This window comes from Desertibacillus haloalkaliphilus, from assembly GCF_019039105.1.
Classification (GTDB): domain Bacteria; phylum Bacillota; class Bacilli; order Bacillales; family KJ1-10-99; genus Desertibacillus; species Desertibacillus haloalkaliphilus.
On the sequence record NZ_JAHPIV010000001.1, the window covers coordinates 360,283 to 457,738 of the forward strand.

97 protein-coding genes, 1 tRNA gene and 1 pseudogene (1 of these 99 cut by a window edge) are annotated in these 97,456 nt (G+C 41.1%); 16 read left to right on the plus strand and 83 right to left on the minus strand.

Annotated elements, in window-relative coordinates:
* The 11 genes from KH400_RS01705 to KH400_RS01755 all read right to left on the minus strand — a co-directional run.
* A protein-coding gene (locus KH400_RS01705; RefSeq protein WP_217221443.1) for a sucrose-6-phosphate hydrolase crosses the window boundary here: on the minus strand, positions 1–1,356 show its 5' portion. The gene continues 99 nt to the left of window position 1, outside the view; the window shows 1,356 of its 1,455 coding nt (coding positions 1–1,356); it begins with the start codon at positions 1,354–1,356; its stop codon lies off the left edge, out of view.
* A gap of 27 nt (positions 1,357–1,383) precedes the next feature.
* Positions 1,384–2,337, minus strand: a complete 954-nt coding sequence (locus KH400_RS01710; protein ID WP_217221444.1) for a carbohydrate kinase family protein — start codon at positions 2,335–2,337, stop codon at positions 1,384–1,386.
* Positions 2,338–2,465: 128 nt separating this feature from the next.
* Positions 2,466–3,845 (minus strand): sucrose-specific PTS transporter subunit IIBC, encoded by a 1,380-nt coding sequence (locus KH400_RS01715; protein WP_217221561.1) that lies wholly within the window; start codon positions 3,843–3,845, stop codon positions 2,466–2,468.
* Between the two features lie 310 nt (positions 3,846–4,155).
* A complete protein-coding gene (locus KH400_RS01720; RefSeq protein ID WP_217221445.1) occupies positions 4,156–4,983 on the minus strand; it encodes a PRD domain-containing protein in 828 nt (275 codons plus the stop codon).
* Positions 4,984–5,109: 126 nt separating this feature from the next.
* A complete protein-coding gene (locus KH400_RS01725; protein WP_217221446.1) occupies positions 5,110–5,406 on the minus strand; it encodes a DUF5634 family protein in 297 nt (98 codons plus the stop codon).
* Positions 5,407–5,545: 139 nt separating this feature from the next.
* Complete coding sequence (locus tag KH400_RS01730; protein WP_217221447.1) at positions 5,546–5,743, minus strand: lipocalin/fatty acid-binding family protein; 198 nt, start codon at positions 5,741–5,743, stop codon at positions 5,546–5,548.
* A 128-nt stretch (positions 5,744–5,871) separates the two neighbouring features.
* The gene (locus KH400_RS01735) at positions 5,872–7,122 is read right to left on the minus strand and encodes an ATP-binding protein (protein WP_217221448.1); all 1,251 of its coding nucleotides are present in this window, start codon (positions 7,120–7,122) and stop codon (positions 5,872–5,874) included.
* 143 nt (positions 7,123–7,265) lie between these two features.
* A complete protein-coding gene (locus tag KH400_RS01740; protein ID WP_217221449.1) occupies positions 7,266–7,949 on the minus strand; it encodes a Na-translocating system protein MpsC family protein in 684 nt (227 codons plus the stop codon).
* Positions 7,950–8,158: 209 nt separating this feature from the next.
* A complete protein-coding gene (locus KH400_RS01745; RefSeq protein WP_217221450.1) occupies positions 8,159–8,851 on the minus strand; it encodes a Na-translocating system protein MpsC family protein in 693 nt (230 codons plus the stop codon).
* A 283-nt stretch (positions 8,852–9,134) separates the two neighbouring features.
* A complete protein-coding gene (ppc, locus tag KH400_RS01750) occupies positions 9,135–11,888 on the minus strand; it encodes a phosphoenolpyruvate carboxylase (RefSeq protein WP_217221451.1) in 2,754 nt (917 codons plus the stop codon).
* Between the two features lie 531 nt (positions 11,889–12,419).
* Positions 12,420–13,187, minus strand: a complete 768-nt coding sequence (locus tag KH400_RS01755) for an inositol monophosphatase family protein (protein ID WP_217221452.1) — start codon at positions 13,185–13,187, stop codon at positions 12,420–12,422.
* A 252-nt stretch (positions 13,188–13,439) separates the two neighbouring features.
* On the opposite strand from KH400_RS01755, the gene KH400_RS01760 reads away from it, so the two are divergent.
* Positions 13,440–14,444: an LLM class flavin-dependent oxidoreductase gene (locus tag KH400_RS01760; protein ID WP_217221453.1), complete on the plus strand. Its 1,005-nt coding sequence runs from the start codon at positions 13,440–13,442 to the stop codon at positions 14,442–14,444.
* Between the two features lie 108 nt (positions 14,445–14,552).
* Here KH400_RS01760 and KH400_RS01765 read toward each other — a convergent pair whose 3' ends face one another.
* The 10 genes from KH400_RS01765 to KH400_RS01810 all read right to left on the minus strand — a co-directional run bounded on the left by KH400_RS01765 (position 14,553) and on the right by KH400_RS01810 (position 27,874).
* Complete coding sequence (locus KH400_RS01765) at positions 14,553–15,569, minus strand: LLM class flavin-dependent oxidoreductase (RefSeq protein ID WP_217221454.1); 1,017 nt, start codon at positions 15,567–15,569, stop codon at positions 14,553–14,555.
* 18 nt (positions 15,570–15,587) lie between these two features.
* Complete coding sequence (locus KH400_RS01770; protein ID WP_217221562.1) at positions 15,588–15,872, minus strand: DUF3219 family protein; 285 nt, start codon at positions 15,870–15,872, stop codon at positions 15,588–15,590.
* Between the two features lie 167 nt (positions 15,873–16,039).
* Entirely contained in the window at positions 16,040–17,404 is a 1,365-nt protein-coding gene (locus tag KH400_RS01775) for a methyl-accepting chemotaxis protein (RefSeq protein WP_217221455.1), read from the minus strand.
* Positions 17,405–17,874: 470 nt separating this feature from the next.
* On the minus strand, positions 17,875–20,832 hold the full coding sequence (locus KH400_RS01780) for an EAL domain-containing protein (protein WP_217221456.1): 2,958 nt from the start codon (positions 20,830–20,832) through the stop codon (positions 17,875–17,877).
* 730 nt (positions 20,833–21,562) lie between these two features.
* Positions 21,563–22,369: a hypothetical protein gene (locus KH400_RS01785; RefSeq protein WP_217221457.1), complete on the minus strand. Its 807-nt coding sequence runs from the start codon at positions 22,367–22,369 to the stop codon at positions 21,563–21,565.
* Positions 22,350–22,880, minus strand: coding sequence for an RNA polymerase sigma factor (locus KH400_RS01790; RefSeq protein WP_246589124.1), 531 nt, complete (start codon positions 22,878–22,880; stop codon positions 22,350–22,352). Before KH400_RS01790 ends, KH400_RS01785 begins: the two co-directional genes overlap by 20 nt.
* Before the next feature lie 729 nt (positions 22,881–23,609).
* Positions 23,610–24,131 carry a CBO0543 family protein gene (locus tag KH400_RS01795; protein ID WP_217221458.1) on the minus strand — a complete coding sequence of 174 codons (522 nt, stop codon included), beginning with the start codon at positions 24,129–24,131 and terminating at the stop codon, positions 23,610–23,612.
* A gap of 159 nt (positions 24,132–24,290) precedes the next feature.
* Positions 24,291–25,061 (minus strand): SDR family NAD(P)-dependent oxidoreductase, encoded by a 771-nt coding sequence (locus KH400_RS01800; protein WP_217221459.1) that lies wholly within the window; start codon positions 25,059–25,061, stop codon positions 24,291–24,293.
* 137 nt (positions 25,062–25,198) lie between these two features.
* Positions 25,199–26,923 carry a methyl-accepting chemotaxis protein gene (locus KH400_RS01805; protein ID WP_217221460.1) on the minus strand — a complete coding sequence of 575 codons (1,725 nt, stop codon included), beginning with the start codon at positions 26,921–26,923 and terminating at the stop codon, positions 25,199–25,201.
* A gap of 219 nt (positions 26,924–27,142) precedes the next feature.
* Complete coding sequence (locus KH400_RS01810) at positions 27,143–27,874, minus strand: DUF421 domain-containing protein (RefSeq protein ID WP_312888999.1); 732 nt, start codon at positions 27,872–27,874, stop codon at positions 27,143–27,145.
* A gap of 223 nt (positions 27,875–28,097) precedes the next feature.
* On the opposite strand from KH400_RS01810, the gene KH400_RS01815 reads away from it, so the two are divergent.
* A complete protein-coding gene (locus KH400_RS01815; protein WP_217221462.1) occupies positions 28,098–28,709 on the plus strand; it encodes an LbetaH domain-containing protein in 612 nt (203 codons plus the stop codon).
* Between the two features lie 30 nt (positions 28,710–28,739).
* Here the strand turns inward: KH400_RS01815 and KH400_RS01820 are convergent, their stop codons facing one another.
* The 3 genes from KH400_RS01820 to KH400_RS01830 form a co-directional block, all read right to left on the minus strand.
* On the minus strand, positions 28,740–30,059 hold the full coding sequence (locus KH400_RS01820) for a uracil/xanthine transporter (RefSeq protein ID WP_217221463.1): 1,320 nt from the start codon (positions 30,057–30,059) through the stop codon (positions 28,740–28,742).
* A gap of 265 nt (positions 30,060–30,324) precedes the next feature.
* Complete coding sequence (locus tag KH400_RS28370; RefSeq protein WP_217221464.1) at positions 30,325–30,600, minus strand: YjcZ family sporulation protein; 276 nt, start codon at positions 30,598–30,600, stop codon at positions 30,325–30,327.
* Between the two features lie 73 nt (positions 30,601–30,673).
* The gene (locus KH400_RS01830) at positions 30,674–31,282 is read right to left on the minus strand and encodes a LuxR C-terminal-related transcriptional regulator (RefSeq protein WP_312889003.1); all 609 of its coding nucleotides are present in this window, start codon (positions 31,280–31,282) and stop codon (positions 30,674–30,676) included.
* Positions 31,283–31,736: 454 nt separating this feature from the next.
* Here KH400_RS01830 and KH400_RS01835 point away from each other — a divergent pair, with 454 nt between their 5' ends.
* Positions 31,737–32,354 carry a GDSL-type esterase/lipase family protein gene (locus tag KH400_RS01835; RefSeq protein WP_217221466.1) on the plus strand — a complete coding sequence of 206 codons (618 nt, stop codon included), beginning with the start codon at positions 31,737–31,739 and terminating at the stop codon, positions 32,352–32,354.
* Positions 32,355–32,595: 241 nt separating this feature from the next.
* Here KH400_RS01835 and KH400_RS01840 read toward each other — a convergent pair whose 3' ends face one another.
* From KH400_RS01840 to KH400_RS01930, 19 genes are all read right to left on the minus strand, one after another.
* Positions 32,596–32,991, minus strand: coding sequence for an OsmC family protein (locus tag KH400_RS01840; protein WP_217221467.1), 396 nt, complete (start codon positions 32,989–32,991; stop codon positions 32,596–32,598).
* Between the two features lie 177 nt (positions 32,992–33,168).
* Positions 33,169–34,389 carry a cytochrome P450 gene (locus KH400_RS01845; protein ID WP_217221468.1) on the minus strand — a complete coding sequence of 407 codons (1,221 nt, stop codon included), beginning with the start codon at positions 34,387–34,389 and terminating at the stop codon, positions 33,169–33,171.
* Between the two features lie 42 nt (positions 34,390–34,431).
* On the minus strand, positions 34,432–35,148 hold the full coding sequence (gene bioD / locus KH400_RS01850; protein ID WP_217221469.1) for a dethiobiotin synthase: 717 nt from the start codon (positions 35,146–35,148) through the stop codon (positions 34,432–34,434).
* Positions 35,145–36,314, minus strand: a complete 1,170-nt coding sequence (gene bioF / locus KH400_RS01855) for an 8-amino-7-oxononanoate synthase (protein WP_217221470.1) — start codon at positions 36,312–36,314, stop codon at positions 35,145–35,147. The genes bioD and bioF overlap by 4 nt, the downstream gene beginning before the upstream one ends.
* Positions 36,304–37,650, minus strand: a complete 1,347-nt coding sequence (gene bioA / locus KH400_RS01860; RefSeq protein ID WP_217221471.1) for an adenosylmethionine--8-amino-7-oxononanoate transaminase — start codon at positions 37,648–37,650, stop codon at positions 36,304–36,306. Before bioA ends, bioF begins: the two co-directional genes overlap by 11 nt.
* Positions 37,647–38,411 (minus strand): 6-carboxyhexanoate--CoA ligase, encoded by a 765-nt coding sequence (locus KH400_RS01865; RefSeq protein ID WP_217221472.1) that lies wholly within the window; start codon positions 38,409–38,411, stop codon positions 37,647–37,649. The genes bioA and KH400_RS01865 overlap by 4 nt, the downstream gene beginning before the upstream one ends.
* Positions 38,412–38,596: 185 nt before the next feature.
* Positions 38,597–40,732 carry a tetratricopeptide repeat protein gene (locus KH400_RS01870; RefSeq protein WP_217221473.1) on the minus strand — a complete coding sequence of 712 codons (2,136 nt, stop codon included), beginning with the start codon at positions 40,730–40,732 and terminating at the stop codon, positions 38,597–38,599.
* A gap of 272 nt (positions 40,733–41,004) precedes the next feature.
* Positions 41,005–42,111: an HD-GYP domain-containing protein gene (locus KH400_RS01875; RefSeq protein ID WP_217221474.1), complete on the minus strand. Its 1,107-nt coding sequence runs from the start codon at positions 42,109–42,111 to the stop codon at positions 41,005–41,007.
* A 304-nt stretch (positions 42,112–42,415) separates the two neighbouring features.
* Positions 42,416–43,267 carry a TIGR03943 family putative permease subunit gene (locus tag KH400_RS01880; protein WP_217221475.1) on the minus strand — a complete coding sequence of 284 codons (852 nt, stop codon included), beginning with the start codon at positions 43,265–43,267 and terminating at the stop codon, positions 42,416–42,418.
* Entirely contained in the window at positions 43,248–44,237 is a 990-nt protein-coding gene (locus tag KH400_RS01885; RefSeq protein WP_438821096.1) for a permease, read from the minus strand. Before KH400_RS01885 ends, KH400_RS01880 begins: the two co-directional genes overlap by 20 nt.
* Positions 44,238–44,391: 154 nt before the next feature.
* A complete protein-coding gene (locus KH400_RS01890) occupies positions 44,392–45,354 on the minus strand; it encodes a CobW family GTP-binding protein (protein WP_217221477.1) in 963 nt (320 codons plus the stop codon).
* A 263-nt stretch (positions 45,355–45,617) separates the two neighbouring features.
* Complete coding sequence (locus tag KH400_RS01895; RefSeq protein WP_217221478.1) at positions 45,618–46,802, minus strand: GTP-binding protein; 1,185 nt, start codon at positions 46,800–46,802, stop codon at positions 45,618–45,620.
* A gap of 65 nt (positions 46,803–46,867) precedes the next feature.
* On the minus strand, positions 46,868–48,031 hold the full coding sequence (locus tag KH400_RS01900) for an NAD(P)-binding domain-containing protein (protein WP_217221479.1): 1,164 nt from the start codon (positions 48,029–48,031) through the stop codon (positions 46,868–46,870).
* Positions 48,032–48,072: 41 nt separating this feature from the next.
* Positions 48,073–48,801 (minus strand): class I SAM-dependent methyltransferase, encoded by a 729-nt coding sequence (locus tag KH400_RS01905; RefSeq protein ID WP_217221480.1) that lies wholly within the window; start codon positions 48,799–48,801, stop codon positions 48,073–48,075.
* 86 nt (positions 48,802–48,887) lie between these two features.
* A complete protein-coding gene (locus tag KH400_RS01910) occupies positions 48,888–49,256 on the minus strand; it encodes a (2Fe-2S) ferredoxin domain-containing protein (protein ID WP_217221481.1) in 369 nt (122 codons plus the stop codon).
* A 67-nt stretch (positions 49,257–49,323) separates the two neighbouring features.
* Positions 49,324–50,277, minus strand: coding sequence for a CobW family GTP-binding protein (locus tag KH400_RS01915; protein ID WP_217221482.1), 954 nt, complete (start codon positions 50,275–50,277; stop codon positions 49,324–49,326).
* Positions 50,278–50,295: 18 nt separating this feature from the next.
* Positions 50,296–50,808: a MogA/MoaB family molybdenum cofactor biosynthesis protein gene (locus tag KH400_RS01920; RefSeq protein ID WP_217221483.1), complete on the minus strand. Its 513-nt coding sequence runs from the start codon at positions 50,806–50,808 to the stop codon at positions 50,296–50,298.
* A 307-nt stretch (positions 50,809–51,115) separates the two neighbouring features.
* Positions 51,116–51,191: transfer RNA gene (locus KH400_RS01925), tRNA-Ala, on the minus strand.
* 123 nt (positions 51,192–51,314) lie between these two features.
* Positions 51,315–51,476, minus strand: a complete 162-nt coding sequence (locus KH400_RS01930; protein WP_217221484.1) for a hypothetical protein — start codon at positions 51,474–51,476, stop codon at positions 51,315–51,317.
* A 216-nt stretch (positions 51,477–51,692) separates the two neighbouring features.
* Here KH400_RS01930 and KH400_RS01935 point away from each other — a divergent pair, with 216 nt between their 5' ends.
* On the plus strand, positions 51,693–52,628 hold the full coding sequence (locus tag KH400_RS01935; protein WP_217221485.1) for a copper amine oxidase N-terminal domain-containing protein: 936 nt from the start codon (positions 51,693–51,695) through the stop codon (positions 52,626–52,628).
* A 193-nt stretch (positions 52,629–52,821) separates the two neighbouring features.
* Here the strand turns inward: KH400_RS01935 and KH400_RS01940 are convergent, their stop codons facing one another.
* The 3 genes from KH400_RS01940 to KH400_RS01950 all read right to left on the minus strand — a co-directional run bounded on the left by KH400_RS01940 (position 52,822) and on the right by KH400_RS01950 (position 56,141).
* Entirely contained in the window at positions 52,822–53,220 is a 399-nt protein-coding gene (locus tag KH400_RS01940; RefSeq protein ID WP_217221486.1) for a YugN-like family protein, read from the minus strand.
* Positions 53,221–53,383: 163 nt separating this feature from the next.
* On the minus strand, positions 53,384–54,733 hold the full coding sequence (locus KH400_RS01945; protein ID WP_217221487.1) for a glucose-6-phosphate isomerase: 1,350 nt from the start codon (positions 54,731–54,733) through the stop codon (positions 53,384–53,386).
* A gap of 244 nt (positions 54,734–54,977) precedes the next feature.
* Positions 54,978–56,141 (minus strand): iron-containing alcohol dehydrogenase, encoded by a 1,164-nt coding sequence (locus tag KH400_RS01950; protein WP_217221488.1) that lies wholly within the window; start codon positions 56,139–56,141, stop codon positions 54,978–54,980.
* Positions 56,142–56,323: 182 nt separating this feature from the next.
* On the opposite strand from KH400_RS01950, the gene KH400_RS01955 reads away from it, so the two are divergent.
* Complete coding sequence (locus tag KH400_RS01955) at positions 56,324–56,551, plus strand: DUF378 domain-containing protein (protein WP_217221489.1); 228 nt, start codon at positions 56,324–56,326, stop codon at positions 56,549–56,551.
* A 76-nt stretch (positions 56,552–56,627) separates the two neighbouring features.
* On the opposite strand, the gene yugI is transcribed toward KH400_RS01955, so the two are convergent.
* Positions 56,628–57,041 carry a S1 domain-containing post-transcriptional regulator GSP13 gene (gene yugI / locus KH400_RS01960; RefSeq protein WP_217221490.1) on the minus strand — a complete coding sequence of 138 codons (414 nt, stop codon included), beginning with the start codon at positions 57,039–57,041 and terminating at the stop codon, positions 56,628–56,630.
* Between the two features lie 167 nt (positions 57,042–57,208).
* On the opposite strand from yugI, the gene KH400_RS01965 reads away from it, so the two are divergent.
* Positions 57,209–58,552, plus strand: a complete 1,344-nt coding sequence (locus KH400_RS01965) for a sodium-dependent transporter (protein WP_217221491.1) — start codon at positions 57,209–57,211, stop codon at positions 58,550–58,552.
* Between the two features lie 78 nt (positions 58,553–58,630).
* On the opposite strand, the gene KH400_RS01970 is transcribed toward KH400_RS01965, so the two are convergent.
* From KH400_RS01970 to KH400_RS02000, 7 genes are all read right to left on the minus strand, one after another.
* Positions 58,631–59,794: a DEAD/DEAH box helicase gene (locus KH400_RS01970; RefSeq protein ID WP_217221492.1), complete on the minus strand. Its 1,164-nt coding sequence runs from the start codon at positions 59,792–59,794 to the stop codon at positions 58,631–58,633.
* A gap of 224 nt (positions 59,795–60,018) precedes the next feature.
* On the minus strand, positions 60,019–61,188 hold the full coding sequence (locus KH400_RS01975; RefSeq protein WP_217221493.1) for an aminotransferase: 1,170 nt from the start codon (positions 61,186–61,188) through the stop codon (positions 60,019–60,021).
* Positions 61,188–61,688, minus strand: a complete 501-nt coding sequence (locus tag KH400_RS01980; RefSeq protein WP_246589125.1) for an Lrp/AsnC family transcriptional regulator — start codon at positions 61,686–61,688, stop codon at positions 61,188–61,190. Before KH400_RS01980 ends, KH400_RS01975 begins: the two co-directional genes overlap by 1 nt.
* A 1,168-nt stretch (positions 61,689–62,856) precedes the next feature.
* Positions 62,857–63,327 carry an S-ribosylhomocysteine lyase gene (locus KH400_RS01985; protein ID WP_217221494.1) on the minus strand — a complete coding sequence of 157 codons (471 nt, stop codon included), beginning with the start codon at positions 63,325–63,327 and terminating at the stop codon, positions 62,857–62,859.
* Between the two features lie 125 nt (positions 63,328–63,452).
* Positions 63,453–64,151 (minus strand): glycerophosphodiester phosphodiesterase, encoded by a 699-nt coding sequence (locus KH400_RS01990; RefSeq protein ID WP_217221495.1) that lies wholly within the window; start codon positions 64,149–64,151, stop codon positions 63,453–63,455.
* A gap of 74 nt (positions 64,152–64,225) precedes the next feature.
* A complete protein-coding gene (locus KH400_RS01995) occupies positions 64,226–64,639 on the minus strand; it encodes a hypothetical protein (protein WP_217221496.1) in 414 nt (137 codons plus the stop codon).
* 936 nt (positions 64,640–65,575) lie between these two features.
* Positions 65,576–65,968, minus strand: coding sequence for a hypothetical protein (locus KH400_RS02000; RefSeq protein WP_217221497.1), 393 nt, complete (start codon positions 65,966–65,968; stop codon positions 65,576–65,578).
* 319 nt (positions 65,969–66,287) lie between these two features.
* Between KH400_RS02000 and hbs the strand changes: the two genes are divergently transcribed.
* A complete protein-coding gene (gene hbs / locus KH400_RS02005; RefSeq protein ID WP_217221498.1) occupies positions 66,288–66,560 on the plus strand; it encodes a non-specific DNA-binding protein Hbs in 273 nt (90 codons plus the stop codon).
* A gap of 62 nt (positions 66,561–66,622) precedes the next feature.
* Here the strand turns inward: hbs and KH400_RS02010 are convergent, their stop codons facing one another.
* The 4 genes from KH400_RS02010 to KH400_RS02025 form a co-directional block, all read right to left on the minus strand.
* On the minus strand, positions 66,623–67,384 hold the full coding sequence (locus KH400_RS02010; RefSeq protein WP_217221499.1) for a DNA polymerase beta superfamily protein: 762 nt from the start codon (positions 67,382–67,384) through the stop codon (positions 66,623–66,625).
* Positions 67,385–67,510: 126 nt separating this feature from the next.
* The gene (locus KH400_RS02015; RefSeq protein ID WP_217221500.1) at positions 67,511–68,350 is read right to left on the minus strand and encodes a DegV family protein; all 840 of its coding nucleotides are present in this window, start codon (positions 68,348–68,350) and stop codon (positions 67,511–67,513) included.
* A 148-nt stretch (positions 68,351–68,498) separates the two neighbouring features.
* On the minus strand, positions 68,499–70,040 hold the full coding sequence (locus KH400_RS02020; RefSeq protein WP_312889000.1) for a BCCT family transporter: 1,542 nt from the start codon (positions 70,038–70,040) through the stop codon (positions 68,499–68,501).
* 176 nt (positions 70,041–70,216) lie between these two features.
* Positions 70,217–70,810 carry a sulfite oxidase-like oxidoreductase gene (locus KH400_RS02025; RefSeq protein ID WP_217221566.1) on the minus strand — a complete coding sequence of 198 codons (594 nt, stop codon included), beginning with the start codon at positions 70,808–70,810 and terminating at the stop codon, positions 70,217–70,219.
* 163 nt (positions 70,811–70,973) lie between these two features.
* Between KH400_RS02025 and KH400_RS02030 the strand changes: the two genes are divergently transcribed.
* A complete protein-coding gene (locus tag KH400_RS02030) occupies positions 70,974–71,579 on the plus strand; it encodes a biotin transporter BioY (RefSeq protein WP_217221501.1) in 606 nt (201 codons plus the stop codon).
* A gap of 157 nt (positions 71,580–71,736) precedes the next feature.
* Here KH400_RS02030 and KH400_RS02035 read toward each other — a convergent pair whose 3' ends face one another.
* Positions 71,737–72,345 (minus strand): hypothetical protein, encoded by a 609-nt coding sequence (locus tag KH400_RS02035; protein WP_217221502.1) that lies wholly within the window; start codon positions 72,343–72,345, stop codon positions 71,737–71,739.
* A gap of 185 nt (positions 72,346–72,530) precedes the next feature.
* Here KH400_RS02035 and KH400_RS25245 point away from each other — a divergent pair, with 185 nt between their 5' ends.
* Positions 72,531–72,662 (plus strand): hypothetical protein, encoded by a 132-nt coding sequence (locus KH400_RS25245; RefSeq protein ID WP_281418623.1) that lies wholly within the window; start codon positions 72,531–72,533, stop codon positions 72,660–72,662.
* A 9-nt stretch (positions 72,663–72,671) separates the two neighbouring features.
* Here KH400_RS25245 and KH400_RS02040 read toward each other — a convergent pair whose 3' ends face one another.
* From KH400_RS02040 to KH400_RS02080, 9 genes are all read right to left on the minus strand, one after another.
* Positions 72,672–73,040 (minus strand): DUF1904 family protein, encoded by a 369-nt coding sequence (locus KH400_RS02040; RefSeq protein ID WP_217221503.1) that lies wholly within the window; start codon positions 73,038–73,040, stop codon positions 72,672–72,674.
* Positions 73,041–73,077: 37 nt separating this feature from the next.
* Complete coding sequence (locus KH400_RS02045) at positions 73,078–74,289, minus strand: MFS transporter (protein WP_217221504.1); 1,212 nt, start codon at positions 74,287–74,289, stop codon at positions 73,078–73,080.
* A complete protein-coding gene (locus KH400_RS02050) occupies positions 74,282–74,731 on the minus strand; it encodes a MarR family winged helix-turn-helix transcriptional regulator (RefSeq protein WP_312889001.1) in 450 nt (149 codons plus the stop codon). The genes KH400_RS02045 and KH400_RS02050 overlap by 8 nt, the downstream gene beginning before the upstream one ends.
* A 109-nt stretch (positions 74,732–74,840) precedes the next feature.
* Positions 74,841–76,160, minus strand: coding sequence for a Na+/H+ antiporter family protein (locus KH400_RS02055; RefSeq protein ID WP_217221505.1), 1,320 nt, complete (start codon positions 76,158–76,160; stop codon positions 74,841–74,843).
* Between the two features lie 376 nt (positions 76,161–76,536).
* Positions 76,537–77,616: a TRAP transporter substrate-binding protein DctP gene (gene dctP, locus KH400_RS02060; RefSeq protein WP_217221506.1), complete on the minus strand. Its 1,080-nt coding sequence runs from the start codon at positions 77,614–77,616 to the stop codon at positions 76,537–76,539.
* A 52-nt stretch (positions 77,617–77,668) separates the two neighbouring features.
* Positions 77,669–78,943: a TRAP transporter large permease gene (locus tag KH400_RS02065; RefSeq protein WP_217221507.1), complete on the minus strand. Its 1,275-nt coding sequence runs from the start codon at positions 78,941–78,943 to the stop codon at positions 77,669–77,671.
* 40 nt (positions 78,944–78,983) lie between these two features.
* Complete coding sequence (locus tag KH400_RS02070; protein WP_312889002.1) at positions 78,984–79,505, minus strand: TRAP transporter small permease; 522 nt, start codon at positions 79,503–79,505, stop codon at positions 78,984–78,986.
* Positions 79,506–79,886: 381 nt separating this feature from the next.
* Positions 79,887–81,377 carry a leucyl aminopeptidase gene (locus KH400_RS02075; RefSeq protein WP_217221568.1) on the minus strand — a complete coding sequence of 497 codons (1,491 nt, stop codon included), beginning with the start codon at positions 81,375–81,377 and terminating at the stop codon, positions 79,887–79,889.
* A gap of 32 nt (positions 81,378–81,409) precedes the next feature.
* The gene (locus KH400_RS02080) at positions 81,410–81,790 is read right to left on the minus strand and encodes a DUF309 domain-containing protein (RefSeq protein WP_217221509.1); all 381 of its coding nucleotides are present in this window, start codon (positions 81,788–81,790) and stop codon (positions 81,410–81,412) included.
* 168 nt (positions 81,791–81,958) lie between these two features.
* Between KH400_RS02080 and KH400_RS02085 the strand changes: the two genes are divergently transcribed.
* Together KH400_RS02085 and KH400_RS02090 are read left to right on the plus strand one after the other, a co-directional pair.
* Entirely contained in the window at positions 81,959–82,435 is a 477-nt protein-coding gene (locus KH400_RS02085; RefSeq protein ID WP_217221510.1) for a divergent PAP2 family protein, read from the plus strand.
* Positions 82,436–82,468: 33 nt separating this feature from the next.
* Positions 82,469–83,278 (plus strand): cobalamin-binding protein, encoded by an 810-nt coding sequence (locus KH400_RS02090; protein WP_217221511.1) that lies wholly within the window; start codon positions 82,469–82,471, stop codon positions 83,276–83,278.
* Positions 83,279–83,344: 66 nt separating this feature from the next.
* On the opposite strand, the gene spsC is transcribed toward KH400_RS02090, so the two are convergent.
* The 6 genes from spsC to KH400_RS02120 all read right to left on the minus strand — a co-directional run bounded on the left by spsC (position 83,345) and on the right by KH400_RS02120 (position 88,689).
* On the minus strand, positions 83,345–84,049 hold the full coding sequence (gene spsC / locus KH400_RS02095) for a stationary phase survival protein SpsC (protein WP_217221512.1): 705 nt from the start codon (positions 84,047–84,049) through the stop codon (positions 83,345–83,347).
* A gap of 521 nt (positions 84,050–84,570) precedes the next feature.
* Complete coding sequence (locus KH400_RS02100) at positions 84,571–84,888, minus strand: YuiB family protein (protein WP_217221513.1); 318 nt, start codon at positions 84,886–84,888, stop codon at positions 84,571–84,573.
* Between the two features lie 406 nt (positions 84,889–85,294).
* Positions 85,295–85,444, minus strand: coding sequence for a YuiA family protein (locus KH400_RS02105; RefSeq protein WP_217221514.1), 150 nt, complete (start codon positions 85,442–85,444; stop codon positions 85,295–85,297).
* Positions 85,445–85,669: 225 nt separating this feature from the next.
* Positions 85,670–86,149, minus strand: a complete 480-nt coding sequence (locus KH400_RS02110; protein ID WP_217221515.1) for an NUDIX domain-containing protein — start codon at positions 86,147–86,149, stop codon at positions 85,670–85,672.
* 164 nt (positions 86,150–86,313) lie between these two features.
* Complete coding sequence (locus KH400_RS02115) at positions 86,314–87,516, minus strand: NAD(P)/FAD-dependent oxidoreductase (protein WP_438821094.1); 1,203 nt, start codon at positions 87,514–87,516, stop codon at positions 86,314–86,316.
* Between the two features lie 975 nt (positions 87,517–88,491).
* Positions 88,492–88,689 carry a DUF2535 family protein gene (locus tag KH400_RS02120; RefSeq protein WP_217221517.1) on the minus strand — a complete coding sequence of 66 codons (198 nt, stop codon included), beginning with the start codon at positions 88,687–88,689 and terminating at the stop codon, positions 88,492–88,494.
* 216 nt (positions 88,690–88,905) lie between these two features.
* Here KH400_RS02120 and sda point away from each other — a divergent pair, with 216 nt between their 5' ends.
* Complete coding sequence (sda, locus tag KH400_RS02125) at positions 88,906–89,031, plus strand: sporulation histidine kinase inhibitor Sda (protein WP_217221518.1); 126 nt, start codon at positions 88,906–88,908, stop codon at positions 89,029–89,031.
* Between the two features lie 211 nt (positions 89,032–89,242).
* On the opposite strand, the gene erpA is transcribed toward sda, so the two are convergent.
* Entirely contained in the window at positions 89,243–89,596 is a 354-nt protein-coding gene (gene erpA / locus KH400_RS02130; protein ID WP_217221519.1) for an iron-sulfur cluster insertion protein ErpA, read from the minus strand.
* Positions 89,597–89,694: 98 nt separating this feature from the next.
* Complete coding sequence (locus KH400_RS02135; RefSeq protein ID WP_246589126.1) at positions 89,695–89,883, minus strand: aspartyl-phosphate phosphatase Spo0E family protein; 189 nt, start codon at positions 89,881–89,883, stop codon at positions 89,695–89,697.
* 490 nt (positions 89,884–90,373) lie between these two features.
* On the opposite strand from KH400_RS02135, the gene mqnE reads away from it, so the two are divergent.
* A complete protein-coding gene (gene mqnE, locus KH400_RS02140) occupies positions 90,374–91,468 on the plus strand; it encodes an aminofutalosine synthase MqnE (RefSeq protein WP_217221521.1) in 1,095 nt (364 codons plus the stop codon).
* Between the two features lie 229 nt (positions 91,469–91,697).
* Here mqnE and KH400_RS02145 read toward each other — a convergent pair whose 3' ends face one another.
* The 6 genes from KH400_RS02145 to KH400_RS02170 form a co-directional block, all read right to left on the minus strand.
* Positions 91,698–92,267 carry a manganese catalase family protein gene (locus tag KH400_RS02145; protein WP_217221522.1) on the minus strand — a complete coding sequence of 190 codons (570 nt, stop codon included), beginning with the start codon at positions 92,265–92,267 and terminating at the stop codon, positions 91,698–91,700.
* Positions 92,268–92,291: 24 nt separating this feature from the next.
* Positions 92,292–92,558 (minus strand): spore coat protein CotJB, encoded by a 267-nt coding sequence (locus KH400_RS02150; RefSeq protein WP_217221523.1) that lies wholly within the window; start codon positions 92,556–92,558, stop codon positions 92,292–92,294.
* Between the two features lie 2 nt (positions 92,559–92,560).
* The gene (locus tag KH400_RS02155) at positions 92,561–92,791 is read right to left on the minus strand and encodes a spore coat associated protein CotJA (protein WP_217221524.1); all 231 of its coding nucleotides are present in this window, start codon (positions 92,789–92,791) and stop codon (positions 92,561–92,563) included.
* 221 nt (positions 92,792–93,012) lie between these two features.
* Positions 93,013–93,867 (minus strand): diaminopimelate epimerase, encoded by an 855-nt coding sequence (gene dapF, locus KH400_RS02160; protein ID WP_246589127.1) that lies wholly within the window; start codon positions 93,865–93,867, stop codon positions 93,013–93,015.
* 9 nt (positions 93,868–93,876) lie between these two features.
* Positions 93,877–94,110, minus strand: a complete 234-nt coding sequence (locus KH400_RS02165) for a hypothetical protein (RefSeq protein WP_246589128.1) — start codon at positions 94,108–94,110, stop codon at positions 93,877–93,879.
* Positions 94,111–94,384: 274 nt separating this feature from the next.
* Entirely contained in the window at positions 94,385–94,621 is a 237-nt protein-coding gene (locus KH400_RS02170) for a YuzB family protein (RefSeq protein ID WP_217221525.1), read from the minus strand.
* A 193-nt stretch (positions 94,622–94,814) separates the two neighbouring features.
* Here KH400_RS02170 and KH400_RS26360 point away from each other — a divergent pair.
* Both KH400_RS26360 and KH400_RS02175 read left to right on the plus strand, forming a co-directional pair.
* Positions 94,815–94,976 (plus strand): annotated as a pseudogene (locus tag KH400_RS26360) (TetR/AcrR family transcriptional regulator); the annotation flags it as partial.
* A 411-nt stretch (positions 94,977–95,387) separates the two neighbouring features.
* Positions 95,388–96,458 (plus strand): NAD(P)/FAD-dependent oxidoreductase, encoded by a 1,071-nt coding sequence (locus KH400_RS02175; protein WP_312889004.1) that lies wholly within the window; start codon positions 95,388–95,390, stop codon positions 96,456–96,458.
* A gap of 58 nt (positions 96,459–96,516) precedes the next feature.
* Here the strand turns inward: KH400_RS02175 and KH400_RS02180 are convergent, their stop codons facing one another.
* Complete coding sequence (locus KH400_RS02180; RefSeq protein WP_217221527.1) at positions 96,517–96,822, minus strand: YuzD family protein; 306 nt, start codon at positions 96,820–96,822, stop codon at positions 96,517–96,519.
* Positions 96,823–97,087: 265 nt separating this feature from the next.
* On the opposite strand from KH400_RS02180, the gene KH400_RS02185 reads away from it, so the two are divergent.
* Entirely contained in the window at positions 97,088–97,327 is a 240-nt protein-coding gene (locus tag KH400_RS02185) for a NifU family protein (protein ID WP_217221528.1), read from the plus strand.
* Positions 97,328–97,456 lie beyond the last annotated feature (129 nt).

Below are 97,456 nucleotides of genomic sequence, written 5' to 3' on the forward strand. Positions count from 1 at the left end.
TGCTGTAAACACCTCTTCACCATCATTAATAAACAGTTCAATCGACGAGTGATCGAGATAGATTCTTAATGAATGAAGCTCGTCAAGCGCGCATTGACGGACCTCTACTTCATCAGATGTAAACTTTTTTCTCTCAAGTGTAAAAAGTGATTGTTCTCGGTCAAAAACAACTTTAGCCGTTTCACTAATGTTTATTTCAAAGTGATTCGGATGCTCAGCAAAATCATCAATGATCAGTTCGATCGCTCCACCTTCAATGCCAGCAAGTGTCTGCCCCTGTTCTGAAATGGTTACTCGATCATAGGAAACACCTTCACTACGAAGGTTTGTTAACTCTTCAACTGGTTTCTGGTAGAGTTTACTACCCACAAGCTTTAATTCTCGTGGGATTGTCATCGCATGAATCCAGTGATGGTCAATCGTTGGATGCTCATCTTCATATTGTTCTGGCACCCCCATCCAAGCAAACAATAAGCGGCGCCCGTAGCGATCCACCATTGTTTGTGGCGCATAAAATTCAAAGCCACGATCTAATTCTGTAAATGAACCGTGGCGATACGTCGCTGTTTCATAATCCAGTTCACCTATGAAATAGCCTGATTGGTACGTGTTTTGATAATAGGTACCTGTTGGCTCGAGTCCTTGCGGGGAAACAATCAAAATGTCTTGTCCATTTAAATGAAAAAGATCTGGACATTCCCACATATATCCAAACTCATCTAACTGATCTGAATGTGAACCAGTGATTGCCCCGCGATACTGCCAATCCACTAGATTTTCAGATTGAAAGAGAACGGCTTTTCCTTCCTGTTGCTCACTTTGTGCTCCGATAATCATATACCAGCTATCGTTATGCTTCCAAACCTTCGGATCACGGAAATGTGCCGTATAACCTTTAGGCAGCGTAAGGACAACTCCTTTTTTCGTAAAAGTGATCCCATCCTCACTTTCAGCGAGACATTGATACGTCTCACGATTTCCTTGCTCATCTTTGACATTACCCGTATAAAAAAGCTTCAGCTTCCCATCATGATCAATGGCACTTCCTGAGTAACAGCCATTTTTTTCGAACCATTCGCTTGGCGCGAGGGCAGTGTTTTCTGATTGCCAAGTGACTAAATCCTTTGAGGAGTAATGACCCCAAAACTTGGCACCATGCGCTGTTTTGAACGGATTCCATTGATAAAAAAGGTGATACGTCCCGTTCCAGTCAATAAATCCGTTTGGATCATTTAATAATCCAACTGGTGGCATGATATGAAAATCTAGGCGGTATTTATCTGCCTGAACAGACGATTGGTGCTTTTCTACCTCCAAAGTGGCTTGTTTCATTAACTCTTGTTCTCGCTCAGTCATGTCTACAGCTCCTTTGCTTTTGTTTCATCATGAACGGCTCTGTAAAACGTCTTTCACTTGTTCAAGCGTAGGTAAAGCTGTCATGGCCCCTTTTGTCGCTGCTGCTAATCCACCTGATACGCTTGCAAATTCCATCATTTCTTTTAACTGTTGCACAGTCATCTCTGAAAAAGAACCTTCATATTGGTCCAGCTGATAAAGAATACCTGATACGAAGGCATCGCCTGCTCCTGTCGTATCCACTGTCTCTACAGTCATCGCTGGGACGTGAGTCAGTGAATCCTGATAATAAAGGTAACTTCCACCTGCCCCAAGCGTAATTAATAAGGCTGGAATGTTATAGTCTTTGAGCGCTTGAACTCCTGCTTCGATCTCCTTGAATCCTGTAATAAACTCAAGCTCTTCTTCTGAAATTTTTACAAGGTCAGCTTCACTTAGCATTGAAACAATCGTTTCACGGGCTGTCGTCTCATCAGGCCATAGCGATAACCGCAAATTCGGATCATAAGAGATGAACAAGCCCTGTTCTTTGGCAAGTTGAACCGCTGTTTTTGTCGCCGTTTTTGCCGGCTCACTAATTAAACTAATCGATCCAAAATGAAGGATGTTATGATCTGTGAACAACGATGGATCAACTTCATCAGTCGTTAGCATCCGATCTGCACTTGGGTCAATATAAAAGTCAAAGCTTCGCTCACCATGCTGATCAAGCGTTACAAACACAACCCCCGTCCTCGTATCCGTTGTTAAATGCATGTGGTCCGTTCCAACGTTATAGCGCTCAAGCGTTTCTTTTAAAAAACGACCGAGGACATCGTCACCAACTTTGCCTAAAAACGTTGATTTTGCTCCTAGACGCGCAAGACCGACAGCAACATTTGCTGGTGCACCGCCTGGGCTTTTTTGAAATGAAAGGTTCTCTTTATCAAGCGGGATAAAGTCGATTAACGCCTCACCTAAACTAATAACTCCATGTTTCATTGCTTTCCCTCCGTTCTGTTAAAAAAAGAGAGCCGTTCATCCACGACGATCCCCCCTCGTTTTAGTAGTCTCTCGAGGTGAATATAGCTTGGCTTTTTTACGACAGCTCTCTCCTAATCAACTTGTTTTTATTCGTCTTCTTCCTTAAATCCTAAAATCCACGTAGCAACAAACGCACCGACAATCGCAATGACTAAACCGATTAAATAATTGATGACATTGTCCATGCCGAGCGGTGCAGCAATGGCGATCATTGGAATACCTGTTAATCCATATGCATTTGCAACAACGTTTGTGAGGACGACATATCCACCACCGAGCGCACCACCAATCATCGCACCGATAAATGGCTTACGATATTTTAAGTTAACCCCGAAAATAACTGGCTCTGTAATTCCTAAGAACGCTGATAATGAGGCTGGTAAAGAAATTTCCTTTGTCTTTGCGAGCTTTGACTTGAAGAAGACTGCAAGTCCTGCTCCCCCTTGCGCAACGTTTGACATCGCCCAAATTGGTAGTAAGTAGTTGAAACCAAGGCTTGCAATTAAGCCGGCTTCAATCGCATGGAAGCTGTGGTGAACCCCTGTAATAACAATCGCTGAATACAATCCACCGAAGATTAACCCAGCAAAGACACCGCCATAATTATAAATAAGATTTAACACTTCAGTAATTCCGTCACCAATAAAGTTCCCAACTGGTCCAACAACTAGCATCGCAATAAATCCTGTTAAGATAACCGTTACAAACGGCGTAACAATTAAGTCAATCGCATTCGGTACAACCTTGCGTAGATTTCTTTCAATTTTACTCATAAACCAAACAACAAGTAACACAGGAATAACTGTCCCTTGATATCCGATTAAAGCGACATCAAACCCTAAGAACGTAATGTAATCTGGCGTTGCATCACCTAAAATCCACGGGTTTAAAAGAGCAGGGTGCGTCATGATTCCACCCATAACGGCTCCTAAATAAGGATTTCCACCAAATTCTTTGGCGGCACTAACACCGATTAAGATCGGTAAAATAATGAAGGCTGCACTAGAGAAAATATCTAAAAACACGATTAATGAGCTATCCGGCTCGACCCATTCAAATGCTTGCATCATCCCAAGAAGTCCCATCAATAAACCGCTTGCAACGATGGCAGGAATAATTGGTACAAAGATATTTGATAACGTTCTCGCAATTCTTGCAAATGGATTCATCTTCTTCTTAACAGCCTCTTTATGATCATCTGAATCATCATTTGTATCAATCCCAGCGAGCCCGGCAAATTCAGCAAAAACTTTATTTACCATTCCTGTTCCAAAAATAATTTGAAACTGTCCCGAGCTTAAAAACGCCCCTTTCACTCCATCTATTTTTTCAATTTCCTTTTTATCTGCCTTGTCATCGTCCGCTAACACAATCCGCAAACGTGTTGCACAATGCGTTGCACTGACAATATTTTCCTTACCACCTAATAATGGTAACAACTGCTTTGCACTTTCTTTTGGATCCATCATGAACAACCCTTTCTCCATTCCTATTCGATTGTTACCTTTACGAAGGTCTTCATCATGTAGTGGGAGTTTTTATCTAAAAATGTGCACCTTTTTAGCATTCATCCGTCTAACTACAAGACCAAGATTCAAAATGAGCGTAAAAAAAGACCTAAAATATACAAAGGTGGCCTCATTTCGATACAAAGGGGCCATTCCCTCATACATTTTAGGTCTTGCCTGCATAATCAGTAACAATCCTACAATATTCGTTTGGATATCTTATGATTAAGAGTCTACATTTTTCGATATTGGCTGTCAACAGGAATTCTTACACTTTTTCCATTAGCCTTTGAATATGAAGACTAATATAACCAATCTCTGAAACCGGAAACTTAACCTGATATTCGTCTTTTAAGTAAGCGGAAACCTGGGCGGCAATTGTATACGCCTGTTGATATTTTTCTTCGATCATAGCTAACATCTCAGCATCCATCGTATGAAATGGTTGTTTTGTTTCAATCCGATTTAAGGCAAAGCGGATGTGAGTCACAAGGCGCTGATAGGAAATCCCTTCTTCATCAAGCTTTTGATTGAGTTTCCGCTCAATCAACTGAATGACCTCATTGATCATCGTTGTTTGCTCAAGAGCATGGTGCATATTTTTCGTATGAATCTTTGCGGTATGAATATGAAGGGCGATATGTCCAGCTTCATCGATCGGCATATCGAGTTCGAGACGCTCGTTGATGAGATTTCTAGCCCATACTCCTATAGAAAATTCTTCTTTATATAAGGTCTTAATTTCATTCAATAGCTTGTTTTGAATCGGATACCCTTGCCGAAAACGTTCAATCGCAAACGAGATGTGATCACTAAGTGCAATATGAATGTGGTCATTAAGTGGAACTTGAAGCTGACCTTCAGCATAACTGATCACTTCTTCGGCAATTTCAATATGCTCTTCGGGCAATGTTGTTAACAAGTCTTGAAATTTTTGATTGCCTTCCTTCATAACAAAAATCTTTTCAATTTTTGTCTTGGTAATGATGTCGTTTTTCTTCTTTTGGAAGGCAATCCCATTACCCATCACAATCTTTTCATGCCCACTTTCCTTAACGACAACCGCATTATTATTTAATATCTTATTTATTCTCACGTTCGTTCAACTCCTAAGCCGGCACCCTTCTTTGGAAAACACAATCAGCATAGGTCATTGTAGCAAAATTACTCCCTGCTGAAAAACCATTTCCCTCACCTTTTTGCGGAGGTCATGAAAAAGGGCTTAAAGCTTGTCAGAAAACACCTCATCTAAGTTACTATAACCGATTTCTTCGCCGTGATTGCCTTGGACGATCCACTCAATTTTTTCGATCATCATTTCACCCTCTTCATTCTTTACATAAGGCAGGTGAATGGTATATTCTTTGCCACCCTTTTCAACTTTATAGCCAAAATAATAACGATCATCGTCTGCCGGCTGCTCGCGAATATCAATATCATCAAGGTTATACTTTTGCTTAATTGTATCTAAAGAATTCGTCATTGTATTTAGAATGGTATCTCGAGAAACATAGTCCATTATTTTTACTCCCTTTCCGTTAAGTTCATTCTTAGCTATGTCCAGAACAGAAAAAACCAACCCCACATAAAGCAGGGTTAGTTATGGGTTTATTGCTATATAAATGTAACCATTACGTTTCTTTCTCTACCTGCACATCTTATCCATTCATTGCTTGCTGTTGATCGATTTGATTGAGCAATTGAATAGCACGTTCGGATCCATTTTGAATACACCGTTTGCGGACTCTTTCTTTCAATTCATCATCCAACCTTCCGTAAAGCAAGATCGCCTTCGTCTCGTCGGATGTAACAATTTTGCGGTATAACTTTGAAAGCTTCCTCTCGTCCGTGTCCATGTTTAATCAATGAATCCCCTTTCTAAAATCATTTATTACATTCTATTTTAAGACGAATGCCTATATAGGTCAATAGGTATTTTTTGTGGCGGGGGTCTGACCCCTTTAAAACATCGATGGCAGTAGGCTCATCGACTCCATTGACCGTTATTTGATGAGGGGTCTGACCCCGGCAAAGCAATCTCAACAGTCGTTCCTTTGCCGACTTCACTTTCGATTTTTATCGTTCCTTGGTGATGTTCAATAATACTAAAGCACACCATCAAGCCTAATCCAGTGCCATTATCTTTCGTTGTATAAAATCTCTGCCCTAATTTCGCAAGCTTATCCTTTGGAATGCCTGGCCCTTGATCCTGACAGCTAATCACGACATGACCTTCTCTTTTAGAGACATGAAGCGTAATTATCCCAGTAGATGTCATCGCCTCGATCGCATTTTTTAAAATATTAATAAATACTTGCTTGAGTTTGTTTTCATCACAATTAACGGTAAGTTGCTCGGTTCCAGGTTCAAATGTCGTTTCTACTTCAATGTTATGAAGAATCGCTTGGGTATTTGCAATCGTGGTTACCGTGTTAATCATCGGCATCAATTGTTTTGATTCGAGTACCAACTCCCTTGGTTTCGATAACAACAGTAATTCACCAACGATCATACTAATGCGATCAACCTCTGAAATCATAATTTCTGTATAACTATTCGCCCCACTCTTTTTATCATTGGCCGTCAATTGAATGAAACCTTTTAAGCTCGTTAACGGGTTACGAATTTCATGAGCGATTCCGGCGGCAAGCTCGCCTATAACAGACAACTGTTCGACATGCTGAATCTGCTTCTGACTCTCTTCGAATTCGGCCATATTTCGAATTAACAAACACACCCATTCGCCTTTTTGTCTCGATGATATCGCATAATCAATTTCCACTTCTATTTCTTGCCCATGTAAATCAACCAAAATGGCTTGAGCCCTACCTGACTTTTCCTTTTGAGAAAAATTTAGATGCTCTTGCTCTGTGAAGATAAAATTATCAATGTTTTTTCCTAAGAGTTCTTGAGGGACCGGTCCTTGTAAAAGTGTTTGCGCTGCCCGATTCACCCACATGATCTTTCGGTCAGTTACAACAACGATCGCCGTTGATAATTGTTCCACTAAGCGGACATATGTCTTGTTCTCATCTTCTATCCTTGCTAACAATTGTTTACGCAACCATGCATAAAGCAGGAAAGCAACAACTATGAATAAAATCATAACACCAGCCTGTAGGCCTGCACTGAGCCTATCAAGGTAAACCACTGTCGTACCAAAACAAGCAAGATACGTAATCATGACTCCATATTCCATCAATCCTTGATTTCTCATTCGATTACTCCTGTTCATCAAAGGCCTCCTTAAACTTCTCGCACCATTTTGTACCCTAAAACGCCTTCAAGTCTGACACCAAATAAAAAAGACCTAACTTCTTACAGGTAAGAAGTTAGGTCATGAGCGGCGAAATCAATTTGATTTTCCTCAACATTTACCTATTTTAAGACAAAGCCTACTAAGGACTTGTCCTCTTTTATGTTCCAATCAATAAAAATATCAGAGATTTGCTTTTTAAAAATTTCTTCAAACTTACCATAACGATGAAAATAGCTCTTCTCTAACTCATCCTTTGTCACAATTAGTTCCTTTGTATACCCTTTTGAAATTAACGCTTTTTCGATCGGAACTAGTATCCCTTTTCGCTCGACTAAATAAAGCTTTTGGGATAGTGGGTATGTACTTAAATTTTCCGGTGCTTTTTGAACAAGTTGACTGATCCGAGCCGTTTCAAGTTCTAATCGTTGGCTGATATTCAGATCGGTCTCCGTCATTTGTTCTGTCTCAATTTCTTTTAAAACGAGAATGATCATACCTGAGTTATTAGGGAAATTCCAATCATGGTAATAATCCCCAACTTCAACATCGAGAGTGACTTGAACCACCCCCTTTAATTCCTCTAAAAGATGACCGATGACAACCGATCTTGCCGTATCAACATAATCCGATTGACCTTGCTGAAGTAAGACTTCTTCCATTGGTGAAATAAATCCACGTATGTATAGGACGAAATGACTTTTTCCGAATGTTGCCTGACATGACTCCGGGCCACGCCCAAAATTTCGTCGTAATAATTTACTCGTGTAACTACTGATATAATTGACTTGATCTTGTAATTCCACATCGATCCCTTCTTTCAGAGGGAACAACTAATTGATACCATTAAAGCATCAACCTGTGACATTGTACCACAAGCGATGCCTTTCTAACAATTTAACAAAGACCATTTTTAGAATATATTCAGAAAAGTTGCTCCCTTTATTTATAAAATAAGCTCTTTTTCCATCAATAGTGTACACATTTTCACGGAATCCATGTATGATTCAAATAATCATTTGAGAAAAAAAGTAATATAGCTTTTGTTTTTCTTATAATCCCAAAATAAAAATAACTCATCAACTGATTGACCGAATACATCTTCAAACATAGGCTTTTTCTTTTCAAATGCCGTTCGTATGTCTCGAAAACTTTCAATCAGGATATCAGAGTAACCTTTTTGGAACAACCTCGTTTCAATCGGTAACAACGTCCCCTTGCATTCAACAACATAGATGGAGCGCGATAGTTTTTTCACAAATAACTGGTCTGGTTCTCTATGTATGTCCGAACTAGCTTTTCGCACTTGTTCACCTAAAAGTTGATCCATTGTCCCTTCATCTTTAATCGCAGTCGGATGCTGTGAAGACACTTCATTCACTAACATAATCGCGCCGGTATTGGAGTCATAGTTCCAATCTTCGTGATAAGAATCAAATGTAATCCCATAAACACGTTCAACCTCATCAATAAAATCAGCAATAATTTTCTTGATAATAACCGATCTAAAGGTCGAGGCAAGATGGATCTCATTACTTTCTAATAGGACTTCCTCTGCTGGTGTCAAGAAATTCCGCACATGAACGAGCATGAGATTATCCTTAACAGTTGAAAAACATGTCTCTGGGCCTTTTCCGAAATGACGCTTTAATTTCTTGCTAAAGTAACTGCTTAAATATGTCAGTTCTTCTTGCTTGCTTTTTATCAATGCTTCTGTACCCCCTATAATCCCCTGCAATAAAAAAAGGCCTAACTTCAAAATATTTAGAAGTTAGGCCATGGGTAAGACTTCTATGTTAAAACATATCGTTCTTCCATTTACCATAAAAAAGGTCTATATCTTTTTTAAAACAACCACATTATGAATAACAAACTAATGACAGCTAGACATTAATCAAAGTAATCTTACCATAGAGAAATCTTAATATCAATCCACCAATTTCTCCTCGACTTTTTTCCTATAAAGCTTTTGGACAATCGGATCTATCAAATCAGCCTGTATTTCGTAACCCTGCTGCAATGCCACTAATTGTTAACAGCACTTCAATTAATAATTCATCTGGCTTTTCATCCGTATGACGCATTTCTTTCATCAACTCGACTTGTAAGAAGTTTAGTGGATCCACATATGGATTACGTCTACGAACCGATTCTTGAATGTTCGGTGCATGATCAAGCAATTCATCATCACCTGAAATACGTAAAAGAACTTCGCGTGTTCGCTCATACTCTTCCTTAATATTCGTATAGATTCGTTCTGCAACCACTTCATCTTCCACTAAGTTTGTGTATTCTTTTGCTGTTTTTAAGTCGGCTTTCATAAGCGCCATTTGTAAGTTGTTAATCGTTGAACGGAAGAACGGCCACTTCTCGTACATCGTTTTTAATAAAGTAAGGTTCTCTTCACTCTGTGCGGCAAATGATTGTAACCCAGTACCCGCCGCATACCATGCCGGAATTAATTGACGACTTTGCGTCCAAGCGAATACCCAAGGGATCGCCCGTAAATCTTCAAAACGATTGCTACCTTTACGCTTCATTGGGCGTGAACCGATATTGAGTGATGCCAATTCTCCCAGTGGTGTCGCCTGGTTAAAATAAGTGAGAAAATCGCTATCCGCAAAGACGAGCGATTGATATTTTTGGAGTGACTGTTTTGAAATCTCCTCCATCGCTTCTTCCCAGGCTTGTTCACGGTGGTGCGCTTGCTCTGTTGAGTGCGACACTTTTGCTGACGCTTCAAGTAAGGCTGAAGTCGCCTGCTCCAAGCTACGGTAAGCTATATCAGTTAGAAGGTATCGAGACGATAACACTTCCCCTTGCTCGGTAATCTTCACCCCATCACCTAACGTTTCGACCGGCTGTGATAGGATACTGCGATGTAGTGGACCACCGCCACGTCCTAATGAGCCACCACGTCCATGGAAAAACTTCAACCGGATATTAAACTCTTTTGCAATATCATGAATTTCTTGCTGTGCTTTAAACAGCTTCCAGTTGGCTGTTAACGTACCTCCATCTTTACTTCCATCGGAATAACCGAGCATGACTTCTTGATGGTTTCCAAGCTCAGTTAGATGGTTGCGGTAAACATCCATTTCGAAGAGAGATTTCATGATGTTTGGACCTGCGACGAGATCATCAACGGTTTCAAGTAGCGGTGCGACATTCAAGTGGCTTTCTACTTGACCATCAGCATGAAGGCGATAGATTCCTGCTTCTTTTGCTAACACGAGAACTTCAAGTAAATCACTTGCCGATTGAGTCATGCTGACAAGGTAGACTTCAATCGACTTGCGCCCAAATTCGTTGTGAGCTTGTCTAATCATATTAAACACGTTTAATAGCTTTTGTGTTTCCTTTGAATAATCTTCATTCAATAATAAAAGTGGTCGTGGATCTTTAAGGACATCCTCAAGGATCGCGATTTTTTCATCCTCACGTAAGCTCGCATAGTCGTCGGTAATATTGACAACCTTTAAGATTTCTGAGATCGCTGCTTCATGCTCACCACTATGGTTTCGAATATCTAATGTTGCTAAGTGGAAACCAAACAGCTTCACTTGACGGATGAATTTACGAAGGGTTTTCAGCTTGTGATGAGACGGCTGGTGTTGTTCAACACTGTCTTGAATCACTAGCAAATCTTCTAAAAGCTCATCGGCATGCTGATAGCCAACCGCTGACTTGCCGACATGCTTCAAACGTTTTAGGACAATCGCAAATTTACGGCGATAAACTTCCGTTTCCACTTGCCATACCTCATCTTGATCCATATATTGCTTCTCGTCTGCTTCAACCGATGTTCGTAAGTCATCGCTCACTGTTACCCTAGTCGTTGACTGGCTAAATCGCTTCATCAAATCTTTAATGACTTGCTTGTATTTTTTTAGGACCAGTGCACGTTGCCTGTTCAACGTTTCCCATGTTACCTCAGGAGTTACATTTGGGTTACCATCACGGTCTCCGCCAATCCATGAACCGAATGAAAGGAAGTTCGGAACACTCCATTCCGTATTCGGATAGTGTTCGTCCAATTGATCTTCTAACTCTTGGTGGATATCTGGTAAGACATCAAATAATGTTTCATCGAAATAATAGAGGCCATTTCTCACTTCATCGATAACGGTTGGCTTACGTTGGCGCAGCTCCTCTGTTTGCCATAGCGCTGTTACTTCATTAAATAAGCTCTCCTCTAATTTTTTACGTTCACTTTTCGTTAGCAATGGATGGTCCAATTGTTGTAAAATTGTTGAAATTCGCTTTTGAACCTCTAGGATCGTTCGCTTCGTAGCTTCTGTCGGGTGTGCAGTGATGATTAATTCTAGTGAAAGATCATTTAACACTTGCTGAACAACCTCTTCAGAAACCTTATGTTCTTTTATTGATTCAACCGCACTTTCTAGTGAAAACGGTTGGCTCACCCCATCCTCTTCTAATTGATATTGTCTACGACGACGAATCCGATGGTTTTGTTCTGCAATATTCACAAGGTGAAAGTACGTTGAAAACGCTCGAATCACTTGCTGACGCATCGGAGGCTTAAGGTTGCTAATGTCTTTTTTTAGCTTCTGATACGTATCTTCATCATAGCTTTTACGTAGTTGAATCGTCGTTTTTCTTAATTCCTCAACCTTATTTAACAATGGGACTCCACCATGGTGGACGAGAATTTCACCTAAAATATTCCCTAGTTTTTTCACGTCATTTCTTAGTACTGTGCTGTTATCATCTAAGTTTATCATCGATTCACCCTTCCTAAAAAATTATCATAGTCACTAGGGACAGAATTAGTCCCTTTAGGACATTGAGTGTCCCTTAAGAAATAAAATGTTTTACGGATATAAAATTTCTTTCTATCATAACAGAAAATTGCATAAATAGCGAATAATCTTTTAGACGATTGCGCAAATTCACTAAACTCGAACGCTTAATTACGGTTCGTTTTAGAGTGTACACCACTAGAGAAGTCACTACTCGTTCATTTATAAATTTGTCACGCCCGTATAGGAGATGGGATCCTGAGGTGAGGGGATGACGGACTTTTCTTTGCTCTTCTCGCCCCGTTTTGTCCTTCATCGTGCTTATGAAAGACATATGACGTTCGACTTCGAGTAATAGACGCTTAGTAAAGGATTTCGATGAAAGCTGCATCGGAAGGTCTTCTTTTGTTCAAAAAGGGCTGCCCCATTATCATCTATGGACCAGCCCTAACATTTTATTCAATTAAATACTGCGTTAGGTCACGAACAAACGATGCGTCCTTCTCAGTAAAACTATAACAAATCTTGAAGCTCAGTATAAATTGGCTCGTTACCGACAAGCACAAAATAACCTTTTTCTTGCTTCACTTTTTGGACTTTCCCACCTGCTTCTTGAACGAGAAGCAATCCGGCTTCAAAATCCCACGGGTTGATTTTATATTCCCAATAGCCATCGAAACGTCCGGATGCGACTTGACATAGGTCGATCGCTGCACTTCCCGTGCGGCGAACTCCTCCTACTTTTAAGATGACTGCATTAAATTCCTTCACATTGTTTTGCGGGTCTGTGGCGCGATCATACGGGAAACCGGTCGCCACGACAGCTGCTTTAAGGTTGTCTGTTTGTGATACTGAGATTGGATTTCCATTAAGATATGCACCTTCACCCTTCATTGCTTCATAACACTCACCGAGCTTTGGCGCATAAACAACACCGATCACCGTCTCACCTTTATATTTTAAAGCAACTGAGATACAAAACATCGGAAATTGGTGAGCGTAATTAACAGTCCCATCAATAGGGTCGACTACCCATTCATAGTCCGATGCTCCTTCATGAAAGTCTTGCTCTTCCGTTAAAATCGAATGATCTGGATAGCTCGCTTTAATTTTTTGCCTTAAAAATTCATCCGTCCACACATCAACTTCAGTAACAAGATCAATTGTCGATGACTTGCTTTTTACTTCCATCGGCTGATCTAATCGCTTTACTTGCTCTGCCCCAGCTTCTTTTACCCATTCTTTGATGTTTGCTATGATTTGCTTCCACTCCGCGCTCACATGTACCTCCACCTTTTCCTAAAAATTTATTTATGTATATCGATTCTTCGTTCGCTTTTGATCATAGCAAAGTCCCTAGGGCAACGCAAAACAGGAAAGTATTATACGTTGGATGCCATTAACAGAAATGACAAACGATAAGCGTAGATGCAAATGACGAACAGGCAAAATCAGTGCGTCACCTGTTTGAAACATGATACTCTTTACGAGAGACAACACATATAAGCTTTTTTATATAGAAGGAGGAACACCATGTCCACAAAACAACTGCAAGACATTGAGCTCTCAATTCTAGATCTCGCGCCGGTGTTAGAAGGAAGCACACCAGCGGAATCATTCAAAAACAGTCTAACGCTCGCACAACGCGCTGAAGAATTGGACTATCATCGTTTTTGGCTTGCTGAGCACCATAGCATGCCAGGGATCGCCAGTTCAGCGACGTCGCTTGTGATAGGTTACATTGCAAATGGAACGTCAAAAATCCGCGTTGGTTCTGGTGGAATTATGCTTCCAAATCATGCGCCACTCGTGATTGCAGAGCAATTTGGAACGCTAGAATCAATGTATCCTGGCCGAATTGATTTAGGGCTTGGACGAGCACCAGGAACCGATCAAATGACCGCTCACGCTCTAAGACGTAATCATCATAGTGATGGGAGTGAATTTCCAGAATTAGTCGCTGAACTACGCTCTTATTTAAACCCAACATCACGAAATTTAGTTCGGGCAATTCCTGGGGAAGGTTTAGATATTCCGATTTGGTTACTTGGCTCAAGTGGATTTAGCGCACGTCTAGCCGCTAAGCTCGGGCTGCCATTTTCATTTGCAAGTCACTTTGCACCAGATTACCTCTTGCCAGCGTTGCAGTTATATCGTGATCAATTCCAACCGTCCGACGTGCTTGATGAGCCATATGCGATGATTGGGGTGAATGTCATTACTGCTGATACAGATGAAAAAGCGGCTTGGCTTGCGACATCACAGGAACAACAATTCCTAAACGTTATCCGTGGTGAGCCTGGTATGTTACGCCCGCCAGTTGAGGATATTCACCAGCATTGCCATCCGAATGAAAAAGCGATGGTTGATAAGATGCTTCACTATTCGGTCGCAGGAAGCCAACGTACTGTAACCAATAAGCTGCAGCAATTCCTTGATGAGACACAAGCAGACGAGATTATTATTAATTCGAACATCTATGATCAACATGAACGTATCCGCTCTTATGAACTACTAGCAGAAGCGGTGAAAGCGTAGGTGTTGGGGGGTCAGGCACCATGTTTGGACATTTCACCTTCATTTGTCCGCCTGGTATGAACATTTAACAGTAAAATGGCTTAGAATCTAACATATTGTGTGAAATGTTTAATGGGGGTCTGACCCCAGGACAAGGACATCCCCTGCTATTAATCGATATGATTCGTACTTATCCTTAGGATCGTAGGTAATTGTGACGATCATCACCTCATCAGCTTGATACTGAGTAAATACATCGGTGAGCTGTTGCCGGACGGTAGCAGGGTCACCGATAACCATTCTAGCTTTCCTTCTTTCTAATGTTTGTTTCTCTTTCTCACTCAAGTGAATCTGCTTGGCATCCTCAATCGATGGTACACCATTGAGCCCTTCACCACTGTCACTTTTTATCGACCAAATTAACGAACTTAACGCAATCTCCTCGGCTTTTGCGGTTGTTTCTGCGCAAACTACAGACACCGTAACGATCGTTTTTGGTTGTTGCCCTTCTGTTCGTGGTTTGAACGTTTCACGATAGCGTTTTACAATTTCTATACCATCCTTCGTACTCATAAATTGGCCAAATGTATAATTGATTCCGTATTCGGCCGCTAGTTCAGCGCTTTTAGTACTTGTCCCAAGTAACCACGGCTGCACCGGTTTAGGTGGCAGTGGCGTTGCTGAGACTTGTTCAAATTCATGACCTTCTGGAAAGCGATCATCTAGAAAACACAGGAGTTCTTGAACGTCCTTTGGCATGTCCCAAACATTTTGTAGGAAGTGATCAGATAACGCATTCGTGGCTTCTGCTGATCCTCCCGGTGCCCGGCCGATGCCAAGGTCAATTCTGTCTGGGAATAGCGTTGCTAACATATGAAACTGTTCAGCGACTTTATACGGCTTATAATGGGGGAGAAGCGTTGCCCCAGAGCCGATGCGAATCGTATTCGTATTCGCCCCAAGATAAGCCAACATCACCTCAGGCGCTGAGCAGGCGAGACCCGGCAAATCATGATGTTCAGCGATCCAATAACGTGTATAGCCTAGCGTTTCACCAAGTTGTGCGAGCTTTAAGGCTACCTCAAGCGCTTCTTTTGGTGTCTGATTCGCTGAAATCGGTGCTTGGTCCAAAATACTTAATTGCATACGTCGATCCCCTCTTTCCTAAGCCTTAACCTCGCGTAATGTTAGGTGATATTCGCTGACTTGACCTTTTTCGTATAGGTTCGTCATTGACGTTGAATATTGCTGAATCGATGCCTGACATGATAACGATTTCTGCGGAACTTCTATCGTAAATGTCCCTTTATACAACAGTGTCGTTACCTCGTGGTATTCTTCACTTGTAACATCAAAAACAACGCTAATTTGCGTTAAGCCGTCAACCTCTTCTTGGTTGTAGCTTTTTAATTGAAAAGGTCGCCCATTAATTGTTATTTCTGTTACAATCCCTTGTTGTCTCATCCGTGTCTGTTCACCTCCATCTTTTACCTAAGGCTTGTGAGTAAACATGCTTCCTCGTCTATTCACCCATACTAGCGCACTCCGCCACTGAACCACACACAAAAGCCCCCTTTCCAAAATCATAGCACTTGCATAGGAAAGGGGGCAAATCGTTAAGAAACTTTGAACTTGCGGATCATTTGATTTAATTGGGAAGACATTTCATTTAATGCATCAATGCTTTCAGCAACGGTAGACATTGACTCCGTCGTTTCTTCAACGGTCGCTGACACCTCTTCGGTATTTGCACTCGTGTTCTCAATAAACGATGCAAGTGATTGAATCAGACTGACAATTTTTTCTGATGTGATGACCTCTTCATCGGTCACATGAACAATTTCATTTATATCTGCCACCGACATTTTTACTGCCTCTACAATCGCATCTAACGACTGACCGGATGCCTCAACAGAAGCAACACCACTAGCTACTTCACTGCTACTCTCTTCCATTGCTTGAACAGTCTGTGACGTTGTTTCAGAGATCTGCTTCACAAGCCCAGATACTTTATTTGCACCGTCATTTGATTGTTCAGCTAACTTTCTTACTTCATTTGCAACGACAGCAAAGCCTTTTCCAGCTTCACCGGCACGTGCCGCTTCAATCGCTGCATTTAATGCTAATAGGTTCGTTTGTTCCGCAATAGATGTAATCATGTCAATGATAACCGTAATCTCTTTGGAGTATTCGTCAAGACTTGAAATGAGTTGTTTTGTTTCATCTGTTCTTGATTTGATACTCGCCATTTTTAAACTCACTTCTTCAGCAGCAACTTTCCCTTCGGTAGCAGACTGGAGAGTGTTCTGGGAGTTCACATCTGCAGAACTCGCCTTCCTTTTCGCCGTGTTAATAAGGGTTGAAAGCTCATCCAATGACTGTGATACATCTGTAACGGCTTGGTTTCCCCCTTCAGCTCTCGTAGCTAAATCCGTGACCGTCTCCGAAATCTCGCGTGCCGATGCAGAAACTTCTTCAGACGAGGCCGCCGCTTCCGCAGTCGAACTTGCAATTTGACCAGTTGCCTGATGGATATTTGTGGTTACTTGTTGAAAATTTATTAATAGATGATTAAATGCTTCAATCAGTTGATTAAATTCATCGTTTGTCTTTACTTCCAGACGTTTTGTTAAATCAAACTGACCATCGTCTTGTAAGCTATTCAGTTGATCGATCATGTCATTCACTGGCTTTAATACAAACCGTCTGACGCCAATACCAATAACTATAATCATAATAATTAAGTTAACAATGATCGTAAAATACGTTTGCAAAATTGTATTAATACCTTCACCGAGAAAATCTAGCATGCCCGACTGGAAGACGAGATACTGTACATAAGTGAGTGGCGCGCCAATCAGCAAGCTAAATAACATAGCTGCAATAATTAGGAGCGTCAGCTTTTTACCTATTGTCCAAGTAAGCTTCTTTTTAACGTTCATATGGTTTGCGTTTTGCTTAACATCTGATTGATTGCTCATAACTCCAACATCCACTCCTACGAAAGCTTATTAAAACTTGTTGCTTACAGCTATTGACGATTCCTACTACCTTCTAAAACATCCAGCGACTAGAAAAAGTGGCCGCTAACTGCGCCCACCACAAAAGTCTTCAACGTCTTAGCTCATTGATGGATTGTTATTTACTAGCATCTAGCTATACCTATCCATGATAGGTATACTATGATTATAATACGATCCACATAAAACAAACGATGGGAATTTGTGACATATTTCACAAACAGAACCAACTTGAAGCAACATAAATAGTTGTTCAGGATAATTTATACTGAAATGGTAGTAGGATTTCAGCCTCGTGTCAATGGTAATAATAAGAATTTTCGTGGCCAAAACCATACAATTACCCAATTATATAAAGGGAGACCGGGACAAAAGATTGTTTTTTTACCTTTTGTCCCGGCCTCGACTAGTTTTGTCCCGACTCTGTTAAATCATTCTTCTCTTTTAAAATAAGACATTCTTCCTTCATGAATAAAATCACAGTCTGGATGCAATGGATTTTTTTTCAAATCTAATGTCAGCTTATTGAATAGCGGAGCCAACTTGTCGCGTTCTTTTTCAGTCGTGATGAACTGAAGGCCATATTGGAACAAGTCTTCATGGGCCTCCTGCTTCCAGACGATAAAACCACGAACAGATATTTCTTCGCCTAGAATTTTCGTTGTAAATTCCAAAATAACATCTGAGCGCACCGGGAGATTGATCTCTGCTGTAAAGCGAAGCCCACCTAAACTCATGTCCTCAATTAAAGACCTCGATTTCCCTAGTTGTACATTGTTACCTTTAAACTGGACAATGGTCATCGTTGAAGCTAAAGGATTTGTAAAATTAATACGGTAAAACTTACGGCGATTTTCGATTTGTGTTTTTGCTGCTAGTGCCGATGTTGCTTTTAGAATTTTGTTTTTCAGCATCGGTGCAAAGCGAGCTGCCGGTACGGATTTACTATAAATATACCCTTGAATGAGCGGACATTCTCGTTGGCGAAGGAATGTCAATTGTTCATTGGTTTCCACCCCTTCGGCGACAACGGTGAGCTCAAGCTCATCCGCTAATACGAGTAGGCTTTTTATGATCCCTCTCGTTTTTTTATTATCCTCTGTCAGGTTGGCAATAAATGATTTATCAAACTTAAATGAATCTATATCTAATTCATTTAAATAGGAAAGCGATGAGTAACCGGAGCAAAAGTCATCAAGTGAAAGCTTTATCCCTGCTTCCTTTAACTCCTTGACAACGCTCTTCGCTGTTTCGATATTTTTTATGATGGTTTCTTCAGTGATTTCAAGCTCAATCCATTTCGGGTCGATTCCTGTGTTTTTGATGACTGCGAAAACGTCACTTACAAACCCCGGCATAAGCAGTCGATTCGGTGATACATTAATCGAGATTGGAACCAGTTCATACCCTTGTTTCTCCCAGATGTTAATTTGCTGGCAAACTTGCTCAAACACCCAATCACTCATTCGAGTATTAAGACCACTCTCTTCTGCCAATGGCAAAAATTCAGCAGGAGAGACTTGGCCCCACTCTGGATGCTCCCAACGAATTAAAGCTTCAGCCCCTTTAATCACCTCAGTTTTTGGATCAACTTTTGGTTGGTATTCAAGAAAAAACTCGTCGTTCATAAACGCTTTTCGCAAATCCTTTTCTAAAGAATACTGCTTGAAGGATTCAATATTTAGAACCGGTGAAAACACATTCCATGCGCTAGTTCCATCTTCCTTTGCCTTATGTAGGGCTATACTGGCATTTTTGAACAAGCTTTGAGCGTCTTTGCCATCAATCGGGTAAAAGCTGATTCCAATGCTCGTTGTCACATATAGCTCATAGTCCTCAACAAACAACGGCTTTTCAATGGTATTTATGATCGACTTTGCAAGTTCAAATGTCTCTTCTGTACTCTTGATGTTTGGGAGCCCTAAGGCAAATTCGTCACCACCGATTCGAGCTAGGAACGCTTTTTGCTCAACCGTCTTATTTAAACGATTCGAGATAAGCGTTAACAGCTGGTCGCCTACCTCATAGCCTAACGTATCATTAATAAACTTAAACCGCTCCAAATTTAAATGAAGAACAGCGAAACGTTTTTGGCCTGAAGCCATCCATTCATCTAATTTCTCAATAAACGTTTGTCGGTTCGGCAATTTCGTCAGTTGATCATAGTGTGCTAGGTAATCAAGCAACAATTCGGTTGACTTTTGCTTCGTAATATCGGATACAACGCCATCTAAACGGATGACATTGCCGTCATCGTCAAAGACAGGATTGCTTTGATTATCGATCCATTTTTCCTCATTTTTAGCGTTAATAATTCGGTACTGATGGCGAATGCTTTGGCCTTCTAGCATCTTTTTCACATTTGCATCTACTTTTCCACTATCGTCCGGATGAACATATATGGTCCAGCCTTTGTCCTTACTCTTTAGCGTATCAGCATCTGTCGCAAAGATTCTTTCCATCCCTTTTGAAGTGACCGTTAACTTTTCACTGATCACGTCATATGACCATATCCCAACGTCTAGGTTGTTCGTGATCAGCTCTAATTGGCCCGATTGTTCTTTCACTGTTGATTCGATTTGTTTCTTTTCAGTAATATCTTGAATCGTCCCAAACAGACGTACAACTTGTCCATTTTCATCGGTAATTGGCTCAGCGCGAACGAGGACTTCTCTCACTTGTCCATCGCGCCGAACGATTCGATGTTCAAATATTTTACTTTCTATCTCATCTATCGATCGTTCAATGGTTTGGTCAACCAACTGGCGGTCATCTGGATGTATAAACGACATAAGCGTTTCTACGTTAGGCGTTACGCTTGCTGGATCAGCGATCTGAAAGATTTCATAGATTTGCGTCGACCAGATACCTCGGTCATTTTTTATATCGTAATCCCAGCTACCGATGTTTGCTACCTTCTCTGCCTCATCTAAATAGCGTTTGACAGCGAGAAGTTCACTTTCCTTCGTTCGTAGGTCTGAGAGGTCTTTTGCAACAGCCTGGACAGCCTCGACTTCCTCATCAACCATGACCGGAATAAGCGTAATCTCGACATCGACTCTTTTCCCAGAATGGTGTATTACCGTAAATGTTCCAGTTGTCGGCTGCTTGGCGAATACTTTGTACCAATGGTATTCAAATTTCTCATGGTCATCAGATGCAATATAATGCTGTAGCGTCTGCTTTAAATCCTTTAAATGGTAGCCAAACTGCCTAGTAAAAGCCTGATTGATCGAGAGAATCGACCCTTGTTCTGCGACTGTGAAAACAGGATCAGGATAGTGGTTAAGTGCTTCGTTCACCAAAAGAAGGTTTTGGTCTATATCCGTCGTTTGCTTAGTACCTTTATCATCAAACTTTCTACTTGAAAATAAATCTCGTATGTTCATTCTTAACCACCTCAACCTGTCTTCTTACTTAATATGTAAATTTATATTACCATAGTATTACTAATCTTCACAGACCACTTTTTATATTTTCTACGTTATCTATGTTGTAAATATTCTTAAACTGAAGTGACAACCTGATATCACGACAATTACACCAATAAGGCATGTCTTTTTAGCTAACAAACGATAGAAAAACCTTATTTTAAAACAGTAGATTTGCACCCTCACTTTCTTAGTATTCCCTTTTGGACAAATGAATATCAACGAAGTGAACGATCCTTACCGGTGCTTCTACCACTTCAGAGGGGGCAACCCTTTACGTAATCAAAGGCGGTGCGAGTAAGCTTACTTCTATGACTTTTCCTCATTGCTAGCACACTCCGCCCCTTGACCTTCCTCGAACCTACTTCTCTTCCTCGGTGAGTTGACCCTTAAACTTAATCCTAAGGCGGTGCGAGTAAGCTCACCCCTATGACTTCTCCTCATTGCTAGCGCACTCCGCCCCTTGACCTTCCTCGAGCCTACTTCTCTTCCTCAGTGAGCTAACCCTTAAACTTAATCCTAAGGCGGTGCGAGTAAGCTTACTTCTATGACTTTTCCTCATTGCTAGCGCACTCCGCCCCTTGACCAAAAAAAAGCGATCCCGTTACAGAATCGCTCTCTCTTCTAGTTAGTGAAAATGATGTTAAATTGCCAGCAGACACCAAACCGATCACTCAGCAAATGTAGGCTATAACCCTGATAAATCAATAAAGCGAGCCATTTCAAGGATTTCTTCTTCTGATAGTCCTTGTGCTGTCACTGTAAACAGATAGGGGTCCGTTATGATATAAAGTGAGTGATAAGCTAAGGGTTCGCCATCACTAAAAAGGATCGCTGGGTGGTCAAGAACGGACAATTCTTTAATTACTTGATCTGGACTCATCTGCCGTTTTAATTGCGCTATCATCTCTTCTTTCGTCCCTGTCATTTCGGTTTGTTTAAAGCCTATATAACGATCATTATCTAGTATATAATCAACAGTGCTTGTTACGACACCATCTGGATCTTCAAACGTATGCATAGTTGCAGGCTCATGATGTTCGTTCGGCATTGATTGTGGTAAGCGCAGATCCATTTCCAGTTCTACGTCTACATGTGCTTCAGCTGCAGGATTAGCACGTGCTAGATCCTTATCTTCACTAAATGTCGCAAATGTTTCCTGCTCAGTTGCTTCCTGACCATGATGGTGACCGGCGACTGATTCTTGTTGAAGACCATCTTCCTCTACCCCCATGAGTGATTGATCATGACGATCGAGATCAGGAGAAAAGGCGTTATAACCAATAAACGCGACGAAAAGGACCGCAACGATACTAGGTGCCAAAATAAACCGCCTTATTCCTCTTCGTTTCGGAGGGGTCGTGTCTTCTAGTTCAAGACTCGTGAACAGCTCTGTTTGCAGACGCTGTTTTCGCTCTTGATTCCAATTGATGTTTTGATCAAGCTGCTGTAGTGATTTTTCTAAATCGTTGGATTTATCCAGTTGTTTTCTCATGGTGATCGCCCTCCTTTACCATTTGTTTTTCTAATGCTGTCATCGCCCTGTAGAGGGTCGTCTTCACTTTACTTTCCGACCAATTTAAAATTTCAGTTGTCTCTTTTGTACTAAACCCCTTTATTTTGCGAATAATAATCACTTCACGATAAGCTTGTTTTAAATTTCCTAACGCCTGATATAGTTCATGAGAGTTTTCCTTTAACTCAACAATTTCATCAGGGGTAGGCCCTGAATCTTTGTTCGCAGCAAGGATTTCTTTAATAACATGAATCGGTTTCTTCTTCCGGATGTAGTCGACCGTTACATTATGCGCAATGCTAAACAGCCAAGTTTTCGGATTCGACTTCTTTTGGAAGGAATGATAATTTCGATAAGCTTTTATAAACGTATCATGGGTTAAGTCTTCTGCTTGATGATGATCATGAATCATCATCAAAATGTATTTGAAGATCGAGTCACTGTACTCGTTATACCAATCGCTAATTTCTCTTTTTATGTTAGCTGACAAAACAACCTTCTCCTCTATAGTGAATTCATCATTTAGACGTATCTTCTAATAAAAACGTTACAGTCGACGTAGTGGGGACAATGTAGAGGGCGGTGATTCCATTACAGAGTCCGATGTAACTTATATATTTCTTATCTCTCCTAAATGTCCCTTTAGTTCTATACTAGTATTACAAGCAGGAGGTACTAAAGAAAGGACAAACACCCCTCGAGCTTTTCTCCCTCGTTTTGTCCTTCATCAGCTTTATGAAGGACATTTCTCTAGATTTTCTCCCTCGTTTTGTCTTTCATCAGCTTTATGAAGGACATTCCTCTAGATTTTCTCCCTCGTTTTGTCTTTCATCAGCTTTATGAAGGACATTTCTCTAGCTTTTCTACATCATTTTGTCTTTCATCAGCTTTATGAAGGACATTCCTCTTCCTTACTTCGTCCAAGCGGGCACGTATCAAACCTTTCACCTTTTCAACATCCGTAACCACAACAAAAAGAAAGATGGCTTCCCCCGACGAGCAAGACCGAAACGGTGGCAACCGTTTGCGGCGACGACAGTCGACGTAGTGGGAACAATGCAGAGGGCGAGCGGACCCACTCATAAGAATGGCGGTCCAGGTAGCACTTCTTAGCCACATATAAAAAGCGATCCCATGCCACGAGATCGCTTGTACTAATTACCAAAATTTTATTATACCTAAACAGCTCATGACTGACTAGATCAAAAAAGGAATTCACTCATTGCCCTCTCTCCTCAACAGGCACATGAACCGGAACGTCAAATAACCAAATAAAAGTCACAGCAATTAAAGCTGCCAAAACATACGCAACCAAAGGCTTTCGCTCATGTAATTTAAACAAAGGGAACATAAAACACAAAAAGAAAACTGACCACCAAAATGACCAACCATATTGATATTCAATATGACCTGTCAATGAAAATACATACTCCCATACAGCATAAATCGCAATCCACTGAATGTTATGAAGTACCTGTTTTATCAACCCTTTTGGATAATTCCCGAGGAAAAGAATAATCGTTGCCGGGAAAACGATAAACGTATACAACATCTCCGTCAGCGTATGATTTGAAATAAAATCAGCATCCATTCGCCACAGAAAGTAATTCGCTGTCAAAAAATTATACGCAAGGTTCCCAAGCGCATAAAAAAGCATTGTTGTATGGTATTTTTCCCAATTGCGCCAATCTCCCCAGAAATAAACGGCAATAATACTAATAATCGCAGTTAGTACATGCATCGAACGAATTTCCTTCCATTGAATGATAGGAATAGTATCATTAAGTGACTGGCATTTTATGTATGTTACATTCGTACCATGTTAAAAAACTGCACCCTAATTGTTCTCTAACAATTAGGGTGCAGTTCTAATGGCAATGCTTCTTTATTAAAAAATTACCTATAGGGCGGCCATTCCACCATCGATACGATATTGAGAGCCAGTAATAAATGTGCTTTCATCGGAAGCAAGGAAGAGTACTAATTGAGCAATATCACTTGATTCACCATATCGTCCAAGTGGGATAGATTTTTCTAGTTCTGCTTGAGCCGCTTCAGCATTTTCTGGGCTAAAGCCTGCTTCAAGCGAACGCATCATTCGCGTATTGACAGGTGAAGGATGGATTGAATTGACGCGGACATTTGCATTTGCGACCTCAACCGCCGCTGCTTTTGTCAATCCAACAACCGCATGCTTTGACGTAATGTACGGCGAGACATTCGGACTGCCGTTAAGCCCTGCGACAGATGATGTATTAATAACACTGCCATGCCCTTGCTTTGTCATTATTGGTAGTACATGCTGTAACCCTAAAAATACGCCACGAACATTGACAGACATCACTTGATCAAAGTCCTCAAGCTTTTGTTCTACGAGTGGAGCAACCTTCCCTTCGATTCCAGCATTATTGAAGAAAATATCAATCGTCCCAAAGCGATCCACGGTTTTTTTGACATAATTTTTCACATCGTCTTCCTTCGAGACATCAGCTTGTACAATCTCAACGTCACCGTGGGCATCTAACTCTGCTTTAGCCTCTTGTAAAGCTTGTTCACTTAAATCAACTAAGACAACCTTTGCCCCTTCTTTTAGAAACGTTTTTGCTGTTACTTTTCCGATTCCACCTGCGCCACCAGTAATTAATGCCACTTTTCCATCTAAACGACTCATCAAAAATCACTCCTTTGTGAACTTGACCTTACAGGAGTACTCTACCCGCAATTTATCTAAACAAAACGTTATTGGTAGCAAAAAGCTACCCCAACGCACCAAACCCGTGCAATGAGATAGCTTCATTTTTTCAATCGTTAAATTCGAAAACGAGCAACCGCTTGTTGGAGCTCTTCGGCCATGTTTGAAAGTGTGGCCGCTGCTGAGGAGATCTCCTCCATTGAAGCATTTTGTTCTTCTGCAGACGCAGCAACGGTTTGTGAATAACCGGCTGTGTCCTCTGCAACCGTTGACACTTCACTCATCGTGTCTACCATTGTCTGCGTTCCTGAAGAAATCTGTTCGATCGCTGCCGAAACCTCTTGTAATTGATTCGTCACTTCTGATACAGATGAGGAAATGCTAGTAAATCCTTGACTCGCTTCATTAACAAACTCGATTCCGCCATCAACTGCCTGACGACCAGCTTTCATCGTTTCAACAGACTTTGTGATATCATCTCTAATATCTTCGACTAAATCATTAATTTGACGTGCGGACTGACTTGTTTGTTCCGCTAGTTTACGAACCTCATCAGCAACTACCGCAAAGCCTTTGCCGTGTTCACCTGCTCTAGCAGCTTCAATCGCCGCATTGAGGGCTAATAGATTCGTTTGTTCCGCTACATCGGTAATGAGCGAGACAATGTTACCAATTTCCCCTGACTTGTTGCCAAGCTCACCGATCACCTCTGACACTTCACCTGTCTTTTCGTTAATCTCATCCATTTGTGCAATCGTTTTAGTAATCACTTCTGTGCCATCTTCTGATTTTTGTGAGGCAACGAGTGACGACTGATTGACGGTTTGGATGTTACTAGCTATTTGCTGAATGCCACTCGTCATATCGGTAACGACATCATTGGCTTTTCGCGAATGAGTTACTTGTGATTCAGCACCACTGGCCACCGTTTGAATCGCATCAGTAATTTCTTCTGTCGCCTTGCTTGTCTCCGCTGAACTTGCCGTTAATTGCTGTGAAGATGCAGCGACTTGCTCGGATGTCATTGTAATTTGCTGTAGCAATGTACGTAAACTGTCGCCCATTTTATTCATAGAAGCGCCTAACGTTCCAATTTCATCTTTTGAATCCGATTTAAGCTTGTCAACTTGAAGGTCACCTTCACTGATCCTCTCAGCAACGGACACGACACGGTTTAGTTGTTTTGCAAGGCTTAAGCTAAATAAAACGAATAGAAGTGAACCAAGGATGGCTGCAATAATAAAAGAAGTCAACATAACCACCTGTGAGCGCTCCACTGCTCCCTGCGCTTGAGTTGCTGCATATTCCATTTGATTAATAACGATATCTTGGAGTTCAAGCGCGGTGCTAACTGCTTCTTGTCTGACATATTCAAGATCACTCAATAATGACATATTTTCATTACTTAGGATAAGTGATGCAATGCTATTAAACCGACTATTATGATGAACGAGCATATCATAAAGCTGTTGCTGCTCTTCTGTATGCATGCGATCTTCAATCGTTGTTAAATACTCCGCCGTTCGATCTCGCAACTCGCGGTACCGTTCCTCGTCGTATGTCCCTGTTCGGGCATAGTCGTTAATTTGGATATACTTCGAACGAACCAAGCTAGCGATATCAGTTACGATCACCGCACGCTCACCTCGACGTTCTAATGCCTCTGTTTCTGTGCTGATATTCGATAAATTATTAAAAATTGCTATAAATGCTAGTGCAAAAATCATCAACACAGCAGCAAAGATTAAAAATAATTTGTTGCGTAGTTTTAAATTACTATAAAATTTCATCTCAACCTCTACTCCTTCATTAGGACTTTCTTCTTGTTGCTCTACGTTCACTAATCATCTAACCCAACACAATGTAAAACCTTATCGCTCACCCCACAATGTAAACCTTTGCATGTTTGCTTAAATGGATACGATCTCCAACAAAAGTCTTATTTAAATTTATCACAATTTGTCGTTCAAATATAGTGAAAATACAAAAAAGTAGGGAGCCCTCCGTAGAACCACCTACTTTTCATTTTAAATGATTGTTTTTGAATTGATAACCCCACTCTATGAGCCCGGCATCACTCTACCACTATGTTCTTCACCACAGGCGTAGATCCCACCACGTTCATCAATCGTCATTAAGAATATTTCTTTACTATTTTTGAAGCCATGTTGCTCAGCAAGCTTCTCTACTTCTTCAGTCGATAGTCCTAACTGCTCCATCTTTGGCTTGTTCATACGTCCTTCTAGTACTAGAATCGATGGAAAACCTTTATCAGGCAACGTCTGTTTCATATCATCTGGGGTTAATCCACCAAACTTCGATTTTTTGATCACACTAATCTGTCCATTTGGTTCAAGAATCGCATAATCTATTTCTGCAAGATCACTTGCTTGATTTAAACGCAAATCCATCATCATTGACTCAACCGTAAGCTTTGCTTTACGTAGCTCATTAACGAGTATTTGACCTTTTCTAATGATGATGATTGGTTCGGCATCAACAACTCGACGAATACGTTCATCCTTTAAAGCTAGATAACTCAACACTAAATGTAAGCCCGCAATTAACGATGCAGCGGCTAACGGGCCGCCGAGCGCAATATCACCACTCGATAATGGCTCACCGACAACATCCCCAATGATGACCGCAAAGATAAAATCAATTGGATGAAATGATACCATTGAACGCTGACCTAGTATTTTTATGACGATAAAGATATAAGCATAGACAATGACTCCACGTATTAAAAAGCCTATGATTGACAAATCCTCTGCACCCGTCCAAAAATCCACATCCATTTCCCCTTTTTAAAGCTGCTCTAGTTTCTATGTACGAAAGTAGCCTATTGTAGTCGTTTCTAGTATCACTATTGCCGATTTCTAGTTTTCTATACATATAGAGCTACAATTTAGAAGGAATGGTCATTTTCGCCTAGCAGATATTGAATGAGACGTTCTAGTAAATCAAATCTTACATACGATGATAGGGAGAAGATTTTAAAAAGGAGTTGTCCTCATGTATCCATATCCGATATTCTATCAAAACCCACCTGTCGATGAAGTGACAAGTATAAGTGCTCCGACGATTAGTAGTAAAGCGGTCGTCGGCACCGACTCCATGATTATTGGTAACATCACGATTTGCGATGATGTCTTTGTCGGTTTTAAAAATTTACTACGTGCCGACTCTGGTTATCCGTATTATGTTGGTCCTTATACAAACATTCAAGATTACGTTCTGATGCATGTCCATCCTGGGAGAGAACATGTCGAAATTAATGATCAAAAATGGGGTGTATTTCTAGAAGGCGCAAACAGTATCTTGCATCATGCGGCTGTCCATGGTCCATTATTTATAGGCAAAAACACATTTGTAGGTCAGCATGCCAATATTTATGATGCAGTAATTGGACGTAATTGCGTGATCATGCACGGAGCAACGGTGACCAATGGCGTCTCAATTGCTGATAACCGCTTTGTTGCACCAGGACAAGTTATTTGGCGTCAAGAAGATGCAGACAACCTTCCCCCAGTTCCCGACGAACACAAACATTTAAATGAAAAGATCGTCGACCATTACTACCGTCTCGGAAAATCATATGCCCGCCATACTGGCCTAGCGTTTTAAAGGTACCATGTAGTGGGTGCCTGGCACCCACTACATGGTGCCAGGCACCTTAGTTGTTGCCGTTTTTTTAGCTGCACTGGCGTGGTAAATGCCTTCTGTTAGAAGCGCACATAAGATGCCCATTAACAACCCGTTAGATAGCAACGGTCGCGCAAGCTCGGGGATTGTTGTGAAAGCTTCAGCTGGAATGTTCATAATCGTCATACCAAGTAACGCCGGTAATGCAATTCGATAGACCGTTTTTGGCGTAAAACGTAAGCCTTCCAAATTCCGCAATGCTGAACCGAAGAGTTGCAAATAGGCAACAAATAGAATCGTGTTACCTACGCTATGCGGGATCGTTGCTAGAAATGCAGTTAACGACGGAATGATGCCTAATAGGATAAAAAAGATAGAACCTAAAAAGAATGGTGCTCTCTCTTTAATCCCGGTAGATTGTAAGAAACCTAATGAAGATGCATACGGTGCATAAGGGACTAAGCCAAGAAAACCTGAAGCTGATGTATACGTCCCAGAAAGCAGCAGTGAAGCTCGGTATTGCTTTGCTGTTGTTTTTTGTTCGTAAATATCCTCTGCCCCTTTTAATGTCGCAATTGTATTTGTCGTATTTAATAGTCCCGTCAATACAATCGTAAAGACGATCCCCCACTCGAGTGCCGGAGCTCCCCATGGAAACCACCAACTTACAAATGGTGACGCTTGAACTGGTGTTGCAATCTCACCCGGAAAAAGGAGAAACGCTCCGATCCAACCGACGACCATTCCAATAAGGAGCGACAGGTTACTGATTGCCCCTCTTCCCTTTATATTAAGTACGATCGTTAGCGTAGCTAGCACAATCGAAAAACTAGCAACAGTCACATTGATATGATCACTCTCATTTAAGCCAAGCATCCCTTGTAAAAAGATAAAAATAAGCTGGTTGGCAAGCAATAATAGAAAAACAAACATGACTACCGGTGTAAACCATTTTTTCAAAAGATCTCCTAAGCCAAAAAGAGCGAGTGTTGAGACAAGTAATCCAGCAAAAATCGCCCCGACGGCAATACTACCGCCAATCGTTGCTAGACTGATAGGCAACGTGCTTGCGGTTGCCGTTAAGCTTAAAATCACGCCCCACCATAAACCAGATTGTCCTTCCATAATCGCATAGCGATGGCCGATCAGCCCTTGCAGGATACAAGCGATACCCGTAAACATAAACGACCGCTGCATCGCAGATACGATCTCAACCTGATTTAAACCGAACGCCTCACCGACAGAAATCGGAATTACAACTGTGTTTGCAAACATAAAAAAAAGCCACTGAAACCCTGCCAACAACGTTACAGAGGCGCGCGCATCATTCATATTCTACTTCCTTTCTAAACCATTATTAGTAACTAGGATTCATCCAAAATCTTACACTTCATGTAAGCCTAGTATAATATAGAAACTCGTTCATTTCTATTGCCTTGAATGATCGTTTGATACTTTCTATCATCTATATTGCTATGTATAGGTACGTTCCCTTCATACCGATTTCCCAAAGAAACTCCACTGCTAAAACCTTGGTTAAAGATAAAAAGAGCAGCCTAAACGTCTTCGTTTTAGACTGCTCCTCATTAAACTATACTTATTTAACTGGTGTGATCGTTGCACCGATAATGATCAATAAAATAAACAACACGACAATTAAAGCAAAGTCTCGACCTGCTCCAAATCCTGCTCCGTAGCCTCCTACTGGTCCTGCGCCATAACCATAGCCATGACCGACACCGTGATCAGGAGTAACTGCACCATAACCTGCACCTAGAGCTGCACCAGCAAGAGGAGCTGTGGGTCCCGCTACTGGAGCTGCACCAAGCCCTGCTGTAGCGCCTGCTGCGGCACCGAAACCAGGTCCAAACATTTATACAACACCACCTTCTAAATGCTACACTAACACCCTATGTCGGTTCGCCCTCAGTGATTGGGCTGATCGTCTATTTTACAGCCATTTTTTTAGGTGATGTGGGATCTTTTATCGTACTATCACTCAGGCTGACTAATTGATGCTTGATGGCATAGACAGCAGCTGTTGTCCGGTCTTGTACACCCATTTTCATAATGATGTTTCTGACGTGGTTATAGACAGTATATTTGCTTAAATAAAGAGCATTTGCAATCGCCTGATTACTCCACCCATTGGCAAGTAATTGCAGGACTTCCATTTCACGTCCTGAAAATCGTTCTCTTACTAATGGGGCTGCTTCACTCTGATCGCCCTTTAGCATGTTTTGGTAATCATTTAATATGAATGTGATCACCTTGTTATCGAAGTAATAGTAACCATGTTCAATCACATCGATAGCTTGATGTACGGTCTGTTTAAACCCATCTAGATATAAAACCGCTGTTAATCCATGCGAAATGAATGTACGCAATTCACTTTGTTCAAGTGCCGTTGAAAGCAACAAAACCTTTGCATGAGCATACGCATTATGTATCTTTTTGATCGTCTCACAGATATTCTCACTCGCATCATCATGATAGATAACAAATGCTTGAGGCTGCGAATCATGAAATGTTGCTTCAACATTTGCCGGTTCCACCGTCAATGCAGAGTATCTCCCATCACTTTTCAAGATTTTCGCCATTGATGTCCGTACGGAAAGACAATCAGAAATTATAACAACCTTGCTACACTCCATAGAAACCACCTTTATGTATAAAAGAACTACCTACTCTCAGTATTTAGTGAAAAAACACAGTAAGATGAACTATAACATATGTTTGAATTTATTTGTAGTAAAAATATTCCTAATCATTCAACGCTTCAATGATGTTCACAATTTGTGCGAAGTGTAAGGGCAAACATATCGTGAAGGGACAATAATAATAACTGGTTGATCCCCGCTAGATTGAAGATTTACCGACTCAAAAAGCAAATAAGCAACGATTTTCTTTCCAATTTTGTATCGGTATTCGCAACAAGGATAGTCGCCTTCTCATCTCCTCCACTCCATACATAAACTATAAGAAACTAGATCCATAGGAGGGAGAGGAATGCACGTTACGTATACCGCGTTAGGAGACTCGTTAACGACCGGTGTTGGCGCCTTCTTTTCACTAGGGTTTGTGAAGCGCTATGCACGAATGCTCGAGCACCTCTACCACGTCCCAGTTGCTGTCAAGAGTAAAGGGAAGGCAGGTCTCACCTCAGCCGAATTACTTGCACGCTTACGAAGAATCGATACTCGTAACGCCATTGCCGAGGCTGACCTGATCACGATTACGATCGGAGGCAATGACCTTCTGCAAGCGTATCGAAGGGGCTATCATCTGCACGCCCTTGAACACAGTGTTAACCAATTTGCGGTTAACCTACAGCTCATTTTAGCTGAAATCAAAGCGATCAAAGCTCTGTCACCAAAAAAATCATATAGAATTCAGCTCATAGGCTTATATAATCCTTTTCCAAAGCATCCATACAGTGATTATTTTATCCACAAGTACAATAACATCCTCAAAAGCTATCATTCCAACCTTATAAACTATGTTGATATTTATCCTCTATTTGAGCAAAACCACGCGTACCTGCTGTCATTTGATTATCACCCAAATAGCAAAGGCTATCAAGTGATCGCCGAGCAAGCATTGGCTACACTTCAAGGGTACAGGTAACAGGAAGAACGACCTCTTCGCGTTACCCGTGAAATAAAGCTCCGACAAAAGGTAGTATGGGCTACCTTTATTGTCTGTAAAGTGGTACATCTCCGGTGCGGACCCTCTGTACTCTATTTCAACAAACCTCATCTTTTTGAAAAGCACTACAAACTCACAGCTGTACCTTTCAAACCATAAAAAAACGACGCTTCCCCATACTCCAACTAGAGATCGCGTCGTCACATCCTTTAACTCTCCCTTACGCTTTTGACCATGTATCATGCAGCGTAACATTTGCCGCCTTTAACAAGTTGTATACAGGACAGCGTTGTTCAACCTGCCTTTGCAAATCTTTCACTCGTTCCTCTGGTTCACTAGTTGAAACGTTTGCTTCAATCCAAACGGTTTCAAAATACGTCCGTACGGATGAATCACCCTTAAAACCGCGCGGGTCAAACTCACCTTCGATTGTAAACGTAATCCCTTTAAGATCAAACTCCATTTCCCTTGCCACTGCATTCGCTGTCGCATTTTTACAACCAGCTAAGGAAGCGAGCAATGTTTCTAGTGGATTGGCACCGCTATCCTTCCCACCCATTTGCGCGACTTCATCAATGATCACCTTATGCTTTGCTGTTGACACCTCTGTTGTCATACCTTCTGACTCACCTTGAACGCTAAACTTTAATTTCTTACTCAGCGTAACCACTCCTCTACAATAATCAGAATAGTTACTTAATTCAAGTGCATATGATCTTATTCCTGCATACACATCTGTTTTTTAGGAAAAATGAAGCTCATGGTTTTATGTTTTGCCTGTTAGGATCAAGATTCAAGGGAATGTAATCGGCAATTCTTTTAGTGAACGAAAAGCAGTGAGCTTCCTCCATTTTGGAACAGATGTCGCTAGTTGAATCGTCGACGTTCGCTTAAGCAAGGCATGTATAGCTACTTTAGCCTCTATTCGAGCAAGGGTTGAGCCTAAACAAAAATGATTCCCAACACCAAACGCAACGTGAGGGTTTGGGTTCCTTGCTAAATTAAGTCGATGAGGGTCTTCGAACACATTTGGATCACGATTTGCCGCCCCGAGAAAAAGATAGACTTGCTCGCCTTCGCGAATGATTTGCTGATTGACTTCAATATCCTCTGATGCGACACGCGCTAGCATCTGTGTCGGGCTTTCATAACGTAAAAACTCTTCAACCGCGGTTTCGATCATCGCTGGCGCTTCCTTTAGCTTCTCCATTTGATCAGGATGATTTGCCAACGTGAACACTGAGTTGCTAATTAGATTCACCGTTGTTTCATGCCCTGCGATCACTAGTAACAAACAAGTCGCCACTATTTCGTCATCTGTAAATGCATCTCCCTGTTGCTCTTGTTTAATAAGCTTACTAATAAGATCATCGGTTGGATGATCCCTTCGCTTATTGATAAGGTCTAAGAAGTAAGCATGGACAGCGGCTGTCGTCTCATTTCCGTTAGCAAGTGAGTTGCGCGTGCGATTAAGGTCAATCGTGCGCAGTAAGGTAACCGTCCATTCTCGAAATAAATGGCGGTCTTCTTCAGGTACACCAACGATGTTCGCAATGACCATGCTCGTCAACGGAAACGCAAAGTCTGAGACAACATCCATACGCTTCTCGTTTTGAACGGAACCTAGTAATTGATCAACAGTTTCTTCAATGTAGAAGTGATACCGATTCACCATTTGCGGTGTAAACACATGACTAACGAGCTTACGTAACCGCATATGATCAGGTGGATTTTTAAACACTAACATATCTTTCTGGACATTTGCTAGATCACGATATCGTTTCGATGTTTGCGGAATAGGGGGCCGATTTTTAAAGCGAGTATCTTTTAATACCTTTACCGTTTCCTCATACCCAGTAATATACCAACCTGGATATTTGAAAAGCGTCCGCTTAGAAACTGGATGTTCAGACCTTAGCTGATCGTAAAAAGGATATGGGTTCTTTACAAACGCTGCAGAATTGAATGGATTCGTCTTTGGTTCGATTTGGTTTTGCGTGTCTAGTTTGATCATTTCTCCCTCTCCCTTATCCTCAGAATTCGATCCATCTGTCACCTACTTACTAACACTAGTATCCGAGAGCCCTAGCTGCTTCACAAGTAAGCCAAGGTCGACCTGCTCCTTGATCATTTGTTTCACACGTGGTTTTGAACAGTCGCGAAGTTTTGGAGTTTCCCCTAAAATCGGAACACGACAAAGCTTCTCAATCAGCGCTGGACTCGTTTTTTCTGATAGATCCTCATCGCCACTACGGCCGTTTATAACGATCCCTGCTACATCAAGCCCGATATTTTTTGCGTACTCTACCGTTAAATAGGTATGATTAATCGTGCCGAGATTTGGTCTTGCAACGATGACAATGGGCAGTTGTAAAGCTTTAATTAAATCACTTACTAAATAATTTTCACCGAGGGGTACGGAAATCCCACCAGCCCCTTCAACGATAAAAAACTCATGATGGTTACGAATTTTTTTCCAATGATCGAGCACAGCTTCGATTGCGACATGCTTACCTTCGAGCTTTCCGGCTACAAAAGGGGCAAGTGGTTCCTTAAACGCAAAAGGCGTGACCTCTTCAAGTGAAAGAGGTGACTCTGACATCTCCTTTAAAACTCGTGTATCACTTTCTGGATGATCACGAGAAATGCCACTTAAAAACGGCTTAAAAACCCCGACATCAACCTTCTGCTCTTTTAAAACGGCTGCAAGGCCACCAGCGACCATCGTCTTTCCAACATCCGTATCTGTTCCCGTAATAAAAACACCTTTCATTGCACGAGCAGCTCCTTTTCTATTTGTTCAAATGATTTGAGGAGGTAATCAATTTGCGCTGACGTATGATCCGCTGTCACTGTTAAGCGGATCCGGCTTTCTCTATCCGGTACGGTTGGAGGGCGAATCGCTGGTGCATATATTCCTTTTTCTTCAAGTCCTTTAGCAAACAGAACAGCCTTACTCGCTTCCCCGATGATGACTGGTATGATCGGTGTATCATCTCCCTTGATTGTATAACCAAGCTTGATTAATCCTGTTTTTAACTGCTTGATTTTTTGGCGGAGCCGTTGGCGCTTTTCCTCCCCAGCCTCAATCATTTCCAAGGCATGATACGCAATGGCACAGCTTGCGGGCGGTAGACTCGTTTGGAAAATAAATGGTCTCGCATGGTTAACCAAAAACTCAATTAACGTTTGCGATCCTGAGACAAAGCCTCCCTCTGTCCCAACGGCTTTGCTTAATGTACCGACAACAACGTCTGGTGAAACGTTAAAATATTCACTTGTCCCCCGGCCTTTTGCTCCTAACACACCGGTGGCATGAGCATCATCAACAATCACGTAAGCGTCATACTCTTTAGCAAGCGTCATGATCTGATCAAGCGGCGCGATCGTCCCATCCATACTAAACACCCCATCCGTTACGATAAACCGTCGTTGATACGATGCGGTTGCTTGCAGTCTTTTTTCAAGATCGGCCATATCAATATGGTTGTAAACGATCGTGTCAGCATTAGAGAGACGGCAGCCATCAATGATACTTGCATGGTTGAATTGATCACTTAAAAGAACGTCCCCTTTTTCAGGTAAAGCGGTGAGCACGGCTAGATTCGCTAAATAGCCACTCGAAAATAAGAGTGCGGCCTCTGTTTGTTTAAACTGTGCAAGCCGTTGTTCAAGTCGTTCATGCCACTCATTATTTCCTGTGATTAGGCGTGAGCCGCTACTCCCTACACCAAACTGATACAGGGCCACTTTTGCGGCTTCTACCAATGATTCCTCACCTGCAAGTCCTAAATAATTATTGGAAGCAAAGATGAGTTTCTTTCCACCGTCCATCTCAACTTCTGATCCTGGCGCTGTCTTCATTGTTCGTAAGCTCCGGTACAAGCCAGCCTTCTTCGTCTCGTCTAAGCGGAGCTGCAACGATTGATCAAAGCTCACCTGTTGTCACCTCATCAATCGCTTCTTTCATAATCGCTACCATTGCTTTCAGTTCATCAGCCGTACTGACTAGTGGTGGCATAAAGACGATCACATCGCCCATTGGTCTCGTTAACATCCCTAACTCTCGCATTTTTAATGATACTTGATAGCCGACTCGCTTTTCTGCTGGAAAAGGTTCTTTCGTCTCTTTTGCTTGAACGAGCTCGATCCCAACCATAAATCCAAGCTGCCTAATATCACCAACATGAGTGAGGGTGTACAACTCCTCTAGTATTCCTTTTAGCTCCTCGGACTTTTTGGCGACTTGCTCGGGTATGTTTTCGGATTCAAACAAACGAATATTTTCAATGGCAACGGCACAGCCAAGCTGATTTCCAGTATACGAATGCCCGTGGAAAAAGGTTTTCAATGATTGATAGTCATCATAAAACGCCTGATAGATTTCCTCTGTTGTATATGTAACGGCGATCGGTAAATAGCCACCAGTAATCCCTTTTCCAGCTGCCATTAAATCGGGCTGAACCCCCTCATGCTCACAGGCAAACATTTTACCTGTTCGACCAAAGCCAGTCGCAACCTCATCAACGATCATTAAAACTTCATACTTTGTGCAAAGCTCACGGACACCAGCCAAGTAGCCTTCTGGCATGACGATGAAACCACCCGCTCCTTGCACGTTTGATTCAATGGATAGAGCAGCGATTTCTTCATGATTTTCCTTCAATAATTGTTCAAGTGCTGCTAAACATTCATCACGGCATCGATCAGGATCACCCGTTTCAGATCGATAGACATTTGGAATCGGTGCCTTATAACTCTCAAACATGAGTGGACCATAGACGTGGTGGAAAAGATCAATCGCCCCAACACTGACAGCACCTACGGTATCACCGTGATAACCGTTTCTCATTGAGATAAATTTTTGCTTTTCGGGTCTACCAATATTCTTCCAATATTGGAACGCCATTTTAAGTGCGATCTCCATTGACTCCGCACCACTATCAGAATAAAAGACCCGTGTTAAATTGTCGGGGCTAAGCTCAACTAATTTTTCAGCAAGCTCTGTCGCGGGAACATTTGTCATCCCTAGCAACGTCGAATGCGCGATTTTGTCAAGCTGTTTTATAATCGCATCATCTAATTCCTTCTTGCGATGTCCGTGGACATTTAGCCAAACAGACGAAAAGCCGTCATAGTATTCTTTTCCGTCAATATCTTTCACTTTAATGCCTTGACCGCTCTCAATAATTAACGGGTCCTTGTCGTAATCCTTCATTTGTGTAAAAGGTAACCAAAGGTGCTTTTTGCTTTTTTCAATGAGTTCATGTGTCATTGTTTGCCCTCCATCTCCACAAAAATTGGTTGTTTCTCTAAGTAGTTCATGTATGTATTGATATTTGCTTTGCCATCGACAAAAAAGATTCGACAGCCTCGTTCATCCTGATATTCTTTTAATCTCGTAATCCGTTGATAACCGTGCTTCCTACTTGCGACGTAACCTGTTACATAGTCAGGGTCATCTGACCAGCATAATTCCGCAATTGTTACCGGGTGATGACACACTTTTGATGCCAGCGTAAGCGCCTCTTTCAAGCGCGGGCTGTTTGGTAGATTGTGTTCACTCGTCCACCTCTCAAAATCAGCATTCAACCAATCCATCCGAGAGACGCGAACCCCTTTTTTAGAATCAAGTCGTTCCCCAGAATGAACGTCGACCAAGATCGCTCCTCTAATGCCGAAACATTCAGTCATTTGATGATAGACTTTGTTCAGAGTGTGCCTCGGAACACCTGCTTGTTCTAACAGCTTAACGGCCAAGGCCTGTCCCTCCTCAACAGAGTCTACGTCATTCGTCTCTGGCTTTAACGGTTTTATTCGCTGAATCGGCTCATCAATCGCTTCGAACTGAACATTCATAAAATCCGGGTTACCTCTTGAATGAGTTAACGCTTTCTCTACCAATTGATTGATAGCCTGCTTGAGATTTGGGTAGGTGGTCAAAACTTCACCACCGGAGATATGTTTTCCACCATCTTCATGGGCCCCGTTTTGCGAAGCTCTCATTCGAACACTAAAATAGGTTTCTGCTTGCACTTTCGTTCACCTCAACCACAACAATTGTTAACCTTGATAAATAACGAGTTTACATAAACATCATAAAATGTGAAAAATATAATGTCAACCTATATAAATGTTAAGTTAACGCAAGGCATAAAAAAAGACGCTATCTCTGCTCTAACAGAGAATCACGTCTATCTATTCCTCTATTTCCTTCGTCCTCATTCAGCGGAATTGTTGAAGCTAGGTCGTTTTTCAGAGCTCATCCATTCTGATTGACGTAACCTAACTTCAAATAGTTTTAATGGGTCCATATACTCCTCTGGATTTGTTTTCAGTGCATTTATTTTCTCTTCGTTTTCGTGGATGGCTTCATTTGCTTGACCTTTCGCCTTGCCAAGAACCTCAAGCGGTTGTTTAAAGAACATCGTAATATCCTGCTCAAGCCCTTTTTCAATAAATTGAGCTTGGGCATTAAACTGCTGAATAACCTCAGCAATGACGTACTCATACTCTTCATTTTCGATAAACTTTTTATAAGCCTTTTGTAGCATAGCTTTATTCGTTGGAAGTGCACCGAGTAGCTTTCCCGAACTTCTTAACAGCAGTTGTGCTGGCTTAAATCCATTAACAATATTGATTTCCTCAATCTCAAGCCGGTTGATGAGTCGATCTGTATCCCGTCGCCAATCCTCTAAAATTTTAAAATCACAAACTAATTTAATCTCTTCATCACCGTAATAAGCATTGATCCCACCTGCCACGTCCTCTAAGGCGGATTGACTATGCTTAAATGCTGTCTCTGCTACCTCTAGCCAATCCTGCATCGCTTTGTTAAAGGTAGGAGCGAGTTTTTCTTCTGTATAGCGTTGAATCTTCTCATTCATTTGTTTGTTCAATTCCGCATGGATCGTACGAAAATCACTATCTTCCTTGATCAAGTCTGTGCATTCACGTAAAAGCGCGGGAATCGCTACTTTTAGCTCAGCTTGCGTCTCATCTTTACCATTTTGAAACGAGGTTTTGATTACTTTTATTTGCTCCTTCTCAATGTCAATCACCTGGTTGGTTGCCCCGTTTAGCTTCGTTACTAGCTCTTGGTTATAGTTCACCATCTCTACTAAGCTATTTTCAATTTCAACCGGCTGTTCGACCAGATGAGCGATTAATTGGCGGATGAACGATAAAATTTGTTCACTTTTTTCAGCCTTCGTGCCCGGTGATATGAAATGATCATCGCCTCCTGTAGCGATGATTTCATCACTTAACGATGTGAGCTGATCATCTAATTCAATCTCATGCTCCTGTACCCACTGCATGATAGATTCAAACAGACCAAAATTATAGACAAGCGTATCTGAATCGCCATTACCCGCTTCAATATAAGCTTTCGCCTCATCAACAACAACAGGGCTGACCTGCATCGAAAATGTTTCATTCCAAGCGAGTACGGCTGCCGATGGGAGTAAAGGTGCATCCGTGATGCTTAGCCAATTGGTTAACAAGTTCGGAACAACGTCTGCCAATTCGTCTGTAAAATAGCGCCCACTAATCAAATCAAAATAGCTCTCTTGATAGAGGATCGATAATTGACGTGATGATTCCGCACGAGCGTCTTTTAAATTTAAGAAGAGGTGATTAAATTCGCTTAGCCATGACAAATAGTACTCTTCGTTTTTATAGCTGTTCCAGAAAGCTGATACGATTTGTTCAAATCTCTCTTGATCAAGATTCGCTAACGTCAGTAGCGCTTCAGAAAAGTAATCAGGAGCGATGGCAATCGTTAATCCTTTTTCGACATAACCTTTTAAACGATCATACCATTCGGTCGATTTCGTTCGTATCGCCTCATTAACCGCTAATTCGATCGCACTACTCCAATCGCGATATTCTTCAAAGAAAGAACGGGCAAGTGCTGTGACATTTGGATAATCTGGATTCGTTGCAACAGCCTGCCGAATCACCTTGGCCGCTTGATTGAGTTTCTCTTGTTGTTTGTATACAGAAAATAATTGCAGAGATACTTCAGTGGTTAGAGTGACGTTTGTCGACTTAATCGTTATGTAAATCTCCTCGGCCTTTGAATAGTGACCGAGCTGATAATAAGCGTCTGCAATGTTTTTCTTTGCCCATGGCTCTAAATGACCACTAACCTTCTTCCATTTATAAATAGCCACCTCATAATCTTTGTTGTCATAATACACTTCACCTTGAGAAAAACGAATCTCAGAAAGCTCGGCTTCATGTTGCTGTTCCCGAAAATAGGCCTCCGATAGAACCCTCACTGGATGGCGATCGTCGTTATGATCTATAAACTTTTTATAATAGCTTTTTGTAAGCAATACATTCTCTACCATATTGATGTCACTTCCCTTATCTTAAGTAGATGAGAATTTAACTAAACTTCCTTCAACATACCCGATCTTCACAGCAACGACAAGAGACCTAAGTTACAGCCAGAAGGACTAAGTTTTATGTGAAATCGTGGGATACTCTCCTTTTTGCTGCAAAAAGTTGCTATGGTATACCCTATCTCTATGAAGGACTAAACTTTAATAAAAAAGACTCCATTTACTGTTAGGTTAGGAAATGGAGTCTTTTTGCTTCAGTCAGCGACGTCTAAGAGTTATCACATTAATGCATCTGCCTCAACGATTTCGATAGCTAGGTTATCCTTTTCCGATAAATCAATTTCATAAGGACTCACTTCTTGTTGGTCCATATCTTTTATAACCCTGATCACAGGCCTACCGGCTGAACCGAAGTTGTATTTCGAAACGATTCCCACTCTTCCATCATTCAACTTTACAGTTAGGCCTTGTGGGTAAATCGCAATACAATTCGTAAACAATTGAACCTGCTTACGATCAAATTGTGTCCCACTTCCGGCAAAAAGGATCTCAAGACCTTTATGCGGTAGCATGGCAGGTCGATAAACCCTCGAACTTGTAACTGCATCAAATACATCGACAACACTTAATATTTTTGCATATTTGTGGATTTGATCCTCTTTTAAACCACGAGGATATCCTAATCCATCCATCCTTTCATGGTGCTGCAAGGCACAATGAGCTACAGGAAGTGGAATTTCATGTACTTTTCGAAGAGTCTCAAACCCCTTTTCACAGTGTAACTTCACTTGCTCGTATTCTTCCTTCGTTAACTTTTCCGGCTTATTTAAAATCTCACGCGGGACGAAAACCTTCCCAAAATCATGTAACATGGCACCTAAACCTATTTCTTCAATGTTCCTAAGTGGCAAACCATTTTCTAATGCCAATTGACACGCATAGATTGATACATTTAAGCTATGATTATATACATAGTTCTCGTGAATCTTTGTGGTTGCCAGTAAATTTAATGTGCGCTGATTTTCACTCAAGTCATTTAAAATATCCTTAAATATTTTTTGGAAACTACGGATGATCCTTCCTGACTTCATCATCCCTTGAATATTTGAGCGATGTGAATCTAATTCGGCAATGGTTTTAAAGCCCTCTGTTATCTTATTAACAGCTTCCCAGCGTAACTCTGCAGGAATAGCTTCAACCACTTCAATTCCTACCGACTCTTCGTCCTCTATATAGATTGTCGTCACATTACATTTCTTTAACTTCTTTATAAACTTTTTTGTCAGTTCAGTACCCTCAGTTAAAAGAACTTTTCCATTTTCATTATAAATAGACTTACCTAATTTAATTCCAGGTTCACATCGATCCAAACTCACTAAACGCATTTTAAAATCCCTTCTTTTGTCATATCTTTTAAAACATCGAATAGGAACTTTAACTTCATTAGTTAGAATAGTACCGGAATAAAAAAAGTCTTTATACCTATTCAAAGCTATATTTTTCGACATAAATCACCATATTCCTGCAATTAACGAGTTTTTTACAGAAATAATAACCTTTCCTTTTCCAGATGGTTAACTTGTACTTGCTTTTACCGACGGAAATGTAGTTGGACACGAATTCGAATATTAAAGTCGCAAATCTAGGGAAAGAGGTAATGTCCTACAAGACTATTCCTTTTTTCCTTAGTTATGGATAGATATACGGATCAAGTGGTAGATCAATTTCTTTCCAGCTGTCCACTTTGATAACCGGGATCAGCCATTCACCCTCTTTTTGCACGTCCAATTTTCCTTTTACTCGAATCCATGAATTTTCTTTGATTCCAAGGCTAGAGCCATCCTCAATGACTATTCCGGCAGCATGGGCATCTGCCACACAATGGGTGACAAGAAACCTCGTAATCACAGTGCGTTTTGAATTGACATGAAAATCATCTTCTAAAATAAACCCATCCAATTCGATCGATTTTCCAATAAAGCCTTCTGGATACGTCGTTATTGAGGTGAGATAGTCTGCAAAGTTCGTGTTATCAAAGTAAAGGGCTGGTTCGTTAATAATTTCAAGAATATCTTTCTCTTGAGGGAACAATTCATGATCTTCAAGGTCACCATGATCATGATAAGTTGAATAGCTGACCCCTCTTTTTTGAGCTTCAGCTGCGCCAAAATCTTTATATGGTAAAAGAAACCCAGTTACTAACGGAAGGATAATAATTCCATAACTTATGAACGTTTGTAGCGAAAAACTCCCTCCATTGTCATCATCATGAGTACAGCCCCAAGGTCCACATTGACTGTGATCATGTTCAGTAGTAGTGAAAATTCGCGGTACTTGAATAAAAAATAAAAACAAAAAGAGCACTGACGCAATTTGACTAAAATAAAGATAATCTGGATTGATAAATCGTCCAATTTCACCGGACTCATGTAAAATAAAAATAAACACTGCAAACAATAATAATACGAAAGCCTTAATTAATTGCCTTAGGTGTATACGTAAAATGTTTACTCCCCCCCTCTTATAGCCATGGATGCACAAATAGTAGAATTCCTAGCACAGTTGTTGTGATAATGATCATTAGCACAATAACAAAACGAATATTAAAAACGGCCATCATCATAATCGTATTTTTCAAATCAAGCATCGGGCCATAAATTAAAAATCCAAGCAAAGATGTTTGTGGAAACAGATGACGGAAGGATGCTGCAATGAATGCATCTGCTTCCGAACATAATGATAGTAAATAGGCAAGTCCCATCATCACAAGAGTGGAAGCCAAAATCCCTTCTCCTAAACCTAGAATCGTTTTCGTTGAAATATATGTTTGCACAAATGCTGCTAACACAGCTCCAACAATTAAAAATTTACCCATAACAAAGAATTCATCGATCGCGTGCTCAAACATCGACTTTATCCGCTTCCCTACAGGTAGTTTGGAACTAGATTGATCGACTGCCAGCCATTCTTTGCTTCTTTTTAGTTGGTTTCTTGAAAATAGGATCGAGATGATACCAGCGATCATAATAGCAATTACTAATCCAAGCCCCATTCGCAATAAGGCGATCTTTACATTTTCACCAAAAGCCATATACGTCGAAAAAATGACAATTGGGTTTATCAAAGGTCCTGTAAGCAGAAAGCCTACCCCTGCAAATATGGGGACTCCCTTGGCCACTAAACGGCGTACAATCGGAACAATTCCGCATTCACAAGCCGGAAATAAGGCCCCTACTAAGCAACTCATGATCACAGCTTGAAACTTATTTTTGGGAATTAACCTTTTTACATGCTCATCTGTTACAAAGACTTGAATAATGCCCGCAATAAAAACGCCAATTAACACAAACGGAATCGCTTCAATCAAAATGCTGAGAAAAACCATATTAAAGCTTAGTAACGAATCATGTATGTGAAAAGATGTTATTGTAAATTGGTTATGAAAAAAAATGACAAGAGCCGCAATGGCTAAAAGGAAAAATCCTATCAGTTCAACTAAACGATAGTTCATTTGCATAACATATTGCCTCCAATTTTTCTTTCGTTTGCGATGTGCATACAAGGAACATCCAGTGCACAAAGCAAAATGATTGCGATTTAAAAGTGTTATTTTGTCCAAAGAAAAACCGTTAAGATCTGGATAAAATCTTAACGCTTTTTCAAAGTTAAAATGCTTTTGTCTTTTGAATAACACGCTGCCAATCCTTCAAAATTTCTTCCTTTTGGAGATCAATTCCAATTAAAACTAAATAATGTTCACCAGTGTAGTCTGTGCGCTCCCAACTCAGTCGTTTCATCACTTGCTGAATGAGATATGTACCATCGTCGAGTAAAACGTAGCCTTTGGCTCGAAGTAAATTAGACTTCCATTTTTTTAGAAACGTCTCAATATCCCTTTTGGTCGTCATTGATAAAAGTGGTAGTGAAATACTGTTTATACGCGAGTGTGAATGGTGGTTTGTATGATGATTGCTCTCCTGTTTAGTCCCTTTAATTTTAACTGTAACCCGATTCGCGTTCGAAAACGTAAAGAGCTTCGTCACATCAATGTTACTATAGTTCACATACGAGATCGTAGCTGCTGGATTATACTTCACTAGTAGTTTATTGATTTTTGATCTAATGCCTTCTGACACTAAGTCGACTTTATTAACAATCTGCATATCAGCTACTTCAATTTGCCTTCTCGTCGTTCGTACCAGCTCACGGTCAGATTCAAACATACTGTTATAAGAAAGGATATGCTCTGCATCAATGAGTGTAATGACTTTTTCAAGATAAACCCGATGTAATAATTCCGGTTCAGTTAATGAATCAGCAACTTCCTCAGGATTTGCGACACCTGTAAGCTCTATAAAAATAACGTCCGGTTCTAATGTAAGAAGTTTCTCAATCGATTGTGTAACTTCGCTTTTTTTGTTACAGCAAATGCACCCATCGAGCAGCTTTTCAATGATTTGATTTTTACTAGAAACACTTTTTCCATCGGTATCCGTTTCTCCCATTTCATTCATAAGTACAGCAGCTGTAAGTTTTTTTTGTAAACACTCATCAAGAAAACGTTTCAATAAGGTTGTTTTCCCACTTCCTAAAAATCCAGTTAATATAAACACAGGTACCTTTTTCATTTTTGAAACCTCCTTTTTTTACACAATTATAAGTATTAAGAATAAACCGTAATTATTCCTATTTATCTTTTATTGGATAAGATAACAGCCCAAAATCACACTAATGTTTTTTCCATACACAAAGAAATCACCATACCCACTTTAATAAATGGCTATGGTGATCTCTTTGACGATTATGGGCTTTTCACTAATCGAAAGTTTAAAATAAGAGGCTGAGACAAAAGGTAAAAACCAACCTTTTGTCCCATCTCTACGATATATTATTAAGCTTCAATAAATGCTGGAAGTTCATCAATAAACGTTGACCAATCCATGTTCATTTCTTCATCAGTAAGCAAACATCGATCAAGTGACTCTTCCACCTCTTGACGGTTCATCTCCAGACCAATCATTGCAATTTCAGTCATGCGGTCTCCATACGTTTTGTCCCACCTTTTAAGTAATTCAGGATCTTCTTGTAGTATTCGTGCTTTTTCTTCTTCAGGGTGTACAGCCACCCACTCTCCTGCACCTTGAATCATTAATGAAGGACCTGCTTGAGAAAGTAAACCGGCCATATGATTACGTGAAGCTAACCAAAAAAATCCTTTGGCACGAACGACATCAACTGGCCAATCTTCTAGCCATTTTTTCCATCTTTCCGGATGAAAGGGACGGTTTCTTTGATATACAAAAGAGGAAATACCATATTCCTCTGTTTCAGGTGTATGCTCCTGATTTAACTCCTTAATCCAGCCCGCACCTTGACTTGCTTTTTCAAAATCGAACAGGCCTGTATGTAAAACAGCATCTAATGGTACCTTTGAGAACGAGCTTGTTAGTATATTTGCATCCGGGTTTAACTTTTGTAAAATAGCTAATAATTCTGCCGTATCCTCATCATCTAGCAAATCAGTTTTATTAAGAATAATCACATTAGCAAATTCGATTTGATCGATTAATAGATCAACGACTTCTCTTTGATCGGTTTCATCAGTCGCTTGCTTTCGCTCCAGCAACGTTTCTCCAGATGAAAAGTCATGCCAAAAGCGATTACCATCGACGACGGTAACCATCGTATCGAGCTTACAAATTTCTGTTAAATGAATATCAAGCTCCTCATCGATATATGTAAACGTTTGAGCTACCGGAATCGGTTCGGAAATACCGGTCGATTCAATCACGATATAATCAATATCACCTGCCTTGACTAACTTTTCTACTTCGATCATTAGATCTTCACGCAACGTACAGCAAATACAACCATTTTGAAGCTCCACCATTTTTTCGTCTGTGCGTGAAAAGCCACCTTGCTTAATCATCGTCGCATCGATATTCACTTCACTCATATCATTGACAATGACAGCAATTCTCTTGTTCTCTCTATTCGCTAAAATATGATTTAATAAAGTCGTTTTTCCTGACCCTAAATATCCACTTAAAACTGTAACTGGAACCTTATTTTCCACAGGTTTCACATCCCTTTATCTCTAATAGTTGATTACATTCGATGTTGATAACCAACATCGTTTTACTACTGGTTTAGTACGATTTTTCTTGCAGCAATCCTGGCCCCCGAAATATTTCTAGAAACCGGACCTACCTCTAGTTCAGCTAGTGGGCCTGACACATATAAATGTCGGCACCATTCTAACGATTCACTAACAATTGGAAATCCACATTTGGCACATTGTAAGTTTTGTTCAGTTATTAGTTTTTGAAGCCATTGTTGCCCTTGTGGTACGGCTTGAAATCCCGTTGCTAAAAGGATGGTGTTTGTACTCATACTCTTGTTATTGTTTTTCAGGTTCAATTCAATCTCATTTCGATTTGCAGTAGCTGAGCTGATTTCGTCGGTAATAATCGTTAGTTTTCCTTCTCTTTCTAGCTTACGTAACTTACGATGTTGTTCTTTTGGAATCGAGCCTTTGTTTCTCGCTTGTTGAATCATTTTTCTTCTTTCATCATAATCTTTGATCATTTTAAACGATTGGAGATGCTTTGGTCCTAACCAGCCTGGGTGACTGTCAAAGGCATGCACCCGGAACTCATGACGTTTTATAAGTGTCACTTTACCAGGAAACAACGCACTTAGTGTAATGGAAACATGCGCTGCAGTGATGCCACCTCCTACGACTGTGATCGGTGGGGCCTGTTGCTTGAGGTCAGCGAGTCTTTCATTAAAAATATGATGGACCTGGTCTGGAACTTTCTTTTTTATACGTTCAGCCCACTCAGGAATATTTTGTTCACTCGTATTGAAGGCGATGACGATATTTTTTCCAAAAAATGATTGAGACTTGCTAGTTTCGACTCTCCATCCCTCTTGATGCTTCGTTACATCAGTGACCATTCCCTTACACCATGCTTGATCGACACCCACTTCTTTTAACACCCTTTCACAATGTTCATTAAACAGTTGTAATGACGGGCGCATATAATAGCCATAAAATCCTTTTTCCTTTATTGGCTTCCCGTATTTCTCTAAGCTAAAAGGGTTTATGTCAATATGATGAACTGAAGGTGAGCGTAAGTACTCCATTCCAATCAAACTTGTATTCCGTTTCCAATGAAAGAGTGGTTCATCATTTGGATCAATGATAAGTAGCTTATCAACATCGGCTTTCCCGCTTTTGATTAAAAAAGTAGCTACAGTACAGCCATGAATTCCTCCACCAATAATTATCCAATCGTACAAATCTTCATTTCTCCTTTTAATCGTAATAATTACTATTTATATTATATACTCTTCTGACAAATTAAAATCATACGTGGGGACCTTTGAGAATCAAATGGGCTTGCATCATAGTCTCCAATTTTGTTTTTGATAACAAAACCGTAAGAAGTTAACATAGAAACCATTTTATCTAAATCGTACAATTTTATTTTCTCTTCATACTTCTTTTCTTCTTTTTTAGACTTTAGAATAATCGATTTATTCACATATCCTTCTTGAATTTTTCGGTACTGAATGAGTTCCATCGAGCCCACTTCTTCTTTTGAAAAAGGAATCAGATTATTTTTAAGAAAGGTAGGGTTTAGATAATCGATAATAAAGTGACCTCTACTTTTTAAAGCACGGTTTATCCCTTGGATTACTTTTTCATTTTCTTCATCTTTCTCAAAATAGCCGAAGCTTGTAAACATATTTACGACTAAATCCATTTCTTCATTGAAAGGTGTATTTCTCATATCACACCTCATGTATTGAATCGGCATATTTAATGAGAGACGAATAGCCTCTTGTAACAGTGGTGCAGAAAGATCTACTCCGGTCACTCTCCAGCCCTGCTCTGCTAGGTAGCGAGAATGTCTTCCGTAGCCACAACACAAATCTAGTACTGACTTATTTCCTTTCGATGATAGTAATGGAAGTAGGTTTTTTAGTTCATTTCCCTCTTTACCATTTCGGTGTTGATAAATTTTTATGTAGTCAGTCTGAAAATGCTCTTCATACCATGTACTCATGTAATTGCTACCCCCTAGTTCGACTAATAACAGGAATGATTACGATTTATAGGGTAAAAATTTTTATAGCCTTTTTGATACTTTCTTTACATTTCCTCGTTTTTGTGCACTCCTAGAATCGTTTCTTCAGAAGGGACAAAACATTCTCCATTATAGGAATGACTAACCTTGTCTTTTATATAACTGCCTTTTAGTAATGAATCAATCAACCGAGGTGCATCCCTACCTGACATCTCCTTATACCAATGACCATCGGGATAGGTAATTAGGACACATTTATCTTGACACCTGCCATTGCACAGAGTTCTTGATGTATGTATGATATGATCTAACCCCTTGGCCATAATTTCATTTCTAACGGATTGGGTTAATTCTTCCGCACCTGCTTTATTGCAGCTACCTCCATTGCAAATAAGGATGTGATGTTTAGTAGTCGTTAAATTCCATGTAGCCATTTACCTGCCTCCTCGTTTCAATTATGTTATAGTAAGAACTTTGTTGAAGAACTATAAATAACATGGACTACTTGCCAATTCCGATATTTTGCATTTCAAATAATTCTTTTTCAATCTTACTTCGTTCTAATTCATCATCTCCTATGAAAACGAGAATAGGTTCATAATGCTTCTCACATCGTTCAAACATTGGTTCACCATAAGAATAATTAAATAGAAATATTCCTGGTGTCTCCTTTAGTTGAATAAATCCTTTGGCACGAAAGAGATGCCTGTTCATTTTCTTTAAAAGTTGAACGAATTGAACTCTATCTATTGGACGATCCATAGGAACTGTAATCGTTCTTAGATGTAAATGTTTGTGGATATGGGAGTCATCATGAACCTCTTGTGGTAAAAAACGGTTAGTGCTTCGGTTTTCTGAAGAATATAGCATTGATGGGTCAATGTTTGCATACATCACTGGAAGTATCCGTGCCCATTGATTGACCTCCTGAACGTTCTTCTTTACCATCTCTATTACTGACTCGTTCACCTGATCTGTTTTATTGATGAGTACGAGATCAGCATACTCCGCTTGTTTTTTCATAAGCTTTCTTAATTTTATGCTCATTTTACCCTCATGCCACTGGATAGCATTTATAACTGTAATCACAGCTTTTATCTCAACTTTTCCTGCTAGTAGAGGATGAGTACATGCATCTATCACCTCTAATGGATGAGCTACACCTGTTGCTTCGATATAGATAGCATCTAAATCATGTTCTTCTAGGAGTGATGTAAGTTGTAAACTTAACTCACCTTGAATCGTACAGCAAATACACCCATTTAACATTTCTTTTAGAGGAGTGTCGTTAGGTATGATCGATGAATCTACACTCACCTCACCTAATTCATTCATTAATACCCCGATTTTCCTTTCATTTCGTTTTTCAACTTGAAGCAACTGCTTCAACAAGGTGCTTTTTCCACTTCCTAAAAAACCACTTAATATAAAAATATCTACCGCTCTCTGCCTCATTTACATCCTTCCCTACTTCTATATGTCTTTTCTAATTTCTCGTATCACATGTGATAGTTCCGGAATAATCAATTTACTCATCGCCAATTTTACAGCACCACTTGAGCCTGGCATAGCAAATACAGCGGTATGATCAATAACCCCTGCAATAGCACGACTTAAAATAGCTGCAGAACCTATATCTTCAGTAAAACTAAGCATTCTAAACAATTCTCCGAAACCGACGATTTCTTTGTCTAATTGGGCCTGGATCGTCTCAATAGTAACGTCTCGAACTGCTATACCAGTACCACCATTTAACAATATTGCATCAATCTCTGGTGAATGAATTCCTTTGATAAGGGCTTCGTTAATCTTTTCTTTATCGTCTGAAACAATTTCATAATCAGCGGTTAAATGCCCACCGTTAGTTAAAAATTCTCGAATCAATAAACCGCTTTTATCTGTTTCTTTTGTACGGGTATCACTGACAGTTATAATTTTACATCTGATTTCTTTGGGCGCTTCTTTTTTATGCTCGAATACACTCAAGTTTCATTCTCCTTTAACAAATTTATTGATCTCGATAATTACCTTCTAAAAAACTGTTTGATTACTATACTATGTAATCATTGATGATTGACAGTTTGTAAATCGTAATCATTACTATCTATATTTTATAGTAAGTGATTTAATTTATTGGGTCAACCTAAAGTTCCTAATAAATTTAATACCATCAAAAAAGCCCCCTATAGGTAAAAATCTCTACATAAAAAACGACCTATCCCTCGTGAGATCGAGAAATAGGTCGTTGTATATGCGCAGTATGTATACTTTTTAAAATATTTATGTTTATGTATGGTGGAGCATAGCGGGATCGAACCGCTGACCTCTACACTGCCAGTGTAGCGCTCTCCCAGCTGAGCTAATGCCCCGTAGTAATAATGAAGTTTTGTCAAAGAAGGTCCCTGTTTCTTCCTCTACTCGTCACTCTAGGTCGTCTATGCGTCGAAACAACTCGTCGCAGCTTTACTCGTATGAGCTAATGCCCCGTAGTATTAACTAAAAAGGACGCCAAGAAGGTACCAGCCTGCACCGGCGATTAATCCGACTACTAATGCCCCTAGCACTTGTTCCTTCATCAGTTTTTTATGCTTCGTAAAGTCAAAAATGACCCAGCCAACAAAGACTGTAAAGGCAAATACGATTGATTCAACCATTAAGTCGGTCCTCCATGCGTTTCTTCCCTGTTATCTTATCAAAAAAGTGTGGATAAAGACAAGTATTTTGTAACATTTCCGCCCGAGAATCTGCTCGAAGCTATGATACACTAAAAGATAGTTAAAATTGCCATCACCTTGTAACGTTCCTAAGCCTTGACTCGTCTATTTTTAGAAAAGCAAAGATCATGTAGCTTTTTTTAAAAGGAGAGGATAATGATGAAGAAGTTAAGTGTACTAACGCTTGCGGCATTTGTAGCATCAGCTGGTGTCGCTCACGGGTCAGCACTCGCACAAACAGTAGAATTACCCTCACAAGCCGAAGCCGAGCCAGAAGACGCTGACCAGCTTGAAGCAAGCATTTACTTGAAAAACACAGGTGTGATTTCAGAGGTGAGAGAAGATGATGACTCAACCTCGCTAGTTATCGAAGGTCCAGAGGAAGATTCGATCATGATTTTCCCAATGACAGATGATGCGCTTATCTTTGATAGTCGCACAACCGAACAAGTAAACAAAGACGAGCTCACGGAAGGACAAACGATTACAGGCTACTATGATAAGGATACGGCACATATCATGATTTATCCACCAACGATCGCACCTGAGATTGTAATTATTGAGGATGAGCAAGAAGGCAGCCAAGTAAAGGTGTCCAAGTTCGATGAAAACCTCGTTAGCCTAGACAATCAATTAGCGCTCACGATTAATGAAGAAACGATTCTTGTTAATGAAAATGGTGCAGCCATCACAGAGGAAGACTTGTCTGGGAAAGAATTAATTGTTTTCTATACAATCGCGACAAAGAGCATCCCAGCGCAAACAACACCACAAAAAATTGTCGCCCTTGATCATACCGACAAGAAACAGGAGGAAGTGGAACGGCTCATTGAAAATGACAATTATTATAAAAATGACACAAAAATGATTCCAATTCGTTCCATTGCCCAATCGCTTGGTTTTACAGTCGGCTGGGATCAAGAGACACGTTCAGTCACGGTCCAAAAGCAGAACCTTTCGATCCAAATCTCAAATGGTGACACGGCCTACAGCTATAACCGCAGCCTTCGGGAGTTCCCTGTTGCCCCTGAGATTCAAGACGGTAAGACATATGTACCTGAAGACATTGTTGAGTTACTTATCAATGACTAGGCTGGCACAAAAGGTTGTTTTTTTACCTTTTGTGCTAGCCTAGTAGCAATGAGCGTGATATTGGCAATGGCTTCACACGCCACATGTCCGTTGTGAGAAACCCACTCACATCAAGCTTTTAAAGAGGGTGGCGGTTACGCACATTGCTAAGAGTTGGGACAAAAGGTAAAAACCAACCTTTTGCCCCAACTCTTCATGTTAATAGTGTATCTTCGAGCTCTTGGACAAGCGTTTTTCCTGTCATAATGTATTCATTAGGGAAGACAGCGTCTTTATTCCGTGGCTCTTGGAATTGGTTCATAAATGAATTGTAATCCATAATACGATCGTCGAGTTCCGACTTGTATTCATGGGCTAATAAAAATGGGCGTCCAAGTTGAACGATCACCCCTTTTTCACCGACTTCTCCTTTTACAGCATAGAACGGTATACGTAAAAACAAATAGCTCCCATTGTCATCAATTTTATAATCAAATGTTCCATGATCATAATCCCAGTTGCCGCCAATATCATAACCTAGTGGCTTTAGCTTCTTTTCTAAATGATGCAATGAAAATTGCTGTTGCTCTATATTTGAAGGCATTTCAATCATCGATCTTTCTCCTTTCAACCAGTTCAGGTTCTCTACCTTTACTTTGCCCAACATCGCTAAAACTACGCATAAAAAAAAGAGTGCCTAAATGGCTGGTTGCTACCATTTAAGACACCCTTATTTTCTGTTCAAACAAGGGAGGGCCCCTCCCTCATTTGAACTCTTATAATCGTTTTTCTAACTTCGCTTTTTCCTCTTCAAATCCTGGTTTACCTAGAAGGGCGAACATGTTTTTCTTATATGCTTCCACCCCAGGCTGATCGAAAGGATTTACGCCTAGTAAATAGCCGCTAATCGCACACGCTTTTTCAAAGAAATAAACCATGTAACCGAAATGATATTCATTTAGCTCCGGAAGCTTAACGATTAAATTCGGCACACCACCATCTGTATGCGCGAGCATCGTGCCTTCAAATGCCTTTTTATTAACAAAGTCCATCGTTTCACCAGCTAAATAGTTTAACCCGTCAAGGTCATCATCAAACGCTTCAATTTTGATTTCTTCACGAACACGTTCAACATGAAGAATTGTCTCAAATAGCTGGCGACGTCCGTCTTGGACGTATTGTCCCATCGAATGAAGGTCAGTTGTGAAATCAACAGATCCTGGGAAAATCCCTTTTCCATCCTTCCCTTCACTTTCACCATATAGTTGCTTCCACCATTCAGATACGTAGTGAAGCGCTGGCTCATAATTGACCATCAGTTCAATACTTTTGCCTTTGTTATATAGAGCATTACGAACGGCTGCATATTGGTACGCTGCATTTTCACTTAATGCAGGATTATCAAAATCCTTCTCGGCAGCCGCTGCACCGTTCATCATTTCTTCGATGTTTAAGCCACTAACAGCAATTGGTAGTAAACCTACTGCAGTTAAGACTGAAAAACGTCCACCAACATCATCAGGAATCACGAATGACTCGTAGCCTTCAGCATTGGCTAGCGTTTTTAATGCGCCTTTTTCTTTATCAGTTGTTGCATAAATTCGGTTACGCGCTTCCTCTTTGCCGTACTTTTTCTCTAAGTACTCGCGGAAAATTCGGAAAGCAATCGCTGGTTCTGTCGTTGTCCCTGATTTTGAGATCACATTGACGGAGACATCTTTTCCTTCAAGTAACGCGAATAAATCTTTAATGTATGTAGAACTGATGTTTTGACCAACAAAGAACACTTGCGGTGTTTTACGCTCCTCTTTTGAAAGCGTATTGTAAAACGAATGCGTTAACGCTTCAATCGCCGCACGTGCGCCAAGGTATGACCCTCCGATACCGATGACAAGTAATACATCAGAGTCTGATTTAATTTTTTCAGCCGCTTGTTGAATGCGGGCAAATTCCTCTTTATCGTAATTCGACGGAAGGTGTAGCCACCCTAAAAAGTCGTTGCCAGCACCTGTTTGATTATGTAGCGACTCATGCGCTGTTTTTACAGCGTCTGTTAAGTATTCAACCTCGTGTGTATTTACAAATTCCAATGCCTTTGAATAGTCAAACTGTAATTTTTCAGTCATTGCTTTCCTCCTATAACTTTAAAATAAAACCATCCTTTTACACTTTAGTAAATCTAAAATAAAAACTCAATAACCATTCTATATGTAAGCGTGTCCAATTTTAGTACAGTTTATCAGTTACGATTTTCGTCACTTTTAGACCATTTTGTAGATGCATTGGTTAGTGACATATGAATGAGTTCAGACTCTTCACAAAAAAAAGTGCCTTAAAGGGGGAATGTTCTTTAAGGCACTCGCAAAGGTATTATCTTGAGTTTTTCAGAATCGTTAGCACATCTTCTTTATCAAGCTTTTTAAAGTTTCCAAACGGGCCATTAGCACAAGCTTTATCAGCAATCACTTCAAACTGGCTGTCATCGATGTCATAATCAGCTAATCGCGATGGTGCTCCAAGGCTCTTCCAAAATTGCTCTAATCGCTCAATCCCTTCAAGTGCAACCTCACGATCCGATTTTCCATTAGGATCAACGCCAAAAACACGAACAGCTAACTGAACATGGCGTTCAATTTTTGTATCTAGTGAATAACGGAGCCATTGCGGAAAGAGAATCGCTAAACCACCTGCGTGTGGGATGTCATAGACCGCTGAGACAGCGTGTTCGAGATTGTGAGTCCCCCAATCGCCTCGTGCTCCCATTTGCGTAATTCCGTTAAGAGCCATCGTTCCACAATATAAAATCGTCTCTCGATGCTCATAATTTTCGAGATCTTCCATCAACTGTGGAGCCGTTTCAATGACCGTTGTCAGGATTGATTCACAAATTCGGTCTTGTAATGGGACATTCTCTGCTTTTCGGAAGTACGCTTCTAGCACGTGTGTCATCATATCGACGATGCCGTAAACGGTTTGATCCTCTGGTACTGAGTACGTATAAACGGGATCTAAAATTGAAAATGTTGGGAAATTAAATGGAGATCCCCAACCTACCTTTTCTTTTGTATCCCAATTTGTAATCACAGATCCTGCATTCATTTCTGAACCCGTCGCCGCAAGTGTCAGCACCGTTCCTAACGGTAATGCTGCTGCCGGCTGCTCCTTTTTCGTAATGATATCCCAAACATCACCATCATATTTTGCACCAACAGCGATCGCTTTCGTACAGTCAATCACACTTCCGCCACCAACGGCAAGAAGGACGTCAATGTTTTCATTTTTACAAATCTCCACGCCTTTATGTACAGTTGAGAGACGTGGGTTCGGTTCTACCCCGGATAGTTCAAAGACACGTGCATCGATTGCCTCAAGTTGAGCGATCACCTGGTCATAAACTCCATTTCGCTTAATACTGCCACCACCGTAGACGACAAGTACATTCTTCCCTAATTGTTCGATTTCTCCACCGAGCTTGTCGATCTGACCTTTTCCAAAGATCAATCTTGTCGGATTGTTATAAATAAACTCATCCATCTGCATTCACTCCTTTAGGGCATTTCCCTTATTATCACTTACTAAAAAACGGCTTGTAAAGCAAACCGTCCCGTGATTTACCTAATCTTACCCATCTTGAAAGCGAATAAATCAATCTTCGCTTCCACACCTTAATAGTACGCCATTTCATAAATAACATTCTTAAAAAGGAGGTGTTACACATGAGTGGTATACAACGCTTTGCGCTTTTACTTGCAATCATCGGCGCGATCAACTGGGGACTTATTGGCTTTTTCCGCTTTGACCTTGTCGCTGCAATTTTCGGTGGACAAGCAGCTGGATTTTCGCGCTTCATCTATGCGTTAGTCGGACTGGCAGGGCTTTATTGCATTTCGCTCCTCTTTAAACCTAGCGAAGAGTTTGCACGCGAACCTGAAACTGAGCGCTAATGAAAAAGCAATACGTGTATAATAAAAACGAGGTAGCCATGACTGACTACCTCGTTTTTATGTCCGATCTTACTCGTTATTTTTTAGCACGTTTGTTTAGATCTGCTTGGATCTCATTTGATTGCTTTAACCACTCTTTAAGTTTATCTTCAAGTGTGTTAAAACCTTGGCTCTTCGATTGCTCTTGACGCTTTCCGCCACCAGCAGGTTTTCTTTGTTGTTTTGGGCGCTCTTTGCGCTCTGGAGCTTCTTGTGTTGCACGGATTGATAATGAAATCTTACCTGATTCTTCATCTACAGATAGGATTTTCACTTTCACTTCATCCCCAACAGAAAGAATTTCATTAATATCTTTTACATATCCATGAGCAACTTCAGAAATATGAACAAGCCCTTGTTTTTTTTCATCCAAAGCTACGAAAGCACCAAATGGCTTGACGCCTGTAACTTTCCCTTCAACAATACTACCAACTTCGTAATTTTCCGCCATTAAAAACATCTCCTAACTATTTTTTAACCTGTTAAGTTTAACATAGGTTTGAAAAGAAAGCAAAAGTACAAATCATTGTCAAACAATTGACTTTGTATTTATTATAAGTAATAATTGAATGCTATATTATAATATTATACTACACAGAATAGAGAGGTCATATCAAAATGAAGAAAAGAGAACAATGGACGTCTAAAATTGGATTTATTTTAGCCGCTGCCGGTTCAGCCATCGGGCTAGGCGCAATCTGGAAGCTCCCATATGTCGCTGGCACAAATGGTGGTGGGGCTTTCTTTCTTATTTTCCTATTATTTACACTCTTGATTGCGATGCCATTATTATTAGCTGAATTTATTCTCGGGCGTAGCACTCAAAAAGAAGCGGTCTCAGCCTACCGTCAGGTTTCTCCAGGAACAAAGTGGCATTGGATTGGACGACTCGGGGTCATTACATCCTTTTTATTACTATCCTTTTATAGTGTTGTTGGTGGATGGATACTCATTTACCTATTTCGCAGTATTACCGGTGGTCTTGCCTCATTAGAAGCTGACCAGTACGGACCGTTGTTTAACAACGTCATTGCGAACCCAGTGGAAGCATTAATCGCTCATTTTATCTTTATGATTCTTACGATTTGGGTTGTTCAAGGCGGGATCCAAAAAGGGATTGAGCGTGCAAGTAAATATATGATGCCTGCACTATTTATTTTATTTCTGATCATTGTTATTCGCTCATTATCATTAGATGGTGCATGGGAAGGAGTAACCTTCTTTTTACAACCAGATTTGTCAGAAATTACATCTGAAACGATTTTATTTGCGATGGGACAATCCTTTTTCTCTTTAAGTCTTGGTGTATCGATTATGGTTACGTACAGTTCATATTTACCTAAAGAGGAAAGCTTGCCACGCTCAGTCGGATCTGTTGTTGGTTTGAGCTTGTTTATCTCATTATTAGCGGGTCTTGCGATTTTCCCTGCTGTATTTGCATTTGGATTCGAGCCTAGCGAAGGCCCAGGGTTAATTTTCGCTGTTCTTCCAGCTGTGTTTTCACAAATGGCATTCGGCTCTGTCTTTTTCACATTATTTATCGCGTTACTACTATTTGCAACATTAACATCAGCGTTTTCATTGCTTGAAATCATCGTTGCATCGATTACGAAAAATGACCAAGAGAAGCGTAAGAAAGCCGCTTGGTCAGCTGGTCTACTCATCTTTGTGATGGGGATTCCATCCGCACTATCTTTCGGCGTCATGAATGACTTTTTAATCTTTGGTTTACCATTCTTTGATGCTGTTGATTTCCTAGTAAGTAACATTTTATTACCAATTGGTGCCTTATTAATTTCAATCTTTGTACCATTGAAAATTCCAAAGGATGTCCTTTGGAAGGAGATGTCACAAGGAACAAACATTGCAAAGAAATGGTTTGCGATTTGGCTGTTTTTAATTCGCTATCTTGCACCAGTCGCGATTGCGATCGTATTCTTAAATGTTATCGGCGTGATTTAAAGCCATATATAAAGAAGTCCCCAGTTCGTCTTTGGAACTGGGGATTTTTTTGTTTCTTTATGATCTGTTCTTATAGGCTTATCGCTTTTGCCTAGGTGTTGATTCCTTGTCCGCTAACGCCCCGCGTGTATATTCCTTTTCAGTGATCGTAAACTGAAGAGCCTTTTCGAACTTTTTAATAATAAATTGTTCTTTCGGTGTCGCAATCGAAATGACGGTACCACTTTTACCAATACGACCTGTACGCCCCGCACGGTGTAAATACGCGTCCGCATCAACCGGGAGATGCAAGTTAATGATATGAGTAATATCATCGACATCAAGGCCACGAGCGGCAAGGTCCGTCGCGACGATGATGTTCAGCTTACCCTCTTGAAAGTCTTTAATCGTTTTTGCACGTTCTGTTTTGTGACTGTCGCCAGAAAGCGAATCGGCTTTGATCCCCTTATAACGTAGCTTCTCTGTCACCTCATTGGCTTTATCAAGATGATTGACAAAAACGATGCCTCGTTCAACCTCGAGTGTCCGAATCAGTCGTCTAACGAGATCGACACGTTCACGTTCTTCACATGTAAGGTAATAGTGATCAACCTTTTCTGCTTCAATCAAACCACCCTTACTTTCCAAATAAACAGGTGTGAGCGCATGCTGACGAACGAGCTCAGAAAAGTCTTCCGTAATCGTTGCTGATACGAAGATGAATTGGGCTTGTCTCCCGACTCGTTTGGCAATTTCTTCAAAGTCATTCCATGTTGGCTTCTCATTTAACATCCGATCTGCTTCATCAACGGCTAACGTCTTCACTTGGTGAAGTTTAAGCTTTTTCTTTTCTGCTAACTCCACGATACGCCCCGGGGTGCCGACAACGACGTGCGGCTTCTGCTTTTTTAATTTTTCGAGCTGGCGCTTAATATTTGCGCTTCCGATAAATGCTGAAGCTTTGACCTCTGTTCCTTGGATGAGGCTTGTGACCACATCATAGATTTGCATGGCGAGTTCATGCGTAGGTGCTAAAATTAACGCTTGTAAATCATTATTTGTCGGATCAACCTTCGTTAACATCGGCAATAAGAAGGCGAAGGTTTTCCCTGTCCCTGTTTGCGAGCGGGCAATCACATCTTGATCATCTAAAAGCTCTGGAATCATTTGTGATTGAATATCGGTCGGTTCCGTTATGTTCATGTCTGCTAAGGCTTTCGTTAGAAATGGTGCTAACTGAAAATCACTGAATTGTTTATCCATGCTGCATTGCCCCTTTTGTAACTTCTCTTTTGTATGAAAATCATACCATATCGCTCTTTGAAAACCAAAGTAGGCGCTAATCGAAAGACGACTTGCCTAAAAAACTAAAAATTTTTTTAAATAATATGTATAAAATCAGTCGTCCCGGGAATAATGCTAGTATCGATGTAAGTATTCCCCCTAATGTAAAAAGGGCTGCCAGATCACATGGCAGCCCCATTTTTTTATTTAATAAAACGTCCGATCCGCTCAACTGCTTGTTCAAGGTTCTCCATCGATGTGGCATATGAACAACGAATATGACCTTCACCGCCCTCACCAAACACATTACCAGGTACGACCGCAACACGTTCTGTCATGAGCAATTTTTCAGCAAAATCGTCACTGCTTAACCCTGTCTCTTTAATCGATGGGAATGCATAAAAAGCCCCACCTGGCGTATGACATGGCAAGCCAATCTCAGCAAACGACTTGACGACAAAATTACGACGTTGACGATAGCTATCGACCATCTTATTAACATCATCTAAACCATTTCGTAACGCTTCAAGCGCCCCATGCTGCGCAAGTGTTGACGCACACATCATCGTATACTGGTGAATTTTTAACATCGCACGAACAATATCTTCAGGTCCAGTCACAAAACCGAGACGCCAGCCAGTCATCGCGAAGGCTTTTGAAAAACCTGAAATCAAAATTGTTCGCTCACGCATATCTGGTAGTCGTGAAAAGCTATAATGCTCCCCGTCATACGTTAGTTCTGCATAAATTTCATCAGAGAGAACCAGTAAGTCATGCTTTTTAATCACAGTAGCAATCGCTTGGAGCTCTTCTTTTGTCATCACCGCACCTGTTGGATTGTTCGGAAAGCTGAGCATAATTGCCTTCGTTTTATCAGTAATGACCGCTTCAATTTGCTCTGGTGTTAATTTAAAATCGTCCTCTTTGCGGGTGCCAACAGACACTGGGATTCCACCTGCTAAAGAAACGATCGGCGCATAAGATACGAACGTCGGCTCAACGACAATCACCTCATCACCGGGATCAACAATCGCTCGGACCGCAACGTCTAAGCCTTCACTCGCCCCAACCGTAACAAGGACCTCATGTTCCGGGTCATAGGCCGTCTGAAAACGGTTATATAAATATTTCGAGATCTCTTCGCGTAATTCAATCAAACCAGCATTTGCTGTATACGCGGTAAAACCACGTTCCATTGAGGAGATACTCGCTTCACGAACATTCCAAGGTGTGACAAAATCTGGCTCACCGACGCCAAGTGAAATGATGTTATCCATTTTCGAAGCTAAATCAAAAAATTTACGAATCCCTGACGGCTGGATGCGTTGGACAGCTTCAGATAATCGGTTGTTCGTTTGTACTGATTGTTTCATTACGGTGTCACCACAATTCTTTGATCATCTTCGCCTTCTTCAAACACAACGCCGTCATGCTTGTATTTTTTCAGCTGGAAATGCGTTGTTGTCGAAATGACCGAATCAAGTGCTGACAGCTTCTCCGATACAAAACGAGCAATTTCCTGCATTGTCTTCCCTTCAATGACGACAGATAAATCATACGCACCAGACATTAAGTAAAGTGCTTTTACTTGTGGAAAACGATAAATTCGCTCCGCCACTTCATCAAAGCCTACCCCTCGTTGTGGTGTGACTTTAACATCGATCATTGCTGTGACTCCCTCGTGATCATAAACCTTACTCCAGTCGATCACCGCAGAATAGCTCAGAATCACTTTTTTATCTTCGAGTTTTTTTAAAATTTGTTTTACTTCATCTTCAGTTAAATCAACCATTTTAGCTAGCGTTGATAATGAGACTCTCCCATTCTCTTCAATGATATGTAGGATTTCTATGTCTTTACTCTCCATCTTCATCTGTTACTCCTTTCATGCCTTATCTCCACATACGTATCAACATATGCTTACAGCTGTTTTGTCTATAATATCATATCTACCCGTATAACTGCTTCTGCTTTTCAAAAATTCTGAAACGATTTTCTATTACCTATCCAACGAAAATATTCGAACAGCATATATAGTATCTGTACGTAAGCCAAAAATTATCAAATAACCCTACAAACAACATGTCAAAGGTTTTTAGGGGGTAGTTGGTTAGTTGGTTAGTTGGTTAGGTATTAGTTGGTTAGTTGGTTAGTTGGTTAGGTATTAGTTGGTTAGTTAGTTAGATATTAGTTGGTTAGGGGGTAGGCGGTGATGACTGATATTACCGAATATAAAGCTACTCCACTTTCACGAATCCATCTATGCTTTGGGACGGGCACCATGCGGGCACCTTTTCATTAAAAAATACTCTCATCGTTCGTAACCACACCAAAAAGATAGTTACTACCCACAGATAGCAAGACCCCAAACGATGTCAATCGGTTTGCGGCGACGATAGTCGACGTAGTGGGAACAATGCAGAATGCAGTGAAAGCCTGTTCTTGGCTTTCAAAAGCATTCGTAATTGGTTCCACGTCTAGGGTCGAGCGGATCCACCTCACCATACGGACCTATCCAAACTCATGCGGGCACTCTTACCGTACATTATCCTTTACACCATTCGTAATTAAACTAAAAAAAGTTAGTTGCATCCTATAGATAGCGAGACCCCAAACGGTGTGAATCGTTTGCGGCGACGGTAGTCGACTTAGTGGCAATACAGAGAGCGTTGAAAGCCCGCCTTTGACTTTCAACAGCATTCGTAATTGATTCCACGTTTAGAGGACCTTAGAGGCTCCATCCCATTTACACATGCGGGCACTAAATTCTTTCATAAATCCCCTCACCATTCGTAACCACACCAAAAAGATAGTTGCTACCCACAGATAGCGAGACCCCAAACGGTGGGAACCGTTTGCGACGGCGATAGCCGACGTAGTGGGAACAATGCAGAATGCGGTGAAAGCCTGTTCTTGGCTTTCAAAAGCATTCGTAATTGGTTCCACGTCTAGGGTCGAGCGGATCCACTATACAAGAGGAATAGTTTTTTTATTTAATCAAAAAATCGAGTCCAACTCTGAACTCGATTTTGTGAAAGCTATTAAAATACTTCCTTCAAAAATTCCTTATCATGACTTAACCAATGCTTCATAAGACGCTTAGCCCCTTCAAGATCATGAAGCTTCGCCTGACCACACTGCTTCTCATTCGCAGCCGGAACCTCTGTCAAATCAAGAGAAAACTCCATCGTCTTCTCCAGCACATCAATAATCTCCTCAACAGACGGCTCACCACTAACAATCAAATAATACCCCGTCTGACACCCCATCGGTGAAAGATCAATAATCTCAAAATGATCATAATCCTCAGCAAAACGACGAATATTCAAAGCCAATAAATGCTCCATCGTATGAATCGTATCCGGCTTCATCGCCTGCTTATTCGGCTGCGAAAAACGAATATCAAATTTATTTACAATTCCATCGTTCCCAACCTTATGCGCCCCACAATGACGAACATATGGCGCTTTTACAATCGTATGGTCAAGCTCAAAACTTTCTACTGTAGGCATCTTACACACTCCATTTCCAAAAATGATAATCTACTATTCTTCCTAAGATAAGTATAAATGATATCAGATATGATTGTCTAAACAGAAGATTCTAAAAAAGTTGACGATAATGAAGCAAAGCTCTACTAACACCCAAACAGCTCACAGGCACGATCAGGATAATCTGTGATCAGCCCATCAACTTGACGATTAGCGATCTGCATCATCCGCCTCTTGTCATCAACCGTCCAGACATAGACTCCGACACCAATCCGCTTCATGCGACGGAGAAAGCTTGCTCGCAAAAGACGATAATTCACACAAATGACATCAGCGTTTGCATCAAGCAAGCGCCTTGTTGGAAAAAGGTCAGCGACAAGCTGATTTAGTTGATTCTTCTCGTAACGTTTTCCAACGATCAAACCAGTTTTCACTTTGGGATTTTTCTCTTTACAAGCTTTAATGCTTGCATCGGAAAACGAAGTTAACAAAAAATCATCATAAGAAAAAGCTTTTGCAACTCGTTCAATTACTTCTTCCTCATAACCACTTTCCTTTAATTCAACATCAAGTTTGATCTTCCCTTGGCATTGCCTTACCACCTCATCTAGTCGAGGGACGGTAAAGCCATGATTGTTCGTCCGTTCATTTAATTGTTGATAAGTGAGCTCCGTAAGGTTCACACCATCCACCGCAGGATCATGAAAAACAACGAGCTCTCCATCGCTTGTTTTCCGAACATCAAGCTCAACCATATCAATGTTTAACGCAATCGCTTTTTGAAACGATTCAAGCGTGTTCCCTCGAGTCAATCCCGCTGCACCTTGATGACCAATGATAAGCATCTGTCACTTCGCCCTTCCTCGCATCTTTTCTCAATCCCTAGACACTCATCCCAGCTTTAACCGTTATCATCAATTTATTCATAGCCATTTAATTTATTCACCTTAATCCCATGGTTTGTCGCAAAGGTGAGCAAATCACGATCAAAATCAGTCGGCTCAAACTTGGCAAGCTTTAACCGAAAGCCTTTATGCATCATCACTAACACCGATACCTTACCAGCCAGATTCATAAAATACATTTCTTTAATGTTATCAGCCATCGCTTCCCTAGTGACAACCGTTAACGAGAATAGATTAATTTTGAACTGAATGCGATCATCACTTATCCTTAACTCATAATTTACAAATAAAGCTAAAATCAATAAAACTAAAAATAGATAAGGAAAAAATGCTAGACGATGGTCCAGGAAAAAAATATTAAACGTCGCGATAATAATTAATACCGTCCAAATCGTCTTTGATTCCTTTGCTTTATAAATCCGCTCCATACGCTCCCCCACTTTCTCTCTTCACACCTATATCGTACCACGAATACAAGAGTCAATGAATGTTTAATCAAACGTTTAATTAATTTCACCAAACACGCTTCTAACGCCAATTTCAGCCAACAAGCAACTGATTACGAACGTTGATGGTTAGTAGTTAGTATCTAGTTATTAGTTGGTTAGGAAGAGATCCCTCCCCTTATCTAGCCTACATATAGTTGGTCCACTCTCTCGAATCTAATTGTGTTTTCAATCCAGCACTGTTTTCTTAATTTCATCAACCACCATTTGGCTGTCATTAGGACTCGGATTGATTATCACGTCCAGGGTCGAGCGCGGATCCATTAATCTAACCCTTGAATCACTCACAGTACCTACACGAACACAATGCGGGCACCCTCACCGTCTATTAACCCTTACACCATTCGTAACCTCTCTTAAAACATCTAGATTCAGCCACATAGAGCGAGACCCCAAACGATGTCAATCGTTTGCGGCGGCTCTAGCCGACGTAGTGGAGACAATAGCGAGAGCGTTGAAAGCCCGTATTTTTGCTTTCATAAGCACTCGCTATTGACTTCACGTCCAGGGTCAAGCGGCTCTTCCTCTACATTGTTCTCATTTATACGAATTTAATCATACTCATACGGGCACCACATCATTCACTAATCCCATCATCGTTCGTGATCACCTTTAAAATAGACTAGATTCGCCAACAGAGAGTAAGACCCCAAACGATGTCAATCGTTTGCGGCGGCGCTAGCCGACGTAGTGGAGACAATAGCGAGAGCGTTGAAAGCCGCTCTTTGGCTTTCACAAGGACTCGAAATTGTTACCACGGTAAGGGTCGAACGGCTCCGCCCCCCCCTTTTTTAGCACTTCTCAAGCCCAATCACAACAAAAACACCAGGCATAGCCGTAGCTCCTGGCGCTTTGCTTTTACTCCGCTTCCTTAATCGCACGCCCATGAACAAACGTCATCAGCGCAAACGCAACAAAGCTTAGCATGAGGATCGTACCCCCAACAATATAGAAAATCAAATTAAACGTCGAACCCGGATACATATAATATAAGTACATACCAAGATTTAAACCAATCGATCCGATAAAAGCTCCCCAAACATGAATGTTTGCTAGCTTTGAAGTTTTCGGAATCACAAACAATTTATAAAAGGCAGCAAATGCAAATAACGATAACCAACCGACAACTAAAATATGCGCATGAATCGGGCGTAAAGCAAGCGAACCAGCACCAGCCATGTGCGAGCCCATAAAGATCCCAATTAACGCATAAATCGCAGCCACACGAAGCAAAAAGCGTGTACGATCCATAAAAAGATTCCCTCCTATAGTTGTAAACATGTGTATAGTATTATACTATATGTACACAGCTACATTATATAGACAAGTTATGAACATTTAGTGCCTAAGAAAAAAAGGAAAACAAGACAATAAAGTCGAAAAGGTACTACGGTTCGCCAAAATGTTCTCTTTTGGCAACTTTTTCATGAGAAAGTTCTCAAAAAAATCATAAAAAAGTCAGCAACGGCGCGGAGAACTAGTGTATGATAGGTATAAAAGGGAACATTGTGGGAAAAATGGAAGCTAATACGCGCCATACTACTAATAGAGTAACGGAGGTTGATGAAGTATGAATAAAACAGATTTAGTAAATGAAGTATCAGAAAAGACGGAATTAGCAAAGAAGGACGCAACAAACGCAGTTAACGCAGTATTTGAATCAATTACTGACGCACTAGCAAAAGGTGATAACGTGCAACTAATCGGTTTCGGTACATTTGAAGTGAGAGAGCGTTCTGCAAGAAAAGGTCGCAACCCTCAAACTGGTGAAGAAATCGAAATCGCAGCAAGTAAAACTCCAGCATTTAAAGCAGGAAAACAATTAAAAGATTCTGTGAAATAAGACAGGCATCATAGATTACAGAATCACTTAACAAAAGGAAGTCGCACACGCGGCTTCCTTTTTCATTTACTGGTTAACTGCCCTTTTATATACGCATATACTATTGCATAGATGGTTTCTTCTACTTTTTTCTTCGTTTTCTCGTTTGGTTTTTGACGAAGATAAATATCTTCATACTGATCAACTCTTTTTTTCTTGTCAGTAAGCATGGATGTTAACTCTTGATAATGATATGGCTCATGCTTGATTCGAAGCATTTCACTTCGCTCGCGCTCATTATAGCGCATCGCTCCAGCAAAATCGCTAAACCCCCGCTGCTCATAGCGTTCTAGAAAATCTAAGATTCGATACGCAACCAAGGCGTGCTTACGTATGTCACGCTCAAGCTCATCCTCATTTGTCTCTTTTTCTTTCTGAATGTCACGTTCAAATTGCTTCATTTTCGTAAAAAACATTCCAACACTTGCCCGGTAAAGGTAACTGACGTTCATCGAAGCAATCTCTTCTCGCATCGCCAATAACGCTTCAACATCACGTTGAATCAATTGGTAATGGTCTTGGTTGCTAGGTAGTCGGATCTCGCTAGAAAATAATCCTTCAATAAAATTGACATTCGCTTTCCATAACAACGAAACAAGCTTACGCACATCATGGACATCATAATCACAGCCATTCTGCTGATAAGCATGTTTATATTCATTTCGTTCATACAAATCTCCAAACGTCGGAAGTACAAAGACTTTATAATCCTTGTCTGAATACTCATCATCTAAATTGTAATTATGACTACCAACTAGCGATGTAAATACTAGATCACGCCCCATTCGCTCACCCCTCTCCTTTCTTCTACCTTAATTAAAATTGAGGAGGGTTGAGTATCCCACCTCAACGACCATTCCTCACCATCGATCTAAAAAGTCAGCCCCGATGATGAGACTGACTTTGATTACTTATTCACTATAATACATCAGGGCCAAAGCTCCTGGTCCCGTATGTGTACTTATGACAGGGGTGGTTTCTGAAAGCGTCACCTCAACAGATGTTAATTTCTCAAGTTCAGCTTTTAAGCGGCTAGCAAGATCATAGGCATCCACATGGACAATTCCTATCGCTTTCACTGTCCGCCCTTCGGTTTCCTTTTCAAACATATTTCGAAAATAGGTGATCATTTTATTATACGTGCGCACTTTTGTGACAGGGGTATAAACACCATCAGCAAGTGAAGCAATTGGTTTTACATTTAAAATCGAACCGAGCAAAGCCTTGCCACGGCCAATACGTCCACCTTTTGCTAAATATTCTAGTGTGTCGACCATCAAATATAAGCTCGTTGCCTCTCGAACCTTGTCCAATTTTTCAACGATTTCATTCACGGACTTGCCCTGTTCTGCCATCTTTGCCGCCTCGATCACCTGGAAACTAAGCGCTAGTGAGATAAACCGTGAGTCGACGACAGTTACTTTTGCATCTGCCATCTCCGCTGCACTTTTCGCTGAGGCGACGGTACCACTCATCCCTTCTGTCATATGAATCGAAAGCACCTCACTACCGTCAGCACCCAGCCGATTGTACACATCAACAAATTTCCCAACAGCCGGTTGTGATGTTTTCGGTAATTCTTTTGATTGCTTTAACTTTTCAAGAAATTGTGACGGTGTAATCTCAACACGATCGAGAAAGCTCTCCCCTTCAATATTCACGGACAATGAAACAACCTCAATATTGTATTGACGCAAGATTTCATCCGAGATATCTAACGTAGAATCGGTAACTATTTTTACTTTACTCATGTACGCTCCTATTCTGTCTATATGCAAGTTTTGACGAGGGTATTTTACTACCCATCCTATCTAACAATCACTACGCTGTAAAGGCTTTCTATCACCTTGAAAGTTATTGTTATCATTCCCTATCTGCTGAACGGTATGCACTAAAAAATTAAGAGCCAAGTTTTTTATTTTCGTGATCAGCCTCTTGTGTCTCACTAGCTGCACCTTTAAGCTCTTGATTTAGGAGCTTAAACATCGAAACCATCATGACGAGCATAACCACTGTAAAAGGAAGTGCTGCTAAAATCGATGCCGTCTGTAGTCCTTCCAAACCACCGCTCACTAACAGCAGACCTGCAATGCCAGCAATTAAGCCACCCCAAATGACTTTTACAAGCATGGTTGGCTCCAAACTCCCATGCGAGGTTAAACTTCCTAAAACATATGTAGCCGAATCAGCTGAAGTGATAAAGAAAATGATAATTAACACCAATCCGAGAACGCTCATGAACGTTCCTAATGGAAATTCACCAAGCGTCGCAAATAAAGCCAATTCGACACTGTTACGGACCATATCAGAAATCATAACACCTTCAATGATTTCTAAATATAAGGCCGAGCCTCCAAAAGCGGTAAACCAAATGGCCGCAACCGCTGATGGTACGACTAAGACACCAAAAATGTATTCCTTAATCGTTCGTCCGCGGGAGATTCGCGCAATAAAAATGCCCATAAAAGGTGCCCACGTAATGTGCCATGCCCAATAAAAGATCGTATTGTTTCCGAGCCAATCACTATCGGTAAACGGCGTCATCGTCATGCTCATCGGAATCACCTGATGAAGGTAACCTCCAATCGTCGTTATTAAATTATCAAAGATAAACACAGTCGGTCCGATCAAAATTATAAACACGAGTAACACTGACGCAATCGTTAAGTTCGTAATACTTAAGTAGCGAATCCCTTTATTAACACCCGTTGCAGCTGAAAACATAAACAATACTGATACAATTGCAATAATACTTAGCTGTGTCAAAATATGATTAGGAATGTTGGTTAAATACGAAAGTCCCCCACTAACCTGCAATGCACTTAACCCGAATGTCGTCGCCACTCCTGTCGCTGTTGCAAGGACCGCAAGGACATCAATGCTTTTACCAATTGGCCCTGTCGCCCGCTCCCCCAATAGCGGGATAAACGCCGAACTAATTAGTGGCGGTTGATCCTTTTTATATTTGAGAAAGGCAAGAACTAAACCGACAAGTGCAAAAATCGCCCACGGATGCAGTGCCCAATGAAAAACGCTGTAACGCAAGGCCGCCTCCGCTGCCTCACCCGTTTGCGGCGTGATGCCTGCTGGTGAATCGATATAATATAGAACAGGCTCAGCGACTCCCCAAAACACAAAACCGACACCAAGACCAGCTGAAAATAGCATTCCAATCCATGTATAAAACGAATACTCCGGATGGTCCTCTTGTTTTCCAAGTTTAATATCTTTAAAGCGCCCAAATGCTAGATATAGCGCTACGACAACGAAAATTGCTGTTGCCACCATGTAAAACCAACCAAACCGTTCAATAATACCGATCAGTAAAAAATCAGCAGTTTCAAATAAACCTTCAGGATTAACAACACCGATCAAAAGAAAAGCAATGACTAAACAAACAGAAAGGATGAAAACAGTGCCAGGGCTCTTCTTTCGATACACATACCTCCACATAAACCTCATCATTCCACTCCCCAAAATGGTTATAAAAAAAGTCTCTGATCCAATCACCAGAGACTTTTTTATAGTTTACCATTTTTAGAAGTGTGATCACATGAATATTTCATGACTATTCAAACAATTGAACATAAACACTTTGAACGTCGGAAATGCCTTGATTAATCCCAACTAAAGCGCTGTTCTTTAAAGGGATCTCCATACATATGATAGCCATTCATTTCCCAAAATCCTGGCACATCGTTTTCTCTAAATTCAATTGCACGGAGCCATTTTGCACTTTTCCAAAAGTACAAATGAGGCACAACGACACGAATCGGAAAGCCATGTTCAGGTGTTAAAGTTTTGCCATTATGCGTATGAGCGAGCAGGCTTGAATCACGAAGGAAGTCTTCGATGGGTAAGTTTGTCGTCCAGCCTTCTTCAGCATGAAGTAAAACAAACTTAGCTGTGTCTTTGATGCCAACATCCTTGACTACGTCTTTGACTGCGATGCCTTCCCACTCATTATCTAGCTTTGACCATCCCGTTACACAATGAATATCATTTTTTGAATTCGATTGTGGCAAACTCATGAGTTCATCATATGTAAACCGTTTCGGATTCTCGACTTGCCCAAAAATCTGCAAATCCCACTTTGAAAGGTCCTCATAATAAGGGACATTGCCGTAATGCAAGACAGGCCAACCATCTGTGACTCGTTGATTCGGCGGGACACGACCTTCCTGCTCTGCAGGTTTGTTGCCAAAAAACATCATAATCCTCCTTCCAACAGTAAAGATACCTTATAAAAAGGATAATTCGAACAACTAGGAACGTCAACTTGCTCGAATTGTTATCGTAATCATTTTTCAGGTTGACATATAGGTCAACTTTTCTTATGATATTGTTAACCAAAACAACAAACGAGGTGGACATATGGGAAGGAACCAAAGAAAGTTTAATGCACTTGATATCGTATTAGTCGGAATGTTCGCTGCCCTAATGGCGATCGGTGCAAATGTGACATCCTTTATCGTGATCGGCGGCGTCCCAGTCACATTGCAACCATTTTTCGCAACCTTAGCTGGCGCATTATTAGGGAGCCGTTTAGGTCCCGTTTCAATGATCGTCTATACATTGATTGGTCTTGCAGGCGCACCCGTCTTTGCAGGCTTCCGCGGTGGATTTAGTATTTTAACAAGCCCTACATTCGGATTTATTTTATCCTTTATTATTATCGCTTATGTAATCGGAAAAATGGTTGAATCCAAAGAACAACCGACAAAGATGACCTTTTTCATCGCTGCCTTTATCGGACTCGCGATCAATTACATCCTTGGGACAAACTATATGTATTTCGCCTACCAATTCCTTGCTTCATTGGAGAACATGCCATACGGAGTGGTTTGGGGCTGGATGGCCGCACCATTTGTGAAGGACTTTATTTTAACAATTTTTGTAGCGATGATCGCCCCACGCATCTATGCTGTGATTAGGAAGTCATCGTTACATACAAACCCAGCAACGAAAAAAGTGTCCTAATTAGAGGATTAGGCCATTAGAAAAAGCGCGCTGTTATGGAGATTTTACGGACTCATTCCGTTATTACTCCTGACAGCGCGCTTTTCGTGATTTTGGGTGGTAGAAGAATTTCGGTCCGCTCGGGCCCCATGTTGATAGACAAGAGGGGCCTGAGTCACTAGCCAGCGGAAATCCGATAGTTATCAAGTAAATAACGATCGCGCTCACGGATAAAGGAAAGGGCGACAGTAATCGTGTCATGAGGCGGGTACCCGTAGCGCTGGTATTGTTCCAATTGCAACGGATCTGCCTCATCATAAAAGTAAACATGTCCCCCTTCGGCAATGAGCAAAATCGCTTCATCGTTTGGTTCAACCTCAAACTGTTCTACGATCATTAATTGCAAACCAGGGTTCAAAATGGTCTCACACACCGTACGGTAATATGAACCGGTGTCAACCGGTGCAACGGTATCGTAATTGGCTTCCTGCAAATACTGTTGAAACGGCTCGTTATAGACCAACCTTCCCTCTTCCTCTCTGAAAAGATTACTGATGATCTCATCGATTCCGTCACTCGTTACTTTTCCCTCTAGCAACGCTCTGACCTCGTCCTCCGTTTGATAGTCTTGATTGTAAAAGACCCCACCTGCTCGTGCATGATTACTAAATAACTCATCAACCGTCCCTAACACCTCGCGGTAATCACTGAATAATTGCTGTTCATCGACGTTTTGACAGGATGCGAGAACAACAGCCACTGCCATGATTGCAATTGCTTTCCACATGAATGACAAACCCCTTTTGTTTACTCTCTACTTACATAGACGATAGAAGGCAAAAAAAGTTTCAACTTTTGATCACTTTTGAGAAAAAAATGTAAAAGTTTGTAGATATCACTCATTTTCCCTCACATTACCGATCTTATTGTACACTATTATATATCTAGTAAATGGTCAAAAGGAGGGATTTAATGGTCAAAGCGAGAGTCACTTTAGGGTTATTTCTATGTTTAATCACCGTCATTTTCCTAATCGCTAATGACTTCATTTTCGATCTCGATTACATCGCTTCTAAATTTGAGCAATTTCAAATCTACACGTAAATTCGTCACTTAACGATTGAACTGATAGCATTGATTATGGTAGGAAGCATCTTGCAAGGGACCACCTTGAAGCGGGGCTCCTTCTTTATAATAAAGGTGTGGTGAAAGCTGAATAAAGAAAATATGTGTATCCTGATAGCCATAGTCAGAAACAAATTTATCGATCATCTCCGCTAGCGCATCATAGACACCTTGTTCACGCGGAAACATCATGATCTCTACCGAACTTGGCGTCTCGGTGATCGATTCGATGTGCAACAACTCAATTTTCACTTTTTCTACCGGTACATGAGCAATCACTGCAAATCGTTGAGCAAGCATCGGCGCAAATGATTTTACCACGTCTTTATCAAAGCCTTTGAACCTTACGAATGGCATCTATTCATCCCCTTTCCTGATGTTTTCTAAGATGTCATTAACTCTCTTTGGTGAGCCCTTGTCTCGGTTCTTGTAACACCGACCTGCCATGCATCAATGCATAGACAGCGATACCGAATAGCACGATAAATGCCCCTGCAAAGTAAAACGCTTGTAGGCTCGTTTGTGCAACGACAACCCCAACAATAAATGAACCAAAACCAACACCGAGTTCAAAAATTGATAAGTATGTCGCCATCGCCACCCCTCTACGCTCTGGCGTGGCTTTTTGTACAGAAATTGTTTGAAATGTCGGGAAGAGCGTTCCCCAGCCGATCCCGATAAACGCGGCAGCGAGTAAAAATACCAACGCTGTCTGCGAAATGCTTAAGAGAAACAATCCTACTGCGAAAAAAATGATACATGGGTAAACAATCACATTCGCACCGTATTGATCGAGCCATCTACCAGCAAAAGGACGCGACAAAAGCATGACAGCTGCATAGACGACAAAGAAATAGCTTGATACCGTAAGTAAACCAACCTCTTTGGCATGTACGGGAACAAACGATAAGATCGATGAATAAATAATTGCAAAAAAGGCTGCGACGATTGAAATCTTAATTGCTGAGCTTTCAATCAGCGTCGATTTTTTTGGTGCAGTTGGTGTCGATTCAGGTTCTGGATGCGGCTTTTCAGAAAGCTGCAGAGCGGATTCCTTTGACAACAAAAAGCTCATCGCAATCGCTAGTATACTACCGAGTAACACGATACTAAATAGCATCATTTTTCCCCACTGAACGGCGATTAGACCTAAGAACGGCCCCAACACTACAGCAAGGTTAAGTGATAACGAATAGTATCCCATCCCTTCACCTTTTCTCGAATCTGGAATCACCTGCGAAACGATTGCGCCTGTCGCCGTCGTTGCCAGTCCAAAACCGATGCCATGAAGCAAACGGACAGCAAGCACTCCTGCAATCGAGTCAAATAGCAAATATAACGCAGATGACACGGTAAAGATCATCATCCCTATCGTTAATAGCTTGCGGTTACCGATGACAAAACCCCACTTCCCAGCTAGCGGACGGGCAATAATGGTTGTAATCAAAAATACGGTGACCATCAGCCCTGCTTGCGTCTCATTGCCATCAAGCTCTTGGAGTGTATAAATCGGTAACGTCACAAGTAAATAGTAGAAACCGAGAAATAGAAAAAAGTTACAAAGGGAAATCGCGACAAATTCTTTGGTCCATAACCGTTCATTCATCCTTAGCCCCCTCCTGCTCACTAATTGCCAACAACCAGCCAGTTAGTAATTCTTCTAGCTGTGCTTCCGCTTGCTGCGGGACATTGGCAATGAGCTCTTGGTTTACGCTCATAATCGCTTGCTCCCACTTCGGAAATTCAGCAAGTGCCTCCTCGGTGAGTTCGATCTTCTTTTGGCGCTTATCCTCGCCACTTACTTGTCTAACATAGCCCTTTTTAACGAGTCGCTGAATGTTACGGGTTAATGGTGGTGCTTCCACCGCTAAGTATTCACATAATTCCTTTTGTGTTAACGTCCCCTTCATCTTTAGTGCATAAATCACAGACCACTGTGCGCTATAAAGGTCAAACGGCTGCAACGCTTGGTTCGCCCGTTTCGTTAAAAAGCGTGACAGTTGATGAAGCGAATGAAACAACTGATGATTTACTACAATTATAATCACCTCTAATAAAAAAATTACCTAGGTAAACAAAAAGTTACCTAGGTAATTATAACACAAAGGATGGTGCCTGGCACCATCCTTCAGGTGCCAGGCACCACCACTTAAACGATTAAAAGATCATTGCTGCAATCCATCCAAACACAAGAAGTGGCACATTAAAGTGGATAAATGTTGGTACGCATGTGTCCCAAATGTGATCGTGCTGGCCGTCAGCATTTAACCCGGCTGTTGGTCCAAGCGTACTATCTGATGCTGGCGCACCTGCATCCCCTAACGCACCGGCTGTACCGATCAACGCAATGATCGCCATTGGACTAAAGCCAACCGCTAATCCAAGTGGAACGAACAATGTTGCAATGATTGGAATCGTCGAAAATGAAGATCCAATTCCCATCGTAATGAACAATCCGACGATTAGCATTAACGCGGCAGCTAAACCACGGTTGTCACCGATAACCCCTGCTACTTGTTCCACTAATAATTCAACATGTCCTGTTTCGCGGATGACCGCAGCAAACCCTGAAGCTGCTAGCATCACAAAACCGATAAAAGCCATCATCTTCATACCATCTGTGACGATGTCATCGGCTTTCTTATATTCAGCTGCACCACTCGCAAATATAACAATTAAACCTGCTAATGCTGCGACGATCATCGAGTCTGTATATAGCTGCACAACTAACGCAGCAAGGATCGCAATGACGGCAAAGATGAGAGATTTTTTAGTCATGATAGGTGTATCGGTCTCATCAACCGCAATTTGATGATCTTGATACGTACGAGTCTTACGATACGTGAAGAAAACAGCGACAAGTAAACCGATGATCATCCCGCCAATTGGAAGCGATAATGCAAGCGGGATATCGGAACGGTCAATCGCTAAACCACTTTCAACAATATTATCTGCAAGAATATCGTGGAAGATTGCCCCAAATCCAACTGGTAATAAAATGTATGGAGCGGTTAACCCGAATGTAATGATTGTTGCAATCGCACGACGATCGACACCAAGTTCATTTAACAGCTTAAGAATCGGTGGAATCAAAATCGGGATAAACGCAATATGAATCGGAACTAAGTTTTGTGAAAAACACGAGATTAATAGAATAATAAAGAAAATAAGTGCCTTTGAAGCGGCTTTTTTACGACTATCCCCTTTTGTTCCGACTAATGAAATCGCAAGCTTCACCATCGCATCTGGCAAGCCCGTTTTGGCGATCGCAACTGCAAAACCACCAAGTAAACCATAACTTAGTGCAACGGACGCACTACCACCTAACCCTTCACTAAACACATCAATTGTTGTTGCTAAACCAAGTCCGCCAAGCAACCCGCCTGTAATCGCCCCAACTAGCAATGCTAGGACGACATGAACGCGCGCTAAGCTTAACGCAAGCATAACGACAACAGCTATTATCACTGCATTCATTTTTAAGTTCCCCCCTAAATACTTTCATTCGCTAAATTATTAATATATTAAAACACTAATAACATTATCATGTGATTATAAGAGTGTCAATGAAATTCTTCAACGCGGTAAAGTGTTACTGGTAGTGAAGGAATTTCCAGCTTGTTTAGCTGATCTCATTACTTTTTTATGATTATATTAACTTTTTATTGATAAATCATTTAACGACGCGAGGAGGCCTGTTTGGGGCGCTAGGATGTGAAGGACATTTAGCGCGGCTTCTACTCCCGATTTGTCCTTCATCACCCCGATGAAGGACACTCCTCTCGACTTCGGCATAAAAAAAACTGCCTCAAAAGGTGTTGTTCACCTCCTGAGACAGTTTCTACTGTTTCACTTATTCGTTAAGTGCTTCTTCAATTTCAGCTTCTAGCATGTCAAGGATCATTTGACCGTCTTCGCCTACTTCATCAACATAGAAGTCACGTACTGGTAATGCTTGTTGTCTAAATGCGTCACGCTCTTCTTCTGTAAGTTCAATTACTTCTGTAGGATTGTCAGTATCTTCTTCGATTACTGTAAGCAACTCTTCATTTAGTTCTTTTTGAATCTCATACCCTCTGTCTCTCATTTCTTCCGTTGTTTCAAGAATCATATCTTGAATATCTTCTGGAAGACCTTCAAAGAACGTTGGGTTTACAGTTGTCATTGTTACATAGATGTTGTGTTGTGAAAGTGTCATGTGTTCTTGAACTTCGTGGAAGTTTGCATCTTCAATAAAGAAGATTGGGTTTTCTTGGCCATCAACAATTCCTTGCTCTAAACTTAAATATAAGTCATCCCAAGACATTGGAGTTGGTTCCGCACCATATGCTCTATATGACTCAAGAATTAATGGTGACTCTTGTGTTCTCATTTGGAAGCCTTCGAAATCTTCTGGTGTACGTAACTCGCTGCTTCCAGTCCATTGCATCGCACCCTCATGCCAGAATGCAAGTGGCATAATGTCTTGCTCTAAATATTTTTCAGCTAAATGCGTATTTAACGCTTCACTCTCATTTAAAATTTGTTGGTTCAATTCAAGATCATCTGGGAATAAGAATTGAAGGGCAAAAATGTTTCCTTCAGGGACAAGTGTACCTGTAAACCCTGGAGAAATAATTCCGAATTCAACGCCACCTGTTTGTAGCATTTCAACTTGGTCAACCTCACTACCAAGTCCACCGAATTCATATACATCAATGTTGATGCGACCATCAGATTTTTCATTCAATTTATCCGCAAATTCTTGCGCATACTCATATTGAACTTGTCCAGGCCACTCTTCTGTCGCAAATCTCCACTCATATGTTTCCTCACCTGTCGCATCATCATCTGCTGGATCAGTTGACGCTTCGTCACCACCGCCACAAGCAGCTAACAGTAAACTTGATGCAATAGCTAAACTACCAAATAATGATCTCTTTTTAAAATTCATTAAAATACCCCCTAAGTATTTTTATATCTTTAAGGCTTTCACCCGATTACCGTCACATCAAGTAACGGTAAAAGAGTGAAATTTCCTCAAATAAAATAACTAATATTGATGCAATTAATAACATCACGATATACGGCGGTGTTCCCCGGATAACATCCAAATACGACTTATTAAAGACGGCACTTGCGGTGAAAATATCGACCCCAAATGGTGGTGTTGCAGAACCTAATGCGGCTTGCAAGACAATCACCGTACCGAGATGAATGGGATCGACCCCAGCGTCCATCGCGACTGGATAAAAGATTGGTGTTAATATTAAAATCACGACAATCGGATCGACAAACATACAGCCGATAAAGAAGAAGATCGCCACAATTAACAACACCGTTAAAGCTGTCGGTTCCCCGCCTAATACAGCTTCTGAGAACATTCTCGGGATTCTAGCAAATTGAATCACATAAGAGAATGCTTGCCCCGCAGCAACTAAAATAAATACAGCCGACGTAACTAGCCCTGTTGATAAGGCAATTTTCGGAATTTCATTGTATTTAATCGAACGGAAAATGAGTACTTCAATAATTAATGCATAAAGAACTGAAATCCCGGCCGCTTCCGTTGGTGTGAAATAACCAGTGTAGATCCCCCCGATAATAATCACTGGGAAGCCAAGCGGTAGCAATGCCTTTTTCGTCACATTTAAGCGTTCGCCCCACCGTAATTTTTCAGCGAGCGGAATGTTATAAATTTTTGCATAGATCCAACTATAAATCGCAAAGAATAGGAAAATTAATACACCAGGCCCTATCCCTGCAATAAACAACTCACTTAATGATTCCCCAGTTGCTAGCGCATAGATGATCATGCCGATACTCGGTGGAATCAATAGAGCCACGTCACTAGCATTAATGATCAATGCGATCGCGTTTGAATCCTTATAGCCTACTGATAGAAGGCGTTGTCTCATCGGTTTCCCTACTGCAACAACCGTCGCCTGCGTTGAACCTGAAATTGAACCAAAAAGTGTACAGGCCGCAGCGGTTGTGATTGCATACCCACCGCGAAGGTGCCCTACAAACGCCCCTACAAAATCTAATAGCCGCTTCGACGTATTTCCTGATGTCATAATATCTGCAGCAAAAATAAATAATGGGACTGCCAGTAGAGAATACGATGATATCCCTTGCATCATTTGTTGCACAAGTAGCATTGGGTCTAAATTCGGAAAGAATATAACCATTAATACAAGTGGCGCAACGATCATCGGAATCATCATTGGAAACCCTAATGCTAGTAAAACAACCATGATGGTTAATAATGTAGCTACCATACGATTTTCCTCTCTATACTATTTATTGTTTTACGAGTGGTTATTGATAATCTTTCTTCTCTGTAGCGAGATAGACATCTTTTTCTTTTATATTGATCCACATATTTCGTAAAAACTGTACGCCACCTAAGAAGAGTCCGAGTGGCACAAACATAATCATCAGATATACCGGCACTTGCAGAGCTGCAGTTACTCGGCCACGCTCATAAACGGACATTAAGTATTCATAGCCTAGATACGTAAGCCCAAATAAAATCAGTGCTGTTACCCCTGGAATAACGATTGCTAGTGCTTTACGAATTTTGAATGGGACTACGTCAAAAAACGCGGACATGCTGATATGTCGCCCCTTCCTAGCAGCATAGCTAATCCCCATAAACGTAGCGAGGATGACAGCAAAGTTACTCACTTCATCTGAAAAGACCCAACTCCTCCCGAGAATTTCTCGGCTCAGGACATTACCGACGACCATCACTGAAATTAAAATGACGGCCCAGCTTAAAATAAACTCCTCTGCTCTCATTATGAAATTGTCTAACGCACGAATGACTTTCAAAGGCACACCCTCCTAAGTGCTTCTATGAAACTATCAATCTATTTTGAATTGTTTCAAAATCAGATACTATTATCATACCGTAATCACTAGAGGCATTCAAACGAGTTCTACCATCATATCTTCTTATATTTACCTATTTAAATCTATCACCGCCGACTGCAAACCTTTTTTTAACATTTTAAGTCTTGTTTCTCTTCAATAATCTCATATCCTTCTCTCTCACTAGGAAAAAAGTGGTACTTTTAAAATGTTTAAAGGCAAACCATCGCTTGTATAGATAGTCTATATATATAGATAGAAAAAAACAGCAAGAAAATGCTCCGATCATTCATACACTTTCATGCTGTTTCTCTATACCTATAAAGTTTACATTGATTTTATGACTATTTATTTTGAACGAGCAAGATTTGCTAGCGTCCGCACCATCGCACCTGTCCCACCCTTTGGTCCAATGGCTGACGGTTTACTCGCCCAAGCCGTACCGGCGATGTCAAGATGAACCCACGGTGTATCTTCTGCAAATTCACCGATAAATAGCCCTGCCGTAATGCTCCCTGCCATTCGTCCCGGAGAGTTGTTTAAGTCAGCAACATCACTCGTTTTTAACAATTCTTTATAAGGGGTAAAAGCTGGCAAGCGCCAAATCCATTCGCCTGCTGTGTATCCGGCTTCAAGGACTTCTTCGACGAAGGTTTCATCATTTGTCACCGCTCCTGTCGTCCATTCCCCAAGCGCGACAAGCACGGCACCTGTTAATGTCGCAACGTCGACGATCCGGCTTGCACCAAGCTGTTTCGCATACGTGACCCCGTCTGCTAAAATTAAACGACCTTCAGCATCGGTGTTGCGCACTTCAATCGTTTTTCCATTCATGGAACGGATCACATCCCCCGGTTTTAACGCCGAACCATTCAGTAAATTTTCCGTTGCCGGGATGACCGCGAGAACATTGGCATCTGGCTTCAACTCACCGATGACATCCATCGCACCAAGAACGGCTGCACCGCCGCCCATATCCATTTTCATTTCATGCATCGATGCCTTGGGCTTAATGGAGATCCCACCTGAGTCAAACGTCAAACCTTTGCCGACAAAGCATAGCACATCGTCCCACTCACTTTTCCCTTGAAATTTTAAGACGATCATTTTCGGTGGCTCATCACTGCCACTTGCTACAGCAAGCAAAGAACCCATGCCTAGTTTTTCCATATCTTCGCGCTCAAGAATATCGATCTCGAGCTGATGGCGCTCAGCAATTTCAGTTGCTTGTTCGGCGAGATCGGTAGGCGTCATTAAGTTGGCCGGGGTATTCACAAGTGCACGCGCGAGGTTCGTGCCTCTTGCATACACCTTACCCGAGGTGATCCCTGCCCTTACAGCTTCAAGGTCTTGTTGACTATAAAAGGTAACCGCTTCAATCACCGTTTCAATTTCATTCGTTTTTTCCTTATAATCGGCAACGTGATAGCTTGTAAGCCCAAACAGTTCCGTGATCACATGTGCCGTTTCCCTGATGGCAAACGTATCGGTCATCAATGAATCAAAGGCAATTGCAACATCAGTTGGTTTGTCTTTATGAATGTGCCGAAATCCAGCAGCAACCGCTTCACGAAGGGTCTCTTCACCGAAATCTGCTTTCTTTCCGAGCCCTAGAAAGTACACTTGCCTGGCCTCACTTTTTCCGAGTGTAAACACTTTTGTGACAGCCTTATGAGACTTCTTGATTTGTTTATCCTTAAGTAACGACGAGAGATGACCTTCTAACTGGTCATCAATCGTTTTTGCCACACCAGTTAACTCGCGATCATCAGCGAACAAGCCGATGAGAAGAGCATCATGGTCGGTCCCCGCTGTCATATCTGTTTTCACTTCAAACATCATCTCATCTCCTAACGAATGTTTATCGACGTTTAGTCGTCGTGTAAATAGAGGGCGAGCTCTGGTAATTTCGGGAGCGATGATACTTGATCAAATGGTACACGATCCAAATCCTGTGGTATAATTGACAGGCAACTTTCAATGAAGTTATTGACTTCTTCAAGGTCGACACCCCAAAAAAATGGGCGATAGTTCTGGATATACTGGTGACCTGCATTCATCATGACTCGTGCACCTTTAATATTCCCATATTCATAATGATAAATCGCGACCGTCATCTGTAGGAGACCTTTGAGGAAGCCATTATCTTTTTCCGTCATCCAGATTTCTTCTAACAAATCGTGACAGGTATAATAATCACCTTCATTGAATTTAATAAAGAACTCGTAATATTCAAGTGGATAATCACTCATGACAACCCTCCGAAACGTGAAACTTACACATAAGCTTCCACGATAGTGTTGTTGTCATATTTTAGCATGAGAGTGACAGATTTAACAGCCTTGTAAATGGGTAATACCGTAGAAGAATGAACAGAATAAGAACTAACAGAAGCGTAAAGAAAGGACGACCGTTAACCAATGGATTTATTGCACAACTTCCCCTTATGGGCTGCACTATTTAGCATCTTTATTGCACAATTTGTAAAAGTTCCGCTCGCATTTATCGCTACAAGGAAAGTCGAGTGGGGGTTGCTTACAAGTACGGGTGGAATGCCAAGTTCTCACTCAGCAGCTGTCACCGCCTTATCAACGGCAATTGCCCTTGAACACGGTTTAGGTTCCCCATTGTTTGCAATAACAACGATTTTCGGAATTATCGTTATGTTTGACGCGACTGGTATTCGCCGTCATGCCGGCTATCATGCCACGGTATTAAACCAGCTTGTCACTGACTTTAACAAGCTCGTTGAAGAAGCGAAGTCATGGCCGAAAAAGGAAGAAACCGAAAAACGAGAAGAATTAAAAGAACTTCTAGGACATCAACCGATCGAAGTCTTCTTTGGCGGTTTATTAGGAATCGTACTCGCACTTACCCTTCATGCAGTGGTATATTAGAGAAAGATTGGTAAAAAGAGGGGAGAAAAACCGATGAGAATTGTTTCGATATGCCCGAGTAATACGGAATTGCTTGCTTATTTAGGTGTCACATCAGACATTGTCGCCGTTGATGATTACTCAGATTGGCCAAAAGAAATTACGACATTACCAAGGTTAGGTCCAGATCTTAATATTGATATTGACAAGCTAGAAACATTCAAACCTGATTTAGTTGTCGCCTCATTAAGTGTTCCAGGCATGGAGAAAAATGTTGAAGCACTTAAAGAAAGAAATATACCTCATGTTGTTCTGCAACCAAATTCGCTAGATGAAATAGCTGAAGACTTATTAAGATTAGGGAAGCTTGTAGGTGTTGAAGAGCGAGCGAAGGAACTCGTCACGCGCTATCACCAATTTATTGATTCGTATGCTGAACAAGCGAAAGGCGTTGACATCCAAAACCTTTACTGGGAATGGTGGCCAAAGCCGATCTTTACCCCAGGGAAGACGAATTGGCTAACGATGATTAGTGAATTAGCTGGTGGTAACAACGTATTTGCTGACCAAAACAAGCCTAGTGTACAAACCGACTGGGACGATGTTGCAGGTCGTAACCCTGATCACATCTGCCTCGTTTGGGTCGGCGTCCAACAGCAAAAGGTAAACCCTGAGATCGTCAAGAAGCGCCCGGGTTGGAGTGAGCTTGATGCGATCCAAGCGGAGAACATTCATATTTTAGAAGAGCCATTGTTCTGCCGCCCATCCCCACGTCTGTTGTTAGGATTAAAGCGAATCGCTGCGATCCTTCATCCGGAGCAGTTCCCTAGCGATGATGGCATCGATCCACTTTTAAATAAGTAAATCTGATATTGATAAGAGGTTGCCAAAAGGTTGACTCCCCTTTTGAGGCAACCTCTTTCTTTTATATTAGAATGACATTTGATTACGGAACACTTGGACAGATTCGTCCTCATTCAAGGCGCGTAAGTCGTTTTCTGTTAAATGCCCATCGCCTTCTTTAACAACATATACTTCAATTTCTTGTTTACCCCAGTTCTCATACACTTCTTCTACTGTATCATAATAAAGGTCAATCTTATTTCCTTTTATCGCCGAACCCGTGTCAGCCACAACGCCATAGCCATAGCCCGGAATAAATAAAACAGTCCCAATGGGGTATGTAGCCGGATCGGCAGCGATTGTTGAATATAAATCACGTGTGACTTGTACACCAGAAAACGTAATCCCATACCCCGGATGTCCTGGTGATTTACCAGTCGACTCAACTCCTGCCGTATAGCCCGTTGCGACAACAGTCTCAGACGGATAACGACTCCAATCAATCGCCTCTTCTATCGGGACAGGGTCTGATTCAACGACCTCATGAGACATCGCTCGTGACGCTTCTACAATGCCTGGGAGCTCTTTTTCCGGAAGCACCGTTTGTTTCATTGCACTTTCTTCTACATTATGATTTGCATCTAGTAGTCCAAATTGAAATGGTCCTTTATAAATCCAATCTGACAGTTCCTTTACACCGACTCCTGAGATTGAATGAAATGTAGTAAATAAAGCCGCTGTCAAAAGGGCTGTCATTGTTGCTCTTATCCCGATAATTTTGACAATTTCCATATTCTTTCCACTCCTCTCACTGACTAAGCTTCTCCAGTTTTGAAGAAAATATTCAGTGACGGAGTAAAAGTGATGGTGAGTAGTTAGGGTTTTACGTGGAAGGAGAGACGGTGGAATTCGTCAACGAGTGTTATGGGCGATGGAAGGAAAAATTTAGTTAGTAAGGTGGCTAGCGTTTTGCTGGATTTAGGGGCTTCCGGACCCTCAGTTCCTTATTTCCGCTTTTTCGCCCTGTTTGAGGGGCAAACGGACCCTCAGTTCCTTATTTCATTCACAAGCCACATTTTCTAAGCGCTTTTGCTCATTCAAGGGATCCTAAGTCCTCTTCACCTCTTTTTCACGCGCTTTTCCATCAAATAGCGGACTCACGGTCCACTTGACCTCACTCGCGGACCCTCAGTTCCTTATTTTCCTCTTTCTGCGTGGTTTTAGCCAGGTAATCGGAAACAACTTGATTGACACTCACCTGCACACAAAACAAAAAAGGCTCCCCATTAACAGGAAACCTAACAACGCTTGTCCTAAAACATTTGATAGCCTCGAACACGCAACATCCGAATCACAATGCCCGCAGCAATGGCCCCAAATAAGCCACTCGATAAAACGAGAATATCGACCAATTTGAGTGCGATCAAATCCTGACCTAACGCCGCAAACGACGAAAGAGGTGCCGTGAAATATTTATAAAAGCTTACATTATCAACAATCGTAATAACAATAATCGGATAAATAATAGCCATTACCCACGTAGAACGTAGCAGCATATTCAATAAAAAACCGATCCCAAAAAATAAAATCAAAAATAACATCATTGAAATAATTAACTGTGGTAAACTCAACTCTTACACCTCCGTATCAATGTTAGTTTACTGAAACGATACGAAGGCGTCAACAACGAAATCTTGACAATGTGTTTATCTACAAAACCTATATCAGCTTACCTTCCATCAAAACATTTTAGATAGGCCAACAGGCGTCCTAAAGATTTTGCTTTAGACCACACTCCCGCAAGAACCACTTCAATGTTCCCACGAACTCAATCTAAGGCGGCGCGAGTAAGCCTACTTCATCGATCATCAACCTTGCTGGCGCGCTCCGAACCCTTTACCACTCCTTGATTCAGCTTCTCCTCAACAGTGATATTTCCCTCATGCTTCAATCTAAGGCGGCGCGAGTAAGCCTACTTCATCGATCATCAACCTTGCTGGCGCACTCCGAACCCTTTACATTAAAAACCACACAGCTTTAGCGCTGTGCAGCCTTTGTTTCATATGACTTTCCCTCACCAGTGCAATGATCACATGTTTCTGTACCACCAAGGCGCAATTGGAAATAGCCAGCACCTTCACAATAAGGACATTCACCACTTTTGAGCTGTTTTCGTTCAAAAATCATCCATACCACCCGCTTCCGATTATAAGTATCTGAACTTTCAGATAATATATCAAAAACTACCCAGATTGAAAAGTGGCAAATCAAACGAAAATCAGCTAAATAAGCGAAAGAAAGCAGAGTATCCTCTTTCTTACTCTGCTTTTTTGCGTGTTCAAAAAGATGGCAATGGCTCCGCACTCTACTCGACCTTAGAAATAAAACCACTCCTAGAGGCTTAAGACTCTTTTAATAAAAGATCTTATAATCTGTATAAGAAAACTGTTTACCTGGGTTTCCATGGTATTCTTCGAAGTATTTTTCTTTATATTCATTTAAAAACAACTGAAGCATTTTAGATGTTTTCGGATCTTTTTCTAATTGCTCAGGTGCGACAAATATTGCGCATTCAAGTTCACTTTTTTGGGTGATTACTTTTTCAGTAAGGGGCTTCAGTAAGAAAATCACTAAGTTATCGCTATAGATCCCCTCAATCACACCGGTTCGCAAACCGACGAGGTCGATCACTTCCGTTTCAATCCCTGTTTCTTCTTTGACCTCGCGGATCGCTGCTTGATCGACGGTTTCCCCATGGTTCACAAACCCAGCAGGTAATGACCACAGTCCTTTTAACCCACCGTATTTTTTCTTAACAACGAGCCATTTCCCATCTTTAATTACAATACCAGCGGCGGCAAGCCATACCTTTCCCCTTTTCTGTTTTTCCATCTCGATCCGTCCTCTCTACCCCATTACTCTCTCAACATCATCACATAAAAGTTCCTTTCGTGAAGTTCTCGCTCTCCAAAGCTCAAGCCATTCTGAGCCTTTTGCCTATGTAAAAAGAACAAAGACCTTGTGGCCTTTGTTCTTTCTACTATCTGATATTCGCTTTAGAATGGTTTTTTCCCTTTTTTCACCACGAGTGACATCCCACCTAATAAGTAAAGGGAACGGTTGTCAATCACTTTTTTCATCATTGATGCTGAAGTACCGAATAATTTTTTCTTACCAACAACACCGATCGCTTCCTTACCACCAAGTGAAGCAACTGTACCTTTAATATCTGGTGTAAATGCTTTTAGTTCTCCGCCTTTTACAAGTGCTTTTATGTTGCTTGCACAAGTGCCCGCTTGTTGGAGAGCAATTTGAGCTGTTGGCGGGTATGGACGATTGATTTCTTCATTAATAATTAACGCACAGTCTCCGACGATAAAAATGTCATCATGACCTGGTGCACGAAGATCAGATTCAACCTTAATACGTCCGCGCATCGCTTCAAAACCTGATTTCTCGATCACTGAGTTACCACGTACACCCGTTGCCCAAACAACTGTTTCAGACTTAATTTCTTCACCGTTGTTAAGAATGACGCCATCTTCAATGACCTCTTTAATTGGGCAATCAATTTTGAACTCTACACCTCTGCTCTCAAGCAAGTCCATCGCATACTCAACAAGCTCAGGATCAAACCCAGGTAGAGCTGTTGGTGCCGCTTCAATCACATACATTTTTACTTTTTCACGCGGAATGTCAAACTCTTTACAAAGCTCTGGTACGCGCTCTGTTAATTCACCAACAAACTCAATTCCCGTAAACCCAGCACCGGCCACGACAAATGTTAATAATTCGTCACGTCCTTCTTCGCGGTTATGGTATTGTGCAAATTGGTATTCAATGTGTTCTTTGACTTCACGAACACCATTGACAGTCCACTTACTAAATGCATGCTCATGTACGCCTGGTACACCAAACGTCTCAGCTTCTGAACCAAGAGCAACAACAAGATAATCGTAGTCTACTTCTCCATTCTCAAGAATGACCTTCTTGTCTTCACGCTTGATTTCAACAACACTATCTTGAACAAAGTTGACCTTCTTAAGATCAAGAATATAATCGATTGGCATACGTGCACGATCATGGTGCATCGTACCTGCTGCCGGTTCATGTAACCACGTCGTTTGGTAATGGTATTCATGCTTATTCACTAACGTAATGTCAGCTTCGTTATACCCTAACTCCTTTGTTAGTTGTGATGCAGTCATTAAACCACCGTATCCCGCACCCAAAATGACGATTTTTGGCTTACTATTCAACAAAATCACATCCAATTTCTTTAATTTGTTTGTAGTAGATGTACTACTATTTTTCCATTACGCGCAAATAATATTGTGATTTATTTCACGTAGTTAACGCTAAAAAAACAACGACAGCCATTAAATAAGGAATGACATCGTTTAAAATAAAAAAAGAATAATTATTTCAGCTGTTATAAAATCTTACAAAAAAAATGAAAAATTATGTCGTAAAATAGTCACAAATCACATCTATTATGATATTTCTTTTCCATCCTTTTTTCAACCACTTTTTTGTTGATTTTTTCAGGGTGCTTTGTTACACAATGTTCTTCACTGTTTTCAATAAAGCAGCGCTTGATTGACATACTTGCTTACTCTAACACTAACGTCTTTCATTAATAATATGCTTATTATCTATATCTATATTAAGAACTTTAGGTTGAATTTTTTGGTAAGTGCTTTGTCTCGACATGTATACGTCGAGACACGAAGCGACCGATAATAAAATTCAGAGCACAAGAGCCCAATGACCAGCTATAAAAATATAGCAGCGAACGATGCTTGCGATTGATCAGGCGTGGCCAAGATTGATCTAAATGCGTACGTGATCATACAAGTTTTAGCGGATGATTTACCTTCCTTATAAAAGCTTAATATTAAAACTAATTACAACGAAATGTTCCTTCCTTTTGTATGTATAAAAGTTCCAAAAAACGGAGATAACTTAAATTAACAGAAAATTCCGCCGTAGGAAAGGAGCTTATCTCTAATGGAACATTTAATGGCTAATGAAGGATTATTATCTGCGATATTATTTGCGATCGGTTTTGCATGTCTAGCGCTTATCTTTAAAGCTAAACCAAATAATAATGAAAAATAATGTTTAAAACAGATAGATGTTGGTAATCATAATATTAATGGTTGAGTACTCCATCATTAAAAACTCCCCTTTTTTTCGCTACAGTGTAAAAGCTGTAGCGTTTTTATTAAGAGTCAAAATTCCAATTCTAAGTAATCAATGTAGGAGTATGTGTGGTTAGGCGTGCGAATTTGCTCTATGTGATCAATCAACTTCTCCAGACACATTTTCGTTCGAAAGGAAAGAATTTCGTCTTCAAGGATTGGTATATCAGTAATCATAACCTTCGATCCGCTTCGATGGTAAAACTCATAACTCGTAACTCTACTCATGATATCCCACCCTATTTTTAGTTAGATACCTAGTATTATGACGAAGAAGTTAAAAATTGACAATACTATGACAAAAATTATTGAAAAGTTTTGTCGATTTATTATTTCTTTCATCGAAGTCCTTTTCTTTTCGGTTTTTTTCCTGCATAATAAAACTGTAACCAAAACTGAGTGACTATTCAGTCTTAACGATTTAAGCAAGGAGAGAGCAGTTCGATGTACGAAATTAGAGATTCTTTATTAATTGAAAGCTATAAGAAAGCAGTAAAATTTGAACAAATAGATGAGACCTTTATAGCCATCTTAAAACAGGAATTAGAAAAGCGAGGAATCCCGTTATAAACGTTAACCACCGGTTAGCGTTTTTTATTTTTAAGGAAGCCTAGACGTCATCGTGGCCCTGCGTAAAATTAGTGTCACATGAAAAAATTGTCGTGCGGGTGCCAGGCACCCATAGAACGGTGCCTGGCACCAATTTGGGCACTCCCCCCCTTTTGGCTTTGCCTAAGACGAAAAAAAGCACCGCCATTAAGCGGTGCTTTCTATTCTTAGCTTAGCAATCTTCTGGTGTGCCCGCATTTTCAGCTGTGCGGAATGAAGAGCCACAGCCACAAGTAGCAACGGCATTCGGGTTTTCAATCGTAAACCCGCCACCCATCATGTTTTCTTTATAATCAATGACTACCCCTTCAAGGATACCTGCACTTTCGTTATCAACAACCACATTCAGGCCTGACTTTTCAAATGTCTTATCTTCGTCTGACACTTCTTTATCAAAGCCCATGCCATACGAAAGCCCACTACAGCCGCCACCTTTTACACCTACACGTAGTAGCAAACTGTCGTCTCCTTCTTCCTTCATCATATCTTTAATACGATCAACCGCCGCATCTGTAATTGTAATCATCTTTACACCTTCCTTTTTATGATCGTATTCCTTACCCTTAGTATACAAACGATCCATATCATTCTCAAGCGATACGCTTGCTACATGTTTATGCACACTTAGTACGCGGAGTACATTTCGCTTTCTTTTACATAACTATTTTTTAATAAGACGTTATGTTTCTCATCAATTTGTTGACTATATTTTAAAACAAGCGGGTGATTCATACCATGGATTAAAGCAGCAGTAACCATTTTTTTCCTCAACATTTCCAGTTGTGTGCGATCATCATAGTCCGTTTTTACCATATTCATCACCCCTTGAATTCTTATTATTTAAGGTAGTTATCGGACAACCTTACCTTATTTATATTTTACCTAAAGCGACTATTATTGACAAACATTTATTTCCACTTATTTTGACTTCTTTTCGGGAATTGTGTTTCATATTGTCGGAGAACATTTCTCTAAATGTCTATTTGCTCGTTTTTAGATTTCTTTTATTCTAATTTTTATCATATCACGTGCTTATCGTGCACTATGTAAAAAATGTCACAACTTTTAAATTTTAACTAAAACAAATGTAAAACGTACCTTAACCGCCTCCAACGATGTATTGCCCGCTATTTGCCAGAAGAACAAACGAGTTTCCACTTTCTTTCTGATTAGAGTTTCTGATAGTATAATAGAAGAATATTTTTTCATTTAACGTTCATTCCAATGATTACCAAAACAGGAAATACCCTGTAGAACGTGATATACTATACAAAAAATTATGGTTTTAGAACGGAGGACGAATATGACTACGCTATTGTCTGATACAAAAATGCAGGCCATCGCGGAAAAAATCCAACATGGCGAACGACTATCAATTGAAGATGGTCTTTACCTTTATGAATCACCTGATTTGCTTACGATTGGTCAGCTAGCGAATCAAGTGAATGAAAAGAAAAACGGTAAAAACGTCTATTTCATCGAAAATATGTACATCAACCCGACAAACGTCTGTGAAGCAAGCTGTGGTTTCTGTGGATTTAAGCGCAAACCTGGTGAAGAAGGCGCTTATACGATGGATGAAGAAGCTTTACTTAAATATGTTGCTGATCGTTGGAATGACAACATTCGTGAATTCCACATTGTCGGCGGTCATAATAACGAAGTGCCATTCGAATATTATGTGAATACCGTACGTACACTTAAGAAACATTATCCCCAATGTTCAGTCAAAGCATACACGGGAGCGGAAATTGAATTCTTCGCACGTCTAGCTGGCATTTCGATGAAAGAAGTGTTAGAAACGTTAATCGATGCAGGTCTTGACTCACTCACAGGTGGCGGTGCTGAAATTTTATCAGAACGTTATCGTGCGAAAATGAGTCCAGATAAGGCTTCAACGGATTTATGGCTAGAAGCACATGAGACGGCTCATAACCTTGGCCTACGCACTCATGCAACGATGCTTTACGGCAGCATTGAAACACTAGAAGAGCGCCTCATTCATATGGATCGCCTTCGCCAGCTGCAAGACCGTACGAACGGATACATGGTCTTTATTCCACTTGCGATGCAACCAAAGAGCGTCAATTCAGGACTACAACGCCGTACATCAGCACATGATGACATGCGCACACTTGCGATTAGTCGCTTAATGCTTGATAACTTTGATCATATTAAAGCGTACTGGATTAACATCGGTCCACAACTAACTCAAATGGCATTATCATTCGGTTCAGATGATATCCATGGAACGTTGATTGAAGAACGTATCTCTCACTCTGTGGGTGCGTTAACATCACAAGGAATCACAAGAGCTGAACTTATGCACTTAATCAAAGGTGCAAACAAACAGCCAGTCGAACGTGATACGTTTTATAATATTATTAAAGAATATTAATCCATTAAAAAAAGGGGCATGCTCGGCAAAGGGCGCTGAAAAAGTGTGAAATTCACTTTTTCAGCGCCCTTTATGTAATGTGCGAAGCCGTTGCATCTTTTAAAAAAAGCTTGCTACGAGTGGGTTTCTCGTAGCAAGCGAGCAACGTGCGGAGCCATTACTCTTCCTGAATTGGCCTGCCTGCTACTTCTTCAGCAGTCTCGTTCGGCATGCTCCCTTTTTTTATGTGTTAAAAGAATTTCTTTTGATCGCGTTCTTCTTTTAAAATTTCAACCGCTTCACGGAATCGTTGTGAGTGGACCACTTCACGCTCTCGCAAAAACTTCAAGCCATCATTTAAATCAGGGTCATCCGACATATCGATAATCCATTGATAGGTTGCACGCGCTTTTTCTTCGGCGGCAATATCTTCATACAGATCTGCAATCGGATCCCCTTTTGCTTGAATGTAAGCTGCCGTCCATGGCACACCTGAGGCATTCGCATAAAAGAGTGCCCGGTCATGCTCGGCATAATGATCTCCAAGCCCTGCTTCCTTCATCTGCTCAGGTGTTGCATCCTTTGTTAACTTATAGATCATCGTTGCAATCATCTCAAGATGGGCAAACTCTTCCGTTCCAATATCCGTGAGTAGCCCAACGACTTTATCAGGTATCGTATAGCGCTGATTTAAATAACGGAGGGCGGCTGCTAGCTCTCCATCAGCCCCACCATATTGCTCGACTAAAAATTTTGCTAACATCGGATTACATGTGCTTACTCTCACCGGGTACTGAAGTTTTTTCTCGTACGTCCACATCCACGAATCTCCCCCTTTTAGATTCTATATCTGCCACGGCCACGGTGCGTCGTTCCAGTCCCACGGATAACCGCTATAACTTTTTCCATACTGTTGCAGTGGTCCATAGATCTGTTCAACCTTATTTCTTAACGTCCGGCTTTGATAGGATAATTGGTTGAATTGGTTGATCGCTTCCGCATCGGTTGGGTGCGTATCAAGATAGAGAGTCAAGTCAACAAGAGCAAAGTCAACGGCCTGTAACTCCTCTAACAGTTGGTAAAATTCTTGTGGGAGCTGTTTTTGCGCCATTGTTATCCCTCCCTTTTTTCCTTATGTTGAATACCTTCATAAGGGTCATATAACGCTGGCCATAATGTTCCGGCATATAACGCTTCACGAAGCTGATATTGCTGCAATCCTTCAGGCTGAAATCCCATATAAAGGTGTGGAGGTGTTGAGTAGGCTTTCACCTTGATTGGCGGGCACGGGTCAAAGGGGCTTATATACGGATGGTAATATTTCCATCGGCTAAAATGTTGCATGATGCTCCTCCTTCGCTGTTGTATCTTGCTGCCATTTAGACTATATGCAGGGGACAGAATGAGTAGAACAGTAGAGTGTGGGCGGTTCCCCTGAGGGCTACGGATAAGCGCGGATCTTATACCTCGTTCGGGGTGTAACGGTTTCTCGGTCCCGGCGTTGCGGTCCCTCCTTCCGCTCTTTCCCATAAAAAAGAGGCACAATCATCTGTACCTCCAATACACTATAACGGGAATGTCCCTTTAAAAATCGTTTCCGCTGGTCCTGTCATAAGGACTTTCCCTTCGCTTGTCCATGTAATGTTTAAATCGCCACCAAGCAAATGAACAATGACCTCTTGATCACGCGCAACTTTTTCATTTAATGCCGCTGCGACAACGGCTGCACATGCCCCGGTACCACACGCTTGAGTAATCCCAGAACCTCGTTCCCACACGCGGAAGTGCAGTTCTTTTTCGCTGACGACTTCAACAAATTCAACATTGACCCATTCAGGGAAAAGCTCATGTTTTTCTAGACGCGGTCCTACGCTTGTAACAGGCGCCTCGTCAATGGTATCGACAAAAAAGATCACATGCGGATTCCCCATCGACACCGCCGTCATTGCTAACGTCTCCCCGTCTAATTCAAGCGGTTCAGCAATCACTTCTGCTTCAGGATCGCCAAGCATCGGTAAGTCCTTGCGCTTTAAGCGTGGCTCTCCCATATCAACAGTGACAAGGTCAACATTTTTTCCATCCTCTGTGTGGACAGTCGCCTCAACAAGCCCAGCTAATGTTTCTATTTTAAAGGTACGCTCATTTACATAACCATGCTCATACGCGAATTTTGCGACACAGCGTAGACCGTTCCCACAATTTTTTGCCTCAGAGCCATCGTTATTGAAGATTCGCATTTTCACCGGAGCCATTTCTGACGGACATACTAGAATCAAACCGTCCGAGCCAATACCAGTATGAACATCTGCTACCTTTACGGCTATGTCTGCTAAGCGCTCCTCCGGCAACGATTCTTTAAAAAGATCGACATAGATGTAATTATTTCCTAACCCATGCATTTTTGTAAAAGCAAATTCCATCGTTATCCCTCATTTCCGTAAGCTTTCATTCGTCCAAAAATAGTCATCATCCGCCTCTAAAATTGTCATCCTGCCGTTGCAGCATGGCATAATCAAAAGCGTCTTTATCCCTTCCTTCGCCCGCTCTAGCATCTCTTGTTTCATATTCGTGAGCACATTTTCACTACCGCAATACGGGCATTCCTGAATATAAATATCATCGTACATCCGCTCATAAGGCCAAGCATTTTCAAATGGAATCAACCGAACGCACCCCTTTTTGTATTTTGTAATGAGTATAACGAACGCCACCGGAAATGTCATCATTAACAAAGAGAATGTTCAGCACAACCGATCAATAATATCGACGGATGGCAACCATTCTCCCTCCTCGAATCAACTTCTTCTCCTCAGGGAAACTAACCCTTAAGCTTAATCCTAAGGCGGTGCGAGTAAGCCTAATTCACCGATGGTTCTCCTCCGCTGGCGCACTCCGCCCCTTTACAATTTAAAAAAACACCTAGCACAACTAGGTGTTTTAAAACATCGGGTTCTCTTCTAAATATTGATAGATATTCTTAACAAGTTCATCGCTTGTCTCACCTGAAACAAACTCACCATTGACCAAGGCAAAGTGCGTACGCGCACAGTGTCCACAACTACCTAAACAACCGTATTCTATCACATCAAGATTCGGGTCACGCTCTAGCTCTTCTAACGCTTTTTGAGACCCGCTTGCTAGATTACTTAAACAAAATTCAATAATTGGTTTCATTTCAAGTTCACCTCTTAACCACTCTGCCCCTATCCTATCATAAGTATAAACATTTGTCGAAGTGGGGGTGCCAGGCACCTGTTAAGCGGTGCCTGGCACCCTATAAAACAATTTCCATAAAATTGTTGTTAAATTGACACAAACTCGTTATAATCATAAATGACCAGGGTCACTTTTTTTAGGGGAGTCAATTATGGGGCGAAAAACCAAAAAGCAACAAACGAAAGAAAAAATTATAAATGCAGCGATTACACTCTTCCGTGAACAGGGATTCGATACGACTACCGTCAAGCAAATTACCGAAGAAGCAAAGGTTGCAAAGGGAACTTTTTTTAATTATTTTCCGACAAAAGAGTCGGTCATGCAATCGCTTGCAGAGGAACGATTCGAACTCGTCACGGATTATATGCAGCAACAGCATATTAAAAAACTACCGCTCCACTTACAAATTAAAGCATACCTAACCTACATCCTAGAAGATTACGACATCAACCCATTACTCACGAGAAAGGTATGGACACATGTCGTCCAAGCCGAAGAATCATTGATTCAAGACTGGTCAATGCTACTAACGAGAGGAATCAATCGAGGAGAAATTGACCCAAGTATAAACATAGAGCGATGGGCAGAAATCTTAAACAGCCACTTTTATTATGCGTTAACGATGTACACCAACGAACAATCACAAGACGTCTTCCTTACAAAAGTGATGGCCTTAATTGAAACAAGCATGAACGGAATAAAAGGAAAAAGGGGAAATCAGGAAATGCAAAAAATAGTACTACTAGGCGGTGGCTATGGCAACATGCGCATTTTGCAGCGCCTACTTACCAATGACTTGCCGAGCGACGTTCAACTCACACTCATCGACAGATTACCTTATCATTGCTTAAAAACGGAATATTATGCATTGGCGGCTGGAACAGAATCAGATCATCATTTACGTGTCTCCTTTCCAAACGATCCGCGATTAGAAATCAAGTACGGTAACATTTCTTCGGTCGACCTAGATGGAAAAACAGTCCACATTGATGGACAGGATGAGGCAATTAACTACGACACACTGATTATTGGTCTAGGCTGTGAAGATAAATACCATAATGTTCCTGGCGCTCGTGAGGAGACATTAAGCATTCAAAGCATGGAAGATACACGAAAAACAGGCGAAACTCTAAACAATGTCCGCCCACAAGGTGTCGTATCGATTGTTGGCGGTGGGCTCAGCGGTGTCGAGCTTGCGAGTGAATTACGCGAAAGTCGTCCTGATTTAACAATTAAGTTATTTGATCGTGGTGACATCATTTTATCGATGTTCCCTTATCGTTTAAGCAACTACGTTCAAAACTGGTTCATCAATCACGGTGTTGAAGTCATCAACAAATCAAACATTACAAAAGTTGAAAAACATGCGCTTTATAACCATGATGAGCGCATTGAAAGTGATGCCATCATTTGGACGGCAGGGATTCAACCCAACCGTGTTGTCCGTGAAATGGATGTTGAAAAAGACCAGCAAGGCCGGGTAAAACTGACCCCTCACCATCACCTACCGAATGATGAAAATGTCTTTGTGGTCGGTGACTGTGCGAGCCTTCCTCATGCACCAAGTGCACAACTTGCAGAAGGACAAGGCGAGCAAATTGTCACTGTCTTGAAAAAACGTTGGAAAAATGAACCATTACCTGAAACATTCCCGACAATCAAATTAAAAGGTGTACTTGGTTCATTAGGTAAAAAACACGGCTTCGGTCTTATGGGTGAACGCACCCTGCTCGGTCGAGTGCCACGTGTAATGAAAAGTGGCGTCCTCTGGATGTATAAATATCATTCAGGTTGATCTAAAATAAAATTAAGGTGCAGTTGGTCCCCTTCTAGGGCCCCTGCACCTCATTTCATTACAGATAGCTTTCGATTTTTTCATAAATCGTTTTCAAACGAGGATTCCCCTCAGCGACAATGTCGTCATTAAACACCACGACTGGATAGATGAGATCCTCTGCGATGATCCGCTTTGTCATCTGTTCTTCGGCTTGATTTTGCGGCTGATAGAGGTCGACATAGTGGAACACAACCTCAGCATCAGGGTATTTTCTTTGAATCGCCGCCTCGAGCCACTCCTTCGTTTCCCAAGACGAAGGTAAGTGAACACAGCTTGCACACTTCTCCTCTGCTCCATAAACCGTAAATTCTAAATGAGTCATCAAATATTCTCCCCACTTCCTCAAACGATCCTTATTATTTTTCTAATCTTCAGACAGGACTGTGTACATGAATGTATTTCAGTACCATGGCCACCAACGTACAATTATGACCATTTTCTTTATCATACCTTCAGGTTGCGCTCACAGCAATCATTTGAGCAACTTTTTAACGTTTTTTGTTTAGAAATATGAAAAAACAGGTGCGTAATCATAGATTTTTTTGTTTTTGGATATTATAATTGAAGTAAAGAAAGGAGTGTTATCTATGTCAACAAGTACTGAAATGACAGAACAAGTACAAGAAGTATTAGAGAAATTACGTCCATTCTTACTACGTGATGGTGGGGACGTTGAGCTAGTAGATATCGAAGACGGCATCGTTAAAGTCCGTTTAATGGGAGCTTGCGGTTCTTGCCCAAGTTCAACAATTACACTAAAAGCAGGTATCGAGCGTGCATTGCTTGAAGAAGTACCTGGCGTTAAAGAGCTTGAACAAGTATTTTAATTAAGAAAATCCCTATGGTGCTTAGCATCATAGGGATTTTTTTGGTTCTAAGTCAAATGTTGGGGTAGGCTATGTGCCTACTCCCTACCCTATATGACTTTGAATTCCTTTCCATTGATGATGGAGTAA

Excerpts from the sequence above, each read along its gene's own strand:
- KH400_RS01870 (WP_217221473.1), bottom strand. The coding sequence starts at position 40,732 with ATGGTAGAGAATGTATTGCTTACAAAAAGCTATTATAAAAAGTTTATA.
- KH400_RS01760 (WP_217221453.1), top strand. The coding sequence starts at position 13,440 with ATGTCCACAAAACAACTGCAAGACATTGAGCTCTCAATTCTAGATCTC.
- KH400_RS28370 (WP_217221464.1), bottom strand. The coding sequence starts at position 30,600 with ATGTTTGGACCTGGTTTCGGTGCCGCAGCAGGCGCTACAGCAGGGCTT.
- KH400_RS01835 (WP_217221466.1), top strand. The coding sequence starts at position 31,737 with ATGCACGTTACGTATACCGCGTTAGGAGACTCGTTAACGACCGGTGTT.
- KH400_RS01940 (WP_217221486.1), bottom strand. The coding sequence starts at position 53,220 with ATGATTGAAATGCCTTCAAATATAGAGCAACAGCAATTTTCATTGCAT.
- KH400_RS01945 (WP_217221487.1), bottom strand. The coding sequence starts at position 54,733 with ATGACTGAAAAATTACAGTTTGACTATTCAAAGGCATTGGAATTTGTA.
- hbs (WP_217221498.1), top strand. The coding sequence starts at position 66,288 with ATGAATAAAACAGATTTAGTAAATGAAGTATCAGAAAAGACGGAATTA.
- mqnE (WP_217221521.1), top strand. The coding sequence starts at position 90,374 with ATGACTACGCTATTGTCTGATACAAAAATGCAGGCCATCGCGGAAAAA.
- bioA (WP_217221471.1), bottom strand. The coding sequence starts at position 37,650 with ATGACACATGAACTCATTGAAAAAAGCAAAAAGCACCTTTGGTTACCT.
- KH400_RS02065 (WP_217221507.1), bottom strand. The coding sequence starts at position 78,943 with ATGGTAGCTACATTATTAACCATCATGGTTGTTTTACTAGCATTAGGG.
- KH400_RS01780 (WP_217221456.1), bottom strand. The coding sequence starts at position 20,832 with ATGAACATACGAGATTTATTTTCAAGTAGAAAGTTTGATGATAAAGGT.
- KH400_RS02105 (WP_217221514.1), bottom strand. The coding sequence starts at position 85,444 with ATGATTTTTGAACGAAAACAGCTCAAAAGTGGTGAATGTCCTTATTGT.
- KH400_RS02000 (WP_217221497.1), bottom strand. The coding sequence starts at position 65,968 with ATGGATCGTACACGCTTTTTGCTTCGTGTGGCTGCGATTTATGCGTTA.
- KH400_RS01965 (WP_217221491.1), top strand. The coding sequence starts at position 57,209 with ATGAAGAAAAGAGAACAATGGACGTCTAAAATTGGATTTATTTTAGCC.
- ppc (WP_217221451.1), bottom strand. The coding sequence starts at position 11,888 with ATGATAAACTTAGATGATAACAGCACAGTACTAAGAAATGACGTGAAA.
- KH400_RS02145 (WP_217221522.1), bottom strand. The coding sequence starts at position 92,267 with ATGTGGACGTACGAGAAAAAACTTCAGTACCCGGTGAGAGTAAGCACA.
- KH400_RS02185 (WP_217221528.1), top strand. The coding sequence starts at position 97,088 with ATGTCAACAAGTACTGAAATGACAGAACAAGTACAAGAAGTATTAGAG.
- KH400_RS01725 (WP_217221446.1), bottom strand. The coding sequence starts at position 5,406 with ATGGACTATGTTTCTCGAGATACCATTCTAAATACAATGACGAATTCT.
- KH400_RS01935 (WP_217221485.1), top strand. The coding sequence starts at position 51,693 with ATGATGAAGAAGTTAAGTGTACTAACGCTTGCGGCATTTGTAGCATCA.
- KH400_RS02055 (WP_217221505.1), bottom strand. The coding sequence starts at position 76,160 with ATGAATGCAGTGATAATAGCTGTTGTCGTTATGCTTGCGTTAAGCTTA.
- KH400_RS01820 (WP_217221463.1), bottom strand. The coding sequence starts at position 30,059 with ATGAATGATGCGCGCGCCTCTGTAACGTTGTTGGCAGGGTTTCAGTGG.
- KH400_RS01765 (WP_217221454.1), bottom strand. The coding sequence starts at position 15,569 with ATGCAATTAAGTATTTTGGACCAAGCACCGATTTCAGCGAATCAGACA.
- KH400_RS01715 (WP_217221561.1), bottom strand. The coding sequence starts at position 3,845 with ATGGATCCAAAAGAAAGTGCAAAGCAGTTGTTACCATTATTAGGTGGT.
- KH400_RS01735 (WP_217221448.1), bottom strand. The coding sequence starts at position 7,122 with ATGAACAGGAGTAATCGAATGAGAAATCAAGGATTGATGGAATATGGA.
- KH400_RS01910 (WP_217221481.1), bottom strand. The coding sequence starts at position 49,256 with ATGGCTACATGGAATTTAACGACTACTAAACATCACATCCTTATTTGC.
- KH400_RS01800 (WP_217221459.1), bottom strand. The coding sequence starts at position 25,061 with ATGAGTCGTTTAGATGGAAAAGTGGCATTAATTACTGGTGGCGCAGGT.
- KH400_RS01845 (WP_217221468.1), bottom strand. The coding sequence starts at position 34,389 with ATGATCAAACTAGACACGCAAAACCAAATCGAACCAAAGACGAATCCA.
- KH400_RS01840 (WP_217221467.1), bottom strand. The coding sequence starts at position 32,991 with ATGACAACAGAGGTGTCAACAGCAAAGCATAAGGTGATCATTGATGAA.
- KH400_RS01890 (WP_217221477.1), bottom strand. The coding sequence starts at position 45,354 with ATGAAAAAGGTACCTGTGTTTATATTAACTGGATTTTTAGGAAGTGGG.
- KH400_RS01980 (WP_246589125.1), bottom strand. The coding sequence starts at position 61,688 with ATGAAGATGGAGAGTAAAGACATAGAAATCCTACATATCATTGAAGAG.
- KH400_RS01985 (WP_217221494.1), bottom strand. The coding sequence starts at position 63,327 with ATGCCTACAGTAGAAAGTTTTGAGCTTGACCATACGATTGTAAAAGCG.
- KH400_RS01975 (WP_217221493.1), bottom strand. The coding sequence starts at position 61,188 with ATGAAACAATCAGTACAAACGAACAACCGATTATCTGAAGCTGTCCAA.
- KH400_RS02015 (WP_217221500.1), bottom strand. The coding sequence starts at position 68,350 with ATGAGTAAAGTAAAAATAGTTACCGATTCTACGTTAGATATCTCGGAT.
- dapF (WP_246589127.1), bottom strand. The coding sequence starts at position 93,867 with ATGGAATTTGCTTTTACAAAAATGCATGGGTTAGGAAATAATTACATC.
- KH400_RS02040 (WP_217221503.1), bottom strand. The coding sequence starts at position 73,040 with ATGCCATTCGTAAGGTTCAAAGGCTTTGATAAAGACGTGGTAAAATCA.
- KH400_RS01905 (WP_217221480.1), bottom strand. The coding sequence starts at position 48,801 with ATGAGTACATGGTATGAAGAGCATTTTCAGACTGACTACATAAAAATT.
- KH400_RS01970 (WP_217221492.1), bottom strand. The coding sequence starts at position 59,794 with ATGGATAAACAATTCAGTGATTTTCAGTTAGCACCATTTCTAACGAAA.
- KH400_RS02035 (WP_217221502.1), bottom strand. The coding sequence starts at position 72,345 with ATGTGGAAAGCAATTGCAATCATGGCAGTGGCTGTTGTTCTCGCATCC.
- yugI (WP_217221490.1), bottom strand. The coding sequence starts at position 57,041 with ATGGCGGAAAATTACGAAGTTGGTAGTATTGTTGAAGGGAAAGTTACA.
- dctP (WP_217221506.1), bottom strand. The coding sequence starts at position 77,616 with ATGAATTTTAAAAAGAGATCATTATTTGGTAGTTTAGCTATTGCATCA.
- KH400_RS02175 (WP_312889004.1), top strand. The coding sequence starts at position 95,388 with ATGCAAAAAATAGTACTACTAGGCGGTGGCTATGGCAACATGCGCATT.
- KH400_RS01915 (WP_217221482.1), bottom strand. The coding sequence starts at position 50,277 with ATGAGGCAGAGAGCGGTAGATATTTTTATATTAAGTGGTTTTTTAGGA.
- KH400_RS02090 (WP_217221511.1), top strand. The coding sequence starts at position 82,469 with ATGAGAATTGTTTCGATATGCCCGAGTAATACGGAATTGCTTGCTTAT.
- KH400_RS02135 (WP_246589126.1), bottom strand. The coding sequence starts at position 89,883 with ATGGTAAAAACGGACTATGATGATCGCACACAACTGGAAATGTTGAGG.
- KH400_RS01950 (WP_217221488.1), bottom strand. The coding sequence starts at position 56,141 with ATGGATGAGTTTATTTATAACAATCCGACAAGATTGATCTTTGGAAAA.
- KH400_RS02170 (WP_217221525.1), bottom strand. The coding sequence starts at position 94,621 with ATGAAACCAATTATTGAATTTTGTTTAAGTAATCTAGCAAGCGGGTCT.
- KH400_RS02030 (WP_217221501.1), top strand. The coding sequence starts at position 70,974 with ATGGGAAGGAACCAAAGAAAGTTTAATGCACTTGATATCGTATTAGTC.
- KH400_RS01815 (WP_217221462.1), top strand. The coding sequence starts at position 28,098 with ATGTATCCATATCCGATATTCTATCAAAACCCACCTGTCGATGAAGTG.
- KH400_RS01795 (WP_217221458.1), bottom strand. The coding sequence starts at position 24,131 with ATGCATGTACTAACTGCGATTATTAGTATTATTGCCGTTTATTTCTGG.
- KH400_RS25245 (WP_281418623.1), top strand. The coding sequence starts at position 72,531 with ATGGTCAAAGCGAGAGTCACTTTAGGGTTATTTCTATGTTTAATCACC.
- KH400_RS01990 (WP_217221495.1), bottom strand. The coding sequence starts at position 64,151 with ATGCTTATCATTGGTCATCAAGGTGCAGCGGGATTGACTCGAGGGAAC.
- KH400_RS02150 (WP_217221523.1), bottom strand. The coding sequence starts at position 92,558 with ATGGCGCAAAAACAGCTCCCACAAGAATTTTACCAACTGTTAGAGGAG.
- KH400_RS02180 (WP_217221527.1), bottom strand. The coding sequence starts at position 96,822 with ATGACTCATTTAGAATTTACGGTTTATGGAGCAGAGGAGAAGTGTGCA.
- KH400_RS02120 (WP_217221517.1), bottom strand. The coding sequence starts at position 88,689 with ATGAGTAGAGTTACGAGTTATGAGTTTTACCATCGAAGCGGATCGAAG.
- spsC (WP_217221512.1), bottom strand. The coding sequence starts at position 84,049 with ATGGAAATTGTCAAAATTATCGGGATAAGAGCAACAATGACAGCCCTT.
- KH400_RS02075 (WP_217221568.1), bottom strand. The coding sequence starts at position 81,377 with ATGTTTGAAGTGAAAACAGATATGACAGCGGGGACCGACCATGATGCT.
- KH400_RS02155 (WP_217221524.1), bottom strand. The coding sequence starts at position 92,791 with ATGCAACATTTTAGCCGATGGAAATATTACCATCCGTATATAAGCCCC.
- KH400_RS02085 (WP_217221510.1), top strand. The coding sequence starts at position 81,959 with ATGGATTTATTGCACAACTTCCCCTTATGGGCTGCACTATTTAGCATC.
- KH400_RS02010 (WP_217221499.1), bottom strand. The coding sequence starts at position 67,384 with ATGGGGCGTGATCTAGTATTTACATCGCTAGTTGGTAGTCATAATTAC.
- sda (WP_217221518.1), top strand. The coding sequence starts at position 88,906 with ATGTACGAAATTAGAGATTCTTTATTAATTGAAAGCTATAAGAAAGCA.
- KH400_RS02080 (WP_217221509.1), bottom strand. The coding sequence starts at position 81,790 with ATGAGTGATTATCCACTTGAATATTACGAGTTCTTTATTAAATTCAAT.
- KH400_RS02045 (WP_217221504.1), bottom strand. The coding sequence starts at position 74,289 with ATGAATGAACGGTTATGGACCAAAGAATTTGTCGCGATTTCCCTTTGT.
- bioD (WP_217221469.1), bottom strand. The coding sequence starts at position 35,148 with ATGAAAGGTGTTTTTATTACGGGAACAGATACGGATGTTGGAAAGACG.
- KH400_RS02110 (WP_217221515.1), bottom strand. The coding sequence starts at position 86,149 with ATGGAAAAACAGAAAAGGGGAAAGGTATGGCTTGCCGCCGCTGGTATT.
- KH400_RS01710 (WP_217221444.1), bottom strand. The coding sequence starts at position 2,337 with ATGAAACATGGAGTTATTAGTTTAGGTGAGGCGTTAATCGACTTTATC.
- KH400_RS01730 (WP_217221447.1), bottom strand. The coding sequence starts at position 5,743 with ATGGACACGGACGAGAGGAAGCTTTCAAAGTTATACCGCAAAATTGTT.
- KH400_RS01875 (WP_217221474.1), bottom strand. The coding sequence starts at position 42,111 with ATGCGTTTAGTGAGTTTGGATCGATGTGAACCTGGAATTAAATTAGGT.
- KH400_RS01785 (WP_217221457.1), bottom strand. The coding sequence starts at position 22,369 with ATGAGAAAACAACTGGATAAATCCAACGATTTAGAAAAATCACTACAG.
- KH400_RS01955 (WP_217221489.1), top strand. The coding sequence starts at position 56,324 with ATGAGTGGTATACAACGCTTTGCGCTTTTACTTGCAATCATCGGCGCG.
- erpA (WP_217221519.1), bottom strand. The coding sequence starts at position 89,596 with ATGATTACAATTACAGATGCGGCGGTTGATCGTATTAAAGATATGATG.
- KH400_RS01885 (WP_438821096.1), bottom strand. The coding sequence starts at position 44,237 with ATGAACTATCGTTTAGTTGAACTGATAGGATTTTTCCTTTTAGCCATT.
- KH400_RS02025 (WP_217221566.1), bottom strand. The coding sequence starts at position 70,810 with ATGTTTTTTGGCAACAAACCTGCAGAGCAGGAAGGTCGTGTCCCGCCG.
- KH400_RS01775 (WP_217221455.1), bottom strand. The coding sequence starts at position 17,404 with ATGAGCAATCAATCAGATGTTAAGCAAAACGCAAACCATATGAACGTT.
- KH400_RS01930 (WP_217221484.1), bottom strand. The coding sequence starts at position 51,476 with ATGGTTGAATCAATCGTATTTGCCTTTACAGTCTTTGTTGGCTGGGTC.
- KH400_RS01995 (WP_217221496.1), bottom strand. The coding sequence starts at position 64,639 with ATGGAGCGGATTTATAAAGCAAAGGAATCAAAGACGATTTGGACGGTA.